General features: G+C 68.1%; 99 protein-coding genes, 2 tRNA genes and 1 pseudogene. 36 read left to right on the forward strand and 66 right to left on the reverse strand.

The window, feature by feature from the left end; all coding sequences use genetic code 11:
• From J7E25_RS13305 to J7E25_RS13325, 4 genes are all read left to right on the forward strand, one after another.
• The coding region (locus J7E25_RS13305; protein WP_214870640.1) for a hypothetical protein at positions 1-296 on the forward strand (296 nt) is incomplete at its 5' end.
• A gap of 388 nt (positions 297-684) precedes the next feature.
• On the forward strand, positions 685-1095 hold the full coding sequence (locus J7E25_RS13315) for a hypothetical protein (RefSeq protein WP_214870642.1): 411 nt from the start codon (positions 685-687) through the stop codon (positions 1093-1095).
• 641 nt (positions 1096-1736) lie between these two features.
• Entirely contained in the window at positions 1737-2267 is a 531-nt protein-coding gene (locus J7E25_RS13320; protein WP_214870643.1) for a MauE/DoxX family redox-associated membrane protein, read from the forward strand.
• A gap of 51 nt (positions 2268-2318) precedes the next feature.
• Positions 2319-2894, forward strand: a complete 576-nt coding sequence (locus J7E25_RS13325; RefSeq protein ID WP_214870644.1) for a redoxin family protein — start codon at positions 2319-2321, stop codon at positions 2892-2894.
• Here J7E25_RS13325 and J7E25_RS13330 read toward each other — a convergent pair.
• Entirely contained in the window at positions 2877-3389 is a 513-nt protein-coding gene (locus tag J7E25_RS13330; RefSeq protein WP_214870645.1) for a S26 family signal peptidase, read from the reverse strand. The genes J7E25_RS13325 and J7E25_RS13330 overlap by 18 nt on opposite strands.
• Positions 3390-3523: 134 nt before the next feature.
• On the opposite strand from J7E25_RS13330, the gene J7E25_RS13335 reads away from it, so the two are divergent.
• The 3 genes from J7E25_RS13335 to J7E25_RS13345 all read left to right on the forward strand — a co-directional run bounded on the left by J7E25_RS13335 (position 3524) and on the right by J7E25_RS13345 (position 8930).
• Positions 3524-6361 carry an ABC transporter permease gene (locus J7E25_RS13335; RefSeq protein ID WP_214870646.1) on the forward strand — a complete coding sequence of 946 codons (2838 nt, stop codon included), beginning with the start codon at positions 3524-3526 and terminating at the stop codon, positions 6359-6361.
• A gap of 29 nt (positions 6362-6390) precedes the next feature.
• Positions 6391-7080 (forward strand): ABC transporter ATP-binding protein, encoded by a 690-nt coding sequence (locus tag J7E25_RS13340; RefSeq protein WP_214870647.1) that lies wholly within the window; start codon positions 6391-6393, stop codon positions 7078-7080.
• Between the two features lie 155 nt (positions 7081-7235).
• Positions 7236-8930 carry an ABC transporter ATP-binding protein gene (locus J7E25_RS13345; protein ID WP_214870648.1) on the forward strand — a complete coding sequence of 565 codons (1695 nt, stop codon included), beginning with the start codon at positions 7236-7238 and terminating at the stop codon, positions 8928-8930.
• Here J7E25_RS13345 and J7E25_RS18460 read toward each other — a convergent pair.
• Positions 8920-9225 (reverse strand): hypothetical protein, encoded by a 306-nt coding sequence (locus tag J7E25_RS18460; RefSeq protein WP_374196230.1) that lies wholly within the window; start codon positions 9223-9225, stop codon positions 8920-8922. The two genes, J7E25_RS13345 and J7E25_RS18460, sit on opposite strands and share 11 nt — an antisense overlap.
• On the opposite strand from J7E25_RS18460, the pseudogene J7E25_RS13350 reads away from it, so the two are divergent.
• A pseudogene (locus J7E25_RS13350) lies at positions 9169-9627 on the forward strand (ATP-binding protein); the annotation flags it as partial. The gene J7E25_RS18460 and the pseudogene J7E25_RS13350 sit on opposite strands and share 57 nt — an antisense overlap.
• Before the next feature lie 536 nt (positions 9628-10163).
• On the opposite strand, the gene J7E25_RS13355 reads toward J7E25_RS13350, so the two are convergent.
• From J7E25_RS13355 to serS, 8 genes are all read right to left on the reverse strand, one after another.
• Positions 10164-11279, reverse strand: a complete 1116-nt coding sequence (locus tag J7E25_RS13355; RefSeq protein ID WP_214870649.1) for a S1 family peptidase — start codon at positions 11277-11279, stop codon at positions 10164-10166.
• 668 nt (positions 11280-11947) lie between these two features.
• Positions 11948-12124, reverse strand: a complete 177-nt coding sequence (locus J7E25_RS13360) for a hypothetical protein (RefSeq protein ID WP_214870650.1) — start codon at positions 12122-12124, stop codon at positions 11948-11950.
• Between the two features lie 120 nt (positions 12125-12244).
• Positions 12245-12333: transfer RNA gene (locus J7E25_RS13365), tRNA-Ser, on the reverse strand.
• 78 nt (positions 12334-12411) lie between these two features.
• On the reverse strand, positions 12412-13692 hold the full coding sequence (locus J7E25_RS13370; protein ID WP_214870651.1) for an LCP family protein: 1281 nt from the start codon (positions 13690-13692) through the stop codon (positions 12412-12414).
• Between the two features lie 27 nt (positions 13693-13719).
• Positions 13720-13804 (reverse strand) — tRNA-Ser (locus J7E25_RS13375).
• A 134-nt stretch (positions 13805-13938) separates the two neighbouring features.
• Positions 13939-15225: an LCP family protein gene (locus J7E25_RS13380; RefSeq protein WP_215006146.1), complete on the reverse strand. Its 1287-nt coding sequence runs from the start codon at positions 15223-15225 to the stop codon at positions 13939-13941.
• 59 nt (positions 15226-15284) lie between these two features.
• Positions 15285-16175 (reverse strand): HAD family hydrolase, encoded by an 891-nt coding sequence (locus tag J7E25_RS13385; RefSeq protein WP_214870652.1) that lies wholly within the window; start codon positions 16173-16175, stop codon positions 15285-15287.
• An 8-nt stretch (positions 16176-16183) separates the two neighbouring features.
• The gene (gene serS / locus J7E25_RS13390; protein WP_214870653.1) at positions 16184-17455 is read right to left on the reverse strand and encodes a serine--tRNA ligase; all 1272 of its coding nucleotides are present in this window, start codon (positions 17453-17455) and stop codon (positions 16184-16186) included.
• 95 nt (positions 17456-17550) lie between these two features.
• Here serS and J7E25_RS13395 point away from each other — a divergent pair, with 95 nt between their 5' ends.
• A complete protein-coding gene (locus tag J7E25_RS13395; protein ID WP_215006154.1) occupies positions 17551-18561 on the forward strand; it encodes a diacylglycerol kinase family protein in 1011 nt (336 codons plus the stop codon).
• On the opposite strand, the gene J7E25_RS13400 is transcribed toward J7E25_RS13395, so the two are convergent.
• The 4 genes from J7E25_RS13400 to pheA form a co-directional block, all read right to left on the reverse strand.
• Complete coding sequence (locus J7E25_RS13400; RefSeq protein ID WP_214870654.1) at positions 18539-18850, reverse strand: hypothetical protein; 312 nt, start codon at positions 18848-18850, stop codon at positions 18539-18541. The genes J7E25_RS13395 and J7E25_RS13400 overlap by 23 nt on opposite strands.
• Complete coding sequence (locus J7E25_RS13405; protein WP_214870655.1) at positions 18847-19467, reverse strand: hypothetical protein; 621 nt, start codon at positions 19465-19467, stop codon at positions 18847-18849. The genes J7E25_RS13400 and J7E25_RS13405 overlap by 4 nt, the downstream gene beginning before the upstream one ends.
• A gap of 63 nt (positions 19468-19530) precedes the next feature.
• On the reverse strand, positions 19531-21378 hold the full coding sequence (locus tag J7E25_RS13410; RefSeq protein WP_214870656.1) for a carboxypeptidase regulatory-like domain-containing protein: 1848 nt from the start codon (positions 21376-21378) through the stop codon (positions 19531-19533).
• A gap of 99 nt (positions 21379-21477) precedes the next feature.
• On the reverse strand, positions 21478-22431 hold the full coding sequence (pheA, locus tag J7E25_RS13415; protein ID WP_214870657.1) for a prephenate dehydratase: 954 nt from the start codon (positions 22429-22431) through the stop codon (positions 21478-21480).
• Between the two features lie 96 nt (positions 22432-22527).
• On the opposite strand from pheA, the gene J7E25_RS13420 reads away from it, so the two are divergent.
• The gene (locus tag J7E25_RS13420) at positions 22528-23844 is read left to right on the forward strand and encodes a DUF445 domain-containing protein (RefSeq protein WP_214870658.1); all 1317 of its coding nucleotides are present in this window, start codon (positions 22528-22530) and stop codon (positions 23842-23844) included.
• A gap of 87 nt (positions 23845-23931) precedes the next feature.
• On the forward strand, positions 23932-25563 hold the full coding sequence (gene pgm / locus J7E25_RS13425; RefSeq protein ID WP_214870659.1) for a phosphoglucomutase (alpha-D-glucose-1,6-bisphosphate-dependent): 1632 nt from the start codon (positions 23932-23934) through the stop codon (positions 25561-25563).
• A 207-nt stretch (positions 25564-25770) separates the two neighbouring features.
• On the opposite strand, the gene J7E25_RS13430 is transcribed toward pgm, so the two are convergent.
• From J7E25_RS13430 to J7E25_RS17970, 3 genes are all read right to left on the reverse strand, one after another.
• The gene (locus J7E25_RS13430; protein ID WP_214870660.1) at positions 25771-27051 is read right to left on the reverse strand and encodes an amidase domain-containing protein; all 1281 of its coding nucleotides are present in this window, start codon (positions 27049-27051) and stop codon (positions 25771-25773) included.
• 110 nt (positions 27052-27161) lie between these two features.
• Positions 27162-28544: an MFS transporter gene (locus J7E25_RS13435; protein WP_214870661.1), complete on the reverse strand. Its 1383-nt coding sequence runs from the start codon at positions 28542-28544 to the stop codon at positions 27162-27164.
• Positions 28537-29355, reverse strand: coding sequence for a M15 family metallopeptidase (locus tag J7E25_RS17970; RefSeq protein ID WP_214870662.1), 819 nt, complete (start codon positions 29353-29355; stop codon positions 28537-28539). The genes J7E25_RS13435 and J7E25_RS17970 overlap by 8 nt, the downstream gene beginning before the upstream one ends.
• 194 nt (positions 29356-29549) lie before the next feature.
• On the opposite strand from J7E25_RS17970, the gene J7E25_RS13445 reads away from it, so the two are divergent.
• The 5 genes from J7E25_RS13445 (at position 29550) to J7E25_RS13465 (ending at position 35370) form a co-directional block, all read left to right on the forward strand.
• Entirely contained in the window at positions 29550-30830 is a 1281-nt protein-coding gene (locus tag J7E25_RS13445; RefSeq protein ID WP_214870663.1) for an ABC transporter substrate-binding protein, read from the forward strand.
• A 77-nt stretch (positions 30831-30907) separates the two neighbouring features.
• Complete coding sequence (locus J7E25_RS13450; RefSeq protein WP_374196231.1) at positions 30908-31912, forward strand: carbohydrate ABC transporter permease; 1005 nt, start codon at positions 30908-30910, stop codon at positions 31910-31912.
• Complete coding sequence (locus tag J7E25_RS13455) at positions 31909-32817, forward strand: carbohydrate ABC transporter permease (protein WP_214870664.1); 909 nt, start codon at positions 31909-31911, stop codon at positions 32815-32817. The genes J7E25_RS13450 and J7E25_RS13455 overlap by 4 nt, the downstream gene beginning before the upstream one ends.
• A gap of 26 nt (positions 32818-32843) precedes the next feature.
• Entirely contained in the window at positions 32844-34337 is a 1494-nt protein-coding gene (locus J7E25_RS13460; protein ID WP_214870778.1) for a GH1 family beta-glucosidase, read from the forward strand.
• Between the two features lie 4 nt (positions 34338-34341).
• A complete protein-coding gene (locus J7E25_RS13465) occupies positions 34342-35370 on the forward strand; it encodes a LacI family DNA-binding transcriptional regulator (protein ID WP_214870665.1) in 1029 nt (342 codons plus the stop codon).
• 24 nt (positions 35371-35394) lie between these two features.
• Here J7E25_RS13465 and J7E25_RS13470 read toward each other — a convergent pair whose 3' ends face one another.
• From J7E25_RS13470 to J7E25_RS13505, 8 genes are all read right to left on the reverse strand, one after another.
• Complete coding sequence (locus tag J7E25_RS13470) at positions 35395-37251, reverse strand: hypothetical protein (RefSeq protein ID WP_214870666.1); 1857 nt, start codon at positions 37249-37251, stop codon at positions 35395-35397.
• 60 nt (positions 37252-37311) lie between these two features.
• Positions 37312-40494, reverse strand: a complete 3183-nt coding sequence (locus tag J7E25_RS13475; RefSeq protein ID WP_214870786.1) for a type I restriction endonuclease subunit R — start codon at positions 40492-40494, stop codon at positions 37312-37314.
• Between the two features lie 103 nt (positions 40495-40597).
• Positions 40598-41875, reverse strand: a complete 1278-nt coding sequence (locus tag J7E25_RS13480) for a HipA domain-containing protein (RefSeq protein ID WP_214870667.1) — start codon at positions 41873-41875, stop codon at positions 40598-40600.
• Entirely contained in the window at positions 41875-42117 is a 243-nt protein-coding gene (locus tag J7E25_RS13485; RefSeq protein WP_214870668.1) for a helix-turn-helix domain-containing protein, read from the reverse strand. Before J7E25_RS13485 ends, J7E25_RS13480 begins: the two co-directional genes overlap by 1 nt.
• A 174-nt stretch (positions 42118-42291) precedes the next feature.
• Positions 42292-43023 carry a zinc ribbon domain-containing protein gene (locus J7E25_RS13490; protein ID WP_214870669.1) on the reverse strand — a complete coding sequence of 244 codons (732 nt, stop codon included), beginning with the start codon at positions 43021-43023 and terminating at the stop codon, positions 42292-42294.
• A complete protein-coding gene (locus J7E25_RS13495; protein WP_214870670.1) occupies positions 43020-44222 on the reverse strand; it encodes a restriction endonuclease subunit S in 1203 nt (400 codons plus the stop codon). The genes J7E25_RS13490 and J7E25_RS13495 overlap by 4 nt, the downstream gene beginning before the upstream one ends.
• Positions 44215-45843, reverse strand: coding sequence for a class I SAM-dependent DNA methyltransferase (locus J7E25_RS13500; protein WP_214870671.1), 1629 nt, complete (start codon positions 45841-45843; stop codon positions 44215-44217). Before J7E25_RS13500 ends, J7E25_RS13495 begins: the two co-directional genes overlap by 8 nt.
• A 53-nt stretch (positions 45844-45896) precedes the next feature.
• The gene (locus tag J7E25_RS13505) at positions 45897-47966 is read right to left on the reverse strand and encodes a hypothetical protein (RefSeq protein WP_214870672.1); all 2070 of its coding nucleotides are present in this window, start codon (positions 47964-47966) and stop codon (positions 45897-45899) included.
• A 193-nt stretch (positions 47967-48159) separates the two neighbouring features.
• Here J7E25_RS13505 and J7E25_RS13510 point away from each other — a divergent pair, with 193 nt between their 5' ends.
• From J7E25_RS13510 to J7E25_RS13520, 3 genes are read left to right on the forward strand one after another with little or no spacing between them, the layout of a single operon-like run.
• Positions 48160-48441 carry a DUF3892 domain-containing protein gene (locus tag J7E25_RS13510; protein ID WP_214870673.1) on the forward strand — a complete coding sequence of 94 codons (282 nt, stop codon included), beginning with the start codon at positions 48160-48162 and terminating at the stop codon, positions 48439-48441.
• 34 nt (positions 48442-48475) lie between these two features.
• Positions 48476-49018 (forward strand): hypothetical protein, encoded by a 543-nt coding sequence (locus J7E25_RS13515; RefSeq protein WP_214870674.1) that lies wholly within the window; start codon positions 48476-48478, stop codon positions 49016-49018.
• A complete protein-coding gene (locus J7E25_RS13520; RefSeq protein ID WP_214870675.1) occupies positions 49018-49611 on the forward strand; it encodes a hypothetical protein in 594 nt (197 codons plus the stop codon). Before J7E25_RS13515 ends, J7E25_RS13520 begins: the two co-directional genes overlap by 1 nt.
• A 141-nt stretch (positions 49612-49752) precedes the next feature.
• Here J7E25_RS13520 and J7E25_RS13525 read toward each other — a convergent pair whose 3' ends face one another.
• Positions 49753-50649 (reverse strand): site-specific DNA-methyltransferase, encoded by an 897-nt coding sequence (locus J7E25_RS13525; protein WP_214870676.1) that lies wholly within the window; start codon positions 50647-50649, stop codon positions 49753-49755.
• 74 nt (positions 50650-50723) lie between these two features.
• On the opposite strand from J7E25_RS13525, the gene J7E25_RS13530 reads away from it, so the two are divergent.
• Positions 50724-51227, forward strand: coding sequence for a hypothetical protein (locus J7E25_RS13530; protein WP_214870677.1), 504 nt, complete (start codon positions 50724-50726; stop codon positions 51225-51227).
• A gap of 147 nt (positions 51228-51374) precedes the next feature.
• Here the strand turns inward: J7E25_RS13530 and J7E25_RS13535 are convergent, their stop codons facing one another.
• Both J7E25_RS13535 and J7E25_RS13540 read right to left on the reverse strand, forming a co-directional pair.
• Positions 51375-51692 carry a hypothetical protein gene (locus J7E25_RS13535; protein WP_214870678.1) on the reverse strand — a complete coding sequence of 106 codons (318 nt, stop codon included), beginning with the start codon at positions 51690-51692 and terminating at the stop codon, positions 51375-51377.
• 96 nt (positions 51693-51788) lie between these two features.
• Positions 51789-52838, reverse strand: a complete 1050-nt coding sequence (locus tag J7E25_RS13540) for a biotin/lipoate A/B protein ligase family protein (protein WP_214870679.1) — start codon at positions 52836-52838, stop codon at positions 51789-51791.
• Between the two features lie 363 nt (positions 52839-53201).
• Here J7E25_RS13540 and J7E25_RS13545 point away from each other — a divergent pair, with 363 nt between their 5' ends.
• The gene (locus J7E25_RS13545; RefSeq protein WP_214870680.1) at positions 53202-53846 is read left to right on the forward strand and encodes a histidine phosphatase family protein; all 645 of its coding nucleotides are present in this window, start codon (positions 53202-53204) and stop codon (positions 53844-53846) included.
• 57 nt (positions 53847-53903) lie between these two features.
• On the opposite strand, the gene J7E25_RS13550 is transcribed toward J7E25_RS13545, so the two are convergent.
• From J7E25_RS13550 to J7E25_RS13565, 4 genes are read right to left on the reverse strand one after another with little or no spacing between them, the layout of a single operon-like run.
• On the reverse strand, positions 53904-54752 hold the full coding sequence (locus J7E25_RS13550; RefSeq protein WP_214870681.1) for an alpha/beta fold hydrolase: 849 nt from the start codon (positions 54750-54752) through the stop codon (positions 53904-53906).
• A 23-nt stretch (positions 54753-54775) separates the two neighbouring features.
• Positions 54776-55621 carry a transglutaminase family protein gene (locus J7E25_RS13555; RefSeq protein WP_214870682.1) on the reverse strand — a complete coding sequence of 282 codons (846 nt, stop codon included), beginning with the start codon at positions 55619-55621 and terminating at the stop codon, positions 54776-54778.
• Positions 55618-56547: an alpha-E domain-containing protein gene (locus tag J7E25_RS13560; protein WP_214870683.1), complete on the reverse strand. Its 930-nt coding sequence runs from the start codon at positions 56545-56547 to the stop codon at positions 55618-55620. The genes J7E25_RS13555 and J7E25_RS13560 overlap by 4 nt, the downstream gene beginning before the upstream one ends.
• Positions 56541-58265: a circularly permuted type 2 ATP-grasp protein gene (locus J7E25_RS13565; protein ID WP_214870684.1), complete on the reverse strand. Its 1725-nt coding sequence runs from the start codon at positions 58263-58265 to the stop codon at positions 56541-56543. The genes J7E25_RS13560 and J7E25_RS13565 overlap by 7 nt, the downstream gene beginning before the upstream one ends.
• A 128-nt stretch (positions 58266-58393) precedes the next feature.
• On the opposite strand from J7E25_RS13565, the gene J7E25_RS13570 reads away from it, so the two are divergent.
• Positions 58394-58816: a MarR family winged helix-turn-helix transcriptional regulator gene (locus tag J7E25_RS13570; protein WP_214870685.1), complete on the forward strand. Its 423-nt coding sequence runs from the start codon at positions 58394-58396 to the stop codon at positions 58814-58816.
• A 5-nt stretch (positions 58817-58821) separates the two neighbouring features.
• A complete protein-coding gene (locus J7E25_RS13575; RefSeq protein ID WP_214870686.1) occupies positions 58822-60318 on the forward strand; it encodes an MFS transporter in 1497 nt (498 codons plus the stop codon).
• A 39-nt stretch (positions 60319-60357) separates the two neighbouring features.
• Here J7E25_RS13575 and J7E25_RS13580 read toward each other — a convergent pair whose 3' ends face one another.
• The 5 genes from J7E25_RS13580 to J7E25_RS13600 form a co-directional block, all read right to left on the reverse strand.
• Positions 60358-61212: an alpha/beta fold hydrolase gene (locus J7E25_RS13580; protein ID WP_214870687.1), complete on the reverse strand. Its 855-nt coding sequence runs from the start codon at positions 61210-61212 to the stop codon at positions 60358-60360.
• A 57-nt stretch (positions 61213-61269) separates the two neighbouring features.
• Positions 61270-62097 (reverse strand): enoyl-CoA hydratase/isomerase family protein, encoded by an 828-nt coding sequence (locus J7E25_RS13585; RefSeq protein ID WP_214870688.1) that lies wholly within the window; start codon positions 62095-62097, stop codon positions 61270-61272.
• 65 nt (positions 62098-62162) lie between these two features.
• Positions 62163-62768 (reverse strand): GFA family protein, encoded by a 606-nt coding sequence (locus tag J7E25_RS13590; RefSeq protein ID WP_214870689.1) that lies wholly within the window; start codon positions 62766-62768, stop codon positions 62163-62165.
• Complete coding sequence (locus J7E25_RS13595; protein ID WP_214870690.1) at positions 62765-64213, reverse strand: coniferyl aldehyde dehydrogenase; 1449 nt, start codon at positions 64211-64213, stop codon at positions 62765-62767. Before J7E25_RS13595 ends, J7E25_RS13590 begins: the two co-directional genes overlap by 4 nt.
• Before the next feature lie 80 nt (positions 64214-64293).
• Positions 64294-65097 (reverse strand): SDR family oxidoreductase, encoded by an 804-nt coding sequence (locus J7E25_RS13600; protein WP_214870691.1) that lies wholly within the window; start codon positions 65095-65097, stop codon positions 64294-64296.
• Between the two features lie 73 nt (positions 65098-65170).
• Here J7E25_RS13600 and J7E25_RS13605 point away from each other — a divergent pair, with 73 nt between their 5' ends.
• A complete protein-coding gene (locus J7E25_RS13605) occupies positions 65171-65761 on the forward strand; it encodes a TetR/AcrR family transcriptional regulator (RefSeq protein ID WP_214870692.1) in 591 nt (196 codons plus the stop codon).
• Between the two features lie 240 nt (positions 65762-66001).
• Here J7E25_RS13605 and J7E25_RS13610 read toward each other — a convergent pair whose 3' ends face one another.
• Positions 66002-66496, reverse strand: coding sequence for a cupin domain-containing protein (locus tag J7E25_RS13610; protein ID WP_214870693.1), 495 nt, complete (start codon positions 66494-66496; stop codon positions 66002-66004).
• 88 nt (positions 66497-66584) lie between these two features.
• Between J7E25_RS13610 and J7E25_RS13615 the strand changes: the two genes are divergently transcribed.
• The gene (locus tag J7E25_RS13615) at positions 66585-67742 is read left to right on the forward strand and encodes a LuxR C-terminal-related transcriptional regulator (protein WP_214870694.1); all 1158 of its coding nucleotides are present in this window, start codon (positions 66585-66587) and stop codon (positions 67740-67742) included.
• Positions 67743-68241: 499 nt separating this feature from the next.
• Here the strand turns inward: J7E25_RS13615 and J7E25_RS13620 are convergent, their stop codons facing one another.
• The 10 genes from J7E25_RS13620 to J7E25_RS13665 all read right to left on the reverse strand — a co-directional run bounded on the left by J7E25_RS13620 (position 68242) and on the right by J7E25_RS13665 (position 77473).
• On the reverse strand, positions 68242-69216 hold the full coding sequence (locus J7E25_RS13620; RefSeq protein WP_214870695.1) for a D-ribose ABC transporter substrate-binding protein: 975 nt from the start codon (positions 69214-69216) through the stop codon (positions 68242-68244).
• Between the two features lie 62 nt (positions 69217-69278).
• Positions 69279-70400: an ABC transporter permease gene (locus J7E25_RS13625; RefSeq protein ID WP_214870696.1), complete on the reverse strand. Its 1122-nt coding sequence runs from the start codon at positions 70398-70400 to the stop codon at positions 69279-69281.
• A 5-nt stretch (positions 70401-70405) separates the two neighbouring features.
• Positions 70406-71968 (reverse strand): sugar ABC transporter ATP-binding protein, encoded by a 1563-nt coding sequence (locus tag J7E25_RS13630; RefSeq protein ID WP_308164570.1) that lies wholly within the window; start codon positions 71966-71968, stop codon positions 70406-70408.
• Positions 71965-72615, reverse strand: a complete 651-nt coding sequence (locus J7E25_RS13635) for a DUF2291 family protein (RefSeq protein WP_214870697.1) — start codon at positions 72613-72615, stop codon at positions 71965-71967. Before J7E25_RS13635 ends, J7E25_RS13630 begins: the two co-directional genes overlap by 4 nt.
• Before the next feature lie 49 nt (positions 72616-72664).
• A complete protein-coding gene (locus J7E25_RS13640) occupies positions 72665-73534 on the reverse strand; it encodes a phosphogluconate dehydrogenase C-terminal domain-containing protein (protein WP_214870698.1) in 870 nt (289 codons plus the stop codon).
• Positions 73531-74325: a sugar phosphate isomerase/epimerase gene (locus tag J7E25_RS13645; protein ID WP_214870699.1), complete on the reverse strand. Its 795-nt coding sequence runs from the start codon at positions 74323-74325 to the stop codon at positions 73531-73533. The genes J7E25_RS13640 and J7E25_RS13645 overlap by 4 nt, the downstream gene beginning before the upstream one ends.
• Entirely contained in the window at positions 74322-75101 is a 780-nt protein-coding gene (locus tag J7E25_RS13650) for a triose-phosphate isomerase family protein (RefSeq protein ID WP_214870700.1), read from the reverse strand. The genes J7E25_RS13645 and J7E25_RS13650 overlap by 4 nt, the downstream gene beginning before the upstream one ends.
• Positions 75101-75571: a ribose-5-phosphate isomerase gene (locus J7E25_RS13655; RefSeq protein WP_214870701.1), complete on the reverse strand. Its 471-nt coding sequence runs from the start codon at positions 75569-75571 to the stop codon at positions 75101-75103. The genes J7E25_RS13650 and J7E25_RS13655 overlap by 1 nt, the downstream gene beginning before the upstream one ends.
• A complete protein-coding gene (locus tag J7E25_RS13660; RefSeq protein WP_214870702.1) occupies positions 75564-77318 on the reverse strand; it encodes a dihydroxyacetone kinase family protein in 1755 nt (584 codons plus the stop codon). The genes J7E25_RS13655 and J7E25_RS13660 overlap by 8 nt, the downstream gene beginning before the upstream one ends.
• Positions 77315-77473: a hypothetical protein gene (locus J7E25_RS13665; RefSeq protein WP_214870703.1), complete on the reverse strand. Its 159-nt coding sequence runs from the start codon at positions 77471-77473 to the stop codon at positions 77315-77317. The genes J7E25_RS13660 and J7E25_RS13665 overlap by 4 nt, the downstream gene beginning before the upstream one ends.
• Before the next feature lie 149 nt (positions 77474-77622).
• Between J7E25_RS13665 and J7E25_RS13670 the strand changes: the two genes are divergently transcribed.
• The gene (locus tag J7E25_RS13670; RefSeq protein WP_214870704.1) at positions 77623-78381 is read left to right on the forward strand and encodes a FadR/GntR family transcriptional regulator; all 759 of its coding nucleotides are present in this window, start codon (positions 77623-77625) and stop codon (positions 78379-78381) included.
• A 50-nt stretch (positions 78382-78431) separates the two neighbouring features.
• On the opposite strand, the gene J7E25_RS13675 is transcribed toward J7E25_RS13670, so the two are convergent.
• The 7 genes from J7E25_RS13675 to J7E25_RS13705 form a co-directional block, all read right to left on the reverse strand.
• Entirely contained in the window at positions 78432-80270 is a 1839-nt protein-coding gene (locus J7E25_RS13675; RefSeq protein ID WP_214870705.1) for a hypothetical protein, read from the reverse strand.
• A complete protein-coding gene (locus J7E25_RS13680) occupies positions 80267-81052 on the reverse strand; it encodes an SDR family NAD(P)-dependent oxidoreductase (RefSeq protein ID WP_214870706.1) in 786 nt (261 codons plus the stop codon). Before J7E25_RS13680 ends, J7E25_RS13675 begins: the two co-directional genes overlap by 4 nt.
• A gap of 191 nt (positions 81053-81243) precedes the next feature.
• Positions 81244-82251, reverse strand: a complete 1008-nt coding sequence (locus J7E25_RS13685) for a LacI family DNA-binding transcriptional regulator (RefSeq protein ID WP_214870707.1) — start codon at positions 82249-82251, stop codon at positions 81244-81246.
• Between the two features lie 201 nt (positions 82252-82452).
• Positions 82453-83505: a rhamnose ABC transporter substrate-binding protein gene (gene rhaS / locus J7E25_RS13690; protein ID WP_214870708.1), complete on the reverse strand. Its 1053-nt coding sequence runs from the start codon at positions 83503-83505 to the stop codon at positions 82453-82455.
• A gap of 56 nt (positions 83506-83561) precedes the next feature.
• Entirely contained in the window at positions 83562-84626 is a 1065-nt protein-coding gene (locus J7E25_RS13695; protein ID WP_214870709.1) for an ABC transporter permease, read from the reverse strand.
• On the reverse strand, positions 84623-85639 hold the full coding sequence (locus J7E25_RS13700; RefSeq protein ID WP_214870780.1) for an ABC transporter permease: 1017 nt from the start codon (positions 85637-85639) through the stop codon (positions 84623-84625). The genes J7E25_RS13695 and J7E25_RS13700 overlap by 4 nt, the downstream gene beginning before the upstream one ends.
• A gap of 8 nt (positions 85640-85647) precedes the next feature.
• Positions 85648-87177 carry a sugar ABC transporter ATP-binding protein gene (locus J7E25_RS13705; protein ID WP_374196233.1) on the reverse strand — a complete coding sequence of 510 codons (1530 nt, stop codon included), beginning with the start codon at positions 87175-87177 and terminating at the stop codon, positions 85648-85650.
• A 132-nt stretch (positions 87178-87309) separates the two neighbouring features.
• Between J7E25_RS13705 and J7E25_RS13710 the strand changes: the two genes are divergently transcribed.
• From J7E25_RS13710 to J7E25_RS13735, 6 genes are all read left to right on the forward strand, one after another.
• Positions 87310-88341, forward strand: coding sequence for a LacI family DNA-binding transcriptional regulator (locus J7E25_RS13710; protein WP_214870710.1), 1032 nt, complete (start codon positions 87310-87312; stop codon positions 88339-88341).
• A gap of 76 nt (positions 88342-88417) precedes the next feature.
• On the forward strand, positions 88418-88861 hold the full coding sequence (locus J7E25_RS13715; protein WP_214870711.1) for an L-rhamnose mutarotase: 444 nt from the start codon (positions 88418-88420) through the stop codon (positions 88859-88861).
• Complete coding sequence (gene rhaI, locus J7E25_RS13720) at positions 88858-90024, forward strand: L-rhamnose isomerase (RefSeq protein ID WP_214870712.1); 1167 nt, start codon at positions 88858-88860, stop codon at positions 90022-90024. The genes J7E25_RS13715 and rhaI overlap by 4 nt, the downstream gene beginning before the upstream one ends.
• Positions 90025-90133: 109 nt before the next feature.
• Complete coding sequence (locus J7E25_RS13725; RefSeq protein WP_214870713.1) at positions 90134-91111, forward strand: alpha/beta hydrolase; 978 nt, start codon at positions 90134-90136, stop codon at positions 91109-91111.
• The gene (locus J7E25_RS13730; RefSeq protein WP_214870714.1) at positions 91108-93159 is read left to right on the forward strand and encodes a bifunctional aldolase/short-chain dehydrogenase; all 2052 of its coding nucleotides are present in this window, start codon (positions 91108-91110) and stop codon (positions 93157-93159) included. The genes J7E25_RS13725 and J7E25_RS13730 overlap by 4 nt, the downstream gene beginning before the upstream one ends.
• A gap of 109 nt (positions 93160-93268) precedes the next feature.
• Positions 93269-94732: a rhamnulokinase family protein gene (locus tag J7E25_RS13735; RefSeq protein ID WP_214870715.1), complete on the forward strand. Its 1464-nt coding sequence runs from the start codon at positions 93269-93271 to the stop codon at positions 94730-94732.
• A gap of 59 nt (positions 94733-94791) precedes the next feature.
• Here J7E25_RS13735 and J7E25_RS13740 read toward each other — a convergent pair whose 3' ends face one another.
• The 3 genes from J7E25_RS13740 to J7E25_RS13750 form a co-directional block, all read right to left on the reverse strand.
• The gene (locus J7E25_RS13740; RefSeq protein WP_214870716.1) at positions 94792-95775 is read right to left on the reverse strand and encodes an aldo/keto reductase family protein; all 984 of its coding nucleotides are present in this window, start codon (positions 95773-95775) and stop codon (positions 94792-94794) included.
• 139 nt (positions 95776-95914) lie between these two features.
• Complete coding sequence (locus J7E25_RS13745) at positions 95915-97210, reverse strand: sigma-70 family RNA polymerase sigma factor (RefSeq protein WP_308164571.1); 1296 nt, start codon at positions 97208-97210, stop codon at positions 95915-95917.
• Between the two features lie 88 nt (positions 97211-97298).
• Complete coding sequence (locus J7E25_RS13750) at positions 97299-97658, reverse strand: YciI family protein (RefSeq protein ID WP_214870718.1); 360 nt, start codon at positions 97656-97658, stop codon at positions 97299-97301.
• Positions 97659-97857: 199 nt separating this feature from the next.
• On the opposite strand from J7E25_RS13750, the gene J7E25_RS13755 reads away from it, so the two are divergent.
• Positions 97858-98544, forward strand: coding sequence for a DUF998 domain-containing protein (locus J7E25_RS13755; protein WP_214870719.1), 687 nt, complete (start codon positions 97858-97860; stop codon positions 98542-98544).
• A 41-nt stretch (positions 98545-98585) separates the two neighbouring features.
• Here the strand turns inward: J7E25_RS13755 and J7E25_RS13760 are convergent, their stop codons facing one another.
• The 6 genes from J7E25_RS13760 to J7E25_RS13785 all read right to left on the reverse strand — a co-directional run bounded on the left by J7E25_RS13760 (position 98586) and on the right by J7E25_RS13785 (position 108416).
• A complete protein-coding gene (locus J7E25_RS13760) occupies positions 98586-100028 on the reverse strand; it encodes an L-fucose/L-arabinose isomerase family protein (protein ID WP_214870720.1) in 1443 nt (480 codons plus the stop codon).
• 99 nt (positions 100029-100127) lie between these two features.
• Complete coding sequence (locus tag J7E25_RS13765) at positions 100128-101138, reverse strand: LacI family DNA-binding transcriptional regulator (protein ID WP_214870721.1); 1011 nt, start codon at positions 101136-101138, stop codon at positions 100128-100130.
• A 7-nt stretch (positions 101139-101145) separates the two neighbouring features.
• A complete protein-coding gene (locus J7E25_RS13770; RefSeq protein WP_214870722.1) occupies positions 101146-105216 on the reverse strand; it encodes a hypothetical protein in 4071 nt (1356 codons plus the stop codon).
• Between the two features lie 74 nt (positions 105217-105290).
• Positions 105291-106547, reverse strand: coding sequence for an ABC transporter substrate-binding protein (locus J7E25_RS13775; RefSeq protein ID WP_214870723.1), 1257 nt, complete (start codon positions 106545-106547; stop codon positions 105291-105293).
• Positions 106548-106620: 73 nt separating this feature from the next.
• Positions 106621-107445 carry a carbohydrate ABC transporter permease gene (locus J7E25_RS13780; protein WP_214870724.1) on the reverse strand — a complete coding sequence of 275 codons (825 nt, stop codon included), beginning with the start codon at positions 107443-107445 and terminating at the stop codon, positions 106621-106623.
• A gap of 5 nt (positions 107446-107450) precedes the next feature.
• A complete protein-coding gene (locus J7E25_RS13785; RefSeq protein WP_214870725.1) occupies positions 107451-108416 on the reverse strand; it encodes a carbohydrate ABC transporter permease in 966 nt (321 codons plus the stop codon).
• A gap of 219 nt (positions 108417-108635) precedes the next feature.
• On the opposite strand from J7E25_RS13785, the gene J7E25_RS13790 reads away from it, so the two are divergent.
• The 3 genes from J7E25_RS13790 (at position 108636) to J7E25_RS13800 (ending at position 113353) form a co-directional block, all read left to right on the forward strand.
• Complete coding sequence (locus J7E25_RS13790) at positions 108636-111326, forward strand: alpha-L-rhamnosidase (protein WP_214870726.1); 2691 nt, start codon at positions 108636-108638, stop codon at positions 111324-111326.
• Positions 111327-111395: 69 nt separating this feature from the next.
• Complete coding sequence (locus tag J7E25_RS13795; RefSeq protein ID WP_214870727.1) at positions 111396-112322, forward strand: 2-hydroxyacid dehydrogenase; 927 nt, start codon at positions 111396-111398, stop codon at positions 112320-112322.
• A 47-nt stretch (positions 112323-112369) separates the two neighbouring features.
• Complete coding sequence (locus tag J7E25_RS13800) at positions 112370-113353, forward strand: serine hydrolase (protein ID WP_214870728.1); 984 nt, start codon at positions 112370-112372, stop codon at positions 113351-113353.
• A gap of 40 nt (positions 113354-113393) precedes the next feature.
• On the opposite strand, the gene J7E25_RS13805 is transcribed toward J7E25_RS13800, so the two are convergent.
• On the reverse strand, positions 113394-114671 hold the full coding sequence (locus J7E25_RS13805; RefSeq protein WP_214870729.1) for a type II toxin-antitoxin system HipA family toxin: 1278 nt from the start codon (positions 114669-114671) through the stop codon (positions 113394-113396).
• Entirely contained in the window at positions 114664-114960 is a 297-nt protein-coding gene (locus J7E25_RS13810) for a helix-turn-helix transcriptional regulator (RefSeq protein WP_214870730.1), read from the reverse strand. Before J7E25_RS13810 ends, J7E25_RS13805 begins: the two co-directional genes overlap by 8 nt.
• Positions 114961-115070 lie beyond the last annotated feature (110 nt).

Consider the following 115070-nt stretch of genomic DNA (forward strand, 5'->3'; position numbering starts at 1 on the left):
GCGCTCCCGGCGAACCCGGCGGGCCCGGCGGGCCCGGCGCTCCTGGCGGGCCCGGCGAACCTGGCGCTCCCGGCGCTCCCGGCGCTCCCGGAGTCACTCCGGTCGTCACCACGTCGGATACGTCTGCACCTCCGAGCAACACATCGCGCGGACACAGTGGCGGACGTGGGCTTGCCGACACCGGCGTCGACGACACGAGCATCATGGTGCTCCAGTCGGCGGCGGTGATCGGGATGCTGGGGGGGATCATCCTCGTCATCGCCGCGGCTCGCCGCCGGCAGAGCCGACGGGTGTAACCCGGCTCGAGCTACCGCGCCACACGGGATCACCCCGTGTGGCGCGGTCGCGCGCTCGGCCACGTAGTGCCCTCCGAGCTAATCTGCCAACCAGTTGAAATTCACGACCGGGTGAAGGAGTCAGATCATGGGCAAGGTGTTCAGCGACATCGCGGTCTCGGCCGATGGCTTCGCGGCGGGCATGAACCAACGGGCCTCCTCGACGAGCTGCGACTGCACGTCACGCCGTGCGTCCTCGGTGCGGGCGAGCGTGTGTTCGACGGCGTGCCGCCGCAGGCGCTGGAGCGGGTATCGGTGCGAGCGGCGTCACTCGTGACGCACATCACCTACCGGCCGGTGCGGGCGTAGCCTCCGGCTGCGGACCCCACCGATTGTCTACGCTGGCGGAATGAGCGAGACGCCGGCCCCCACCCACTTCCGCATCCGCTGGGGCTGGTTCGCCGGATGCATCGTGCTGGGCCTCGCCGCCATCATGGTCGGGGACTTCGTGGCACCCGCCGCCGACCGCGTGGGCTACCTCGCCGGCGTGCTGGCCAACGTCGGTACCACGCTGCTACTGGTGGGCATCGTGGTGCTGCTGGAGCGGCGGATCATCGACAACGCGGTGCGCTTGGTCCGCACCGCGAACGAGCAGGCGAACGAGGCGATCCGAGTCCAAATTCAAGATCTCGATGACCGGCTGGCCGCCGAGTGGGCGTCCGCGACTGCCGAGAACGTGGCCGAGAAGACGGCCGAGACCCGTCGGCTCACCGACGAGTTCACGAAACGCATCGTCGACGACGCCAAGCGCGAGGCGTAGACCCGACGATCCGCAGTGGGAGCGGATGCTCCCTAACGTACGCGAGGACATTCCTCCCATGGAACATAGGGATGCCGGCGACTCAACAGCATGTGTCCCCCTAATTGCGGACAGATTTTGCTGGCATTTACGGCTTAGGCTCACGATCAGATCCCTCGAACGCAGCGACTGGGGATTTTATTCCAACTGAGGCATCATCAATAACGAACTTGGGGACTATTCATGATTGATTTCATCGCCCGCCTCGCTGATCGCACCGTGGGCCTTTTCGCGCCGCGCACTGAAGCGCTTGCCGCATGCTCAGGCTCTTATACGATCTGCACAGGCTTCTGCTCGCCGAATTCCAGATGGGTGTACAGGTGCACGTACAAGCCGGATTGCACCGACACGTGCTCGAACACCGGCATGTGCTGTGCGTGAGTCTGAGAATGTACACCTTGTTTAGTTTCATCACCGAACTTGCGGACCGAGCGGTGACCCTCGTAGCACCTCGAACAGAAGCGCTAGCCGCGTGTTCAGGCAGCTACAACGTCTGCGCTGGCAGCTGCAGTGTGGGTGTCGGTAGCCGGCGATGGTACTACTGCACCATAAAGCCCGACTGCACAGACACCTGTACAGGGCAGAGTTGGTGCTGCTAGGGAGTGGCAGTCGTATTCTCCGCAATCATCGCGGGAACATTTATAGCATCCGCTCTGAGCAAGTTGCGAAGCAGGTCGGCTTGGTCTGGCTTTGTCAAATCTATCGACGCCCTCGAGTTGCCAGTATTGAGGCTTGCGTCCATCGCTACGGGGGTGGTCGCAAGCGGCGTAGTCGGATTCGAGCTCGCCATCGCCGTCTTCGTGATTATTCCGCGCACGTCCGTTTATGGGCTGTCCCTTGCTCTGATTCTGTTGACGGCGTTCTGCGCGGTGATTCTTTTTGCCATCCGCAACAAGAGAACGGCAGAGTGCAGATGCTTTGGCGTGACGGGGCAACCGCTCGGCCCCGTGCACATTGCAAGGAACCTGCTGATCATGTCAATCGCTGCATGCGGCCTTTTCGTTAGCGGTTTGCCGATAGGGCAGCTCACGCCGATGGAAATCACCGTCGTAGTTCTTGTTTCTCTCGTCGGAGTGGGCGTCATCGCATCCTTTGACGAACTGTTCGGGCTCTTCTCGAGAGAGCGTCGGTAGTCCAAGGCTTCCGTAGTGCGGTTCTCGCAGAAGCCAGACCTAGAAAGAAGTATGGAGAGTCCTCAGTTGAACGTTGTAGAGCTCACGGTGGCAATTGCCATTCTCATCCTCTTGCTGCTGAACCTATTGCTCACCTATGGCGTCGTCCGGCGACTCCGAGAGCACGGCACTCGCCTTTCAAAAGTTGAAGCAGGCGGCAATGGGGGCGGCGCCGACTCGCTCGGTCCGGCAAGCCCTGCACCCGGGACGTCTGTTCCGTCTTTTGAGGCGGCTGCTGTCGACGGGTCAGTCGTGAGCAGCGCGACTACAAGCCAAGGTGAGAAGTACATGGGATTCTTCTCCCCGACCTGCGCGCCCTGCCGGGAGCGCCTGCCGGAATTCATCAGCTTCGCTCAGCGCAGAAGCCCAGACGACGTTGTGGTCATTATCCAAGATGGAGACGGCGCGAGCGAAATGGCGGCGGCAGCCACGGGGGTTGCCCGCGTGATCATCGACGATGGCCCCGGCGGGCAATTGATTGAGTCGTTCCAGGTTGATCGGTTTCCCACGCTGATCGCACTGCAGGATGGCGTCGTGACCACGAATACCTCGATTATGGGCGGACTGCCCTCAGAACTCGTTCGCTAGCACGGAGCCCCCGGGCGGCGGCGTATCCCGCCAATGGCACGCACGCCCTCGCGGCGTCCGAACCACAATTCCTCCGACATGCTGTGCGGGCACGCAACCCCATTCACGCGAGTCCTCGCTTCGTGGATTGTCTCCCAAGAGAACCAATGTTCCATCGGGGACGCGGTTGCCGTCGGAACCAGCGATGGGAATGTTGTGTGGAAGATTTTGCCCACCGGTGGCAGCCACGCGCTTCACTAATAGGCGATCCGGCGAAACCCCATCGGCGAGTTGCTGTGAGTAGCGATAATCCTTCGGAAGGCGAACAAGGACGATGTCGCCCGGCTCAAGCGGTTTGCGATATCGTCGGCGAACAAGAATGCGATCGCCGTCGTGAAGTGTCGGCGCCATGCTCATCCCGCGGACCGTTACAAGCAGATAGCTGCGTCGACCGAGAAAGACCAGTGCGGTTGCGGCGACGAGGAACAAGGCGAAGACGATGCTTCCGATAATCATTAGCAGTCCCGTTCGCGGAGCATCCTTGGCCTTGTGGCCCAATGAGATCAAATGCTAGCCGGTCGTCAGGCTCCGATGGCCCACCGTGCTGAAATCTGCCGATACAGCGTGATCGCGGTTGTTTGGACACAGACATGCTGAGCTACATCAGGCTAGGTCTCGCAAGTCATGGATGGCGAGCGACATCACTCGTGATCGGTGTTGTCGTGGCATCGGCAAGTTTCGTTCTACTGACCTCGGCGGTCCAGTCAACCCGTGCCGAGGTAGTGGGCACCGTGCAGGACAACGCTCGGTCGGCGTACGACGTGCTGGTGCGACCGAAAGGCTCTCTGACGGACATCGAGGAGAGCCGCAATCTCGTCCAGGACAACTACCTATCAGGAGTTTTCGGAGGCATCTCCATGGATGCGTACGAGCAGATCCGGGATATTCCTGGTGTCGAAGTCGCTGCCCCCATCGCGAACTTGGGATACGTGAACGTGGTGGGCACCGCATATGTTGACCTTCGTTCATTTGTCAACGATGGGGCATCATTGTTCCGCGTGGATCCTACCTACGCGGCGGCGAACGGGGCCGCTCGGTACAGCGACGCCCCTCGGTATTTGTACTACACAGAAAGCGCATTCGATGGGGAGCCGCAGGGCGTCACGACCGTGGAGAACGACAGCGGTGCACAACGGTGGCCGTGCTGGTATTTCAATGTCGATCCGCTCGGCACCGGCAGCGCCCCGCAGCGGCCCTTCAGACAGGAGACCGACGCATTTGTCGTCGGCCAGTCGGCCTTCGACCCGGAGTTGCGCACGGGTTTGGAGTGCTACTCGTCGGTGAGTCCATCAACGAGCTCCGGAGCGGGGATTACGGATCAACCAGATGGCTTTGTCGGGGTGAGCATTCCCGTCGCATTCCCGGTTCTAATCGCAGCGATCGATGCCGAGCAAGAGGCCGCCCTCGTGGGTCTTGAGGACGCAGTCACTGAAGGCAGCTATCTCCTCGCAGATGAACAACCATCGGTAGAACGAGTGCAAGGGCGGGGGATGGTGGATGTTCCTGTTCTTCTCTCGACGGATGCATTCGCGGACGTAACAATGGGCCTAAGCGTGACGCGGCTTGATATTGGCGGCACACGAGCTCTCGACCAATTGGACAGCCCTGCCGCCAGGCCATGGCTGACTGGATTGTCTGGATCGAAGGTGGGCGAGATAAATGTTGACTTGACGGGAGTGTTCGAGCCTTTGGCTCAGTCGTCGCGTTTGTCATTTGGTGTTGGGCCGGCCAACTCCTTTAGCCCAGAGGTCGGAAACTACTGGACGACCGGCCCGGTCGCATATGACGACGCCGGGGGCAGGCTTGAGGCGTCGATTAAGCCGTCACCAGAGCCGCAGACTTGGGCGGCGCAGTGGACTAAGTACGACCAGAACATTCCGGTGGATAACCAAGCGACACAGGTGCGCGATGTAACATTGATCGAGGCCGCGATTTGCAGCGCCGGATGCGAGGTGCCTCGTCCCTTCGTGACAGGCAGGTTCGATCCAGAAGAGATCACGGGTTTCTCCGGACTCTCCCGCCTCCCGCTGGAAAGCTATCGTCAACCGGAGGTCACCGGGGCCGATGAGAGAACCCGCGAGATACTCCACAACGACGCGTTGCTTCCAGATCGCAACCTCGGCGGATACTTGCGCCAGCCACCTGCGATGCTCACCACACTTCAGAGCATCACAGCGTTCCTGTCCAGTCGCGCCGACGCGGAAAGGAGTGCGTCGACGCCCATCAGTAGTATCCGGATCCGGGTAGCGGGCGTATCCGGTGTGGACGAGCTCTCGCGTAGCCGAATAAATGCCGTTGTCGCCGGGATCAAGAATCAACTGGGGGATTCCGTTGTTGTAGAAGTCACGGTCGGGGCCTCACCCGCCCCCCAGCAAGTCGTTCTTCCGGCTGGCGTCGCCGGTGCCGAGCAGATTCTTGTAGAGGAGTACTGGGCCGAGAAGGGTGTCGGCGTCAGGATCGTCAATGCGATAGACGCAAAGAGTGGCGCTTTGTTCGTCTTGGTGCTTGTCGTCTGCACTCTTTATCTCGCGCAAGGCGCCCTCGCGTCGGTTAGAACTCGTCGTGCGGAAATCGCTACTTTGCTCGGTATGGGTTGGGCACGTGCTACAGCATTCCTAGTGATCGCGGCCGAGCTACTCGTCATCGGTGCACTGGGTGGGTTCCTTGGAGCACTTGTGGCTTGGGTGACAGCAGGGCTTCTCGGAATTGGCGTAGCGACCAGTCAAGTCCTGCTCGCAATCCCGCTGGCCGTCCTCGTCGCGTTAGTGGCGGGCCTAATTCCAGCGTGGCTGGCGTCGCGAATCTTGCCCGTAGAGGCGTTCCGACCCCCGGTCGCGCCTGTCTATCGTTCGCGGCAGGTGCGGACACCACTTGAGCTTGCGCTTGCAAATGTGGCTCGGGGAAGAACTCGCACGATCCTTGGAGCGGCCGGCCTGGCTCTAGCTGTAGCGGCCCTGACAATTCTGCTTGGAATGACGATCGCCTTCCGCGGCCAGGTAGCTGGGACGCTCCTCGGCACCGTCGTGACTGCTGAGGTTCGTGACGTTGACTTTCTTGCCGTCGCGGTAAGTATGGGGCTCGGGACCGTCGCTTTGGTCGACGTGCTGCTGATGAACCAGCGCGAGCGTGCGGGCGAGTATGCCGTACTCAGTGCCACCGGATGGAGTACCAGCGAACTCGCACAGGTGACTAGGTACGAGGGGATCGCCATGGCCATTATGGGCGGATTCGTTGGTGCCGCCCTCGGCGCCGCCGTGGTGATCGCAATGGGTGGTCCATTGGTAACCCCCGAGGTAGTCATCGGAATGCTTGTCGCCACAGGTTCGTCGATGGTGGGCGGATTGGCCGTGGTACTGCTTGTTCTGCTCGGTTCCACCAGCCAAGTTGCACAAATGCCTCCCGCCACGATTTTGGCCGCCGACGAATAGGACTTGAATCGATGTCAAACGCTCACACCATGCGTCAAGGCGTGCCAGTCGCTGTCGAGGGAGTGTCGAAATCGTTCCTTCAAGGAAAGCGCCAGACACATCGGGCGCTCAACAACGTGGACCTCGCAATCAAGGCCGGCTCGACCGTTGCGCTCACTGGGCCGTCCGGTTCCGGCAAGTCGACGTTGCTTCATCTCATCGGCGGCATGGAGCGCCCCAGTGAGGGCCACATAACCGTAGGCGAGACCCGCGTCGACCAGCTGTCGGTCCGTGACCTTACCCGGTACCGGCGCAACGTGGGATTCGTGTTCCAGAAGTTTCATCTGCTTCCCGGGCTCACTGTTATCGACAATGTCATTGCTCCGGTGTTGCCTCGCCGCGTCTCGTTTAAGAAGAGTGCTCGAGCCCAGGAACTTCTCGAGTCGGTCGGGCTAGGAGATCGCGCCCTTTCGATGCCTCATGAACTTTCGGGCGGCCAACAGCAGCGGGTCGCCATCGCTCGTGCAGTAATTGGCTTTCCCGACCTCCTCATCGCGGACGAACCCACTGGCAGCCTCGATGGCGCGACGGGCGAAGAGATCATGCAACTATTACTAACCACTAGCGACACGTGGGGCACGACGCTCGTCGTTGCGACGCATAATCTCAAGGTCGCGGAACTGTGCCAACAACATGTGCAACTCGTGGATGGTGCCATCCATCGGACAGTAGGCGTGTGATGAGCACACAATCGGCCCGACCCGGCCTCCGGTACGCGACCTCATCTACGTTCATTGCCCTGGGACTGACATGGAGCGCAGGCCCCATCGTCGTGCCGATAATCATGGTGGTCAAGGTGGTGCAAGGTCTGATACCAGCTTCGCTCGCTTGGTCCATGAAGCTGTTGCTCGACAACATTCAATTGGGGACGGTACAGCCAGGCGAGATCACCTTGCTCGTACTCGTGATCGGCTTTCTCGGATTGGCGGCCGCTGTCGCCCCACCACTGACCACGTACCTTGAGGCTCGATTGGTTCGTCTCGTCGGTCTTCGAGTTCACGACGACTTATATCGAACGGTCAACGGGTTCGATGGTATTTCACATTTCGAAAGCCCACCATTCTTGGATCGACTGCGTCTCGCCAGCAATGTCGCCTCGACCGCTCCTCATGCCGTTTTCTCATCTTTGTTCAGCATCGTTCAGAGTGTGGTGAGCCTTGTGAGTCTCGCCGCTGTGCTGCTGACCATTAGCCCGCTTATCTTGAGCATCATTGTCCTGGCCGCAGTCCCCGCATTTATTATCCAGATACGGATCAGCAGACAACAAGCGAAAATGATGTGGGCGATGACTCCAGGAAGCCGCCGAAGGATGTTCTATCAGATGCTGATGCTCGACCTTTCGGCGGTCAAGGAAATCCGACTCTTCGGTCTTGGAGACTTCTTTGCTTCGCGTATGCGCCAGGAGACGGTCGACATCAACGCGATTGACGAATCGATCGACCGCAAGACCCTCGTGGGTCAGCTTCCATTGGCTGCGCTAAGCGCCATTGTTACGGCCGTCGGACTTATCTGGATCACCACTGAAGCATTACAGGGCCACTTCCTCGCCGGCGACGTATCGGCCTTCATCGCGTCGGCGGCAAGCGTGCAGGGGGTAATCGCAGCCCTCGTGGCGGCGTCCGGACAGTACCACCAGGCGATATCGATGCTCCGCCACTACTTGGACGTCCTGCAGACCGGCTCCGATTTGATCTCTACACCGTCTCCGCAGCAGGTCCCGAGCCTCGCGCAAGGCATCGAATTCAGAGATGTATGGTTCCGTTACGGTGAATCAGAGCCGTGGGTCTTGCGAGGGGTCTCCTTCGACATCGCGGCTGGGACTACAGCTGCGCTTGTCGGCCTTAACGGAGCGGGCAAGAGCACGCTTGTGAAACTGCTGTGCCGCTTCTATGACCCGGCGCGTGGGTCCATCACCTGGGATGGCATCGACCTGCAGCAACTAAAGTTGTCCGAGCTACGGGATCGAATGTCAGTAGTGTTCCAGGACTACATGCCATACGACCTGACTGCAGCTGAGAACATCGGAATCGGAGACCTGAGAGGCATCGATGATCAGGTACGGATCCAGTCCGCTGCCGAGCAGGCAGGTATACATGAGAAGATAAGCAGCTTGGATCGGGGCTATCGATCGATGCTTTCGCGAACGTTCTTCGCGGGCGAGGATAATGATGATCCCGCTATCGGTGTTTCATTGTCCGGTGGTCAATGGCAGCGCATCGCCCTGGCCCGTGCGTTGATGCGATCCGGGCGTGATGTTCTCATCCTTGATGAACCAAGTGCCGGACTGGACGCTGCTGCCGAGCAGGCGGTGCATGAACGTCTTCAACAACGCCGCGAGTCTACAACGAGTCTCTTGATCTCGCATCGTCTGGGTGCGGTCCGCCACGCCGACAAAATTTTGGTGCTGGAGGACGGCAAGGTGATCGAAGTTGGGACTCACGGCGAGCTCATGCTGCTTGGTGGTAAATATGCACGACTGTTCACCATTCAAGCCGCGAACTACATCGACGCAGAGAACGTTAGCCCGTGATCGTCATTGGCAAACAGCTCAAAGACGGTAGAGATGCTTGTTTGGCTGCCGAGTACGCAGCGCGCAGCCCGCGCGCAGTTTCGACGTGGGCTGGGTCGGCGATCACGGCCCGCGACGCCCAGCAGCGTTCGTGGTCGGCGACCGTGCGGCCCTCGCACACGACGATCACCCGGCCAAGCGTGGCCGTCACGGCCACGAGCCGGCCGATCACCCGCGGATCGACGGAGTAGTCGTTGGGATCCGCCGCGGCGACCCGCTCTGCCTGATCGGCGACTCCGGCACCGGCAAGTCCCACCTGTTGATCGGGCTCGGCACCGCCGCCGCCGAACGCGGGTACCGGGTCAAGTTCACGTTGGCGACCAAGCTCGTCAACGAGCTCGTCGAAGCCGCCGACGAGAAACAACTCGCGCGCACCATCGCCCGCTACGGCCGCGTCGACCTGCTCTGCATCGACGAACTCGGCTACATGGAACTCGACCGCCGCGGCGCCGAACTCCTCTTCCAAGTCCTCACCGAACGCGAAGAGAAGGCGTCCGTCGCGATCGCATCGAACGAGTCCTTCAGCGGCTGGACCAAGACCTTCACCGACCCGCGCCTGTGCGCCGCGATCGTTGACCGTCTCACCTTCAACGGCATCATCATCGAAACCGGCACCACCTCCTACCGGCTCAACCACACCCGTAGCCGGCAACCATGACTGTGACGGCATGCCACCGATTAGTGACAACCGTCGTCGTCCCGGAACCCACCCAGCTCCCAAACCCGCGGCCGGTAGGCCGCTGTGGCCTACCGGGGATCACTACGAGTCGCACAGCACGTTCGCGACTGAAGCGCGGCTCTGGGATGGATTCAGCATCCAAACCTGTAGCCTGAACAGCAGCTGGAGGGAGCATTACAGTGGCGTTATTGCGGTCTGGTCGCGGCCGACGCAGGAGTGCCCTCGTGATGATTTCTTGCGCACTCATCGTCGTTGGCAGTGCAGCGGCAATCGCGGCACTCTACGTGATCACGAATCCCGCAGAGCTCGCGATAATGGTTGAGTGCTCCGGGCCAGCGGACGTCCGGTGCTCCGACAATTTCTTTTTCGGAGTCCGAGGCGGCCGTAACGCCCTCGCGACAGGCTTGGTCGTTGTCGCCCTCGTCCTTTGGTTCTGTTCTGGCGTCACAACTGCACTGGCGGCGCAGCAACCGCAATCGGTCGCCGCACCGCCAGCAGATGCATAGCCGTCGTTGTCAGCCCCCGAGGAGATTCCAAGTGGGGTTGTTATCGAAGAAAGCCTTGATGTTCGCGATGTAGCCGACAACCGAGCATGAGCGGGCGCTCGTGTCACCGTTACACGGCTTCACATTGCTTCCACCTGTGTTGACGCCGGTAATTACGCCCATACCGAGTACACCGCCGTTCCAGCCCGCGACGACAGGACCGCCACTGTCACCCTTGCCAAATAGCGGGGAGTCGGTGGTCGAGTGCACCGTGATCAGGTTGTTGTAGCAGAGCGATTCCGGGAAGAAACACAACACGTCGCCGGTGGTTTGCACCTCCGCCAGACAGTTCAATCCGGAGTACGCGCCACTGGGGCAAATGATGTCGCCTGCAATGGGGTAGTAGCGCGCCTTCACTCCGAGCGAGGTTGAACTCGTGTACGAACCGGTGTACACGCGGCCCTGAATCCCCGCACCGTTTTCCAGGCTCAAGCGCTTGAAGTCTGAACCGCCCGAGTTACCGTCCTGCATCGTCCCCAGCGCCCAGTTGTTACCGTTGGCCTGTCCCGACCTCCAAGCATCGCCGATTGCGCCGCAGTGATCGGCCGTGAGTATCGCGGTCTGATAGCCGCCCGTGATGGGAGCCACCACCGGGAACGCTGACGTACATGAATAGCCGTTGGCTGGCTTGTAGATGCGTGCTCCGCCATAGAACGGCGACGAATCTCCCCAACGCCAACCGGTCGCCATCGCTGGATCCTCAGCGGTCGTCTCGACGACGACAGGAACGCCACCAGCCGACGCAAGCCCATCGACGTCTTGGGCCGCACGACGCTGCGTCGTGGATGATTCGGCGACAGACACGACGAGCCCGCTGTTGTTCTCAGTTGTGCGGACAGAGACAACGTGAATTCCCGCGTCGACCGCCGACTGCGCCAGTTCTAGTGCCTGCGCTTCAAGCTCTCGGGCACTGTAGACGTCCTCGACGAATCGGTAGTTTTCACCGACAACCTCTCGGACGCTCTGCTCAATCTTGCTGGCCTCGCCTTCGAGGACATGGACGTCGAGCGTTCCAGTTGCCTGGTCCCAGGCGAGATCGTTGATGTGCTCGCCCTCGGGGCTCTCCACTAGCTTCTGAATCTCCATGCGCAGGTCGGAAGGAATTCCGCCAGTCTCAGGGAGAGGAGCATCTTCCCGTGAATCCTCAACTGGACGAGGGAGCGCAGGTGATGCTGCGCCCTCCACCCCGCTATTGAAGGCTTGCGCCGTTCCCGGCGCGGTTAGCACCAAGGCCACCAACGCGATGCCTGCAGCTGCGCCTACTCCAACTCTCCTACGAACTTTCGAACCCAAGACCCGTACCTTCTCTCTGTAGACCGAGATGCGACGGCAACCGAGTTTCGGTAGGCCGTTCCGTCAGACGGGCCAAAGCGTACGAGCGACTCCATCTCGGGGGATAGTCGGCACATAAGCGGACTTGCACCGAGCAGCCCGATCTGGGCCCGAGAGTTCGTCAGTAACCACGAGCCCGAGGCCCTTCCGGCACCACGAGCCGCCACACTCGAACCGCATGGGGCGGTCGTCTCGGCAAGGCGGAGCGTGAATGCGTCCATCAGTTCTACGGACATCACTCCACCGGCCGACGATGACCGACTCAATCCCCGCGCAAGAGGTTCGAACGGCTGCCGCGATGACGCGGGCAACCCGACCAGCTGTGTAACGACGGCAGCCCTTCCCTATTCATCTTCATGGGCGCGAGCGCCACCATGAACCTGCCCTGGTGGTCCTGATTCGGGCCGTCAGCTGGTCCCAAGTCAGGTTGACAGAGCCACTCGGGCGATGCGAACGGCAAGATCACCATCCGCTACGCCGGGAAACTCCGCCACCTCGGCATCGGCCGCCGCCACCAAGGCAACCCGATCATCCTGCTCACCGCCGGCGACGAGACCATGATCATCGACCGGCACACCGGCGAGATCCTCGCCGAACACACCCTCAACCCCGACCGCGACTACCAACCCCGGAAATGAAGAAACCCCCTCCCGAAGGAGAGGGTTTCTGTCACCTATGTCCCGACACATCTGTAAACGATGTCCCGACACATCACAGGGCGGAGACGGCGGGATTTGAACCCGCGGTCCCCTTACGGGGACTCCACCTTAGCAGGGTGGTGCACTCGGCCGGACTATGCGACGTCTCCTCGTGAACGCTTGCGCGAACACGCGAGAGCCATCATAACCCGGCAGTACCCCTGATGACGATTCGGCCGATCACGACCCTACTGGTCGTCGAGGGTGCGGCCTGCCGAACAGCGCGCCTCGGCGGCGGTCTGGCCCGTCACGTCGCTCGGCAGCGCCTCGACGGGTGCCGCCGCCACGGGTGCGTCGGCCGGCGCCTCTTCGGCGGGCGCTTCAGCCGGGGGCGCGGCGACCGCGTTCGGGTCGCCCACCGAGGCGAAATCCGACTCGGCTGCAGCGGGGTCGAACGTCACAGGCAGGTCGTTCTGCAGCGCCGCGTTGACGAGCTCGGCCGAGCCCGTCGGGGCGACCGCGCCGCCCCCGTCGACGTACGCGGTGGGGTACTGGATGAACGCGATCTTGTTGAGGTCGGTGTCTTTCAGCGCCTTGGCGATGGAGATCAGGCGCGTGGGGTCCATGAGGCTGTCGGACAGCTGCATGTTGGCGAGCGCGGCCTTCGCGATCGAGTAGAGCTTCCCTGGATCGGAGAGGGTGCCGCTCGACTGCATCGTGCGGGCGAGCGAGGAGAGGAACACCTGCTGGTTCGAGATGCGGGCCAGGTCGCTGCCATCGCCGACGCCATGGCGAGTACGAAGGAACTGCAGGGCTTCGACACCCTTGAGCGTGTGGACACCGGGGTCGAGGAAGGTGCCGGTGTACTCGTCTTCGATCTTCTCGGCGACGCAGACATCGACGCCGCCGACCGCCTCGGAGAGCCCCGCGACGCCCATGAACTGCACGATGCCCGCGAAGGGAATGGTCACCCCGGTGAGCTGCTCGACCGTCTTCACGACGCACGGCAAGCCGCCGTACGAGAGCACGGAGTTGATCTTCACGTCGGACTGCTCGTAGAGCGTGTCGGCTGGGTCTTCGGGATCGGTGCACTCGGGCACGTCGACGAGCATGTCGCGGGGGAAGCTCACCACAGAGGCATTCGAGTGGTCTTCGGAGATGTGCATGAGCATCGTCACGTCGTTGAGGACCGCGGTCTCCTCGTCGGGGTCGCCGAAGGCCTCGCCCTGGCCCTGTCGGCTGTCGCTGCCCACGATGAGGATGTTCACGCCGCCTTCGTAGGAGCCGACATCGGGCACACCCTCGAGCACGGCTTCGTTGCCGAGCGTGATCGTGGGCTGCGCGGTGCTCGCGAGATCCCATGCGGCGTAGGCCGCGACTGCTGAACCGGAGACGAGAGTGACGGCGACGACGGAGCCGACGACCTTTGCGAGGGTCTTCCAGGCGTTGTGCCGCTTGAGCCGGCCGTGACGCGCGACGGCAGGACTCTTCGCTGCTCGTCGGGAGCTGTGTCGCAACTCTTCGTTCACCGGTGTCCTTTCTCTCTCAGGTTCGCGCGGAGGGCGTGGGATTCGAACCCACGAGGCATTGCTGCCCACTGGTTTTCAAGACCAGCTCCATCGGCCGCTCGGACAGCCCTCCTCGCCCGCACACTGCAGCACCGTCTCGATGACGGCACATCTACGTGCAGGCAGGCCCCGATTCTAGCCGACGCGCATTCCGACGAGCCTCTCAGTACTAACTGGGAGGGTCCTGAAGTGGGCCGGATGCCGCGATCAGCCCTCGTTGGCGTTGGAGCAGCGCACTTCCGCAGCGGTCTGGCCGGTGACGTCGCCGGGAAGGGCCTCCGGCGGTGCGCCGGCTTCGGCGTCGGGTTCAGCGGTGGCCTCGGGGGCGGGAAGATCCTGCACCGGCGGCGCGGTGGGATCTTCGACCGTGCCGAACTGCGCTCCGGCCGTAGCGTTCGGGTCGAACTGCACAGGCCGGTCGGCCTGCAGCGCCGCATTCACGATGGCGGCCGATTCCGAGGGCTCGACGGCCGCGAAATCCTCGGTGTACACCGTGGGGTACTGCACGAAGGCGACCTTCGACAGGTCGACGTCCTGCATCATCCGCGCGATCGCGACGAGCTGCGTGGGGTTCTGCAGTGCCGTCGACAGGGTCATGTTCGAGAGGACGGCCTTGGCGATCGAGTAGAGCTTCACCGGGTCGCCGAGCGTGCCCTCACTCTGGAGCGTGCGCATGAGCGACGCGAGGAACGTCTGCTGATTCGAGATGCGGCCGAGATCGCTGCCGTCGCCCACGCCGTGCCGCGATCGGAGGAACGCGAGCGCTTCCATTCCCGAGATCGAATGCCTGCCCGCGTCGAGGTCGAGACCCGAGTACTCGTCGACGACCGGCTCGGCGAGGCACACCTCGACGCCGCCGACCGCCTCGGAGAGCGCCGCGACACCGTAGAACTCGACGATCCCGCCGACCAGGATCTGAACTCCGGTGAGCTGCGCCACCGTCTTGGCGACGCAACCAAGCCCGCCGTGCGAGAGCACGGTGTTGATCTTCACGCCCGACATCGCCGGGAGCGGGTCGCCCTCGGGGTTCTCGGGATCGGTGCACTCGGGCACCGGCACCACGAGGTCGCGCGGAAAGCTCACGACCTCGACATGCGAGTGGTCCTGCGAGATGTGCAGCAGCATCGTCACGTCGTTGAGCTCGGCCGACTCTTCTTCGGGATCGCCGAACGCACCGTCGTCGGGCCGCTTGTCGCTGCCGACGAGAATGAAGTTGAGCCCGCCCTCCATCGCGCCGATGTCGGGCACACCCTCGAGGATCTCCTCGCCCTCGAGCTCGACCGACGGCTTCAGCGATCCCACGAGGTCGATCACGGCGAATGCCGCGACCGATCCGGCGCTCACAGCGAGCACTGCGATGGCGGATGCCGCGAGCTTCAGGTAGGCGCGCGTGGCATCGTGTCGCGACAACCGACCATGTCTCGCCATGCCGGCGGAATCGACGATCGAGACCTGCTCATCGACGATCGAGTCCTGCTCAGAGCCTGCGCTCACGGAACCCCTCCCCGAACTGGATCTTATCCGCGCAGAGCCGGAATCCCCCGGTGAATCCGTCAGGAGAGCGAGTCGAGCACCGAGGCGAGACCAGCGTGGTCGATGTCGCCGGTGACCTCGCCGGCGGCCTCCCGCACCTCGGCGGGAGCCTGGCCCATCGCGACGGACCGGCCGGCGGCTCCGGCCCACGTGAACATCTCGATGTCGTTGCGGCCGTCGCCGATCGCGATCACCCGGTCGACCGGCAGGTCGAGCCAGCCGCGCACGCGTTCGAGGGCCGTGGCCTTGCTGACGCCTTCGGGCGCGATGTCGAGCCAGGCGGTCCAGCCGATCGCGTAGCTCACCTGGTGCAGGCCCATCTCCTCGACGATGCTGAGGAACTCCTCGAGCTCGTGGTCGGGCGAGACGACGACGACACGCGTCGCCCGCTGGTCGAGCAGGTGCTCGAACGGGACCTCGCGGGCATTGTCGAGGTTCCAGTCGGACATGCCCTCGGTGTAGAGGCGGAAGCCGTTGGGCTCCTCGACCATGAACCGGCCGTCGGGCAGGAAGGAGCGGATGCGCTCGAGCACCTCGGTGGGGTCGAAGGTCTCGACATGGGCTCGCATGTAGCCGTCGGATGCCGCCTCGTCGCGCTGCATGGTGATGGCCCCGTTGGCGCACACGACGTACTCGGGCGTGAGCCCGAGCCGCTCGAGCACGGGACGGGTCGTCGCCCACGATCGTCCGGTCGCGAGGGTGACCTCGTGCCCGCGATCGCGCACCGCGGCGACCGCGTCGGCGACGACCTGGTCGATCGACTCGTCTTCGTGCATGATCGTGCCGTCGACGTCGAGTGCGACGAGCCAGCGCCCGTCGGGGATCGTGTCGACCGCGCCCGGACGCTGCGATTCGGGCGCCGCGTGGCGTTCGGGCGCTCGGTTCCCGCCGGGAGCTGGCTGCTGCGACATCCGATCGCCTATCTGGCCGCGACGGGCTCGAGCACTTCGAGACCGCCCAGGTAGCCCTGCAGCGCCTCGGGCACGAGCACCGAGCCGTCGGCCTGCTGGTGGGTCTCGAGGATCGCGACGATCCAGCGAGTGGTGGCGAGGGTGCCGTTGAGGGTCGCCACGGGCGCCGTCTTGCCGCTCTCGGTGCGATGGCGGATGTCGAGGCGGCGGGCCTGGAATGTGGTGCAGTTCGACGTCGAGGTGAGCTCGCGATAGGCGCCTTGCGTGGGTACCCAGGCCTCGACGTCGTACTTGCGGGCGGCGCTCGAGCCGAGGTCGCCGGCGGCCGTGTCGATCACCCGGTAGGCGAGGCCCAGGTCTCGGAGCATGCCCTCCTGCCATCCGAGCAGCCGCTCGTGCTCGGCCTCGGCGTCGGCCGGGTCGACGTAGCTGAACATCTCGAGCTTGTTGAACTGATGCACCCGGATGATTCCGCGCGTGTCACGCCCGTGGCTGCCGGCCTCGCGACGGTAGCACGTCGACCAGCCCGCATAGCGCAGCGGCCCGTTCGACAGGTCGATGATCTCGTCGGCGTGATACCCGGCGAGCGCGACCTCGCTCGTGCCGGTGAGGTAGAGGTCGTCATCGGGCAGGTAGTAGATGTCTTCGGCGTGGGCCCCGAGGAACCCGGTGCCCTGCATTATCTCGGGCCGCACGAGCGTGGGCGTGATGAGCGGCGTGAAGCCCGCGGCGAGCGCCCGGTCGAGGCCCATCGACATGAGCGCGAGCTCGAGGCGCGCGCCGACGCCCTTCAGGTAGTGGAAACGGGCCCCCGACACTTTCGCACCGCGCTGCATGTCGATGGCGTCGAGGAGCTCGCCGATCTCGAGGTGGTCGCGCGGTTCGAAGCCGAACGCGGGGAGGTCACCCACCTCGCGGAGCACGATGTAGTCGTCTTCGCCGCCCGCCGGCACACCGTCGAGGACGACGTTGCCGATGCGCTGCACAGCCTCGGTGAAGGCCGCTTCGGCGTCGCTCGCCTGCTGGCTGGCCGCCTTCACTCGCGCCGAGAGCTGCTGCACCTCGGCGACGAGCGCGGCCTTCCGCTCTTTGGGAGCCTGGGCGACCTGCTTGCCGAAGGTGTTCTGCTCGGCGCGGAGCGACTCGAACGTGGTGATCGCACTGCGGCGCGCGGCATCCGCTACGACGGCGTCATCGACGAAGGCCACGGACTCGCCACGGAGCTCTTGCGAACGCTTGATCAGTTCGGGGTTCTCGCGGAGCAGCAGGGGGTCGATCACCCGAGCAAGTCTAGCCGTGGGCATCCGCCGGTCAGGTCGTGCCACTGCGCGTGGTTCCGGGCCTCCGCACGGCTGGATGGAATACCGTTGGCAGCGTGGCGAGTCTGGGGAGGCAGGGGTCGACGGATGCCGCGAGCATACGCCCGCGCGCAGCCGTCATCTTCAATCCCTCGAAGCAGGGCGTCGACGCGGTTCGCGACGCCGTGCGGCATGCCGAGGCGCGGCAGGGGTTCGCCACGTCGCTGTGGATCGAGACGCGCGAGCACGATCCGGGCACCGGCATGGCGCTCGAGGCGCTCGACGCGGGGGTCGACCTCGTGATCGCGGCCGGCGGCGACGGCACGGTGCGTGCGGTGGCCGGCGGGCTCCGCGGCAGCGGCGTGCCCCTCGGCCTCGTGCCCCTCGGCACCGGCAACCTGTTCGCGCGCAACCTCCGCATTCCCGTGAACGACCCTCACGACGCCGTCGTGCTCGCCTTCTCGGGCTTCGATCATGCCGTCGACGTGCTCGTCGCCGAGGTCACGAGGCCCGGCGGAGCCAACGAGACGCACGTCTCCCTCGTCATGGCGGGCATCGGCATCGACGCGGCGATGATCTCGAACACCAATCCCGACCTGAAGAAGCGGGTCGGCTGGCTCGCCTACGTCGACGCCGGACTGCGCGCGATCCCGGCCTCCAAGCCGTTCCGCATCACTCACCGGCTCGACCTCGGCCGACACCACCGCTCCCGGGTGTCGAGCATTCTCGTGGCGAACCTCGGCTACCTTCCGGGAAACATCGAGCTCATCCCCGGCGCCGAGATCGACGACGGCAAGCTCGACGTGGTGCTGCTGCAGCCGCGGAACGTCTTCGGCTGGATCCTCATCTGGCGGAAGGTGACGTGGGAGAACCGGGTGCTGCGCAAGAGCGCGGTCGGCCGCCAGTTCATCGAGCTCACCGGCGACAAGCGGCCAAGCGAGATCCTCTACTCCCGGGGCCGCGCCATCGACATCGACATCGAGGGCGATCCCGAGGAGTTCGAGATCGACGGCGACGAGTTCGGCTCGGTCGAGTCGGTGCGGTTCCGCGTCGACCCGGCGGCGCTCATCGTTCGAGTCGGTCGCTGACGCGGCGTCGTTCCCTCACGCCCGTGCCGAGACGCCCGCCCGACGCGGTCACCGCCCCGACGAGGCAGAGCGCGATCACCGCGAGCACGGCAACCGGGATCGTCGGACCGGGAATCATCTGCAGCAACTGCATCAACGCGATCTCAGCGAGCTGTTCGTCGGTGGGAGTCTCCGAATATCCCCGCACTCCCCCCGCGAGCGTCTGGTTGGCCCACACGCCGGCGACGAGCGCCGTGACGGCCAGCACCGCGAGTGCGATCGCGGATGGGTTCCGCCGGAAGGGATTCACGGCCGCTCCGTCTCGTCGTCACGTGCGTTCCGCCGCGCACGCCGGATCGCCTGCCACGCGAGCAGGACGACGACCCCGATGCCGCCCGCCTGCATGAGGGGTGGCGCGATCGTCCAGGCGGCCTGCTGGAGCACCGGGTCGATGCTGGAAGAGCCGTAGTACATTCCGCGGTCACCGGCGACGCTCCAGAACAGCCAGAATCCGAGGCCGAGCGCACCGATCGCGACCACCCATGCGGCCACGATCCAGCGCCGTGTGATGGTGTCGGGCTCGGACTCGGGCTCGGGTTCGGACTCGGGCTCGGGTTCGTCGAAGGCGGCTATCTCGCCCGACGAGACCGGCTCCGCGGCATCCGCCGACCCGACCTCGGGGCGTTTGGGCGGCGTCGCGACGTGCTCCGCTTGCTCCACCGGCTCGGTGGACTTCGCTGCGATCGGTGGGAGACGCCCCGGAGCGGGAGGAACGGGAAGGGCAGCTGCCCGCGCCGGTCGCATCACCTTGGGCGGCGGCGTCTCGACCGCCGCTCCCCCATCCGATTCGGGCGACGGCACATACCCGCGCTGGAACCGTGGATCGAACCTCGGGTCGATGCCCTGCGCGCTCCGGCTCTCACTCATGGTCACCCCTCACGATCGATCAGGGTCACAATATCGCGCACCAGCCTTCGTGGGGCGGCCCGGTCAGCTCACGAACAAGAGCGAACTCCAACCCGTTCCGACCACCGACTGGGGCTTCCATCCCGAGAATCCGTCGCCCGGGTAGAGCCAGAGACGACCAGCGGTGTCTCGCCCCATCACGTCGTCGTTGCCGTCTCCGGTGAAGTCACCAGAGCCGAACACCGCATCGAACGCACCCCAGCCGGTGCCGACGCGGGAGGATGGCGCCCAGCCACCGGATCCCGACGACGGGTAGACGAAGAGCTGCCCGGCGCTGTCGCGCCCCATGACGTTCGCGCGTCCGTAACCGCCGAAGTCGCCGACCGCGAAGACCTCATCGAAGATGTTCCAGCCGACACCCACTTTCGACGCGGCTCCGAGCCCGCCGCGGCCGTCACCGGGGTACAACCAGAGGTCTCCCGCGCCGTCCCGCGCCAGGAGGTCGACGTTTCCGTCTCCGGAGAAGTCGCCGGGGCTGAAGATCGAGGTCATGACGCCCCAGCCCGTTCCGACCACGCCCCAGCCCAGCCAGCCGCCGGAGCCGTCGCCTCGGTAGAGGTACAGGCGCCCCGCCCTATCACGTGCCATCACGTCGGCATTCCCGTCGCCCGAGAAGTCGCCCGCCGTGAACACGTGGTTCATCGTCGCCCAGCCCGAACCGATCGAGGAGACGCCCGACCAGCCGGACGCCCCGTCACCGGCATAGAGGTTCAAGCCCCCTCCTCTCGTGCGTATGATCACGTCGGGATCGTCGTCGCCCGAGAAGTCACGATCCAGTTTCGGGAACTCGATGCTGTGATCGAGCAGCGCATCGTCGCCGTCTTCGATGGCCACCGCCTCGGAGGCGTTCGGCTGGGGAGTCCAGCTCTCATCGCCGACGACCCGAATGCGATACGACCCCGGTTCGAGCCCGGTGAGGGTGTAATAGCCGCGATCGATGGAAGCCGTCGGCGAGACCGGCGTCGTTCCGGCGCCCTCCCATACCGGTTCGGATCCGGTGCCGGCATCGCGCTCGAGTTCCACGGAGAGGAGCGGCGTCACCTCGGGATCACCGCATCTCGGGCACAGGATGTTGCCGCTGAGGCTCGTGTGCCGGTACATAATCACGTCGACACCGGTGCGCTCTTCACCGACGGCGAGGTCGAGGTCACCGGTGAGCGTCGCGGACTCGTAGTCCGCGGCGGTCCAGAAGTCGAGCGAGTACTCGGCCGAAGGCAGGCCGTCGAATGCGTAGATCCCATCGGCAGCCGTCAGCAGGGTGCCAACGGTGACAGGGTCGTCGCCACCCGCCGGATCGAACGCGGATGCGGTCACCCGAACGGCCTCCAGCGGCACGCCATCCGTGTTGCGCACCGTTCCCCCGAGCGACGCGCCAGGGGGCAGCGTGATGTCCCTCAGCAGCGCTTCCTCGCCGAGTTGGAAGCGTGTCACGTTCGGCGACGGAACCGGGTGCGAGGGCCACCACATCGTCGCGAACCCTTCGTCGCCGACGTAGTCGAACCCGAGTTCGTACCAGCCGCGAGGCAACGACTCGAACGTGTAGCGACCTGCTGCGTCAGTGCTCGTCTTCAACTCGGTCCAGCTGCCGTTGAAGTCGCTGTAGAGCCGTGCGGTGACGACGACTTCCCTGTCCCCCGCAGGCGTGGACGCGGTTCCGAGGGTGACCGTGCCCGAGATGGAGGGCGACTCCGCCGCCATGGCAGGAGTCAGCGCCAGCGACTGCGACGAAGCGACGAGAGCGAGGGCTGCCACGACGGCCATCCCCCGACGCCGGCCCATGCGGCGGCGCGCCGGCCGGCCGTACTCGAGTCCCGCGCCCCGCCGATCGATGTACTTCCCCGTGTCATCGACGTACCCCATTTTGCGCGACATAGCCGGAACGTACCAATGTTGAGGACTTCTCCGCAACAGGACGATCGCATGACGAAGGTGCAGGCGGGTCGACGCGGGCGATGGGCGGCCGCGGAAGGCTCAGTCGGGCTCCCCGCTCAGCAGGCCGCGCAACCAGTCGCGCGCCTCGATGAAGATCTCGTCGTCGTACCTCGAGTGGTAGGAGACCTCCTGGCGATCGGCGCGCGGATACGACCCGAGGAACAGGACGTTGGGGCTCGTGCGGCGCAAGCCGAGCAACGCGTCGGCGACGCGTTCGTCAGCGATGTGGCCGTCGAGGTCGACGACGAAGCGGTAGCGGCCGAGGGCGTCGCCGATGGGCCGCGACTCGAGGAGTGAGAGGTTCACGCCGCGCGTGGAGAACTGCTCGAGCATCGCGAGCAGGGAGCCTGGCTCGTCGCTGGGCAGCTCGACGATGAGGCTCGTCTTGTCGGCGCCCGTGGGCTCGGCGAGCACGTGCGAGCGGCTCACGAGCACGAAGCGCGTGACCGCGTTGGGGTTGTCGCCGATGTCGCGGGCGAGCACCACGAGGTCGAGGTGCTCGGTGATGCCGGGCGGTGCCACCGCGGCATCCGCCTGGCTGCCTTCGAACAGGGATGCCGCAGCCTGCACGTTGCTCGTCGCGGGGATGTGCCCGTGGTCGGGCAGCTCGCGCTCGAGCCAGCCGCGCGACTGCGCGTAGGCGACCGGGTGGGCGTTCACGACGTGCACGTCGGCGAGCGTCGTGCCCTCGCGTGCCACGAGCACGAAGTTCACGGGCACGAGGTACTCGCCGATGATGCGGAGCCCGGGCACGGTCGCGAGTGCATCCTGCGTGGCCGTGACGCCGCCCTCGATCGAGTTCTCGATCGCGATCATCGCAGCCGTCGAGCGGCCGCTGGTGACATCCGCGAGCGCCTCGCCGACATTGTTGACCGAGCGCCAGTGCTTGCCCACGGCCTCGGGCACTTGCTTCAGCGCCGCTTCGGTGAAGGTTCCGGCCGGCCCCAGGTAGGAGTATGTCTCCTCGGGCGAAGCGGGCGCGGCATCCATCATGCAGGCAAGCCTAGCCAGCTGTTCAGAATTCAGGAGCGTTGCGCGCCCGGAGCACGGTCAGGGCGGGAAACACGTAGCTTGGAGCTCGGAGGTGGCATGAATCTCCTGAATTCTGAAGCCGGCGGTGGCACGGAGCTCGCGGTGGTTGCGCGACGCACCCCGGTGCCGTCCGACGCCGAACGGCTCGTCGCGCTGCGAAGCATGAAGCGCGTCGCGACGAGCCTGCTCGCCGTCGCCGCCGTGGTCTTCGCGGTGTCGTTCGCGTTGCAGGACGCCGTGCCGTGGCTCGCCTACGTTCGCGCCGCCGCGGAGGGCGCGATGGTCGGGGCGATCGCCGACTGGTTCGCGGTGACGGCGCTCTTCCGGCATCCGCTCGGGCTGCCGATCCCCCACACTGCGATCATCCCGAACCGCAAGGACGAGATCGGGGCGAGCCTCGGCGCGTTCGTCGAGAACGAGTTCCTCTCCGACGAGGTCGTGCTCGGCAAGCTCGAGTCGATGGGCGTCGCGCGGCGCCTCGGCGAGTGGCTCGCGATGCCCGAGCACGCGGAACGACTCACCGCCGAGGTCGCCGTCGCCGCGCGCGGAGTGCTCACCCTCCTCGGCGACGAGGATGTCGAAGACGTGATCGAGAGCCTCGCCCGGCGGCACGTCTTCGCGCCTGAGTGGGGCCCGGCGATCGGGCGACTCGGCGCTCGGCTCGTGGAGTCCGACCAGCAGCGCACGGCGATCGACGTCGTGCTCGAGAAGGCCGAGGGCTGGCTCGAGTCGCATCCCGAGGCGTTCGGCAGCATGGTCTCCGACCGATTGCCCCGCTGGCTTCCGGGGTTCGTCGACCGCATCGTCGACGACCGGGCCTCACGCGAGGTGCGGTCGTTCGTGCGCGCCGTGCGCTCCGATCCGGGGCATCCGCTGCGGATCGCGATCGACCGCTACCTCGCCGACCTCACCGACGACCTCCAGCACGACCCGGCGATGATCGCCCGGGTCGAGTCCCTGAAGGCCGAGCTCCTCGAGAGCCCGCGGCTGCGCGAGTTCGCCGGCGAGGTGTGGGAGTCGGTGAAGCACACGCTCGCCGAATCACTCGCCGACGAGCACAGCGAACTGCGCGCCGGGCTGCGTGCGGCGGTCATCGAGGTGGGGTCGCGCCTCGCCTCCGACGAAGAGCTCGCGGCCAAGGTCGACGCGTGGGTCGCGGATGCCGCCGCCTACGTGGTGCGCACCTACCGGCACGAGATCGCCGGCGTCATCACCGAGACCGTCGAGCGGTGGGACCCCCGCGAGACGACGGAGAAGCTCGAACTGCAGGTGGGCCGCGACCTGCAGTTCATCCGCATCAACGGCACAGTGGTGGGCGCGCTCGCGGGGCTCGCGATCTTCTCGGTCGCCACCGGGGTGGGCGCGCTCCTCTGAGCTCGCGGGGCGAGCGATGGCGAGTGATGGGCGTGTGAATGGCAATGATCCCGTGACGGAGCGAGGCGCCGGTGACAGACTGGGTGGATGCACGAGCGAGCGGGAACCCCGGCGACCGAATCCGACCTCATCGATGTGGAGGCTCTCGTCAGGGCCTACTACGATCGCGATCCGGATGTCTCCGAGCCCGACCAACGCGTGGCCTTCGGCACCTCGGGGCACCGCGGCTCGTCGCTCACGACGAGCTTCAACGAACAGCACATCCTCGCGATCACGCAGGCGATCGTGGAGTACCGCACGTCGCAGGGCATCACGGGCCCGCTCTTCATCGGCGCCGACACGCACGCGTTGAGCGCGCCCGCTATGACGACGGCCCTCGAGGTGCTCGTCGGCAACCAGGTGCGGGTGCTCGTCGACCGGTTCGACGACTTCGTGCCGACGCCGGCGCTCTCGCACGCGATCCTGAAGTGGAACAACGACCCGGCGCGCCGGGCCGAGGGTGAGGCCGACGGCATCGTCATCACCCCGAGCCACAATCCGCCCGGCGACGGCGGCTTCAAGTACAACCCGCCGCACGGCGGCCCGGCCGACTCCGAGGCCACGAGCTGGATCGCGCACCGCGCGAACGGGCTCATCGCCGACAACCTGCGCGGCGTGCTCGAGGCCGAGCCGAGCGGCGTCGAGACCTATGACTTCCGCGGCAACTACGTCGACGACCTCGAGAACATCATCGACTTCGACGCGATCCGCCGCTCGGGCGTGCGCATCGGGGCCGACCCGCTCGGCGGGGCATCCGTCAACTACTGGGGTGCCATCCGCGACCGGTACAACATCGACCTCACCGTCGTGAACGAGCGCGTCGACCCGACGTGGTCGTTCATGACGCTCGACTGGGACGGCAAGATCCGCATGGATCCCTCGAGTCCCTCGGCGATGGCGTCGGTGCTCGCGCACGCCGGCGAGTTCGACATCCTCACGGGCAACGACGCCGACGCCGACCGGCACGGCATCGTCACGCCCGACGGCGGCCTCATGAACCCGAACCACTACCTCGCCGTCGCGGTCGAGTACCTCTTCGGCCACCGATCCGGCTGGCGTGCGGATGCCGCGATCGGCAAGACGCTCGTCTCGAGCTCGATGATCGACCGCGTCGCCGCGTCGCTGCGCCGTCGGCTCTGGGAGGTTCCGGTCGGCTTCAAGTGGTTCGTGCCCGGACTCCTCGACGGCTCGGTCGGATTCGGCGGCGAGGAGAGCGCGGGCGCTTCGTTCCTGCGCTTCGACGGCACCGTGTGGACCACCGACAAAGACGGCATCTTGCTGTGCCTGCTCGCCTCGGAGATCCGGGCGGTCACGGGCCGCTCGCCCTCGCAGCTCTATGCCGACCTCGTCACCCGCTTCGGCGATCCCGCCTACGAGCGCACGGATGCCGCGGCGACCCCCGCCCAGAAGTCCGTGCTCGGCAAGCTCGACGCGGCCTCGATCGAGGCGACCGACCTCGCCGGCGACCCGATCACGGCGAAACTCTCCGATGCGCCCGGCAACGCCGCCGCGATCGGCGGGGTCAAGGTCGCGACGGCCGACGCGTGGTTCGCGGCGCGACCGAGCGGCACCGAGAACGTGTACAAGATCTACGCGGAGTCGTTCCGTGGTCCCGAACACTTGAAGTCGGTGCAGGCCGCGGCGAAGCAACTCGTCGATGACGCTCTGGCCGACGCGTGACGCCCCCGGCGATGGAGTAGCGCCGCGCGCCAGCGCGACGCGTGCCTCGGTGATCGAGTAGCGCCGCCGCGGGCGACGCGTATCGAGATCACCATCGTGCACGTGCGGGCAGGATGGTTTCGATACGGCGCTGCGCGCCTACTCAACCACCGGACTCTGGGCAGGGTGGTTTCGATACGCGGCTGCGCCGCTACTCAACCACCGGGGCTAGGTGAGCGAGAAGTAGGTGACGGAGCCGCCGCCGGTGGCAAGCGCCTCGTCGACGTCCCAGAAGTCGGCGTCCTTGGTGTGCCCGCCGACCCAGACCTTGGTTCCGGATTCGGTGTGCTCGACGCGCGTGACGACGGCCGTGTGGTCGCGGTCGCCGGAGGAATCCCAGTCGAACTGGGCGATGTCGCCCACCTTCACGAGTGATCGCTGCGAGTCGTCGAGCTCGGTCGCCCGCTCAGGGTGCGCGAGCACATAGTCGCGGAATGCGGTGGAGCTCCCCCACGCGCCACCCATCGCGCCGGTGCCGGCGTCGTAGTACCACTCGCCGTCCATCGCCCACCCCCGAGCGATGAGCGACTGGCTCACGAAGTTCGCGCAGTCGACACCGCTCAAGACGGTGTATTGCGCGGTGTTGTAACCGCTCCAGTAGGTGAGCACGTAGCCCACCTGCGCGTCGATGGCCGGGTTGGTCGTGTACGCGAGCGTGAGGGCGTGGGGCACGGACTGCGTCGACGCGTGCACGATGCCGGGGAGTTCGGTGGTGAGTGCGGTGGGCACGGATGCGCCGGCGGCCACGCTCGCGCCAGGCGCCTCGACGTCGACGGACTCGCCCGCGACATCCGCGAATCGCACCTCGACGCTGCCGAGCGCGTTCTCGGCGACGGCCGGCACGGCGAACGTCACCTGGCTTGCATCGAGGGCGACGATCGCCGCGGGAACGCCGGCGACGGTGACGGATGCCACCTGGTCGAGCTCTTCGCCGGTGACCGTGACCTGCGTGCCGCCGGTGAAGGGCACCTCGGCGACCGACAATCCGCTCGTGATCGTGGGGCCGTCGTGGGAGTCGATGACCGAGACGAGCTCGTCGACCGCCGCCGCTTCGGCAGGATCGACTGTTTCGGAGGCCGAGGCACCCGCGTCGCGAGCCGAGGCGACCGTCGTGGTGCCGTCGCCGGCGGATGCAGCGACCGCGCCGAACGCGCTCGCTCCCACGATCGCGACGGCGCAACCGAGTGCAAAGGAGCGGCGCATCCCGGATAACGACCGGCGATTGCGAACCGGGTCGGCACGATGGCGAGGCTCGCGCAGCGGCTCCGAAGTCGTCTCGGGTTCGGCCGGATTCACCGCGCTCGAGGCGTACGAATCGGCGGGAGCCGGGTCACCGAAGGAGGGGGACGAATCGGCGGGGGCCGCGTCGCCGAACGAGGGGTACGTGACGGAAGCGGGTTCACGGAAGGTCGAACGGCGGAGCGCGGGCAGCGTGAATTTCTCGAACACGTGGGGGATCTCCGGTCGGCATTTCGGGGGACCGCGTTACCCCATCACGACAGATTGTGAGGGAACCTCCTAAACGCTGGGAGAAGCGTGAGAGCGCGCTCACCCAATGATCAGGCGGGCACGCTCGCACGCCGCAGCGCGAGCCGCAGCACGGCGATGACGAGCGGCGCGAGCACGATCATCGCCACCACGTTCACCACCGCGAAGCCGCCGATGCCGAGGATCACCCCCGAGAGGGCAGCGGATGCCGCCGCCGTCACGTTCATCGCGGCATCCGTCGCACCCTGCAACGGCACCCGGATCGACTGGTCGACCGACGTCGTGAGCAACGTCGAACCGCCGATGAGTCCGCACGACCAGCCGAGCCCGAGGAGCCCGAGCGCGACCGGCACGAGCAGCATGTCGTCGCCCGAGGCGAGGATGCCGACGAGCGCCGCCGCGAAGAGGATTACCGCTCCGCCGACGATGACGCGCACCGGACCGACACGGTCGACGAGCCAGCCGACGATCGGGCTCGCGCCGTACATGCCGACCACGTGGATGCTGATGACCACCCCGACGAGCGCGAGCGACAGTCCGTGGTCGGTCATGTGCACCGGCGTCATCACCATGACGCCGACCATCACCGTCTGCGAACAGACGATGGCGAGAACCGCGACCAGGGAGAGCGGGTTGCGCACCGCCGTGAGGAGCGCCTGCCAGGCGCCGACACGTTCGGCGACCGGGGCTTTCAGCGCGACGTCCGCCACAGGCGTCTCATCGGCGACGTCTGCGCCCGGCACCTCTGCGGCCACCGGCGCTGCGCCGGCGACATCGGCGACCCCGTCGGGTGCGAGCGGTCCGTCATCGTCGGGGTCGGCGGCCGGCGCGCTCGTCGCGGCATCCGATGCGAGCGCTCCGGCCCGCGGCACCCGAAGGAGCGCGGCGACGAGCACCGTCGAGAGGCCGAACACGGCACCCGAGAGCAGGAACGGCCCGACGAACGGGGGAAGCCCGAGCGCGCGGCCCAGGTCGTCGCCCGTTTCCGCGAGCAGTGGGCCTGCGACCGAACCGAGGGTCGTCGCCCACAGCACGAGCGACATGGCGCGGGCCTCGAAACCGGGTGCAGCCACCTCTGTGGCCGCGAATCGCGCCTGCAGACCCGCGGCGGCTCCCGCACCGAACGCAGCGAGGGCGAGGAAGACGAGCGGAATCCATCCGAGCGCCGCCCCGGCGACGATGAGCACGGCGCCGACGAAGGCGAGCCCGTAGCCGGCCGCGAGCGCGACATGGCGGCCGGAGCGCACCGCGAGCCGCGCGAGCGGGATCGCCGAGAGCGCGGCCCCGAGGACGGTCGAGGACTGGGCCATCCCAGCGAGCACGGCGGTGCCGGTGAGGTCTTTGGCGAGGAGCGCCGCGACCGCGACGCCGGATGCCACGCCGACACCCGCGAGTAGCTGGTTGACGATCAGCACTGCGAGCGAGACGCCGCGCCGCGGCATCCGTTCAGCCATAGTCGGGCGCTGCCGGGAGGCCGAAGAACTCTTCGAGGGTCACGACGCCAGTCTCGTGCATCTCGGTCGCGAGCGGCACCCCGACATAGCGGAAGTGCCACGGCTCGAACGAGTACCCGGTGACGTCGGTCTTGTCGGCCGCGTAGCGCAGGATGAAGCCGAAGCGCCAGGCATTGTCGCGCAGCCAGATTCCCTCGGGGGTATCGGCGAAGCACGCGGCGAGCGAGCACTCCCCCGACACCGCGCCGATGTCCATGGTGAGGCCGGTCTGGTGCTCGCTGTAACCGGGCCGTGCAGTTAGCAGATCGTCGCCGTCGTAGATCTCCTCTTGGGCGCTGTACGACCGGTAGGCGCTGTTCGAGGCGAGCTCAAGACCCGCCTCGTCGGCAGCGGCCTGGAACATGGTCACGATCGCGTCAGCCGCCTCCTGCCGTAGCAGGGGATCCCACGTGTGCTCGACGGGCACGTCGACGAGGTCGGGCGGTTCGAAGTCGGGCGGGTTGAGCGGCCGCAGCTTGTTGACGACGACCCAGATGCTCATCGGATCGTCGAGTGAATGAGCGGCCCGATCGAAGGTGTCGACGCTCGCCGCCGGCGGCGGTTCGGCCGGCGCGGGTCGCGAGGTCGGGGTCTTGGGGGCGTCGGATGCCGCGCCGGGGCCGGCAGCATCGCCGGTCGGATCGGCACCGGCGACGGCACCGATCACGACTGCGCTCGCGGCGATCAGCACGAGGCTCAGGGTGAGCGCCACCGCGAGGCGCCGGTTCTGCTTGACGCGACCGGACGACTCTCGACGCTCGCTTGCAGGCACGGTTTCGAGTGTACGCCCGCGGCCACGGAGCACTCAGCGCGGTCATGTCCGGGTCACGGGTCAACAGAATGAGAGCGCTCTCTTGACATTGCGATTCATGCCTGCTTATCATCGGGGCTGCATCGTGAGAGCGCTCTCACCAAGTGGGTCGGCGCGTCCTCACGTGACCATTCCGACACCACGCACACAAGGGAGTGACCGTGAAGCTTTCACGACGCACTACGGCGATCGCAGCCATCGCAAGCGCCGCATCCATCGCCCTCATCACCGCCGGTTGTTCGCCGGCGGCCGACGCAGGCTCGGGCGGTGACGGCGAGATCGAGCTCACCGTCGCCACCTTCAACGACTTCGGCTACACCGACGAGCTCCTCCAGGAGTACATGGACGCCAACCCCGGCGTCACGGTCGTGCAGAACAAGGCCGCGACCTCGAACGATGCGCGCGCCAACTACTTCCAGAAGCTCGGCAAGACGGGCCTCGCCGACGTCGAGGCGATCGAGGTGGACTGGCTGCCCGAGGTCATGCAGTACTCCGACCTCCTCGCCGAGGTGCCCTCCGACGTCACGGACCGCTGGCTCGACTGGAAGGTCGACGCCGCCACCGACGCCGACGGACGCCTCATCGGCTACGGCACCGACATCGGCCCCGAGGGCGTCTGCTACCGCTCCGACCTGTTCGCCGCGGCCGGCCTGCCGACCGACCGTACTGAGGTCGCCGCCCTGCTCGAGGGCGACTGGGCCAAGTACTTCGAGGTCGGCGCACAGTACACCGCCGCCACCGGCAAGGCCTGGTTCGACTCCGCCGGCAGCACCTACCAGGGCATGATCAACCAGGTCGAGGCCGCCTACGAGGACCCCGACTCCGGTGACATCATCGCCGCCGACAACAGCGAGGTCGAGGACATCTACAACCAGGTGCTCGACGCGAGCGCGACGCAGTCCGCCCACCTCGGACAGTGGAGCGACGACTGGTTCGCCGGCGTCGGCAACGGCGCCTACGCGACGATGCTCTGCCCGGGCTGGATGCTCGGCGTGATCTCGGGAAACGCCGAGGGCGTGACCACGTGGGACGTCGCCGACGTCTTCCCGAACGGCGGCGGCAACTGGGGCGGCTCGTACCTCACGGTTCCGGCCAACGGCAAGCACGTCGACGAGGCGCAGAAGCTCGCCGACTGGCTGACCGCGCCCGAGCAGCAGATCAAGGCGTTCGTCGCGGCGGGCACCTTCCCGAGCCAGACCGAGGCGTACTCCGACACGGCGCTCACCGAGTTCACGAACGACTACTTCAACGGCGCACCGGTCGGTGAGATCTTCACCAACCGCGCGAAGGCCGTCGATGTGGCTCCGTTCAAGGGCGAGTTCTACTTCCAGGTCAACGACGCCATGCAGAAGGCCCTGACCCGTGTCGAGGACGGCACGCAGGACAAGCAGGCCTCGTGGGACCAGTGGGTCCAGGAAGTCGGCGCGATCGGCTGAGTGACCTCCGCGGTGGCCGGGGCGACCCGGCCACCGCGGAACCACCCGTGCACCGACCTGGAACCGAAGGAACGACTGTGACCTCGACCGCAACCGCCCCGCCGCCACCCGACATCCGGTCGGATGCGCCGGACACCGGCCCGTCCGCACGCACGCCCACGCGCCTCGCATTCGGGCAGCGTCGCACCAAGTGGGACATGAAGCTGTCGCCGTACCTCTACATCTCGCCGTTCTTCATCCTCTTCATCGTGACCGGCCTGTTCCCCATCGGCTATACGGCCGTGATCTCCTTCATGGACTGGGACCTGGTGCGGGGCACCGGTGAGTTCATCGGCTTCGACCAGTACGTCTACGTGCTGACCCAGCCGAAGTTCTGGATCGCCCTGCGCAACACGTTCAGCATCTTCCTGCTCTCGAGCGTGCCCCAGCTGCTCCTCGCGATCTTCATCGCCGCGATGCTCGACCAGAACATCCGCGCGAAGACGTTCTGGCGCATGGGCGTGCTGCTCCCCTACGTGATGGCGCCCGTCGCCGTCGCCCTCATCTTCAGCAACATGTTCGGCGACAAGTACGGCCTCGTGAACACGCTCCTGGCCGACCTCGGGATCCCCGCGGTGCCGTGGCACAGCGACGCCTTCGCGAGCCACATCGCGATCGCGACGATGGTGAACTTCCGCTGGACGGGATACAACACCCTCATCCTCCTCGCCGCGATGCAGGCCATCCCGCGCGACTACTACGAGGCCGCCGCCATCGACGGCGCGAACAAGTTCCGCCAGTTCCTCGCGATCACGGTTCCGAGCCTCCGCCCGACGCTCATCTTCGTGATCATCACGTCGACGATCGGCGGCCTGCAGATCTTCGACGAGCCCCGCATGTACGACCAGTACGGCACCGGTGGCGCCGACTCGCAATGGCTGACCATCACCCTCTACCTCTACGACATCGGCTGGGGCCAGTGGAACTTCGGCCGCGCCGCCGCGCTCGCGTGGATCCTGTTCCTGATCATCCTCGCCATCGGCGTGATCAACCTGCTCGTCACCCGAAGACTGGTGCGCGACGAAGGGAGCGTGCGGCGATGACCGCAACGAAGTCCATCCCCCCGGCCCCGGTCGACGATCGTGCATCGGATGCCGCGACCCGGCGCCGCGCCAAGGCTGTGCGCGGCTCGCGTCCCGGCTGGTTCGTCTACAGCGCCCTCGCGATCGTGCTCGGCTCGGCGATCTTCCCCTTCTACTGGTCGTTCCTGATCGGCTCCGGGGATGCCTCGACCATTCGCGACCCGAACATGTCGTGGTGGCCCGGCGGCAACTTCCTCGACAATGCCCTCTCCGTCATCAACGACCCGGCCGTCAACTTCTGGCGGGCGCTCTGGAACTCGATCTTCAGCTCGGGTCTCATCGCGGCATCCGTCGTCTTCTTCTCGACGCTCGCGGGCTGGGCGTTCGCCAAGCTCCGCTTCCGCGGCGGCAGGTGGCTGCTCGTCTTCGTCGTCGCCACGATGGCGGTGCCCATGCAGCTCGGCGTGGTTCCGCTCTACATCCTGTTCGCCGACCTCGGCTGGACCGGCAACATCGGCGCGATCATCATCCCCGCGCTGACGAGCGCGTTCGGCGTGTTCTGGATGACCCAGTACCTGCAGCAGGCCGTGCCCGACGAACTCATCGAAGCCGCACGGGTCGACGGGGCGAGCTCGTTCCGCACGTTCCTCACCGTCGGCATGCCGGCGGCCCGCCCTGCCGCCGCGATGCTCGCCCTGTTCACCTTCGTCTCGGCGTGGAACAACTTCTTCTGGCCGTTCATCGTGCTCGACCGCAACGACCCGACGCTTCCCGTCGCGCTCTCGCTCCTGCAGTCGAACTACTTCGTCGACTACTCGATCGTGCTCGCCGGCGTGCTGCTGTCGACCATTCCCCTGCTCATCCTCTTCGCCTTCGCCGGCAAGCAGCTCGTCAGCGGCATCATGGCTGGAGCGGTGAAGGGATGACCATCGACCTCGGAGACAACCGCACCATGACCGACACCGACACCATCACCACGGGCGAAGCCGTCACCGGCCGGTCGTTCCCGTCCGAATTCCTGTTCGGCGCCGCGACCGCGGCGTTCCAGATCGAAGGTGCCGCGTTCGAGGACGGCCGGACCGCGTCGATCTGGGACGCCTTCTGCCGAGTGCCGGGCGCCGTCGTGAACGCCGACAACGGCGATGTCGCGTGTGATCACTACCACCGGATGCCGCAGGATGTCGCCCTGATGCAGCGCCTCGGACTGCAGACCTACCGGTTCTCGACATCGTGGTCCCGCGTGCGCCCCGACGGCGGACCCGTGAACCCGCAGGGCATCGACTTCTACTCCCGGCTCGTCGACGAGCTGCTCGGCGCCGGCATCAAGCCGTGGCTGACCCTGTACCACTGGGACCTGCCGCAGGCGCTCGAGGAGAAGGGCGGCTGGGCGAACCGCGACACCGCGTTCCTGTTCCGCGACTACGCGCTCGACATGCACGAGGCGCTCGGCGACCGGATCGACGTGTGGACGACGCTCAACGAGCCGTGGTGCTCGTCATTCCTGAGCTACACGGGCGGCGCGCATGCTCCCGGGCGTCAGGATGTCGCGGCCGGGCTCGCCGCCGGCCACCACCTGCTGCTCGCCCACGGACTCGCCGTGCAGGCGCTGCGCGAGCGCGACCCCGGGCTCGAGCTCGGCATCACGCTCAACCTCACCGTCGCCAAGCCGGTCGACCCGACGAGACCCGGCGACCTCGATGCAGCCCGACGCATCGACGGCCAGTTCAACCGGTTCTTCCTCGACCCGATCTTCCTCGGTGCCTACGCCGACGACCTGATGGCGGATGTCGGTCACCTCGGCCTCGACGCGGTCGTGCAGCCCGGCGACCTCGAGGTGATCTCGACGCCCATCGACACCCTTGGCGTGAACTACTACCACGGCGAGCTCGTGAGCGACCGGCCCGCCGAGCACCCGCTGCTCGCCGACGCGCCGACCGACCGACCGACGCGATCGCCGTATCCGGCGGCCGGCGGGGTCTTCAACCATCCCCAGGGCCTGCCCCTCACGGCGATGGAGTGGGAGGTGCAGCCCGACGGCCTGCGCGAGCTCCTCGTGCGCGTGCAGCGGGACTACGCGGCATCCGCCGGCGTCCGTCTCTACGTGACCGAGAACGGTGCCGCCTATGACGATGTCATCGCGAGCGACGGCCGCGTGCACGATACGGAGCGCGCGGACTTCCTCGAGGCGCATCTCGGCGCGATCCTCGATGCCGTCGACGAGGGCGTGCCGGTGCACGGCTACTTCTACTGGTCGCTCATGGACAACTTCGAGTGGGCGTGGGGCTACGACAAGCGCTTCGGCCTCGTGCGGGTGGACTACGACACGCAGGAGCGCACGGTGAAGGACAGCGGGCTCGCCTACGCGTCGATCATCCGCAATCGGGCGCTCCCCCGAGCTTTGGCCACCGGACGACCCACCGATCGAGCCGCCTCGGAAATAGACTGACCGTATGCATGGGGGTGGTGGAGTCACTGCACGGCCAGCCGCGCCGACGCTCGAGGCCGTCGCGCGCGAGGCGAACGTCTCCCGTGCCACCGTGAGCCGGGTCGTCAACGGCTCGCCGAAAGTGCGGCCCGACGTGGTGACGGCCGTGAATGCGGCGATCGCGAAGCTCAACTACGTGCCGAATCGCGCGGCCCGTTCGCTCGCGAGCCGCACGACGGACGCGATCGCACTCGTCGTGCCCGAAGACACCACGCGGTTCTTCGGAGACCCGTACTTCGCCGCGATCGTGCAGGGCATCACGCGACGCCTCGACAAGAGCGAGTACCTGCTGAACCTGCTCATCTCCACGAACGACCCCGGCCGCAAGACCATGCGCTACCTGCGATCGGGCGTGGTCGACGGGGCGCTCGTCGTCTCGCACCACGAGGGCGACGACTCGTTGTGGGAGGCCGTGGGAGCGGTGCCGATGGTGTTCGGCGGCCGCCCGTCGCGTCATTCCGACTCCGAGATCTACGTCGACGTCGACAACGTCGAGGGTGGCATGACCGCCACCGAGCACCTCCTCGCGATCAACCGACAGCGCATCGGCACGATCACGGGCCCGCTCGACATGCCCGCGGGCATCGACCGGCTCGAGGGCTTCCGCCGGGCGATGGAGCGCGCAGGCCGACCCTCCGACACTGTCGAGACCGCGGACTTCACCGTGGCGGGCGCCGTGGCCGCCACCCGCCGGCTGCTCACCCGGATGCCCGACCTCGACGGCCTCTTCGTGGCGAGCGACCTCATGGCGACCGGTGCGCTCTCGGTGCTGCGGGAGCGCGGGCGCAGGGTTCCCGAAGACATCGCCGTGGTCGGATTCGACGACAGCCCGGCCGCGACGTCATCGGCCATTCCGCTCACGACGGTGCACCAGCCCTCAGCCGACATGGGCTTCGCGATGGCCGACCTGCTGCTGCGGGTGCTCTCGGGCGACAACACGGTGCCCCGTCGCAACATCATGCCGACCCGGCTGGTGCGGCGAGCTTCGGCGTAGGGCGGCGGATCCAGACTCACGGCATCAATTCGTGCGCGTGTTCTCGAGATGTCTCCCGATATACCCGATGTAGACCTTTCCGGTTCCCGTCGTGTCGTCGTAGTAATGCAGCCTCGGTGCGAACGTGTCGGAGTGGGTTGGCTTGAAATGGGCGTACATGGGTGCTCGCTCCTCCACGAGTACCGCGGCTGGTACTGGGAACGACCGCTGGTCACGCAACCGCCGGTTTCCCACGACCGCATCGCTTTCCGTACCCGCATGTCGCTGGGGTGAGCACTTCGTCCCTGCTACCGAGTCGTCCGTGAGGTACGCATGCACGGTGCCGCGGAAGTCGGACGTTGCCTTCAGCGTGGCGTAGTCGTAGAGCACCCTGACGTAGTCCCACATGCGGGCGGCGTAGCGACCGATGGGGTCGCGTGCATCCACCTCGGCAGCGAAATCGATGTCTCCTGAGAACTCGACTCGCTCGAGCGCGATATGGGATCGTTCACCCGGTTGAAGGCGGAGCACGAGCTCAAGCATCGACTCGGGTGCCGACCAGTCGGCCGAATCCGGTTCGACATAGAGGTCCTCGTACCGTCCGGCTTCCTTGAGACGTCGTCGAAGTACCTGGTTCTCCCAGTCGATTCGCCGCGCATTGTCAGCCTCGACGGCGGCGTCGAGTTCGCTGTCTTCATAGCGCCGCCGGAGCTCGTCGAGCTCAGACTCGAGCCTCTCGATCTGCTCCTTCGTACGCTCGGCTTGTTGGCCAGTCAGTTCGAGTTCCTTCACCTGACGCCGCAGGATCGCATCGAGCTCGTCGATGTCCTCATCGCCCGAGTGATCGCGACCCAACCAACGCCGAACGAACCGCGCGAGCCGGTCTCGCCGCCGGACACTGAGTCCCGAACCGACCGTGGGCCCTGTCGGTTCCGTTTCGGTCGGCAGGCTTGTCTCGTCCTCGGCTGGAGCGCTCTCGGTGGAATCGGCCTGAATCATGGCATCGACCAACTCAGCCCGGCGGATGTCGGCAAGATCTTTATCGAGTTGATCGACCGCGCGGCGTAGGTCACCCGGGAGTCGATCGTCCAGCGACCAAGCTCTAATGGAGCCAGCGTGAACCTGTTGAAGCGAGTCCGCCACTCGGCGTCCGCGTATCGCGCGCGTGAGTGTCACCGGCCCGAGGACTCGGTGACGGTACGCATCGGTCAAGGAATCCAAATCGACGTCAGGAAGGAAGGTGCGAACTCGCCCGGCCTCGACGCGGTGCGACGGTGGCAGCGCGCCATCGAGTGCGGCGAGCAATCGATCCGGCACAACGTAGACCGTGGCGATGCCCGCGCTTTGGCTCGTCAACGAATCGACGATCGCCCGCCAGGTCTCCTCGAGCTCGACGCCGGGCGAAGGAGCCACAACCAATGCATTGCGCCTCTCTACGCTCCTGACGTAGTCCACAAGCGCGTCGAGATCGCTTTCATGCACGAGATGCGCGCCTTTGAATACACGGGTACCGGCATCTCTGACGTCCGCCACTTCCAATATCTGACCGACCACGCGAGGTGGAGCCACCCACTGCGGGCCGGTAGCTCGCACCACGATGGAAGAGTCGCGTGCAGCATTGATGGCGTACAAAGAAACGACCCACTCGCCGTGCTCATTGACTTCAGTGAAGCGCAGCAGCTGACGACGTGCAGTGCCGTCGGAGCTGTCAGCCCGAGCGACGCCGAGACTGGCCTCAGGGCCAAGGTCATGCGTACCTGGACCCTCCCAATCCACTGTGTCGAGTGTGCCGCGGCCGACGGTCTTCAACTTCGTTCGGAGCCACGACCGCATCTGCTCATCGGCGATCCGGATGGCATCCTGTCCCGACGCCAATCGCAGCGTGGCCCGATACTCGCTCATTCTGACTCCGATGATCTCGAACTTCTGCTCCGATTCTGGTGGCTGCCGACGACGACAGCCCTATCTCGCCGAGCGTTCTTCGGAATACCTTGGCGCCATCGACTCCATCTGCTCCATGACGAGCTTGATGGCCTCGGGCTGTTTGTCGGGCGGATAGCCCTTGAGCACGAGCAGGCGCTTGATCGAGGAACGGAGCTTGGCCTTCACGTCGGCGCGCACCGTCCAGTCGGTGCGCACGTCGCGGCGCATGATCGCGACGAGCTCGCGCGCGATGTCGGCGAGCATGCCCTCGCCCTGAATCTCGACCGCCGATTCGTTCTGGGCGACCGCGTCGTAGAACGCGAGCTCGTCGTCGTTGAGCGGCGGGGAGAAGGATGCTCCGCGGTTGCCCTCGGCGGCAACCTCGCGCGCGAGATCGACGAGTTCGGCGATCACCTCGGCCGACGTGAGCTGCTGGTTGGTGTACTTGTTCATGAGCTCGGCGATGCGGGCGGAGAAGGCGTGCTGCCGCACCAGGTTGCCGCGGGTGACCGCAGTCGATTCTTCGAGCAGCTGCGCGCGGAGCGCCTCGATTGCGAGCTGAGGGTTGCGCGCCTGCTGGGCATTTCGCACGAACTCGGGAGTCAGTTCGGAGAGCGAGGGGCGGGGCATCCCGGCCGCCTCATAGATGTCGAGCACCTCGCCGGCATCCGTCGCCTGCGCGATGAGCCCGCCGAGCAGTCGCTGGATCTCCTCGGGGATCGGTTCGCCTGAGGCCTTGCGGTCGATGGCGTCGAACTTCGCCATCCACACGCGCACCTCCTCGTAGAAGGCGATCTCGTCGTGCACGGCGGCGAGGGTCCTGCGCCCCGAGGCGAGCGCCCAGAGCCGCGCCAGCTTGCCCGAAAGTCGCCGGTACCGACTGGCGAGGGTCTCGTCGAGGTCGGGCCGATTGAGCGGGTTCTGTGCGTCTCGAAGGTAGGCGACCGCTGCGGTGACGGCGTTGAGGTACGCCTTGCGCCCACCAGCCGCGAGCATGCCGCGCCAGTCGACCTCGACGAGCATGCCGCGCAGCTGATCGATGACCTCGAGCGCGAGCGCCGCGGCCTCGTCCACGTCGCGGCCGATGGGGCGCTCCTCGCGGTCGATCGGCGAGTACTCGGCGAGCGCCGCGCTGAGGTGCTCGGCGACGGGTGCGTACGCGACGAGCAGGCCGTCCTGCTTGCCTCGGAAGGTGCGGTTGACTCGTGCAAGGGTCTGCATGAGCAGGGCGCCCTTCAGCGGCCGGTCGAGGTAGAGGGTGTGCAGCGGCGGCGCGTCGTAGCCGGTGAGCATCATGTCCTTGACGATCACGAGCTCGAGCGGGTCATCGGAGTCCTTCAGTCGCTCCTTGATCGCCGCGTTCTGGCTGTCGCGGCGCACGTGCTCGACGATCGGCGACGCATCGGACGGAAGGCCCGAGTAGACCACTTTGATCACACCGCCGTCGAGGTCGTCGGAGTGCCACCCGGGGCGCAGCTTGATGAGCTCACCGTAGAGCCGCGCGCAGATCTCGCGGGTTCCGCCGACGATGATCGCCTTGCCGGGGCTCTCGATGAACTCGTGCATCCTCGCGCGCCGCTCCTCCCAGTGGGCGACGAGATCGGTGGCGAGCGCTTCGAGCCGCTCGGGTGCGCCGTACACGGCGTTGACGACGGCGACGGATGCCTCGATGCGCGAGCGTTCGTCGTCGGAGAGCCCGAGCGTGACCTCGTCGGCGGCCTCGTCGATGTCGGCCTCGGTGAGTTCATCGGCGCGGGCGACCTTGATGAGTCGCGGTTCGAAGTACACCGGCACGGTGGCCTTGTCGCGTACGGCGCGGCTGAGGTCGTAGATGTCGATGTAATCGCCGAAGACCTCTTGTGTGTCGCGCTCGTCGAACGAGATCGGGGTGCCGGTGAAGGCGATGAGCGTGGCGTTCGGCAGCGCGTCGCGCAGGTGGCGGGCGTAGCCGTCGAGGTCGTCGTAGTGGCTGCGGTGCGCCTCGTCGACGATCACGATGACGTTGCGGCGATCGGAGAGCAGCGGATGCACCACACCCGCCCGCTTCTCATCGGGGCTGAGCCCGAACTTCTGCAGCGTCGTGAAGACGATGCCGCCAGTGACCCGGTTGGCGAGCTCGTCACGCAGCTGGCTGCGCAGCTTGATCTGCTTGGGCTTCTCGGGCAGCAGCAGACTGCGGTCGAACCCCTCGAAGAGCTGCCCGTCGAGCTCGCGGCGGTCGGTGATGACGATGACCGTCGGGTTCTTGAGGGCGGGTTCGCGGGCAATGAGCGCGGTGTAGAGCTCCATCTCCATGGACTTGCCCGAGCCCTGCGTGTGCCAGACGACGCCGGCCTTGCCGTTGGAGCGCACCGCCTCGATGGTCTTGGCCACCGCTTTCGAGACCGCGAAGTACTGGTGCGGCTTCGCAATGCGCTTGGTGAGGCCCTCGTCGCTCTCGTCGAAGGCGGTGTAGTCGCGGAGCAGCTGCAGGAACCGGGTCTGGTTGTAGAGCCCGTGGAGTGCGTCTTCGAGTGCCGTGATCGTGTCGCCGTCGACGACGCGATTCGGCTCGACTGGGCGGCCATCGTCGTCGACGTTCCACGGAGCGAAGTGGTTGAGCGGCGTGAACGGCGTGCCGTACAGCGCCTCGATCCCGTCGCTGGCGACCACGAGCACGCAGAAGCGGAACGCCATCGGGAATTCGCGCAGGTAGGTTGCGAGTTGCGCGTGGGCTGACGAGGCATCCGCACCGGCTGCGCCGGCCTTCTTCAGTTCGATGATGGAAACCGGCATGCCGTTGAGGTAGAGCACGAGGTCGAAGCGGCGGGTGCGGTCGGCCTGGCGGATCGTGACCTGGTTGACGGCGAGCCAGTCGTTCTCGTCTGCGTCGCCGCTCACAAGCCGCAGTGTGGGGTGCTGCTCGACCCCGGTGTCGTCGAGGTAACTGAGCCGGTAGCCTTCGACCAGGAACTCGTGGATGCGGTGGTTCTGCTGTACCGCATCCTGCGAGGTCGGGGTGGCGATCTCGGCGATCGCCTGCTCGAGATACTGGGCGGGCACCGCCGGGTTGAGCCGCTGCATTGCGGCGAGCAGTCGGGGGCGGATGAGCAGTTCGTCCCAGCTGTCGCGCTCGCCCGAGCCCGGCGCGATCGCGGGGCCGTGCGCGAGCCCCCACATGAGCGGCTCGACGAGCTGCTCCATGGCGTCGTGCTCCCACTGGTCTTCTGGAATGCCGCTCACGCTGTGTTCCCCCTTCTGCGTGTTTCGATTCGGGCGGATGCCTCGCCGCGATCGTATGGGCGATGGCGCGGTTGCTCGGTGTGGGTGCTGATAAGACCCATCATCAGGTGGCCCACCCGCGCCGCTCGACGTGCTCGTCGACCGCGTTCGCGATGCGCTCGGCGATCGAGCGCTCCGACCTGTGCGCGATCGTCGCTGCCGCGGAGGCGAATGCGTCGGCGAGTTTCGCGCGGATCTCGACCACGCGAGCCTCGGCCTCATCGGCTGAAACACGGAGCTTGCGTCCCACGCCCACGAGGTCGCGTAGCCCGATCGCGTCGAGCCGGTACTCGTCGCCGATCTTCATAGCCGAGGCCAAGGGTCGTGTCGACGGATAGGCGAGGTGTGTGCCGAGGTCGTAGAGCGGCGCGAGCTGAGCGTGTTCGGCGTCGAGCAGGATCGAGTAGTTCTTCGCATGCGCGTCGGTATTCGCCGCGCTGACATTGAAGACCATCGCATCGAACAGTGCCCGCTGGCTGCGGCGTCGCTGCTCGAGGTCGGGGAACGTGTCGATGAGCTGCGCCATCTGAGCGAAGCCGGGACCTCCGTCCGACTGGTACTTGCGCGCAGGGCCGACCGATAGGGCCTGACAGAAGTCTTCTTGATGGCGGCGACGGCGATGGCCGTTGCGCAGTTCTCTGTCGTACCTCGCGGACAGGAAGACCCGATCGCCCCGCGTGGTGGTGAAGAGCTGTGCGTCGGCGACGTCGAGTCCGAGCATTCGCGCGGCCGTCATCGTCACGTACTCGTTGACATCATGCTCGACGTATGGTGGCACCGCCGGTTTCAGGATGTGGGTCGTCGGTGTGGAATCGAGCGGGACGCCCCAGTCACCGTTCTCGTCGCGGAAGAGGGCGACCTTGGGCTGCGCGCCGGGGAGGCTCCAGCGACCGGACGAGTCACGGCTGCCCCAGGTGTCGGCGTGCGCGACGAGGTCGGCGACGAGGTCGGCGAGGTCATCAGTAGAGAGCGCCTCGACCGAGCCGGTCCGCGTAGCGGCATCCGTGGATTCGGTTCCTGGTGGCAGGATTTGCACGGCGCCGGCGACGTCGCGACCGATGTGGCCGAGCATGGCAAACGGGTTCGCGGCAGAGGTGTGGTATTCGCGAGCCAATTCGTCGAGTCGCCCGGCGCTGTCTGGCAGGAGGCCCTGGAGGAACGGCACTACGACACGCGACGGATGCGTCGCACGCGAAACGGGCATCGACAGCGACAATGGCGTGGCTTCGGGCGTTCGGCGGTAATCGTCGTCGTAGGTGTACGTGACGTTGCCGCTCGCGCTCTGCACAAGCTCCCCGACGTACGTGCCGTCAAGGAAGACATTGAGCACGCGACTCGCCATCAGTGCTCGCCGCCCTGCTTCGCCGCGTCCCCGTGCCTCGGATTCAGTTCAACGCTGAGGTCGAGCACCGTGAGCACATCGAAGACGCGGTCGAGGCGCACACTCGCCTTGCCGCCTTCGAATCGCACCACCCACTCGCGCGTGACGCCCGCACGCTCGGCAATCGCCTGCTGCGACAGTCCGAGCGCCTCACGTCGCTCTCTGACGGCCGCACCGAGCTCACGGACCGACCTGACTCGCATGCTCACCCCCAGAGTACGTGCGCGTTCGCGCACATCTTCAATTGTGATCGATCGCGCACTATCTGTAAAGTGCGCGATCGATCACAGCACATTACGTACCCGGGCATACCGTTCCAGCTCCGCCCGAGCCTCTGCTCTGGGTCCCGCGTAGCTGTCTGCCTTCGCTTTCCTCGTTCACGCGACCCCGGCCTCGTGGCCCACGAGCCGTCGTTCCAACCGCCAGTTGTGATGCTCCGGGTCGGCGACGCACTCGGCGAACATGTCGCGTTCGATGGTCTTTCCACGGTTGCCTGCTGCGTCGATAAGCCACTTCGTCGGTCTGCTCGCGAATCGCAAGTTCGCGCCGCATCCCGTGCAGCGGCCGGTGAGCGTCGCGAGGCCGATGCGCTTGCCCCACCCGGTCAGCGCCGGAAGCCACGACCAGCCGACTGCCATGGTCTGATGCTTCGCCATTCGGCGCAGCATCCGCGAGATGACGAACACGGCAGCGGCCCCCATGAACACGTACGCCCACACCCCGAGTGTCGACGCATCGAGTTCGGCGGGATGACGGCCGCTCGCCAGCCCAAGCGCCGGCTGAAGGCTCTGGTAGGCCGCGAATAGTCCGATGAGCCCGACGGTGAGGCTGATCCAGCCGAGCACCGCCTGGGTGAGCGGGCTCTTCCACGACCACGTCACATCGAGGTCGGGCGCGGCAGGTTCGGACGACACGGGCACGTGGATCACCGAATCCGCGATCTGCGTGATGTGCTTCGCTTTCAGGTCACCACCCCCGGTGCTGATGTGGTTGCCTCCGCCGGCGACTGCGCCGTGCGGTTTGCCGCATTTCCCACAGAAGCGATCACCGACGGATGCCTCGGCGCCGCAGTTTCGGCAGAACACCGCTGCCCTGTCGGTGGCTGTCATGGCCCCACCACCTCGTTGGTGATCTGTTCCGCATCGCGGACGCGGAGCTTGCCGGACATGAGTTGCGGGAGGAGCGTGTCGCGGGTGGCTGCGAGGGTGCGGTTTTCTGCGAGAGCCGAGAACACGGCGGCGCGAATTTGCTCGAAATGTGAGCTGAATCGCTCTGCCTCGACTTGGCCCGGCCAGGGAACCTCAACGGCCGCAAGGTCCTTCCACGATGCCCTCGGCATCCTCGTGCCTTCGCTAGATGCAGTCACGGCCTGCACGACGTCATCACTGCTGATCGCTGCGAACGCGAACCCCGCAAGCTCGGCCGACTTCGCACGAAGGACGACGACGTCTGTCGAACAGACGCCACTTGCGGGCGCGGTGACGACCTTGTGGAAGTACGGGCGGAGTTTTCCGAACAGAACGTCGCCGGCCGTGAAACGGTTCTTGCCGCTCGTCACGTCACCTGCTGATCCCCAATCGGGAAGCCACGACATCCGGCGCGGAATATGCTCGAGCCCGATGTACGGCGTCGCGGGGTCGAGATTGCCTGGATCGACGGCATCCCGAACAGAATCAACAAGAGTCCCCACCCGGATTCGATCCTGCCCACCGGTGGCTACGCGAGCCTCGCGCACGTAGCCATCGGCCGTCTCGGCGAGCCTGGTGTTGGCGGCGATCTTGTCGTCGAGCGCGCCGAGCACCTCCGCGATTGCACGCTGTTCAGCAAGGTTGGGCACATCGAGGGGCACGGCGGAGAGGATCCCCGTGTTCAGATTCAACATCGTGGCTCCTACTGCGTGCTGAACGATCCATTCGCGAGTCCAGTCGGCGCCGAGGCAATACGAGACGAAAGCGGGGTCAACGGTCGGCCGAACTCCGAAATGCACGCGAAGGCAGCCGGTTCCGCAGAGCCAGCCAGCATTCTCATCACGTACGAGCGCCCGACGCTCAACATCGCCACGACGCGAGTACACGATGTCACCGGGCTCCAGCCGATGCCGACTCAACCGTTCAGCATCTGCCTGGTTGATCCGCGCGATTCCATCTTCGACGATCACGTTGTCGCCAATGTTCGCGGGCATCACGCTGGGAATGCCGTGCGTGACATAGTCCGAAGCGTGGAGCTGGCTCCCGAACGGGCCCGTCTGGATCGACCCACCTGAGTCCTCCACCAGAGCACCGAGTGTTGTCGACCGCCACTCAGACATCGACCCTCCCCAACTGCTCCCGCACAACCCCCGCGAGTCGCTCCGACTCCGCGAACTGCTCGAAGAGCTCCTTCGCAAGCCTTTCGATTTTCAGTTGAACGTCCTCCCCGTCGTTCTCCACGTCAGAGGCTCCGACATAGCGGCCCGGCGTCAACGCGTAGTCGGCGGCCTTGATATCGGCGAGCGCCGCTGAGTAACAGAAGCCCGGGACATCCGCGTAATCGCTCGCTTCGACGTGCTCGGCGAGCGATTCGCTGCCGCGCCACTGGTGGTACGTGCGGGCGATGAGCGCGATGTCGTCGTCCGATAGGGCGCGCTCGGCGCGGTCGATCATGTGGCCGAGGTTGCGGGCGTCGACGAAGAGCACCTGCCCGCGGCGATCCACCGAGCCGCCTGCGCCAGCCGACTTGTCTTTCGCGAAGAACCAGACGCACACCGGAATCCCGGTCGAGCGGAACAACTGCGTCGGCAGCGCCACCATGCACGACACCAGGTCGGCCTCGACGATCTGCGCACGGATCTGCCCCTCGCCGCCCGATTTCGACGACATCGAACCGTTCGCCATCACCACGGCGCCCTGCCCGTCGGGCTTCAGCTTCGAGAGGATGTGCTGGATCCACGCATAGTTCGCGTTGCCCGCGGGCGGCACTCCGTAGCGCCAGCGGGGGTCCTGCTCACTGCGCACCCAGTCCTTGATGTTGAACGGAGGGTTCGACATCACGTAGTCGGCCTGCACGTCGGCATGCAGATCGCGGGCGAACGTGTCGCCCCAGGTCGGGCCGAGCTTGCCGTTCAACCCGTGAATTGCAAGGTTCATGCGTGCGAGCCGCCACGTGCGCTCGTTCAGCTCCTGCCCGAACACCGACAATTCGCTGCCCTCACGATGGTGCGCCTCGAGGAACTTCTCGGCCTGCACGAACATGCCGCCCGAGCCGCACGCCGGGTCGTAGACGCGCCCGCTCTTGGGCTCCAGCACCTCGACGAGCACCCGCACCACACTCGCCGGGGTGAAGAACTCCCCACCCCGCTTGCCCTCGGCGCGCGCGAACTTCTCGAGGAAGTACTCGTACACCTCGCCGAGCAGATCCCGCGCCCGCGCCGCGCCCTCGCCCGAGAACCTCGCCGAGTTGAGCAGGTCGACGAGTTCGCCCAACCGCCGCTGGTCGACATTGTCGCGGTTGTAGAGCCGCGTCAGCGCACCATTGAGCGACGGATTGTCCCTCATGATCGCCGCCATCGCGTCGTCGATGAGCGCACCGATCGACTTCGTCGCGCCGCCCGAGGTAAGTGGCGCCCCCTTCGCGCGCTCGGCGAGGAACTGCCACCGTGCCGCCTCGGGCACCCAGAACACCCCGCGACCCGCGTACTCGTCGACGTCGTCGATGAGCTGCGCGATCTGCTCGTCGTCCATGCCGGCCTCGGCGAGTTCGCCCGCGATCTGCTCGCGCCGCTCTTCGAAGGCGTCACCGACGTACTTGAGGAAGATCAGCCCGAGCACCACGTCTTTGTACTGCGAGGCATCCATCGACCCGCGCAGCTTGTCGGCGGCCTTCCAGAGGATTTCCTTCAGTTCTCTTGCAGTTGACGGGGCGGCGGGCGCGGCCTTGGTTCTGGGGGGCATGTGCGGGTCCTTTCGTGGGGCGGGGCGGGCGTGGTCTCGTTACGCGCGTCGCGCTACTCGACCGGCGGCGGGGCTTCGACAAGCTCAGCCAGCTTGAGAGTGCCGGCGGTGACCCCGGCGGTGATCAGGGACTCGAGGCGGGTGAGGTCGTCAATGCGGCGACGGGCTTCGTCGCGCGCGTCACGGATGTCGCGGAACACCGCTGCGAGCGGAGCGCCCTGTCCCTGCACGACCCGACGGGCACGCCACGCGCGCCAGTCGCGGCTGCGAATGAGCTGGCCCGAGACATCCGCCGCGAGCACCTCGGGCACCAGCCCAGCGGCATCCGTTGCACTGATGCGCAGCACTCGAGCGGGTGCGATGACGACCGACGACCCGCGCTCATCGACCCACGCCCGCGGGCGTGGGCTCGTGACGAACACCACGTCGCCGGGCTCGGTGAGCCGCGCCGAAGGATAGCGGTCAGCGAGGAGCAGCCGATCGATCGTGCGTGCGCCGGGCGTCCGCGTGCCGGCGACCTCATCGGGACCGATCACCGTGAATCCGGCGCCCGTGGACACGTCGGCTGCGCCGATGCGCGCGCCCGGAAGGCACCGCACGTGCCGTTCCTCGGCGAGCCGGCCGAGCAATGCCGGCGGCAGTTGCACCGCCGCATCCGCCGGTTCGATTCTCCGAGCAAAAGCCGGAGCGGTGCCGCCGAGCGCCTGCAACGCCTCGTCGACCCGAGCCGGCAGCTCAGCCGCGTCGACGCTCGCGCCAGTCTCACGCGGAGTGTGCAGCACCGGATCGACATCGGCGAGCAACGAGCCGGAGCGCGCGAGCAGGCGACTCATCGGTACGAGCCTGGCGAGGCCGAAGGCATGCGCCCGCACCGTCTCGCGGTCGCCCATCGCCGCGGCCAGGTCGCCGACGAGATCGCCCCGCACCGCATCGCTGAGCTCACGCTCGCGTAGGTCGGCGAGCAACGTCCATCGTTCGGCGATCGGCACGCTCGCGTGTGCCGGGCCGAGCGCCCAGAGCGCTAGCCGCTGCCGGGGATGTGCCGGGGCGAGCCCCGCCGGCAGCGCGACGACCGCCCGCACTCGACCCGCGCGCAGCAGGGCCGAGCGCACCTTCGCAGCCTCGGGATCGAGACCGCCGTTGACGAGCACACTCGCCGGAGCAAGCACGAGGCCGCGCTGGGCGTCGTCCATCTGCAGCACGATCTGCTCGACGGCATTCAGCATCTCGAACGGGCTCGCGGTGGGCGCCGCCGAGGTTGGGAACTGCGCGACGTGCACCACCGCCCCACGCACCTCGAAGTCACCCGCACTGCCGATCGTGAGCCCGGTTCGCGCCACGCCGAGCGCGAGCAGCCGCCGACGCAGCAGCCGTGCCGGCGCTGCGTCGGAGTCAGCCGAGATGATCGCCACCTCGGCCAGTTCGTCGAGGCGCGCGGCAAGATCCACGAGCCGATCGCCGGCGACCCCGGTCGGGTCAACGAAGCACGGCGCCCCCGCATCGGCGCGCGGATTCGTGAGCGCGAGCTCGATGGCAAGTTCGCTCACGAGCGCGGATGCCTCGGGCACGAGCCTCGAGCTCTCGACGCCGCCGCGCGACCGGTCCGCGAGCACGCGCTCGAATGCGGCCGACGCGGTGTACGCGGCATCGGCGAGCTCGTCGGCGAGGCGGGCCATACCGGGCGCGTCGGCGCCGAGCCGTTCGAGCTCACGGAAGAGGCAAGCGTCGTCGGGGTCGATCTCGTCGGCGAGGTCGAGCAAGTCGTCGGCGTCGAGGCCGCCCAACGGGCCACCGTGCACTGCATGGAGTGCGAGCATCGCGGTGATGGCGTCGAGCCCGATGTCGCCTCCGCCGGTCTTCGCGTAGAGCGCGGCTTCAGCGAGCGCGTTCGGGTTATTGCCGTGGCGCGTCTCGACGAGCCAGTGCGCGACCTCACCGGCATCGAAGAGCTCGGTGCCATCATCGTTCGTTCGCGGCGAGGGGAAGGCATCGGGGCCGTCGGCGAACCGCCCGCGCCATACGGTGACCACCGGGCGCTGCACGGCAGCGAGGCGAGCAATGCCAGACAGCGTGATGAGCTGCGCACGGAGGTCGGCGGTCGGTGCGAGAGTTGGCTCGGGCATTTGACCTCCTTCTGCAGATTACGGATCTCGCTGTGTCGCCACGGTAGCAGCGACGGGCGACGGAGAACGCAGTTTTCACTGATAACCCGACTTATCACGCTGTGCTCTGCACCAGCGTGCAAATCAGCTCTACCGTCATCATCAATGCCGACGAACCCTTTCGGCACTGAAGACGAACGAAGGAGCTTCGACCATGCCGTACATCCGCCGCGTTCGAGTGCAGTCGCCGGGCACCCGCAGCGAACACATCACCGCCGTGCAGTACTCCGCCACGACCACGGGCGCCCTGACCGTTGCCACGACCGACGCCATGGTGCGTGCCATCGACTCGGGAACGACCGTGTACACGTCGCACGACCTCACCCAGGCGAAGGCGCTCGTCATCGCACGCAACGGGATGAGTGGCCGCCGCCACCTCACGACCGTCGCAAACGGCCGTGAGACCGACAACCTGCTGCAGCTCCCGCGGTTCTGACCGCTCATCCGACCACCAAGCGAAGGCAATCCACATGAACACGCGCATCGCCATCACCGCCACAGCCCTCCTCCTCGCCGGCCTCGCCCTGACCGGGTGCTCGCAGACCGGCGGCACGACAACGTCGCGCGACGAGCCCGCGGCCGTGGCATCCGAGGCCCCCGCGGCCGCCCAGCCCGACGTGACCCCGCTCGGTGGCACGTTCACGTACGAGGACGGCATCGCCGTGACCGCTGCCGCTCCCGCACCGTTCACCCCGTCGCCGTACGCGGCCGGCGCGACCCACCCGAACAACGTCACGATCACCTTCACCGTCGTCAGCGGCGGCGAAGAGACCCTCGAACTGCTGGCAATGCCCGAGATCACGTCGGGTGGCGTCAAGGGCGAGTCGATCACCGACCTGTCGAACGACACGGTGGCGCTCGAGCCGTTCGGGGGCAACGCCGACGTGCTGCCGGGGCAGTCGTTCTCGTGGACGATGGCGTACTCGCTGGCGGATGCCGCCGACGTGACTGTGTCGATCGCCCCGACGCCGTTCGCGTACGACGCGGCGATCTTCTCGACGGTGGCCGGCTGATGTCCGAGGAAGTCGTGCCCGACGCGCCCCAAGTGCCCGACGTGCCCGAGCGCGGTGCCACGCCGAGCAGGAAGAAGTCGCGAAATCGGCTGTTCTTGCCGCTCATCACGACCGGCGTCATCACCGTCGTCGCGCTGGTCGCCGTCGTGCTCGTCAGCGTGACCCGGGCGAGCGAGACGGCCGAACTCCGCGCGGCGCTCGAAAGCGAGCAGGAGCGCGTCGACGGCCTGGGCAGCCAGCTCGCGACCTACAAGGATCGCGAGCTCGACGTTATCGAGCGGGAAGGCGCAGTGGACTCGCAGGAGGCGGAACTCGACCAGCGCGAAGCCGCGATCTCCGCGACGGAAGAGCACATCGCAGCGACGACGCTCAAGGACGGATACGTCTACACCGTCGGCTCCACGATGGAGGCAGGAACGTATCAGGCGAATGCGACCGGTGGCACCTGCTACTGGAAGATCACCGTATCGGGGACCAACTACTCCGACATCGTGGAGAACGACCTCGGCAAGAACGGCGTCATCGCCGTCGCCGTCGGACCGGGACAAGACTTCCAGTCCGAACGCTGCGGCGACTGGACGAAGGTCGGCTGAGTTTCGCTGGGCGGATGCCGCGGCGCTACTTCGCGGTATCCGCCCGTGTGTGGGATGCCACGGATCTCTCGTGCCACGAGAGGGCGCGGATGCACGGTGTGACCCAGCATCCGCGCCCTCTCGCGACGGCACTCCGAGGCATCAGCCCGAGGAAGCGCCCACGCCCACCTGGAACTCCACGTCGGCGATGCCCGAGAAGCGGCCGCGCATGACGGCGATCGCCTCGGGGTTCTCGTCGACGAGCACGAAGCGCCGGCCGAGGGTCGCCGCGACCGCGCCCGTCGTGCCGCTCCCGGCGAAGAAGTCGAGCACCCAGTCGCCCTCGCGCGTCGACGCCTGCACGATGCGGCGCAGGATGCCCTCGGGCTTCTGCGTCGGGTAGCCCGTCTTCTCGCGGCCCGTCGGCGAGACGATCGTGTGCCACCAGACATCCGTCGGCAACTTGCCGAGCTCGGCCTTCTCGGGCGTGACGAGGCCAGGCGCCATGTAGGGCTCGCGATCGACGGCGGTCGAGTCGAACCAGTACCGGGCCGGGTTCTTCACGTACACGAGGATCGTGTCGTGCTTCGTCGGCCAGCGCCGCTTCGCACGGGCCCCATAGTCGTAGGCCCACACGATCTCGTTGAGGAAGCACTCGCGCCCGAAGAGCGCGTCGAGCAGCACCTTCGCGTAGTGCGCCTCGCGGTAATCGAGGTGCAGGTACAGGGTGCCGTCGTCGGCGAGCACGCGCCAGGCCTCGGCGAGGCGCGGCTCGAGGAAGCCCCAGTAGTCCTCGAAGCGGTCGTCGTAGCGCAGCAGGTCGCCGCGGATGCGCTCGTAGCGCTTGCCCTGGAAGCCCGTGATGGCTCCGGATGTCGCGGTGCGTGCTACCTCCGTCGCGTCGGTGAGCCGCACGTGGCGGGTCGATCGCCGCTCCTGGGCGCGACCGGTGTTGAAGGGCGGGTCGAGGTAGACGAGGGTGAACTGCCCGTCTGGCAGGGTCGGGAGCACGTCGAGGTTGTCCGCATGGATGATGCGGCTGGGTTCGTCGGCGCTCACTCGCCCAGTCTGCCAGTCCGGGGTTCCAGCGACGTGCCGATCGGCGTAGCGTGAGCCGCGTACGAGGGGGCGTCATGCACGCAGTCGTGATCTTCGAGTCCATCTGGGGAAACACCGAGCAGCTCGCCCGTGAGGTCGCCGCCGGCATCGGCGGCGAGCGCACCGAGGTGCTCGACGCCGAGTCCGCCCCCGCCGCGCTCGACGAGGACGTCGACCTGCTCGTGGTCGGCGGACCGACGCACGCCTTCTCGATGTCGACCGCGTCGACGCGCGAGTCGGCGCGGCAGCAGGGCGCCGTGCACATCCCCGCGTGGGGCATCCGCGAGTGGATCGAGGCGCTCGCGTCGCCGGCCCGCGCCGTGCCCGTCGCGACGTTCGACACGCGAGTCGTCACCCCACGACTGCCCGGATCGGCGGCCAAGAAGGCGATGAAGCGGCTCGTCGGGAAGGGATTCCGTCCGGCCTCGAAACCCGAGTCGTTCGGCGTGCATGGCTACACCGGCCCCGTTGCCGACGGTGAGCTCGAACGCGCGCGGCAGTGGGGCACGGAGGTCGCGGGGCTGCTTCCGCTCAGCTGAGCGTTTCGCACAGGTGGTTTCGATACGCGTCCGGCTCGCCGGGCGCTACTCAACCACCGTTGCGCAGGTGGTTGAGATACGCGTCCGGCTTCGCCGGGCACTCCTCAACCACCGGGCTCCGGCTTCGCGGGTCAACTCGGGCTGGCGTCAGCCGCGGTCGACGTCGAGGCGAATGCGCCCGCGGAACCGGTCGGGGTCGCCCTCGTCGGCGTCGGCCGCCGCGAATGAGATGCCCTTGTCGCCGTCGGGCGTGGGAGCCTGAACGGGGAGGCGGCTCTGCCGGTCGAGTTCGGCCTGCGCCTCGTGCTTGCGGGGGGCGAACACCTCGTCGCCGATGAACATCACGCCGCCACCGCCACCGCCGCGCCGCGTCTTGTCGGAGAGGTCGACCCAGCTGCGCCCCACGGCCAGCCAGATGAAGGCGACGACGAGTGCGGCGATCCCGAGCCAGATCCACCAATCCACCCGGCGATTCTAACGGGGATCTCTGGGCGTTCCATCCGCTGTCCACAGGCCCTCGCCGGCCGGGCGTGTCGCACCGCTCACGCGAGCCCGCGTGGCTCACGGCACGCGGTAGAGCCACTCCTCGGTCGCGAACTTCGACTCGGCGAGCGCCTCGGCCTCGGCGAGCTCGTCGGCGGTGACGCTGCCGGCCGTCGCCCCGTACAGGTCGGTGAACGTCTGCTTCAGGCTCTCGATGATGGCGGCGCGGCTGAGGCCTGTCTGGCTGCGCAGCGGGTCGACGCGCTTGGCCGCCGACGCGATGCCCTTGTCGCTGATCTTCTCCCGACCGATGCGCAGCACCTCCAGCATCTTGGCGTTGTCGAGGTCGTAGGCCATCGTCACGTGGTGCAGCACGCCGCCCGAGCCGAGGCGCTTCTGCGCTGCGCCGCCGATCTTGCCGAGCGGGCTCGCGATGTCGTTCAACGGCTGGTAGGTCGCCTCGATGCCGAGCCCCCTGAGCCCCTGCAGCACCCAGTCGTCGAGGTAGGCGTAGGAGTCGGCGAAGCTCATGCCCTGCACGAGCTCGCCCGGCACGTAGAGGGAGTAGGTCACGACGTTGCCGCGCTCCATCATCATCGCGCCACCACCCGAGATGCGTCGCACGACCTCGAAGCCGTACTTCTCGGCGCCCTCGGGATCGACCTCGTTCTTCACCGACTGGAAGCTGCCGATGACGACGGCCGACTCGTCCCACTCCCAGAAACGCAGCGTGGGTTTGCGGCGGCCCTCGCCGACGCGGGTCGCGAGCACTTCGTCGAGCGCGAGGTGGGTGCGGGGAGGTACCGCGCCGTCGTGCACGACCTCCCATTCGAAATCGGACCAGCTCCTGGCATCCGTCATCGCCCGGCGCACCGCCACCGCGACGGCCTCCGCCGAGAACCCGAGCAGCACGGTGCCGGGCCGAAGTGCGGCGGTGATCGCCTGCGCGATCTGCTTGGCGTCGGATGCCGCGGGCAACCCGGTGAGCGCCCGGTCGAAGTCGCCGAGCGCCTCGTCGGGCTCGAGGAAGAAGTCGCCCGCGACGCGGGGATTGCGGATGACGTCGTCGACGACGTCGAAGTCGACGACCACGAGCTTGCCGCCGGGCACCTTGTATTCACCGTGCATGCGCTACAGCCTACGGATGCCGGAGCCCTGGTCGCCTGCGGTTCCTTCTCGTCGCGTGGCGGATGAGGCAGAACCGACGCTCGCGCGGCGCGTCAGCCGGGTCGGATCGGCGTGTCGCACCCTGCTGCCTCATCCGTCGTGACCGGGCGACCGGGGGGTGCGCGGGCATGTCCGGGGCCGGTCGAGCCTCGATGAGGCAGAACCGACCGAACCGCTGCGCGTCGGCTAGATCGGTTCGGCGTGTCGCGTGATTCTGCCTCATCCGCTGTCGACTGCAGAAGGCGGGGCGAGCGCCGATGCGAGCGGGAATGCGAGCGCGGATGCCGCGGGTGCGCCTACGATCCCATCAGGAGGGGACCACGGATGACGACGTTCTACCTTGCTCGCCATGGCGAGACCGAATGGCATGCCGAGCACCGGTACGCCGGCTCGTCCGAAGTGGCGCTCACGGCGCGCGGACGCGAGCAGGCCGCTGCACTGCGCGACTGGGCCGCGACGGCGCAGCTCGCGGGCATCGTGGCCTCACCGCTCAGCCGGGCGCGGCTGAGCGCGGAGCCCGCCGCGCAGGCGACCGGACTACAGCTCCGCATCGACGCGAGGCTCGTCGAGATCGACTTCGGCGCCGGCGAGGGCATGTCGCCCGGCGAGCTGGCAGCGACCTACCCCGACGAGTGGTCGGACTTCGAGCGACGACCGGCGTGGCATCCGCTGCCCGGCGGCGAGCCCGGAGTCGACGGGGTCGCGCGAGCGCTGCCTGCGCTCGAGGAGCTGGCCACCGAGTTCCCGGAGCCCGACGACCGGGTGCTCGTGGTGTACCACGCGACGCTCATGCGGTTGCTCGTGTGCGAGCTCGTCGGCATCGACCCCGACCACTACCGTGACGTGTTCCCGGTGGTCGACGGCTGCGCACTGCTCACGCTGGAGTTCCCGTGGCAGGGCGAGTCCGCGGGTTCGGGGCGAGCACGACTGCTCGGGTTCAACGTGCCGCCGGTGCCGATGCGCGCGTAGGCAGGGCGTCGGCGGCCAGCCGGTCAGTCAGGTCAGCCGGTCGGTCGCGCCCGCCGGTCAGTCGGTCGCGAACCGCTCGTCGAGCCACCTGATCAGGTCGGCCCGCACCTCTGCGCGATTCTTCTCGTTGAAGATCTCGTGCCGGTCGCCCTCGTAGACGATGAGCTGCGCGTCGACGAGGCCGCAGCGGCGCACGTAGTCGCGGAGGAGGCGCACCGTGTTCCGCTCGGAGGAGACCGGGTCTTCCGATCCGACCATGATGAGCAACGGAAGGTCGGGGGGGATGCGCCGCGACGGCCACGTCGTGAGCCGGAGCACGTCGACCCAGCCGAGGAGCTGCTGCAGCGTGCGATCGGTCGTGTACGGATCGGCCTGGAACGCCTGGGCGACGGCCGGATCACTGCTCAGCCACTCGACGGACGTGCCGCCGGGTCGTGCGAAGCGCTTGTTGAGGTCGCCGAGGTTGCCATACCCCGGGATGAGCCGCGCGGTGCCCGACAGCACGACTCCGTCGAACGCGTCGGGCGAGCGATTGAGCACATGCTGTGCCATGAACGATCCCCATGAGTGCCCGAGGAGCACGAGCGGCACGTCGGGCCCCTCGGTCTCACGGATGACGCCGGTGAACTGCTGCACGGCATCGATCGCGGCCCGCACACCTCCCGGGCCGAGTCGCCCCATGCGGGTGAGATCGCCGCCGTGCTGCTCGAAGCCGGTCTGCCCGTGGCCGCGGTGGTCGTCGGCCCACACCGAGTAGCCCGCCTCGTTCAGCGCCTCGATGAGCTCGCCGTACCGGCCGATGTGCTCGCCGACGCCGTGCGCGAGCTGCACGACCGCGGTCGCCTCGGGCACCCGCCACGACCGGTAGTGGATGTGCACGCCGTACGCGTCGGTGAAGATCGGCATGCGGCCATTGTGGCACCGCGAGGTCAGGCGACGCGGGTGATCTCCACCGAGACGAAGAGTTCGGAGGCGCTCGGCCCCGCGTAGACGCCGCGCAGCGGCGGCACATCGCTGTAATTGCGACCCCGCCCGACGAGCACGTGGAGATCGCCGACCTCGACGAGGTTCGTCGGATCGTAGCCGTGCCACTCCCCCGTGAACCACTCGACCCACGCGTGCGATTCGCCGACGACCGTCTCGCCGATCGCGGCGCTCGCGTCGGGGTGCAGGTAACCCGAGACGTAGCGGGCCGGGATGCCGATCGAGCGCAGGGCCCCGATCGCGAGGTGCGCGATGTCCTGGCACACGCCCTTGCGTTCGCCCCACGCCTCGCTCGCGGTGGAGTGCACGCCCGTGACCCCGAACATGTACTCCATGGCTCCGCCGACGGCGCGGCACACCTCGAGGGCGGTCTCGCCGACGGGTGCGCCCTCTGCCGCGATCTCCGCGGCGAGCGCGGCGACCTCGGGCGGCGGCGCGGTGACGGGCGAGGGGGTGGATGCCTCGACGAGCGCGAGTGTCGACTTCGCAGCCTCGGACAGCTCCTCCCACGAGAGCTCGCCGCGACGGTGGGGGGCGGGGCGCACCTCGACGAGGCTCGTCGCCGTGACGGCGAGCTCGCGGTGAGGGGTCAGCACCTCGAACGTGGAGACCCTCGTGCCCCAGTAGTCGAGGTAGGAGTGCTGGGTCGCGCCCGGCCGGATGTCGAGCCCGGCCTGCAGCACGAACTGCTCGCCGCCCGAGTGCGGCAGCATGCGCGCCTCGTTGTACGACGCCGTCGCTGGTTGCTCGTAGCTGAAGCCCGTGCGGTGCACGATGCGGATGCGGCTCATGAGACCTCCCCGATCCATACCGGCGCGACGCTCGTCGGGAAGTAGCGCTGCCGGATCGCCTCGCTCGCCGACGAGGTGACCGCCTGCACGTGTTCCATGTGCGCCGTCAGGTCGGTGAGGATCTCGGCGATCGGGCGGTACTCGAGCTCGGAGCGGATCTGCCCGAGCAGTCGCTGCCCCTGGTCGGTGACCCCGACGCGGCCGGCTCGCGGGTCGATCTCGCGCAGCGATTCCTCGGCACGGATGACGCTCGAGATGATCGACCGCGGGAAGAGCCGGTCGAGCAGCAGGAACTCCGCGGCCGACTGGCTGGAGGGCACCCCGCGGTAGCTGCGGAGGTACGCCTCGTAGCCGCCGCAGCTGCGGAGGATCGTGGTCCAGCTCGGGCCACTCGCCTCGGTGAGCGAGCGCGTCGCGAGGAGTCGGGCGGTCATGTCGGCACGCTCGAGGGCGCGTCCGAGCGAGAAGAAGTGCCACGCCTCGTCGCGGCTCGTTGCGGAGTCGACGACGCCGATCGCGAGCGCTGAGCGGTCTCGGACCCAGCGGAAGAACTCGTGCGTCTTGTCGCCGGCGACGCGTCGCGGCATCCGTGCGTTCGTCTGGTTCAGCGCCTCCCACAGCTCGGTCGAGACGATCTCGCGGGCGCGCCTCGCGTTCTCGCGGGCGGCGGCGATCGAGTGCGCGATCGACGCCGGGTGGGTTCGGTCGACGGCGAGGAGGGCGATGACGTCGTCGCGGCCGAGCGCCACGTCGTCGTTCGCCTCGCTGCCCATCACGGAGAGGAGGGACCGGCAGGCGGTGTCCTCGTCGATCCACGGGTCTTCGAGCAGGAGCTGCAGGTGCACGTCGAGGATGCGCGCGGTGCCGTCACTGCGTTCGATGTACCGGCCGATCCAGAAGAGGGACTCGGCGATGCGGCTCAGCATGTGATCGCCTCCGCTCCGCGGAGTTGCTGCTGCTGCTGTTGCTGCTGCTGACGCACGGGCGCCTCCTCGTCTTGCGGCGAGGCCTCGGGCGGATGCAGTACGTGCCCGGAGCCGCCGGTGGACCCCGCATCGGCGGCCTCCACGACTGCGATCGCGCTCGTCTCGACCGCCTTCGTGGCCTGATCGGCGACGAGGGCACCCATTCCCGCGGCAGCACGCCCGGCGCGCATCGCGCCCACCGACCCGTTCGCCGAGTCGCCGTCGAGCACCCACGTGTCTTTCGAGCCGCCGCCCTGGCTCGAGTTCACGACGAGTTGCCCCTCGGGCAGGGCCACGCGAGTGAGGCCGCCGGGCAGCACCCACACGTCGTTGCCGTCGTTCACCGCGAAGGGCCGGAGATCGGCGTGGCGGGGCCGCATGCCGTCTTCGACGAGCGTGGGGATCGTCGAGAGCTGCACGACGGGCTGCGCGATCCAGCCGCGCGGGTCGCGGAGGAGCTGCGTGCGCAGCTGGGCGAGCTCGGCCTTCGAGGCATCCGGCCCGATGACGAGGCCCTTGCCCCCCGAGCCGTCGACGGGCTTCACGACGACCTCGTCGAGCCGGTCGAGCACTTCGGCGAGCGCCTCTGGCTCCTCGAGCCGCCACGTGTCGACGTTCGGCAGGATCGGCTCCTCGCCGAGGTAGTAGCGGATGAGGTCGGGCACGTAGGTGTAGACGAGCTTGTCGTCGGCCACGCCGTTGCCGACGGCGTTCGCGATCGTGACGTGGCCGAGGCGGGCCGCGAGCAACATGCCCGGGGCGCCGAGCACCGAGTCGGGCCGGAACTGCTGCGGGTCGAGGAACTCGTCGTCGACGCGGCGGTAGATGACGTCGACACGGGTGGGACCGGCGGTCGTGCGCATCCACACCCGGCCGCCCGAGCAGAAGAGGTCGCGGCCTTCGACGAGCTCGACGCCCATGAGGCGGGCGAGCAGGGTGTGCTCGTAGTACGCGGAGTTGTGCACGCCCGGCGTCAGCACCACCACGGTGGGGTCTTCGACTCCCTCGGGCGCGCTCGCGCGCAGCGCCTGCAGGAGCTTGTTCGGGTAGTCGCCCACCGGCCGCACGCGCATCGAGACGAAGAGCTCGGGCAGGGTCTGCGCCATGACCCGGCGATTCGAGATGACGTAGCTCACGCCGCTCGGCACGCGCACGTTGTCTTCGAGCACGCGCCAGTCGCCGCGCTCGTCGCGGATGACGTCGATGCCGGAGACGTGGATGCGCACCCCGTTCGCGCTCGAGATCCCGGCGGCCTGCCGGTGGTAGTGCGTGGAGGAGCTGATGAGCGCGGCCGGGATGACGCCGTCGCGCACGGCGGTCAGCGGCCCGTAGACATCGGCGAGGAATCGCTCGAGGGCACGCACCCGCTGGGCGACGCCCGCCTCGACGGTGGTCCACTCGGATGCCGCGATCACGCGCGGCACCGCATCGAGCGGGAAGGGCCGTTCCTCACCGGCGAAGTCGAAGGTGACGCCCTGGGCGAGATACGAGCTCGCGAGGGCGTCGGTGCGCCCGCGGAGCTCCTCTTGCGTCATGCGGGCGAGTGCCGGATACAGCTCGCGATAGGGCTCGCGCACGCTCACGGCGTCGCTCGGGAACATCTCGTCCCACGGCTGCACCTGGCGCTTGCGCTTCCGGCCCGAGCGAGCCGGGGTGTAGCCGTCGAAGAGCGTTCCCATGGCACGAGGCTCCCAGTCTGTGGTTACCGCGATGTTACCGGGGTGCGTCGCGCGCGTGGCATGGGGCACCGCTGAAGATCCGCCGAGAACTTTACTTAGCAATGCTAATGAGCTATGCTAAGTAACCTATGGCGACCGTTGCGGAACAGAGCACCGAACTCCGTCTCGCGACCTTCCGGCTGGCCCGCCGCATCCGTGCGCAGAAGGCAGACCAGGCCCTCACCGACGCGCAGTTCGCGGTGCTCGGCGAGCTCTACCGGCACGGCAGCCAGACCCTCACCCAGCTCGCCGAGCGCGAGCGGGTGTCGGCGCCGTCGATGAACCGCACGGTCAACCACCTCGAAGAGGCGCGTTATCTCGCGCGCACCGTCGACGACGTCGATCGCCGCAAGACCAACATCACCCTGAACGACGCCGGCCGCGACGTCGTGAAGGCCACGCTCTCGAAGCGCGACGCCTGGCTCACCACGCGCCTTCGCGAGCTCTCGAAAGAAGACCGGGCGACCCTCGCCCGGGCCGCCGAACTGATGGGAGGACTCGCCACCCAGTGAGTGCAATGTTCCGCTCCCTCGTCCACCGCAACTACCGAATCTGGTTCATCGGCGCCCTCGTCTCGAACGTCGGCGCCTGGATGCAGGCCACCGCCCAGAACTGGGTCGTGCTCACCGAGCTCACCGACAACGACGCCTTCGCCGTCGGCATCACGATGGCCCTGCAGTTCGCTCCGCAACTGCTGCTCGTGCCGGTCACCGGCCTCATCGCCGATCGCTTCGACCGGCGCAAGATCCTCATGGTCACGCAGAGCGCGCTCATGACGCTCGGCGTCGCGCTCGGCCTTCTCCTCGTGTTCGGCCGGGCAGAGCTCTGGCACCTCTACGTGTTCGCGCTGCTCCTCGGCATCGTCAACGCCGTCGACACGCCCGCCCGCCAGACCTTCGTCGCCGACCTCGTGTCGAGCTCGCACATGTCGAACGCCGTGGCGCTGAACTCCGCCTCGTTCAACGCCGCGCGCATGATCGGCCCCGCCGCGGCCGGGTTCCTCATCGTGCTCGTCGGCTCGGGCTGGGTGTTCATCATCAACGGGGCCACCTTCCTCGCCGTGCTCGTCGCCCTCGCGATGCTGGGAGGCAGGCAACTGAGACGGATGCCGCGGGCCCCTCGCGCACGCGGCCAGTTCGTCGCGGGCTTCCGCTACGTCGCGTCCCGCCCCGACCTCGTGATCGTGTTCGTCATGGTGTTCCTCATCGGCGCGTTCGGCATGAACTTCCCGATCTTCTCCTCGACGATGGCGGTCGAGTTCGGCCGCGGCGCGGGCGAGTACGGCCTGCTCTCGTCGATCCTCGCGATCGGCTCGCTCACCGGGGCGCTCCTCGCCGCGCGTCGCGACCGCGCCCGCATGCGCGTGATCATCCTCGCGTCGGGCTTCTTCGGCGCCGCCGTCCTCGTGGCCGCGCTCATGCCCACCTACTGGACGTTCGCGGCCTCCACGATGCTCATCGGCTTCGGCGCGGTGACCATCCTCACCACGGCGAACGGCTACGTGCAGACCACGACCGAGCCCGAGCTGCGCGGCCGGGTGATGGCCCTCTACATGGCGATCCTCTCGGGCGGCACGCCGCTCGGCGCTCCCATCGTGGGCGCCGTCGCCGATGCGTGGGGTCCGCGCTGGGCGCTCGGCGTCGCCGCGGTCGCCGCCGCCGTCGCGGCCCTCATCGGGCTCGGCTGGCTCGTGGTCGCACGAGGAATGCGCGTGGTGCGGCATCCGCGATCCGCCTGGCGACCGGCAGTGCGATTCGCGGATACCCCGACCGCCGCGATCGCCGTCGTCGCCACCCGGCCCGTGCACCTCGTGCACGACCGTGCGAGGCCGGGCGAGGGCGAGCTCGTGCCGCCCGTGCCGAACGATCGGCTCGTGCCGGCCGACTTCTCGGAGCAGGTGGCGCTCACCTCGCCGATCCCCCTGCCGAAGGCCCACCGGGATCCGGGCGCCGAGAGCGCACCGCAGCCGCGGCGGCCCACGGCGCCCGATCCCATCCTGCAATCGTCTCGATGACCTCGCGGTGAGGGATCCCCCTCACGGGCGCGCGACGGCTCAGTCCGCCAGGAACACCAGCACCTCACGCACGAACATATCGAGGTGCTGGAACAGGAAGGCGTGTCCGGCGTCGCTGTAGAGGACGAGCTTCGCGTTGGGCAGTGCCTGCACTGCCGCGTAGGAGCTGTACGCGTCGATCATGACGTCGTGCGCGCCTCCGGCGTACAGCACCGGAGCAGTGATGGTCTCCAGGTCGCGCGCGACGTCGTCCCACGGCGCGGCCAGCGTGGCCGTGATTGCCTCGAGCTGACCCATTGCGGCCTCCTGGGTGACCCGCGGGGCGCCATCGGGCATCTCGGCGTTGACGCGTCCGAAGTGGTCCAGGCCCTTGGCGCGGGCCTCGTCGGTCTCGGGGTAGAACAGGTAGAGCACGTCCTCGAGGTCCGATTCGGGCTTCAGCATGATGGTGGCGACCCGCTCCGGCATCGCCGGCATGCCGGGCGCGGTGCCAGAGCCGCTGCCCGCCACGATGAGTTTGCGGACCAGGTCGGGGCGCAGCAGGGTGAGCTTCTGCGCCACGACACCCCCGAAGGACCAGCCGAGCAGGTCGACCTGCGATAGTCCGAGGGCCTCGACGAACTCGATCGCTCCCTCAGCGAACGCGTCGACGGTCCTGAGCGGCTCCCCCTCGGTGTAGCCGATGCCGATGTTGTCGAAGAGGATGACGTCGCGCTCGGCGGCCAGCGCCTCGATGAAGCGCGGGTCCCACCAGTCGAGGGTGGCGCGGAACCGGTGCAGGAGCAGCAGCGGCGCGCCGCCGACCGGCCCCAGGCGGCGGTAGGCGAACCGGGCGGACTTCGTCTCGATGTACTGCGTGTGTGCCGTGGATGCGGCGTAGGTCGTGGTGCTCATGGTGTTGCTCCTGTCCGGGCGACGGTGAAGATGTGTAGTAGTGACGGATGCCGGTGGTTAGGCCTGCTTGTTGGCCTTGGCGACGTACTCGCCCATGCGGTACTCGAAGTCGAGCCCGACCTCGGCGGCGATGGCCTGCGTGGCGGCCGCGCGGGCCTGGAAGCCCGGCAGCGACAGCGACCTGGCGAAATCCGAGAAGGCGGTGACGAGGTCACCGGTCGGCGGGAGCGTGGAGCGGTTGACCGCAGCTTTGGCCGCCGCGAGCGAGTTCCTGTCGAAGCTGGCGAGGCGTTCGACCATATCGTCGACGAAGGCATCGAGCTCGGCATCCGGCAGCGCGCGCGTCACCCAGCCCCATCGCTCCGCCTGCGCGGCGTCGTAGTCGCCGCTACCGAGGATGGCCTCGAGTGCGCGGTCGCGCCCAAGGAAGCGCGGAAGCCGCTCGGTGCCGCCACCGCCCGGGAGTAGGCCTGCCCCCACCTCCGGCTGTCCGAAAAACGCGTTCTCGAGGCTTGCGTAACGAAGGTCGAGCGCCAGGGCCAGCTCATTGCCACCGCCACGCGTGCGCCCGCGGATGGAGGCGACCGTGATGTACGGCGCATTGGTGAGGCGCACGACGAGGTCGGTCCAGATCGGGAGCTCGCCTTCTGGCGTCGGCGGCAGCTCACCGAGCGCGGCGAGGTCGAAGTGGTTGAGGAAGAAGTCGGGCACGTCGCTCTTGAAGACGACGACCTGGACGTCCGAGTCGCTCTCGAGGTCCGTGACGATCTCGTGCAGCCGCACGGCGGTCTCCGCCGCCACGACGTTGGCCGGCGGGTTGTGGAACGTGATCGTCACGACCTCAGGGCTCGGACGATCGAGGATGACAGTGCTGGACGTGCTCATGTGGTGCTCCATTCGTGCGGGGTGGTAACAGTCGTGCGAGTTGCAGGTAGTGGCCGAGGGACGATTCAGCCGCGGCGCAGGACGCGGCTGATCATCGCGGCGATCGCCAGTTGGCTGCTGGCGTAGTAGTGGTGCTTCGGCAGTTCGTCGGCGACATCCTGTTCCCGCAGCCGGTAGTAGATGTGCCGCTGCACGGGCGGCAGAGCGTCTTGATTCGCGAAGTTCTTGCTCGGGATGAACACCATTCCCGCGGATCCGCCGATGGTCTCGATGAACGGATCGCCGCACTTATCGCAGTGGGCGCGATCGAGGGGCGCGCACTTGGCGAAGCGTCCCTTGTCGGGGTGTCCGAACCGGGAGCCGCGCCCGTGGGCGAAGCCCGGAGGCAGCAGCTTGGGGTTGGCGAACGTCGCGTGCTCGGCGTGAATCACGACGTTCTTCGCGCGGACGAAGGTCACATCGGTGTACGGCTTGCCCATGAACTGCTGGCAGTACAGGCAGTGGCAGTAGAACCGCTGCATGGGAACTCCTGCCGTCACTTCAAAGGTGTTCGCGCCGCAGGCGCATGAGCCGCGCATGACGGTTGCTGTCGTTGAGTCGGTAGACATCGTTTCTCGCTCCGTGTTCTTGGTGGTGTGGTCAGGACCGGTGGACGCGGGTGGTGCGTTCATCGGAGGAAGAAGTCGAGGAGTGCGTCGGCGCGCTTGCCGAAGGGCGCATGCAGGAGGTTGATGCTGTTCCAGCGGCCCTGCACGTAGATGCCCTTGGGGTGGCTGAGCGTGCGGAAGCCTTCGATCCCGTGGTACTTGCCCATGCCGCTCTCGCCGACCCCGCCGAACGGAAGATCGTCTTGGCCCACATGCATGATCGTGCCGTTGATGGTGACGTTGCCCGACGTGGTGCGGTTGAGGACCTTGCGGCGGTCTGCGTCGTCGGCGCCGAAGTAGTAGAGCGCGAGTGGACGGGGGCGTGCGTTCACGTAGTCGATGGCGTCATCGATGCTGCGGTAGGGGAAGATCGGCAGGATGGGGCCGAAGATCTCCTCGTGGGCGATTCGCATGTCGTCGGTGACGCCGAGCACGACGGTCGGCGCGAACGTGTGGGGCCGACGGGAAGCGTCGCCTGGCCGGTGTCCGACCTCGATGATGCGTGCTCCGTGGGCGCGGGCGTCGTCGATGAGGTCGACGAGGATCTGGTACTGCTTTTCGTTGACGATCGAGGTGTAGTCCTTGCTCGTCGGGCCGTCGGGGTAGGCGGTCTTGACGAGTCGGTCGTAGCTCTCGATGAAGGCGTCGACGTCGGATTCGTGCACGAGGGCGTAGTCGGGGGCGATGCAGGTCTGCCCGCCGCTGAGGAGCTTGCCGAAGACGATGGACGACACGGTCGCGTCCTGCACGTGCCCCTTGGCGACGATCGTCGGCGACTTGCCGCCGAGTTCGAGCGTGACCGGGACGAGGTTCTCGCTCGCTGCCTTCATCACGGATCGTCCGACTGAGCTGCTCCCGGTGAAGACGAGGTGATCGAACTGCAGGGAGGAGAACGCTGCGCCGTCACCGTTGACGATGGTGACCTGCTCTTCTGGGAAGACCTCGCTGACGATCAACGACAGCAGGGCATTCGTCGCCGGGGTGAACTTCGACGGCTTGAGCATGACGCGGTTTCCCGCGGCGATCGCCGTGACCACCGGCATCAGCGACAGGTTGACGGGGTAGTTCCACGGCGAGATGACGCCCACCACGCCGAGGGGCTGGTACTCGATGTGGTTGCTGCCGAAGCGCAGCTGCAGGGCGATGTGGCGGCGGGTGGGCCGCATGAATCGGCCCAGGTTGCGGTCGAGGTAGTCGATGCCGTTGACGACGCCCAGGATTTCCATCATCGCCGTCTCGTGTCGTGAGCGGTTGCCGAAGTCGGTGTTGATCGCCTCCTCGATGGCGCTGCGCCGTTCGAGCAGTGCCGCCTTGAAGTTCTTCAGGTCACTGCGCCGCTTCGTCAGTGACGGCGCCCCGTCACGCAGGTAAGCGGCGCGCTGGAGCCTGAGGATGTCGCTGAAGCGCTCCCGGTCGGACTGGCCGGTGGACGTGGCATCCGGCTTGGGCTGGGTGATGGTGGTGGTCATCGGATCGCTCCTCGATTGGTGGCTTCGTCGGCGGGGAGGGAGACGAGGGCAGGACCGGGCGGGCATCCCTCGTCCTCGCGTCAGGCGTGGCTCATGGCGCGGCGCTGAGTCGAGCCCATGAACCGGACGACCTGGCGCCGCGGCAGGAATCGGCTCGCCACGGCCAGGGCGCGGCCGTTGGTGATCACCGACGGCGGTCCGGAGGGTCGGTCAAGGGTCTTCAGCGCGATCCGGACGACGTCCTGGGGGGTGGCGCGTTTGGCGCCGTAGTCGGCCGACTGGCTGCCGGCGGCGTCGAAGAACTCGGTCTGCATCGCTCCCGGGGAGATGGCGAGGACGCGCAGGCCGGTGCCGCGGGTCTCCTCCCAGAGCGATTCGGTGAAGCTGAGGACGAAGGCCTTGGTGGCGCCGTAGGCACTCAGGTACGGGGTCGGCTGGAATCCCAGCAGGCTCGCCACGTTGATGAGGACGCCGGTGCCGGCTGAGGTCAGCGGCTCGATGTACGCGCGGCTGAGGTCGACCAGGGCGCTGACGTTCAGCGCGATCATGTCCTGGAGGCGGTCTGGGTCCTCGTCGCCGAATGCGTTGTGGGTGCCGAAGCCCGCGTTGTTGACGAGCCCGGTGGCATGGATGCCGCGGGATTCCAACTCGGCGCGGAGCGAGCGGCCGGCGTCGGGCTGGCCGAGGTCGCGGGCGATGACGGTCACCGTGACGCCGTGGGCGCGGGTGAGCTCGTCGGCCAGGCTCTCGAGCCGGCCCGCTCGTCGGGCCACGAGCACGAGGTTGGAGCCGCGGGCGGCCAGCTGGCGCGCGAATTCCGCGCCGAGCCCGGAGCTGGCCCCGGTGACGATGGTGGTCTGGTTGCGGTAGTCGATTTTGCTCATGCCATGCACTATATACACGTTGATGCACTCCGTGCAACTCCCTACACGTAGTGAACGTGTGTACCATGGGTGCATGGCCCAGAAGGTGATACCCATCCGAGCGCAGACCCGCGCCGTAGTCCGTTCCCTGCTCGCCCGAACCGCCTTGGAGCTGTTCGCCGCCAAGGGCTACGACAACACGACGGTCGAGGAGGTCGCCGCCGCGGCCGGCGTCTCACGACGGACCCTCTTCAACTACTTCCGCGGCAAGGACGACCTTGCACTCAGCGGCCTCTCCGAGCAAGGCGAACTGATCGCCGCACGGTTCGCCGAGCGCCCGGCCGACGAGGACCTCTGGGCATCCCTGCGAGCGGCATTCCATGTGCTCGAGGAGATCGAGATGACCCAGGAGAGCCGGCTCGAGGTGACGACGCTCCTGTTCGACAACGATTCCCTCCGCTTCGGGCATGCCGAGAAGCAGGCCCGCTGGCAGGGCCTGCTCGCTCCGCTGATCGAGCCGCGGTTGCCCGACTCCGACCGCCGCACCCTCGAGGCTCGCGCGATCGCGGCCGCGGCGATCACTTGCCTCCAAGCGGCGTCGGAGGAGTGGGTCCGCATCGGCGGGCAGGGCGACTTGCTCGACCTCTACGACACCGCCGTGCGAGCCATCCGCCGCCATCCCTGAAGCCCAGGGCCGCACGACGCGACGAAATGCACAGCGCCAGACTACGATCGCGGCGCGGGAATGCCGCTCAGGCTGGTGAAGGTCAGCAACGATCGATTGTGACCGCCGCTGTCGCGCATCAGCCGACCGGATCGTCGTCAGGTGGTACTGGAAGCGCGGCGACGTCGTCTTCCATGCGCCGCACTAGGCGAGCAGCTCACCCATGTCGCCCGTCGACGCGGTAGCGCGGCGTCCGGCTTCCTAGAACAGCAGCCCGTACTTCTCCACGAGCGGCATCGTCCCCTCGAAGTCCAGTTCACAGCCGTACTCGGCGGCGAGCGGAGGCAGCGTCTCGGGGTCGTACTCGCCACCGGGCTCACCCAGGAGGCGGAACAGCGCCTCGAGCCCGCCAGGCACGATGATCTCGAGCACGCGGAGGGTGTCGTCGCCCGCGTTCCAGAAGGTGTGCCAGCGTCCTCTCGGCTTGGCCACGAGATCGCCCACGGTGGCGATGATCTCGACGCCGTCCTCGATGACGCCGAGCGTGCCGGAGAGCACGATGCTGTACTCGTCCTCGCGGCTGTGGCGGTGCAGCGGAGCGGCGAGCATCGTCGGTGCCAGCACGTGTTCGACGAGCGCGACGTCGCCGCCTGACGCGGCGCTCTCGAGCAGGTAGCGGTTGAGCAGACCCGGCGCGCCGGTGGCGTCCGCTTCGTCCGAACGCACAATGTGAGGTCTGCGAGTTGTGATCGTCATGACCACGACGGTACGTCCGCGGCATCCGGCGTCGGAATACCACAAACCTGGCATTTCTTTGACGCGTCGCGCGGTCTAGCCTTGCCACATGGACGCCGACGCCGCCCGCCGCGCGGCGGAGCAGATCGCTTCGCTCGCCGGGCGAGGCGACCACGTGGCGACCTTCTGGCGCGAGAGCGCCGACGTGCTGCGCGACGCCGTCCCGCACTACCTCGCGCCATGCTGGTTCACGCTCGACCCGGCATCCCTCGTTATGACCAGTCACTTTCAGGAGGGGGTTCCGGAGTTCCCCGCCGAGTGGGCGGCGACCGAGTACTCCGATGACGGCGATGTGCACCACCTGGCGGACATCGCGCGATCGGATGCCGGCGTCTCGACCCTGTACGACGCGACTGGCGGTCACCCTGAGACCAGCCCTCGCTGGCACACGAACATGGCCTACGGAGGAGACCAGGAGCTGATGGCCGCGCTTCGCACGCGCGACGGTCAGGTGTGGGGCGTCCTCAGCCTGTATCGCGAGCCCGACCGACCGCGCTTCGATCTCGCCGAGCTCGAGTTCGTCCGCACCGTTGCACCGCTTCTCGCCGATGGAGCCCGGCGTGGACTCCTCGTCGGCGAGGCTGGAGACCCGGAGAGCTCCGACGCGCCGGGGCTCGTCGTGCTGAACGAAGACTGGCGGCCCGAATCGGTCTCGCCCGGTGTCGAGAAGTGGCTGCATGAGCTGCCCGACGGTGCGTGGGATGCCGGCCGCCTCCCGCCGTCCGTGCTGGCGGTGGCCGGCCGCGCACTCGCCAGGGCTGAAGCGACGACCAGATCGGATGCCGCGCAGGTGGCGGTGGCACGAGTGCTCACCCGGTCAGGAACGTGGGTGGTGCTGCACGGCGTTCCGCTAATAGCGGGCGGCCAGCGACGCGTCGCGGTGATCGTCGAGCCTGCTCATCCCGACCGGATTTCGTCGCTGCTGATGTCGGCGTATCGCCTCACCGACCGCGAGCAGGAGCTGACCAGACTTGTGCTGCAGGGCTGCACCACCGCCGACATCGCCGAGCGACTCGTGATCTCACCGCACACCGTGCAGCAGCATCTCAAGAGCGTCTTCGACAAGACCGGTGTGCGCAGCCGTCGCGAGCTCGTGAGCTCGGTTTTTCTCGCGCACTACGAGCCTCGCGTGCGCGACAACGAGCGGCGAACGGTCAGTGGGCTGCCGATGCGCGGAGGTCCAGTGACGGGAACGCCCCTGCGATAGCGTTCTCCCGCTCGATCGGGGCGGAGGCGATGAGCGAGTGGACCACCCAGCGGCGTATCGGAGCGGAGTGGGCCGGCTACTCCCCGGCGGTTCGACGCCCTCGACGTCGAGTTCTGGTCGCGCACCTGGTGCAGTCCCCTATTCCGCACCGTAGGTATTCCTGGCCAGCTCGCCTGCGCGGACGATCGAGCGCGCGATGCTGTCAGAAACGATCGCTTTTGAACACGGCCGCCGAAGTGGTCACAATCCGCCCCGAGCATTGGTCAGAACTCATTATTCGCGCCAAGTAGGGGATACCCCGCGGCGCAAACGTTTCGACTCCCGTGCACCCATGAACGGCGTACCTCAACGGTTGTTGGGCACTCCCAGCGACCGAGGCATGGATGGAATCGAAAGTTCGAACTGGTCCACTGCCGCCCACTCAATTTGGTTCGCGGCGGCCCGGCCAATGGAGAAGGCGCCCACCGTCCGCCGGCGAGCGCCCCTCCCATTGCCAGACCTACTCGAGCGCGAAGAGCGTGTAGGAACCCGCGTTGTCGGCGTTGATCACGATGCAGTCGATGGACTGCTTCTCGTCCTCGCCGGTCTCACCGCTCGTGATGAAGCGGTCGGCCTGCTGCACGGCGAGCTGCGAGATCAGCACGGCCGGCTGCAATCCGGTGGCGAGGAGCTTGCCGTCCGCGATGGCCGCCACTGCGTCAGGGCTTCCGTCGAAACCGGCGATGACGACCTTGCCGGTCAGTCCCGCAGCCTCGACCGCGGCAACGGCACCGAGCGCCATCGTGTCGTTGCCCGCGATGATGCCCTGCACATCGGGATTACGCTGCAGCAGTGTCTCGATCTTGCTGAACGCCTCATCCTGGCTCCAGTTGGCGGTCTCCTTCGCGACCTGGATCAGGTTCGGGTACTGCGAGATGACGCTGGCGAACGCCTCGGAACGAACGCCGGCGTTCGTGTCCGATTCCTTGCCGGTGAGCTCGAGGTACTTGCCGCCATTCGGAAGTGCAGCGACGAACTCCTCCGCGACCGCTGCCGCACCCTGCGCGTTGTTGGCGACGATCTGCGCCTTGGCGATACCGGTCTCGTTGATCTCACGATCGATCAGGAAGACGGGGATGCCGGCATCCTCGGCCTTCTGGACCGGGCCGATCGAGGCGTCCGCGCCGGCATTGTCGAGGATGATCGCCTTCGCGCCGTTGCTGATCGCCGCGTCGATGAGCTCGCTCTGCTTGTTCGGGTCGTCGTCGTGAGAGGCGACGGATGTCTCGTATCCGAGTTTCTCAGCCTCGGCCTGGGCCGCATCCGCCTCCGCCTTGAAGAACGGGTTGTCGTGAGATGGCGTGATGATCGCGATGAGCCCGCCCGCCTCACCGTCTCCGCCAGTTCCGCCATCGGCTCCGCTGGGAGACGAACAGCCCGCCAGCGCCAGTGCCGTGAGTGTGGCCGCAGCAGCCGCGATGATCCTGCGTCGCATGTCTTGCCTTTCGATCGGGTGTTTCACGTACGGGCACCGGCCGACGGCCGGCGCCCTCTCGGTCAGTTGTCCGCCTGCGGCGCCTGACGCGAAGATTGTCGGTCCGCCGCTGCGAGGGCGGCGTTCTTGGAGCGCTTGATGCGCTGCTGGGCTTGATCGAGCATCACCGCGAGGATGATGACCGCGCCCTTGATCGTGATCTGCCAGAACGTCGACACGCCCAGGAGCACGAGACCATCGCTGAGGAAGCCGATCACGAACGCGCCGATCAGCACGCCTCGCACGTTGCCCCGGCCTCCGGTGAGCGCTGCACCGCCGATGACGACCGCGGCGATCGCGTTCAGCTCAAACGTCTCGCCGAGCTGCGGAGCCGCGCTCGTGAGCTCGGACGAGATGATCAGCCCGGTTGTGGCCGCGCAGAAGCCGCTGATGATGTAGACACGCATCTTCACCTTCTTCACCGGCACGCCCGAGAGCTCGGCTGCGCGCTCGTTCCCGCCGGTGGCGTAGACCCAGCGGCCGAAGGGGGTCTTGCGCAGCACGAAGACGGCGATGAGGGCGAAGACCACCATGATCCAGATGGCGGTCGGGATACCGAGGATGCGGCCCCCGCCGATCAGGAGGAACCCCTGGTTCCCCAGCTCCGCGCTGCCCGCGAGGCGCGGGTAGGTGGTGCCGTTCGAGATCAGCAGGGCGGCACCGCGGGCAACGTACAGCATGCCCAGTGTGGCGATGAACGGGGCGACGTTGAACCTCGTGACGAGCACCCCGTTGACCGCCCCGACGAGCGTGCCGACGGCGAGCGCGGCGATCACGACGACCCAGACCTGCGGGAAGGCGACGATGTCGAAGAGGTCGAGCTGCCACCCCTGCAGGAGGGTGCCGGCGACGACGCCGGACAGTCCGACGGTGGAGCCGACCGACAGGTCGATGCCCCCCTTGAGGATGACGAACAGCATGCCGAGCGCGAGGATCGCGTTGTAGGCGACGTGCTTGGTCATCGTGATGAGGTTGTTCATGGTCAGGAACGAGTCCGACAGCGACGCGAAGACGATCACGAGGAGAATCAGCGCGATGAAAGCGCGTCCTTCCATGAGCAGCGACCAGATGTCGACGCTCCGGGAGGGCCGCTTCGGATCGGGCGCCGGCTTCGCAATCGTGGGTTCGGCGTGCTGGGTGGTCATGGCGTTCATCGGTGTGCGCTCCCCGTCAGTTCTTCCTCGGTCGCCTCTCCGGAGGCGATCATCAGGTCTTCGCGTGTGGCGTTCTTCGGGTCGAACTCGCGGACGATGCGGCCCTTCGACATCACCACGACGCGGTTCGAGACGCCGAGCGCCTCGCTCACCTCCGACGTGGCGAAGAGCACGGCGAGGCCGCGCCGGGCCTCACGGGCCATGAGGGCGAAGATCTCGCCCTTCGCTCCCACGTCGATCCCCCTCGACGGCTCGTCGAGCAGGATGACGTCGGGTTCGGTCATGAGCACCTTTCCGATGACGACTTTCTGCTGGTTCCCGCCCGACAACGAGGTGATCGGCGCGGTGGGACCGGATGTCTTGACGCGAACGTCGGCGATGCCCTTCTCGACGGCCTGCCGCTCGCGGCGATCGCCGATCCAGAAGCCCCGCACGTAGGCGATCAGGCTCGCGAGAGAGCTGTTCTCCCCCACCGACATGGTCTGCACGAGTCCATCGCGCTGCCGGTCCTCCGGAACGAGCGCCAGCCCCATCGCGATGCGGTCGGCGATCGATTCGCCGCGCAGCTCCCGCCCGCCGACGGCGACCGTGCCGCGCTGGATCGGCGCACGGCCGGCGAGTGCTTCGAGCAGTTCCGTGCGGCCGGCGCCCATGAGTCCGTAGAGGCAGACGATCTCGCCGGCCCGCACGTCGAGGCTGAGGTCGTCGACGGCGAGCCGGGTGGGGTTGGATGGGTCCGCGACCGTCACGTTCCGCAGCGACAGGGCGATCTCGCCGAACTCGTCGCGCAGTTCGGGGCTGAGGTCGTCGGCTGACCGTCCGACCATGTTGGAGATCACCCAGGCGATGTCGATCGCGTCGCGTTCCCCCTTCGCCACGAGCTCGCCGTCACGGAACACGACCGCGTGGTCCGCGATCTCCAGTGCCTCCTCGAGGTGATGGGAGATGTAGACGATGGCCACTCCCGAGTCGGTCAGCTCGCGGATGAGCCGGAACAGCACTTCCACCTCATTGCCCGAGAGCGCTGACGTCGGTTCGTCCATGATCAGCACCCGCGCATCGCCGGCGAGCGCGCGTGCGATCTCCACGACCTGCTGCTGGCCGAGGCGGAGATCCGCGACCAGGGTGCGCGGGTCGAGCTGTTCCTCCAGCCGTGCCATCAGTTCGCGCGTTCGCACGCCCTCGGTGCGGTCGTCCACGACGATGCCCCCGTGAACGAGCTCCCGGCCCATGTAGATGTTGTCCCTGATGCTCAGGTTCGGACACAGGCTGAGTTCCTGGTGGATGATCGCGATTCCGTGCTCGGCCGCGTCGACGGTGCTGACCAGCTGGAGCTCACGGCCGTCCAGTTCGAGGATGCCGCTCGTCGGCGTCTCGACACCGGAGAGGATCTTCATGAGCGTCGACTTGCCCGCACCGTTCTCTCCGAAGAGCACCGTGACCGCACCGCTGCGGATCTCGAAGTCCACGCCCTTGAGTGCCCTCGTGGCGCCGTACGTCTTCGTGATCTGCCGTGCGCGCATCACCACGGCGTCGCGTTCGATCGCGACGTCGCTCACGGCTGCACCTCGAACACCACCGGGACGACGGACACGAGTGCGGGGTTGACCCTCGTGAACGCGCCGACGACATGCAGCGTTCGCCCCTCGAGCGAGGCGGGGTCTACACCGCTCAGCGCCGTCTCGCGCACGCTGTTGTTCAGCTCGGTCGCGACCTCCTGGAACTCGAGCTGGTTCTTGAACTCGTTGAAGGAGACCGTGCCGGTGACGTCACGCACTGCCGTGCCGTTGATCGCCGGGCCGATCTGCACCTGCACGGTGACGCCGCCAGGTATTCCGTCGACCGTGACGGGCAGGATCGATCCGTTCGGGGCTCCCGCGACGGCCGTGAACTCCACAGGGAAGCTGTATGAGCTGCCCGCCCCCGGCGTGTGCCCGAACTCCGCTTCGTCGGCCCCGGCTGCGAGGTCTTCGAGCAGGCCGGCGAGGTCGATCGCGTCCGCCTCGATCTGCGGCGCGATCTCCGACTCGTAGCGTTCGGCGGCATACCCGGCGGGGTCGAACGCCTTCCCGCTCGTGGCCGCCTGCGCGTCATCCGTCGTGACGAACCTCGTGCTGGCCACCGCGGCGGAACCCAGCACGAGCACGGCGACGGTCCACACCATCCACGGTCTGATCGGCGGGCGTCTACGGGTCGGTCGGGTCATCGGCTGCTCCTTTGCAGGTGGTGAGGGGTGCGTTCGCGGTGCGCGAGGATCAGCGCTCGATCTTGTCGAGGTGGAGCATGCGGGCGAGGTTCTGGTCGAGCTCGTCGTCGCGGAAGACCTTCTTCCAGTCGTCCTTGATGATCGACTCCTTGCCGTAGTCCATCGCGATGAGGCATGCGTCACTGAACGGGTTGTCGCCGCGGAGGCCGTTCGCGAGCGCGACCTGCGTGTGGCCGAGCAGGATCGAGCGAGCGGCGGCTTCGGGCACGCCCATGGTGTTGACGGCCTCGTCGAGCGCCTCCTTCAGGAGCGCGCCGACCATGCACGCGATCGTCTCGACGAGGGTGGGCTCGAGCTGGGCGAGCTGCTTGATCGTGACCCGGTGCACATCGATGACGGGGGCGTAGATCGCCCGCACGGTGGCCTCGACGATCGCCTGCTTCGCCGGGTCATCCGACTCGATCGCGGTGATCGCGTCTTGCGGCGCCGCGATGCCGCCGAACGTGTCGGCGTACTCCTCGGGGGTGGTGCGCTGCAGGAAGATCGACGGATGGCACGGGTGCGCGACCGCCTGGATGATGTCGTCGCGCGTGGTGAGCAGGCCCGCGTACGCAGCCGCCGGGTCGAGGGTGAGCACGATCGCGCCGGGCTTCAGCTGCGGCACGAGGTCGGCCGTGACCGGGCTGAGGGCGAGGTCGGGCACGGCGAGCACGACGATGTCGGCATCGCGCACGGCGTCGGGCGAGTCGGTGAGCTCGCGGCCGGCCGCGCGGACGCGCTCCTGGCCGGCGGGCGAGTTCTCGCTGTAGAAGACCGTGTGGTCGGTCTTCACGAGGTTGTCGGAGACGCGCATGCCCATCTTGCCGCCGGCGCCGATGACGGCGATCGTGTAGGTCTCGGTAGTGGTGGCGGTGCTCATCGGATGCTCCTCAGGTAGTCGAGTGCGGTGGTGGTCCAGTCGTTCTCCGCCTGGATTGTGGTCTCGGGGTCGCCCTGCCAGGGCAACCAGTGTTCGACGATCTCGTTCACGCCGCGGGCCTCGGGATTCACCGCGGCGAGCAGGTGCGGGTAGTCATGCAGTCCCTCCCCCATCGGGGCGCCGCTGTAGGTGAACCCCACCCAGCCCTCCTGCCGGGAGAAGGCGAAGTCCTTGGCGTGGATGCTGCGGGTGACCGGCGCGCACCGCTCGACGGCGTCGCGCGGCAGCTCGAGGCCCGCGACGACGTTGGCGGGGTCGAGGCAGATGCCGAGCCGGTGGCTGCCGACGCGCTCGATGAGCCCGACGAGCTCGGCGGTCGGCACTTGCTCGTAGGTCTCGAGGGCGAGCGTGACGCCCTCGACCTCGTACGCGGGCATGACCTGGCGCAGCATGTGCTCTGCCTCGTCGAGGGTCGGCCGGAAGCCCGGTGCGAAGACCATGCTCCGCACGAGGTCGGCATCGAACCGCTCCGCGAGACGGAGGAACGTCATGAGGTGACCGGGCGCAACGCCCTTCGTGCCGAGCTCGATGCGGATGCCGAGCCGGCGTGCCGCGAGCGCCGCGTCGCGCAGCTCGGCCGACGACATCATCAGCAGCGGCGCGTAGTCGCAGATCTGGAAGAGGTCGACGTCGAGCTCGCGGGTGCGCTCGAGTGCCCCGATGAGGTCGAGCGGCTGCGGCACGCGATCCGAGTGCTGCCAGAAGAAGGCATAGCTGCCGAGGCCGATCACGCGCGCACCTCCTCGCGACGGGCCGCAAGCGCGGCGGCCTCGTCGAGCACGTCGGCGAGCGCGGCCGGGTCGTGCGCGAAGCGGCCGAGGAAGAGCCCGTCGACGGCGTCGCCCAGCTGGGTCAGCAGTCCCGGACCCGCCGAGCCGCCGTAGATCACGGTGCTGTCGTGGCGGCCGTCGAGCGCGTCGACGGCGTCGCGGAGTGCGCTTGCCACGATGGCGATGTGCCCAACGGGCGCGGGCTCGGGGGCCCCGATCGCCCATACGGGCTCGTACGCCACGATGACGCGCCCGGCGGGGGCGCCGTGGAGTGCGGCGTGCAGCTGTCGCACGACCTCGGCAGCGGCATCCGTCGCCTCGAGCCGCTCGGCCTCCCCGAGGCAGAGCACGGGAGTGAGCCCGTTGCGCAGGGCCGCGGCCGTCTTGCCGGCCACGACATCCTCGGTCTCGCCGAAGAACCGCCGCCGTTCGGCGTGTCCGACCTCGGCGAGGCGCACGCCGACCTCGGCGAGCTCGGCGGCGGACACCTCGCCCGTGTACGCGCCGGCGTCTTCCGTCGCGACATCCTGCGCGCCGACGACGACCCGCGTGCCCCGGAAGGCCTCGATCGCGGGGAGGAGCTGCACGTAGGTGGGAATCACGAAGCACTCGACCCTGCCGTCGATGACCGCCGGATGCGTCACCGCGAGCTCCGCGACCCGCTCGAACCAGCGGCGCGCGTCGGCGTGCCCGAAGTACATCTTCAGGCTCACCCCGACCGACACGCTCGTGGGCATCAGCAGGATCCGGTCGTCTCGTACTGGCCGATGGCGGCGACCTTCTCAGCGGACGCCGAGGCGGGATCGAAGCGGTAGCCGACCCACTCGCGCACGAGCCGGCGCGCGAGCTCGATGCCCACCACGCGCTGGCCCATCGTGAGTACCTGGGCGTCGTTCGAGAGCACGCTGCGCTCCACCGAGAAGCTGTCGTGGGCGGTCGCGGCGCGGATGCCCGGCACCTTGTTCGCCGCGATCGCGACGCCGAGGCCGGTGCCGCAGATGAGCAGCGCCCGGTCGGCCTCACCGGCCGCGACGAGCTCGGCGGCGGCGACGGCGACCTTCGGGTACGACGTGTGGCCCTCGGCGTCGACGCCGACATCGACGACGGATGCCACGCCGCCGTGCTGCTCGAGATCGCGCTTCAGGATCTCCTTGTAGTCGAACCCGGCGTCATCACTGCCGACGACGATGCGGAGCTGTTCAGGCATGCTCGTGTTCCTTCCCCTCGTCGGTCGATCCGACGAGCACTTCCCCCACCGCGTGCACGATGAGGGCGAACGAGTGGGCGCCGGGATCCGGCGTGCCGAGGCTCTTCTCGGCGTGAGGGCGGGCTCGGCCCATGCGCGGCAGAAGGTCGGTGGTCGCGGCAGCCGCGGCGGTCGCCGCCTCGTCGGCGGTCGACCACGCCTCGGCGAGTCGCGAACCGCCGGCGATCTCGCGCTCGAGCGTGTCGGCGAACGGGATGAGCGCGTCGACCATCGTCTTGTCACCGAGCTGCGCCTTGCCGTAGGCGACGACGCCGTCGGCTGCCGAGCGCACTCCCGCCGCAACTGCGTCGCGCGTTGGCGAGTGCTCGTCTCCGAGCGCCTGCCCGACCGAGCGGAGCACGACGCCCCAGAGCGCACCCGAGGTGCCGCCGGCGCGGTACGACCAGGCGTCCGCCGCTCGTGCGAACACCGCGCCGGCGCCGGCGCCGGCACCGGCGGTGGCCCGCGCCGCCGCGAGTGCCGCGTGCGCGCCGCGCTGCATGCCGATGCCGTGGTCGCCGTCGCCCGCGATCGCGTCGAGGCGTCCGAGCACATCGACGTTCGCGTCGACGACGGCGGCGATCGCGGCGATCGCCTCGACGGCGGTCGCGGCGGCCCGGCGCGACTCGGCGGACCCCTCGGGGATCGCGTCGGCCGCGGCATCCGTCGCCTCGACGATCTCGTCGAGCTCTGCCGCGACGACCGAACCCTTGCGATACGCGGGAGTGTCGACCGGTGCGTTCCAGAGCCGCTCGAGCTCGTCGTCCAGCCAGAAGAGCGTGAGGGAGGTGCCCGCCATGTCGAAGCTCGTGCAGTACTCGCCGACGTGCGGGTCGACGATCTCGATGCCCGCCTCCTCGAGGAGCCCGGCGATGCGGCGGTAGACGACGAACATCTCCTCGTACTTGAGGGCGCCGAGCCCGTTCAGGATCGGAACGACGCGCGCGCCCCTCGCACCGGCGACGCCGTCGGGGAGCTCGGCGAGGAGGCTGCCGACGAGCAGTTCGGCGAGCCCGTCGGCCGTCGGCACGTCGGTCTCGTCGATGCCGGGCTCGCCGTGGATGCCGAGCCCGACGGCCATGCGCCCCTCGGGCACGGTGAACAACGGGGCATCCGCTCCCGGCAGCGTGCAGCCGGTGAACGCGACCCCGAACGAGCGAGTGCGGTCGTTCGCGTGGCGGGCCACCCGCACGACCTCGGGGAGGTCGTATCCCGACTCGGCTGCAGCGGCGGCGGCCTTGAACACCGTGAGGTCGCCGGCGATGCCGCGGCGGCGGTGCTTCTCGGTCGTCGGAGCGCTCGAGATGTCGTCGGTGACGGTCACGGTCTCGCACGGGATGCCCGCCGCCCGCAGCTCCGCTTGCGCGGCGTCGAAGTTCAGCACGTCGCCGGCGTAATTGCCGTAGGTGAACAGCACGCCGCCGCCGTTCTGGGCCCCGGTCGCGACCGAGCGCACCTGGCCCGTCGACGGCGACGCGAAGAGATTGCCCATCGCCGCACCGTGCGCGAGCCCCTGGCCGACGAGCCCGCCGAAGGCCGGGTAGTGCCCCGAGCCGCCGCCGATCACGACCGCGACCTGCCCCTCGGGCGATCGGGTCGAGCGCACCACACCGCCGGGCACGTGCCGCACGTAGCGGCGGTTCGCTGCGACGAAGCCCTCGATCATCTCGTCGGCGAAGTCCTCGGGCCGGTTGTGCAGGCGTGTCATCGCGGAACCCCCGAGACCTCGTCGTCGGTGGCCGAGGCGGCGTCGGTGGCTCGAGCCGCTGCGGCATCCGATGCGGTGACGGATGCCGCGGCGTCCGGCCCATGACCGCGTTCGACGTCGCTCACGACGGCTGGTTGCGCTGTGCTGGTGTCCACTCTGACTCCTGTCTTTCCGACTCTGGTCCGGGCCCGACGATCGCCCCTTGCTACATCGGGCCCGGGTCCCCATATTGGCAAACCGGTTGACCAATTGCAAGCCGCGCGTCACCATTCGACCGGATGCTCCGGTTGGTAGGTTTATGCGTATGCCCGTATTCCGCGACGACAGCTCGGCCGAGATCGCCGCCGCCCTCGGCGCGCTCCCATCGGGCTCGGCTGTCTCGGTGGTCGCGACGCAGCTCCTCGATCTCTTCACGAGCGGCTCGATCCCGCCGGGCACCCGGTTGCCGCCCGAGCGCCAGCTCGCAGCGCGCCTCGAGGTGGGTCGCTCCGCCGTGCGAGAGGCGCTCGCGGCGCTCGAGATCCTCGGCATCGTCGACGTGCGCCCCGGCTCGGGCACCTACCTCCGCGGCACCGTGAGCGAGCTCCTCCCCCAGAGCCTCAGCTGGGGCGTGCTCATCGGCCAGCGCAGCACGACCGAGCTGCTCGAGCTGCGCTCGGGCCTCGAGATCTACGTCGCCCGCCTCGCCGCCGACCGGCTCACCGACGAACAGCTCGCGGCGCTCGCACGACACCTCGACCGCATGCGCGCCTCGGTCGACGACGACCTGAAGTCCTTCGTGAAGGCCGATCTGGCCTTCCACCGCGAGCTCGCGACGAGCGCCGACAACTCGGTGCTCCTCGACCTGCTGCAGATCGTGCGCTCGCTCCTGCGCGTCTGGGTCGATCGCGCCGTGCAAGACGAAGCCAAGGCCCGCACCGCGCTCGAGGAGCACGAAGCGGTCTATCGCGCCCTCTCCGCACGCGACGGCGACGCCGCCGCCTCGGCGATGGCGGCGCACATGGCCACGGCATCGGCGCGACTCGCGGCGGCGCAGGAGAGCGACGCCGCGGGAACCGCCTGAGTCGATCCGCGCGATGCGTGCGATCGGCCGGCCCCGTCAGAGCGCCGGCATCAGTCGCGCGAGTCGAGCACCGCGACCTCGTAGGGTGCCACGATGTGGTGACGTTCGCCGCCACCATGGCGCACGTTGAGCGCAACGGGCCGGTCGGCGAGGCTCGCCACGAGAACGCGCCATGAGCCGTCGGGCCTCGCTCCGCCGACGATCCAGATGCCGTTGGGCGAGTCGCTGCGCGGCGTGAGCAATCGGGCACCGGCGATGGAGGCGATCTCCTCGATCGCGCGCGCCACGGGGAACGGGCCGGCTGCGTCGCGGATGCCTCGGGGCCCGACCGTCTCGAAGTAGTCGACGCTCGCGACCGAGCCGGTGCCGGTGCCGGTGTCGCCGCCGTTGCCGCCGGCGACAGCGCCCGCGCAGATCGCGGCGAAGCTCGCGACCGTCCAGGCCTCCAGCGCGACGGATGCCTGGCGGGGGTCGGTCGCGCCCTCGACGAGCGCGGCCCCATACCCCTCGGCGAGCGCCGCCGCCGTCGCCGGCCGTGCTCCGCCTCCGCTCGTCGCCACCGCGTTGAAGCGCGATCGCAACGTGATCGGGCCCACATGCACCGGTCGACCGTCGGCGATCCGCACCGCATCCCGCACGACGATCGCCTGCATCGCGACCGACTCGACGAGCTGGGCACGCTCGGTCGCGTGCATCTGCGGCGTCATCGCGAACGTGATGCCCTCGAGATCTGCCGGCAGCTCGTGGTGCTGCCGATTGAGCTCCGTGAAGTGCGACCGCGCGCCACCGATGAGCTCGGCTTCCGGCAGGCTGCTGCGCGCGGCATCCGTGAGCGCCTCCCACAGCTCGGGCTCGGTGACGTGCCCGCGGCCGCCGAAGACGCCGATTCGGGCAACGGAACCGGATGCCGCGGCGGCGGCCACCGCGGCGTGCACCGCGGCCGGATCGTCGGCCGGGATGCGCACGTCGAGCGGCAGCCCGCCCGCCTCCACCGCAGCGCGAGCGAGGGCAGCGCGCCACGACGGCGACCGGGTGTCGAGCTCGACGAGCAGCCCTGCGACTCCTGCGGGCAGGCCGCCGGCCGAGAACGCCGCGTCGGGCACGGTCGAGGCGCCGAGGGTCACGGCGGGAACGAGGTGGTCGGTCTGGGCGAACTCGACGACCTGATCGGCGCCGGTCGCGGCATCCGTCGCCCGACGCGGCTCCACCCGCGCGCACTCGAACTCGACCGACTGCTCGATCACGGCGCCCGCCGCGATGACGACGGGGAACGGGCGCGCGAGGGGCGTGCTGTACGTCTTGTACGAGGCGTCGGTCCAGTTGCGCTGGTCCTCCATCTCGAACACGTCACCCGCGAAGGTCGCCGTCGTGGCGACGCCGTCGTAGGCCCACGCGAGCGAGCTGATGTCCATGGCCGGCTGGTGCGGCGAGACCTCCACGGGAAAGGCGGTGTTCCGGATGCCGCCGCTCGACGTGCCGATCGTCAGCTCCGCGCCGGCCACGACGGGCGGATGCAGCACGATGAGGCCGAACCGGTTGCTCAGGAACTCGACGCGAGACGTCGCCACGAGCCGTACCGCGAAGCGGGTGTCGTCGGCGCGCACCTCGATCGCGGCACCGATGTCGGCGCCCAGGCCGCGCAACGCGAGCTGGAGATCGACGCCATCGGCACGTTCGACGACCGACTCGACGATCGCCGGCACGGTGGCCCAGTCCCGGTCACGCGCGACCGCGCGCACGCTGCGCACGACGGGTGAGCCGTCGAAGGTCAGGTCGGCGAGCTCGTCGCCGCGGAGTTCGAACCGCCACGGCCCGACGGCGAACGAGACTGGCTCGGGCTCGTGGTCACCCCAGGCTGCCTCGCGGGTGGACCAGCTCTCAACGGTCACAGGCTCGACATCCCACCGTCGACGGCGAACGCGGCGCCCGTGGCGAACGCGCTCTCGTCGCTCGCGAGGAAGACCATGATGCCCTCGACATCGGCGGCCGACCCCGCGCGCCCCATCGGGATGCGGCTGACGATCGACGCACGCGCTTCGTCATCACCGGTGAGCGTGGAGACGAGCGGCGTCTCGGTGTACGCGGGAATGACGGTGTTCACCCGGATGCCGTCGCGCGCGTACGCCGCGGCGACCGTGCGCCCGAGCCCGTGGATGCCGGCCTTCGAGGCGCTGTAGGCGGTGAAGACGTCTCCCTCGCCGCGCACGCCCGTGGGGCTGCCGGTGAGGATGATCGAGCCGCCGCCTCCGCCGTCGCTCGCGAGCATCGCCCGCACCGCGTGCTTCACGGTGAGGAACGTTCCCGTGAGGTTGATGTCGATCGTGCGGCGCCAGACCTCGAGGTCGAGGTCGCCCGCGCGCGCATCGTGGCCGAACAACTGCACGCCGGCGTTCGCGACGACGACGTTCGGGCTCCAGCCGTCGGCGGCGAGCAATGCCATCGCCGCCTCGACGGATGCCTCGTCGGAGATGTCCATGACGACGGCCCGGGCTGCGCCGGCTCCGTCGCCCGAGTCGCCGAGCCCGGCCACGACCGTGGCCAGCGCCGCCTCATCGCGGTCGGCGAACACGACGCGCGCGCCCTCGCCCAGGAATCGCAACGCGACCTGCCGCCCGATTCCCGAGGCTGCGCCCGTGACGAGTGCGGTCTTTCCGGTGAGCCGGTCGTTCATATCGGGCCTTTCGCAGCAATCGTCGTCGATAACCGGTTCACCGGTTCATCCGTCACGTTACCGTCTCGGCGGCACTCGCGACCACCGCGCGCGAGCGCCGCGAACGACGAATGCCGCATGACGAACGCGCGAGCGGCGCGAACGCCGAACGCCGCATGACGAACGCGCGAGCGCCGCCCGACCCGCCGGCGTCAGGCGCGCGTCGACTCGCGAACCACGAGCTCGGGCTGGAACACCACCTGCTCGGGAGTGAACTCGCTGCCGGCAGCAGCCTCCCTGAGCAGGAGGTCGACCGCGGTGTAGCCGATGAGCGAGGCGGGTTGCCGGATGGAGGAGAGCGGCACGACCGCCGCCGAGGCGAAGTCGATGTCGTCGTAGCCGATGAGGGCGATATCGCCCGGCACGTCGACGGTGCCGAGCATCTTGAGCGCCTGGAGCACGCCCATGGCGAGCAGGTCGTTCGCGGCGAAGATCGCGTCGGGGCGCTCGGAGACCGGCCGCTCGCGGATCACCTCGCCCGCCGCGCGGCCCTGCAGCACGGTGAGCGAATCGGTCTCGATGACCTCGAGCGCCATCCCGGGGGTCGCCGCGACGGCACGACGCGCGCCCTCGAGGCGGTCGGCCACCTGACCGATGCTCGAGGGGCCGCCCACGAACGCCACGCGGCGCCGTCCGGTTTCGGCGAGGTGCCGCACGGCGAGTTCGCCGCCCACGACGTCGTCAACCGCGACCGACGAGTAGCTCCGGTCGGCAGACTCGCGGTCGACCAGCACCACCGGGGTGCCGCGCTTCCGCAACCGCTCGAGTCGCGGCAGGTCGTCGGTGAGCGGCGAGATGAGCACGCCGTGCACACGCTGCTGCTCGAACAGGTCGAGGTAGGCGCCCTCGCGGTCGGGGTTCTCGTCGCTGTTGCCGAGCAGCAGCGTCATGCCGTCTTCAGCCGCACGATCCTCCGCGCCGCGGGCGACATCCGTGAAGAACGGGTTGCGCACGTCGAGCACGATGAGGCCGATCGAGCTGCTGCGCCCCGCTCGCAACTGGCGAGCGGCATCGTTGCGCACGAAGCCGAGCTCGGCGATCGCGGCACGCACCCGCTCGACGGTCGCGGGCGAGACCTTCTCGGGCCGGTTCAGCACATTCGAGACCGTGCCCACGGAGACGGATGCCGCAGCAGCGACATCCCGCACACTGACGACCATCTCCGCCTCCTCCGCCGGGCCGTTTCCCACCGATGCCGATCACGTTCGGCCCTCGCCGAAACGATTCAGTTGCTGCCGTCGAGAGTACTGCCCCGCTGTGCCGTGCGCGACTTCTCAGGGCACCGAGACGGCGCGGATGCCGCGACGTGCCGATGGCCCGGCCGGCGATCGTTCCGCCGACCGGGCCACCGCTGGGGATGACTAGAAGTCGAAGTCCCCGATGTTGTCGGCGTTGAAGACGAACGGATCGCCGAGCAGCACGACCCCGTCAGCGCCGACCTCGTACTCCCCGAGCTTGCCGGCCTCGAACGAGTCGCCTTCCTCACCCGTGATCTCGCCCTCGATGAGCGCCTTGGTGGCGTACGCAGCGAGGTAGCCGAGGTCTGCCGGGTTCCAGAGGGCGAACGCCGTGACGGTGCCGTCCTCGACGTACTCGCGCATCTGGTTCGGCGTGCCGAGACCGGTCAGTGCGACCTTGCCCTTGTACTCCGACGTGGAGAGGTAGCGCGCCGCGGCCGCGATGCCCACGGTCGTGGGCGAGATGATGCCCTTCAGCTCCGGGTAGGTCTGCAGCAGCGCCGCCGTCTTGTCGAACGAGGTCTGGTCGTCGTCGTCGCCATAGACGGTCTCGACGAGCTCGATGTTCGGGTGGTTGGCCGCGAGCTCCTCCTCCATGAGCTTGATCCACGCGTTCTGGTTCGTCGCGTTGGCGGATGCCGAGAGGATCGCGATCTGGCCGGCGTCACCGATCTGCTCGGAGATGAGGTCGATCTGCGACTTGGCGATGCCCTCTGCGGTCGCCTGGTTGATGAACAGGTCGCGGCAGTCGGCGTTCGTGTCGGAGTCGAACGTGACGACCTTCACTCCGGCATCGCGCGCCTCGTTGAGCGCGTCGCAGATGGCCTCGGGGTCGTTCGCCGAGACGACGAGTCCGCCGACGCCCTGCTGTGCTGCCGTCTGGATGAACGTGACCTGCGACGTCGGGCTGGCCTCGGAGGGGCCGACCTCGGCGAAGGTGCCGCCGAACTCCTCGATGGCCTCTTCGCCGCCCGCGTTCGACGTGTCGAAGTACGGGTTGCCGAGGTTCTTCGGGAGGAAGGTGATCGCGAGGTTGGCGTCGCCGCCACCGTCGCCGGCGTCGTCGCCGCCGCCGTTGCCCCCGGCCGCGCACCCCGTCAGGACGAGCGCGGCGCCGAGTGCCAGTGCTGTGAACGTCGCGCCGACGTGGCGGCGAGTTCGGTCATGATTGAACATCGTTGTTTCCTTTCATGGTGCCGGATACCGGCCTGTGTGATGAGCAGGTGCTGAGGTCAGATCGGCTCTGGTGCGGTCGAACTGCGACCCTTCTTCCTCCCGATCGCCGAGATCCGCCGCGAGCGGAGCCAGGCGAGGAAGCTTGCGGACACCACCGAGAGCACGAGGAGCACGCCGGTGATGACGTTGATGATGTCGGAGGTGACCCCGGCGAGGCGCAGGGCGCTTCCGAGCGTTCCGATGAGCAGCACACCCGCGATCACGCCGTGGAGTGCACCGCGCCCGCCGAAGATCGAGACGCCGCCGAGCAGCACGGCCGCGATGACCGAGAGCTCCATGCCCGTCGCGTTGTCGCCCCGTGCGTTGCTGTAGAGCAGGGTGAAGTAGACGCCGGCGAAGCCCGAGATCGTGCCGCTCACCATGAACAGCAGGAACTTCGTGCGGCCGACGTCGATTCCCGAGAACGCGGCGGCCTCCTTGTTGAGGCCGATCGCATAGAGGGACCGCCCGAACGGGGTGAAGTGCAGGACCAGGGCGAAGGCGATCGCCAGCACGGCGAACGGCACCATGATTCCGGGGATCGGAGTGCCGGGGATGTTGTCTTTCGCGAGGTCGGTCCAGAACTCGGGGAACTCCGTGATCGCGGTGGTTCCGAGCAGGCCCACCGCGATGCCGCGGAAGAGCGCGAGGGTGCCGATCGTCACCGCGAGCGACGGCAGTCCGACCACGGTCACGAGGAACCCGTTGATGAAGCCCGCGACGGTGCCGACCAGGATCGCCGTGATCGCCGCGATGGCGAACGGCCAGCCGGCCTGCGTGAGGATGCCGGTCATGACGCTCGTGAGTCCGACGATGCTCGCCACCGAGAGGTCGATCTCCTCGGTGATGATGATGAGGGTCATCGGCAGGGCGATCAGGAGGATCGGCGCGAGGTCCCGCAGCAGGTAGGTCACCGTGAGCGGGCTGTCGAAGTTCGGCACGACTGCGAGCGCCGTCGCGATGACGATGGCGAGCAGTGCGATGACGGCTGCCTCACGCGTGACGAGTACGCGTCGCCAAGCGGCGTGCGCATGGGCCTTGTACGTGCGCACGGTCTGGGTCGCGGGAGCGGTGGTCGTCATCGCTCAACCTCCCTGGCTTCGAGGAGCTTTCGAGATTGTCGGAGGGAGAGCACGCGGTCGAGCACGATCGCGCCGATGATGAGGGCGCCCACGACGGCGCGCTGCCAGAAGTCCTCGATTCCGACGATGGGCAGGGCCCGGTTGATGGTCAGCAGGAGATAGGCGCCGATGGCCGCACCCCAGACCGTGCCGACGCCGCCCGAGATCGCCACGCCGCCGATGACGGCCGCGCCGATCGCCTGGAGCTCGAGCCCGGTTCCGGCGCCCGAGCTGACGGTGCCGTAGCGCGCGGCGTACAGCACGCCGGCGAGACCCGAGAGGGCACCGCTCACGAGGAACGCGCCGAGCACATTGCGGGTGACGCGCAAGCCGTAGAGGTGGGCCGCAGCAGGGTCGGATCCGATCGCGTAGAGCTCGCGACCGCTCCTGAGGTTGCGGAGATACCAGGCCGCGACGATGAGCACGACCGCGGCGATGATCGTGAGGAACGGGATGCCGAGCAACTGGCCGGTGCCGATTCCGCGGAAGGCGGCCGGAAGGTCGGAGGCGTTGATGCGGTCGCCGCCCGCCCATGCCACGTTGATGCCCCGGTAGATGTACAACGTGCCGAGGGTGATCACGAGTGCGGGCACCTTGGCGAAGGCGACGAGCGCGCCGTTGATGAGGCCGAGGAAGGCACCGAAGCAGACACCCAAGATGAACACGAGGATCGGCGGGATTCCCGGGAGGTCGATGAACAGTCGCCCGGTGAGATACGCGGTGAGTCCGAGGACGGAGCCGACCGAGAGGTCGACGTTGCGCGTGATGATCACGATCGCCTGTCCGACCGCGACGAGCAGCAGCAGCGACGGCGTCAGGAGCAGGTCGCGGAAGCCGTCGCTGGAGAAGATGAACGCCGGGTTCCGGATCGTCGCCACCGCGATGATCGCGATCAGCGCCAGCAGGATTCCGGTCTCACGCGCCTTGAACGTGCGCCCCGCTGCCCGGGTCACGGTATTGCCGGTGCGCGGCATGGTCGCGGTCACAGCGCGCCCTCCTTCTCTGCGGTTGCTGCGAACATGACCGCTTCGGGCGTCGCTTCGGACCGGGGGAACTCACCCGTGAGGTAGCCCTCGCGCATGACGAGCACGCGATCGGCCATGCCGAGCACTTCAGGCAGCTCGGACGAGATCATGAGGATCGCGAGCCCCTGCTGGGCCAGCTCGGAGAGGAGCCGGTGCACCTCGGCTTTCGTGCCCACGTCGATGCCGCGGGTCGGCTCGTCGACGATGAGCACCTTCGGGTTCGTCGCGAGCCACTTTCCGAGCACGACCTTCTGCTGGTTTCCGCCACTCAGGGTGCCCGTCTCGGCATCGAGCGAGGCCGTTTTCACTTCGAGCCGGCTCGACCACACCGCGGCGGCCTCATTCTCGGGGCCGCCCCACAGGAGGCCGGCCTTGGCGAGCGACGAGCGGATGGCGAGCGTGATGTTGCGCGACACGCTCTCATCGAGCACGAGGCCCTGCTTGCGGCGATCCTCGGGAACGAGTGCCAGACCACGGGCCATCGCGACCCGCGGGTTCCCCTTGGGCAGCAGCCGGCCGTCGACGTGCACGGAACCGCTCTCATAGGGGTCGACGCCGAAGATCGCCCGCACGACCTCGGAGCGGCCTGCGCCCACGAGACCCGCGAGGCCCACGATCTCGCCGGCGCGCACGGTGAAGCTGATGTCGTGGAACACGCCGGTGCGCGTCAGGCCCTCGACGACCAGGAGGTCGCCGCCGACCTCAGCCGGGAGCTTCGGGAAGAGCTCTGCGACATCCCGTCCGACCATCTGGCGCACGAGCTCGGCGACGCTCGTCTCGCTCATGGGCGTGGTCGCGATGTAGCTGCCGTCGCGCATCACGGTGACCTTGTCGCAGAGCGCGAAGACCTCGTCGAAGCGGTGCGAGATGAACATGAGCGCGCGACCCTCGTCGCGCAGGCTGCGGGCGACCGCGAAGAGCCGTTCGACCTCGACGCCGCTCAGCGCAGCGGTCGGCTCGTCCATGATGAGCACGCGCGCGTCGAGCGAGATCGCCTTGGCGATCTCGATGATCTGCTGGTCGGCGATCGAGAGCCCCTCGGTCACGCGATCGGGGTCGATCGAGACGCCGAGCCGGGCGAAGATCGCCTGGGCCTCGGCGCGCATCGCCTTGCGTTCGATGCGGCCGAAGCGGTTCGTGGGCTGGCGGCCCATGAAGATGTTCTCCGTGACGGAGAGGTCGGGGAAGAGCGTCGGCTCCTGGTAGATCACGGCGATGCCGGCGGCCTTCGACTGCGCGGTGGTGTGGAAGTCCACCTCTTCGCCGCGCAACCGGAACGTTCCCGCATCGCGGCGGTAGAGCCCGGCGATGATCTTCACGAGCGTGGACTTTCCGGCACCGTTCTCACCGATCAGCGCGTGGATCGAACCCTCCTCGAGGGTGACCGTGCCCGACCGCAATGCGACGACGGCGCCGAACGACTTCACGACCCTCGACAGCTCGAGCGCAGGTGGCGCCGACGGCGATGCGTCCTCTTGCACGGGCACGTCCTCCTCCTTGAGGCGAATCTGAAGTGAATCGATTCAGGTTCGATTCAGGCATACTCTATGTAGGCCACGCGCGGCGGTCAAGTCGGCCTCCGCAAATGATCCCGAGCACTCGACGATGAAGGAGCACGGATGGCAGCGGCGAGCATTCGCGATGTCGCCCAGCACGCAGGCGTCTCGGTCGGCACCGTCTCCAATGTGCTGAACCGCCCCGGCGAGGTGTCGGCGGAATCGATGCAGCGCGTGCACCGTGCGATCGAAGATCTCGGCTACGTCCGCAACGATGCCGCCCGCAAGCTCCGGGCCGGCACGAGCAGCACGGTCGGCTTCGTCGTGCTCGACGGACAGAACCCGTTCTTCGGCGACGTCGTGCGCGGAGCGGAAGACGAGGCGTCGAGTCACGGCATCGCCGTGCTGTACGGGAACACCGACGAGGATGTCGCCCGCGAGCGCCTCTACCTCGACCTCTTCGAGGAGCAGCAGGTGCGCGGCGTGCTGATCTCCCCGTACAGCGACATCAACCCGCGGCTCGAGCGACTGCGCACCCGCGGCATCCCCGCTGTGCTCGTCGACCGCTTCAGCGGCGACGGCCGCTTCAGCTCCGTGTCGGTCGACAGCGTCGTCGGCGGAAGGATGGCGGCCGAGCACCTGATCGAGACGGGCCGGCGGCGGATCGCGTTCGTCGGCGGACCCTTCGAGATCCGCCAGGTCACCGATCGCCTCGCCGGCGCACGAGTTGCGGTGGAGAACAGCACCGAACCCGTCGACATCGACGTGGTCGCCACGGCGGCGCTGACCGTCGCCGAGGGGGCAGCGGCCGGCGCGCGCATCATCTCGCGCCCGCGCCGCGAGTGGCCCGACGCGATCTTCGCGGCCAACGACCTCCTGGCGCTCGGACTGCTGCAGGCCCTCATCGTCGACGGACGGATGCTCGTGCCCGAAGACATCGCACTCATCGGGTTCGACGACATCGCGTTCGCCTCCGCTGCAGCCGTGCCCCTGTCGTCGATGCGCCAGCCGAGCGGCATGATCGGCCGCACGGCATTGCGGATCCTGCTCGAGGAGACCTCGGATCCGACGCTCATTCCGCGCCAGACGGTGTTCCTCCCCCAACTTGTCGTGCGGCGCTCGACGGCGGCGAGGGGCACGACGGGCAAGACCTAGGGCACGCGCTCCGGTTGCGAAGTTCGAAACCGTGTCGTATCTTGAAACGATTCACAAGGAAACGGAGAGCTCGACGATGAGCACAGGCACGACCGAACGGGTCTGCTTCCAACTGCAGGTGAAGGCCGACCGATTGGCCGAGTACCGCGAGCGGCACACGGCCGTCTGGCCCGACATGCTGCGGGCGATCGAGGCATCCGGTCGACGCAACTACTCACTCTTCCTCCGCGACGACGGGCTGCTCATCGGCTACTACGAGGTCGACGACGACGCGGCAGCGCAGGCGGCACTCGCGGGCGACCAGCGCACCGTGGCGTGGGAGGCCGAGATGGCCGACTTCTTCGTCGCACTCGAGGGACGCCCCGACCAGGGCGCGCCTCGCCTCGCCGAGGTGTTCCACCTCGAAGACCAGCTCGCCGCACTCGACGCCGCCGCGGCATCCGACTCCGACTCCATTCCCGACCCCGACGACTCCGAACCGGCAACGGCCGGCACCGACACAGAAAGCAGCGACTCGTGAGCACCCTCTCCACCGACCAGTTCGCCCAGCTCGAGCAGCAGGCCATCGAACTCCCGTCGTGGGCGTTCGGCAATTCGGGCACCCGATTCAAGGTGTTCGGCACGCCGGGCACCCCGCGCGATCCCTTCGAGAAGATCGCGGATGCCGCGCAGGTGCACCAGTACACGGCGCTCGCGCCGACCGTGGCCCTGCACATCCCGTGGGACAAGGTCGATTCCTACGACGACCTGCGCAAGCACGCCGAAGACCTCGGCGTCGGCCTCGGCACCATCAACTCGAACACCTTCCAAGACGACGACTACAAGTTCGGCGCGCTCACCCACGAAGACGCCGGCGTTCGCCGCAAGGCGATCGACCACCACCTCGAGTGCATCGACATCATGCACGCGACGGGCTCGCGCGACCTGAAGATCTGGCTCGCCGAGGGCTCCAACTACCCGGGCCAGGCCGACATGCGCGGCCGTCAGGACCGCCTGCAGGAGTCGCTGCAGGAGATCTACGCGCGCCTCGGCGACGAGCAGCGCCTCGTGCTCGAGTACAAGTTCTTCGAGCCGGCGTTCTACCACACCGATGTTCCCGACTGGGGAACCTCCTACGCGCAGGTCGCCGCCCTCGGCGACAAGGCCATGGTGTGCCTCGACACGGGCCACCACGCGCCCGGCACGAACATCGAGTTCATCGTCATGCAGCTGCTGCGCCTCGGCAAGCTCGGCTCGTTCGACTTCAACTCGCGCTTCTACGCCGACGACGACCTCATCGTGGGCGCCGCCGATCCGTTCCAGTTGTTCCGCATCCTCGTCGAGGTCGTGCGCGGCGGTGGCTTCAACAGCCCCGACGTCGCGTTCATGCTCGACCAGTGCCACAACATCGAGGACAAGATCCCCGGCCAGATCCGCTCCGTGCTGAACGTGCAGGAGATGACCGCTCGCGCGCTGCTCCTCGACCACGACGCGCTGCGCACCGCCCAGCTCTCGGGCGACGTGCTCGCCGCGAACGCCGCGTTCATGGACGCGTTCTACACCGACGTGCGCCCGGCGCTCGCCGAGTGGCGCGAGTCGCGCGGACTTCCCGCCGACCCGATGGCGGCGTACGCTGCATCCGGCTACCAGCAGCGCATCGCGGCCGACCGCGTCGGCGGCGTGCAGGCGGGCTGGGGCGCCTGAGCCCCTTTTCCACTCGAGTGGGCGATCTTGGTCAGTGATCCCGACAGATGAACGCCAAGTTCGCCCACTCGATGAACTGAACATACGAACGAGAGATGGAGGCGAGCGGATGTCGCGAGACAGCGCGCCCTACGGTGCCGCAGATGGGCTTGTGCGGGTGTACCCGGCGGATGCCGCGGAGAAGCGCCCGACGCCCGGGCTCGTCTGGGCGCACGGCGGCGGCTTCGCCGGGGGCGATCTGGACATGCCCGAGGCCGACTGGGTCGCCCGCTCGCTCGCCGAGCGTGGCGTGACCGTCGTCTCGGTGGATTACCGGCTGGCCGGCGACGGATGCCGCTACCCCGTGCCGTCCGACGACGTGCTCGCCGCGTGGCGCTGGACCCTCGAGCACGCCGGCACGCTCGGCCTCGACCCCGACCGCCTCGCGATCGGCGGGGCGAGCGCGGGGGCGAACCTCGCGGCTGGCGCCGTGCTGCGTCTGCTCGCGTCCGGTGGTCGAGTAGCGGCGGAGCCGCGGATCGAGGCCACGCTCCAGCGCTCGGGTGGTTTCGATACGGCTGCTTCGCTGCCTACTCAACCACCGCAGGGTGGTGGTTTCGATACGGCTGCTTCGCTGCCTACTCAACCACCGACCATGCCCGCAGGGGTGTTCCTCGCCTACCCCACGCTCCTCGCCGTGCAGCCGGCGCCGGATGCCGCCCTCCGCGCGCTGCTCGACGCGAACCCCGCCGCTGACCGCTTCAAGCCGGCGTCGGTTCGCGCGATGTACGAGACCTACCTCGGCGGCCCCGTCGAGTCAGCACCACTCCCGGCCGTCCCCGGACTCGCGACGCCTGACGACGTGCGCGGCTTCCCGCCCACCCTCATGATCAACGGCGAGTCCGACGAGCTCCGCGTCTCAGGCGAGGTCTTCGCCGCGACCCTCGCCGCCGCCGATGTGCCGATCGAGCTGCACACCGAGCCCGGCACCGAGCACGGGCACTTGAACCGGCCGGATCTCGCTGCAGCATCCGACTCGCTCGATCGCGTCGTGCGCTGGCTCACCACCCTGACCACCATCCGAATCACCGAAGGATCACCCTCATGACGAACCAGGCAGCAGCCGACCTCATTGCACGGTCGAACCGCCTCGGCGCCGACCCGAAGAACACGAACTATGCGGGCGGCAACACATCTGCGAAGGGCACCGAGACCGACCCGGTCACTGGTGAGCCCGTCGAGCTCATGTGGGTGAAGGGCTCGGGCGGCGACCTCGGCACCCTCACCGAATCCGGGCTCGCCGTGCTCCGGCTCGACCGGCTGCGCGCCCTCGTCGACGTCTACCCCGGCGTCGACCGCGAAGACGAGATGGTCGCCGCGTTCGACTACACGCTGCACGGCAAGGGCGGCGCGGCGCCGTCGATCGACACCGCCATGCACGGCCTCGTCGACGCCGCGCATGTCGATCACCTGCACCCCGACTCGGGCATCGCGATCGCGACCGCGGCCGACGGCGAAGAGCTCACGCAGAAGATCTTCGGCGACAAGGTCGTGTGGGTGCCGTGGCGGCGCCCCGGCTTCCAGCTCGGGCTCGACATCGCCGACATCAAGGCCAAGAACCCGCAGGCGATCGGCTGCATCCTCGGTGGCCACGGCATCACGGCGTGGGGCGACACCTCTGAGGAGTCCGAGCGCAACTCGCTCTGGATCATCGACACGGCCGCGGCGTACATCGCCGAGCACGGGAAGGCCGATCCGTTCGGTTCCACCTTGGCCGGTTACGAGCCGCTCGAGCCCGCCGAGCGGCGCGCGAAGGCGGCGGCACTCGCCGCGACGATCCGCGGACTCGCCTCGCACGACCGCCCGATGGTCGGCCACTTCACGGATGCCCCCGAGGTGCTCGACTTCCTCGCGCGCGCCGAGCAACCGCGACTTTCCGCCCTCGGCACGAGCTGCCCCGACCACTTCCTGCGCACCAAGGTGAAGCCGATGGTGCTCGACCTTCCGGCCGACGCATCGATCGAGGAGTCGGTCGCGCGCCTGAAGGAGTTGCACGAGGCGTACCGCGCCGACTACCAGTCGTACTATGACGCACACTGCACGCCCGAGTCACCCGCCATCCGCGGCGCCGACCCGCTCATCGTGCTCATCCCGGGCGTCGGCATGTTCAGTTACGGCGCGAACAAGCAGACCGCCCGCGTCGCCGGCGAGTTCTACCTCAACGCCATCAACGTGATGCGTGGCGCCGAGGCCATCTCGACGTACTCCCCCATCTCCGATGCCGAGAAGTTCCGCATCGAGTACTGGGCGCTCGAGGAGGCGAAGCTCCAGCGCATGCCGAAGCCGAAGCCGCACGCCACCCGCATCGCGCTCGTGACCGGCGCGGCATCCGGCATCGGCAAGGCCATCGCCACCCGGCTTGCGGCCGACGGCGCGTGCGTCGTCATCGCCGACCTCGACCTCGAGAAGGCGCAGGCCGCGGCATCCGAGATCGGCGCTGCGTTCCCGAACAGCCAGGATGTCGCGATCGGCCTGCAGGCGAACGTGACGGATGCCGCCGCCGTGCAACGCGCCATCGACGACGCGGTGCTCGCCTTCGGCGGCATCGACCTCGTGGTGAACAACGCCGGCCTCTCGCTCTCGAAGCCGCTCCTCGAGACCACCGAGGCGGACTGGGACCTGCAGCACGACGTCATGGCGAAGGGTTCGTTCCTCGTCTCGAAGGCGGCCGCGCGCGTGCTGATCGACCAGGGTCTCGGCGGCGACATCGTCTACATCTCCTCGAAGAACTCGCTGTTCGCGGGGCCGAACAACATCGCCTACTCGGCGACGAAGGCCGACCAGGCGCACCAGGTGCGGTTGCTCGCCGTGGAGCTCGGCGAGTTCGGCATCAAGGTGAACGGCATCAACCCCGACGGCGTCGTGCGCGGCTCGGGCATCTTCGCGAGCGGCTGGGGTGCGAACCGCGCGAAGACGTACGGCATCGAGGAGGAGGACCTCGGCAAGTTCTACGCCCAGCGCACGATCCTGAAGCGCGAGGTGCTTCCCGAGAACGTCGCGAACGCCGTGATCGTGCTGACCGGGCCGGAGCTCTCCCACACGACGGGCCTGCACATCCCGGTCGACGCGGGCGTCGCCGCCGCCTTCCTGCGATGAGCGGCGGCCACTTGCGGGTCGAGGAGCGCGAAGCGCGTCTCGAGACCCCGGCGCACGGGTTTCGAGACGCGACTCCGTCGCTCCTCAACCCGCAGATCGGGTTGACCCGATGAGCGTGGTGGTCGGCGGCGCCGGCACCGTCGCGGCGGTCGACCTCGGGGCGACGAGCGGTCGCGTCATCCTCGGCCGCGTCGACGGGCGTGGCGCAGGCGCACTCGAGATCCGCCAGATTGCGCGCTTCTCGAACGACCCGGTGCGACTCGCGTCGGGGCTGCACTGGGACCTCACGGGCCTCTACCGCAACGTCATCGCGGGCCTCACCCAGGCGCTCCGCGAGGTGCCGGATGCCGCGTCGATCGGCGTCGACTCGTGGGCCGTCGACTACGCCCTCCTCCGCGGCGACCGCATGCTCGGCGAGCCGTTCCACTATCGCGACGAGCGCACCGCGGCCGGAGTCGACGCCGTGCATGCGATCGCCCCGTTCGACGAGCTCTATCGCCGGAACGGCCTGCAGTTCCTGCCGTTCAACACGCTGTACCAACTCGCTGCGGAACAGCGCGATTCGAGCGGATGCCTCGGCGCCGCCGACTCGCTCCTGCTCGTGCCCGATCTCATCGGGTTCCAGCTCACGGGCGAGCGCGTCGCGGAGCGCACCAACGCGTCGACAACAGGCCTGCTCGGCATCGAGTCGCGCGAGTGGGACGCCGAGCTCATCGAGCGGCTGCGGTTCCCGGCATCCGTGTTCCCGCGGCTCGTCGAGCCGGGCGAGGTGATCGGCCAGGCGCGGCCGGCGCTCGCGGCGGAGTTCGGCCTGGGCTCGCGGCATCCGCTCGATGTCGTCGCCGTCGGATCGCACGACACGGCCTCCGCGGTGGTGGCGGTGCCGATGCGCGCCGAGTCCGCCGCCTACATCTCGTGCGGCACATGGGGGCTCGTCGGCGTCGAGCTCGAGCACCCGGTGACGACGGATGCCGCGCGCGAGGCGAACTTCACGAATGAGGGCGGAGTCGACGGGCGCGTCCGGTTCCTGCACAACGTCATGGGCCTGTGGCTGCTGAGCGAATCGGTGCGTCAGTGGGAGCGGGACGGCGAGGCCGTCGACCTGCCCGAGCTGCTCGCCGCTGCGGCATCCGTCGCCGTGCCGATCGCCGTGTTCGACGCGAACGACACGCGGTTCCTCACCCCCGGCGACCTGCCGTCGCGCATCGCGGACTGGTGCCGCGAGCACGGCGAACCGGTGCCCGCCTCGCGGGCCGAGTTCGCGCGCAGCATCATCGAGAGCCTCGCGCAGGCGTTCGGCGATGCGGTGTCGGATGCCGCGCGCCTCTCGGGCACGCACATCGAGACGATCCACGTGGTGGGCGGCGGTGCGCTCAACGAGCTGCTCTGCCAGCGCACCGCGGATCGCGCGGGACTGCCGGTGCTCGCCGGACCCGTCGAGGCGACTGCGATCGGCAACGTGCTCGTGCAGGCACGGGCGCAGGGCTTCGCGGGCGGCGACCTGGAGTCGCTGCGGGCGCTCGTCGCGGCCGCGTTCGCACCGCGACGGTACGAGCCGCGGCGCGCCCGCTGACCAGGCGTGGGCGAGCAGCTGCAGGCCGATCACGGACCCGGGCATCGCTCGGGAACGGGCTACGGGCGCTGCAGGAAGGACTCGACCTTCGATGGGTCGGTTTCGGCGACGGGGAGAATCGCCTCGTCGATGCGTACCAGCAGGGCCGGATCCAACACCACCCCCGCTGCCGTGACGTTGTCCTCGAGCTGCTCCGGGCGCGAGGCACCCACGATCGCCGCCGAGACGTTCGCGTTCTGGAGCACCCACGCCACGGCGAGCGCGGCCATCGAGAGCCCGGCCTCCTCCGCGATCGGCCTCAGCCGCTGCACCCGCTCGAGCACATCGTCCGACAGGTAGCGATGCTCGCTGCCACCGGCGAATCGGGATGCCGTCGGGGCATCCGAGCCTGGCAGGTACTTGCCGGTGAGCACGCCCTGCGCAAGCGGGGACCAGCAGATCTGGCCGAGGCCGAGCTCCTCGCTCGCCGGCACGATCTCGGACTCGATGATGCGCCAGAGCATGGAGTACTGCGGCTGGTTCGAGATGAGTTGGAGACCGAGCTCCTTCGCGAGTGCCGCGCCGGCGCGGATCTCGCCGACGGTCCACTCCGAGACGCCGATGTAGACGGCCTTGCCCGCGCGCACGACGTCCGCGAACGCCTGCATCGTCTCCTCGATCGGCGTCTCGTAGTCGTAGCGGTGCGCCTGGTAGAGGTCGACGTACTCGGTGCCGAGACGTCGGAGCGAGCCGTCGATCGACTCGAGGATGTGTTTGCGGGAGAGCCCACGGTCGTTCCGGCCGGGCCCGGTCGGGAAGTACACCTTCGTGAACACCTCGACGCTCTCGCGGCGCACGCCCTGCAGCGCGACGCCGAGCGCCGTCTCCGCACGCGTGCCCGCATATGCGTCGGCGGTGTCGAACGTGGTGATGCCGAGGTCGAGCGCCTTCCGTACGCACGCGGTCGCGAGATCCTGGTCGATCTGCTCGCCGTGCGTCATCCAGTTGCCGTAGGCGAGTTCGCTGACATACATGCCGGATGCCCCGAGCTTGCGGTACTCCATGTCGGTCTCCTTCGTGCGGTGGTCGGATGTCGTGCAGCGTACCTGCATGTTCAGGGGCGGAGCGACCGAGGGCCGCTTTTACCGGCGCGGGCCTCGAATCGCTGCGTGCGCTCGTCGCCCAGGCGTTCGCGCCGCGGCGCTACGAACCGCGCTGACCTGAGCCCCGGGCCGCATCGGCCCGGCGAGCGAGCAGCGCGCGCTCGCGCTCGTTCGAGGTCAGCGCCGCGGCCCGTTCGAACTCGACAGCGGCCTCCTCGGTGCGGCCCAGTCGTTCATAGAGGTCGCCGCGCACGCTCGGGACGAGGTGGTAGTCGCGCAACGCGGGCAGCGACTCGAGCTGCACGAGCAACGCGAGTCCCGCCTCGGGACCGTACGCCCGGCCCAGGGCGACGGCCCGGTTCAGCTCGGCGACCGGCGAACCGGTTCTGCGTCCGAGGTCCTCGTAGAGTCGGGCGATGCGCGTCCAGTCGGTGTCGTCAGCGGATGCCGCACGCGCATGCTCCGCGGCGATTGCCGCCTGCAGCGCATACGGCCCCGGCTCCGCTGCGCTCGCCGTGGTGAGCTCGTCGGCGCGGGCGAGCGCGTCGAGGCCGCGGCGGATCCGCGAGGCATCCCACCTGCTGCGGTCCTGGTCATCGAGCAGCACCGCCTCGCCGTCGGGACCGACACGAGCGGCGAGGCGAGAGGACTGCAGCTCCATCAGCGCGGTGAGGCCGTGCACCTCGGGGTCATGCGGCGCGAGTGCGACGAGCATTCGGCCGAGCCGAAGGGCTTCGTCGCAGAGCGCCGGCCGCATCCAGTCGGCGCCTTCCGTCGCGGCGTATCCCTCGTTGAAGAGCAGGTAGATGACGCCTTCCACGGTGGCGAGCCGCTCGGCGCGTTCCAACCCGCTCGGCTCCTCGAGCTCGGCGCCCGCCTCCGTGAGGATGCGCTTCGCACGGGAGATGCGTTGCGCGACCGTCGACTCGGGTGCCAGATAGGCGCGGGCGATCTCCCTGGCGGTGAGGCCGGCCACGAGGCGCAGGGTCAGCGTGGTCTGCGCCTCGCTCGTCAGCGACGGATGCGCGCAGATGAACATGAGGCGCAGCATGTCGTCCTCGATGTGATCGATGCCCGCCGCCGGATCGTCGTCGACGGTCTCGGCCAGGTCGTGCGCGAGGGCCGCAGCGGCGCGGTCGTGCTTCGCGCGGGAACGGAAGACGTCCATGGCGCGGCGCTTCGCCGTGGTCATCAGCCAGGCGCCCGGATTGTCGGGAATGCCGCTGGTGGGCCACTGCGCGAGCGCCGCGACCACGGCGTCCTGCGCCACGTCTTCGGCAACGCCGACATCGCGCACGATGCGCACGAGCGACGCGATGAGCCGCGTCGACTCGAGGCGCCAGATCGCCTCGATCGCGGCACGCGTCGCCTTGTCCGCCCCGGGATCATCCCTCACGGGTGCGATCAGACCACACGCGCCGCGCGAGGCGCAACTGCCGGCCTCGATACGCGGCGGCCTCCGGCCGGCGCTACTCGACCACCGGTCAGAATTCCGCCAGTTGGCGGATCTCGACGTGCCCCTCCCAGCCGGGCCAGTGGTCGACATGGATCTGCATGAGCCGGCGACCGAGTTCGACGGCTTCCCCGCGGGAGTGCACGTCGATCACGGCGTAGCCGCCGACCAGCTCCTTCGCTTCGGCGAACGGCCCGTCGATCGCCTTGATCTTCCCGTCGGCGAGCGAGACGATCGCGCCGGCGGCGCTCGGCAGCAATCCCTGACTGTCGATGAGCGTTCCGTTCAGTCGGCCCTCTCGGTCGTACTCGGCCATCGCCTGGTAGAGCTCGGGCGGGGCCTCGCCTTGCGGGTTCGCCTCGTCCATCTTGACCATGCACATGAATCGCATCGCGACCTCCTCGAGTTCCGGCACGCCCCGTCGGTGTGCCCTCACCCTAACGTCGCCAGTTTCGCCGGGTTCTCGACACGGGGTGCGAGAAATCCCAGAACCGATTCGATGAGCGGATGTCGAGAACGGATGCCGCGCGGCGACGTCATGGTGAACGACCCGGTCACACCGATCGGATCGAACGATGAAAGGACACATCATGGCAACCGACATCACGAGCCGAAACACCTCGGCTCGCTCCGACGACCGCCGCTCCGCTCGCGCCACCGATCCATTGACCCGCGCGCTCGTCGCGGCGGGCGCCGCCGCCGGGCCGCTCTTCGTCGTGGTGGCTTCGGTGCAGGCCGTCACCCGCGAGGGATTCGACCTGACGCGGCATCCGCTCAGCCTGCTCTCGCTCGGCGACCGGGGGTGGGTGCAGATCGCGAACTTCATCGTCGCGGGCGTGCTCATGCTCGCGTTCGCCATCGGAACGCGGCGAAGCCTGGGTGCAGGGCCCGGACATCGCTCGGCGCCGGTGCTGTTCGGCGTCTACGCCGCCGGGCTGATCCTCGGTGGCGCATTCACGGCGGACCCCGCCCTCGGCTTTCCCGCCGGGGCGCCCGCCGGCTACCCGACTGAGCTCACCGTCCACGGCATCGTGCACGCCATCGCGCCGCCCCTCTCGTTCCTCGCGTTCGTGGCGGCGACGTTCGTGGTGGCACGGCGCTTCTCCTGGGAGGGACACCGCGCCGCTGCCGTGTGGACACGCGTGGTCGGCGTCGCGTGCTTCGTGCTCACCCTGCCGTTCGACCTGTGGATGAGCGTGCGCCTGTTCCTGGGGGTGGCGCTCGCGTTCGCGTGGATCGCCGCCTACGCCTTCGCGCTGCTCCGCCGCAGACATTGAAACCGATTTCCGATCCGAGCCGGCGCGCTCGGCGGAACGGCTCAGACGAACCGGAAGGGGATGCCGAGCAGGTTCGCCGCGGCGCGGTAGTCGGCGGCGCGGTGCCCGATCGACAACGACCAGTGGTGTCCGACCCCGGTCGCGGCCCACTCGTCGACCCACTCGCCGGGATCGCGCCCGAAGTCGACCCGGCTCGTCGTGTTGCCGATCGCGAGGAGCGGGCCCGGCACGACGGTTCCCGCCGACGCGATGAACGAGAGGGTGCCGTCGCGGTCCTGGCCGAGCCCGAGCAGCGTCACCGGGCCGGGCTGCACGTCGAACTCGACCGACACGCCCCAGCCGCGCTTGCCGTGGTAGATCCCGAGTCCGCGCAGGAGCGGGTCGCGACTCGACACCGCGAGGTGCGCCGGGCCGTCGTGGCCCATCTCGACGACGCCGTCCTCGAAGTTCAGCGCCTGCACCTCGCAGAACGAGCCGCCTGCGCCGACCACTTGCGTCACGAGCTGTGCGACCGAGGTGCGCAATTCGTACTCCCCCGAGGCGGGGATGCCCCGGGCCGTGAGCAAGGAGGCGCCGAGGATCATTCCCGCGCCGAGCCGCTCATGCTGCTCGCCGTCGAGCCCTCGGTGGTAGTAGGCGAGCGAGTCGAGGTCGAAGTCCTCGGCGAGTCGATCGAGGCCGACCGAGACCCGCGCACCCCACGCGAAGTCCTCGTCGACGACGCTCTCGTCGAGGGTGAAGACCTGTCGTGCCAGGTGCATCCGCTCGGCGGTCTCGGCATCGGTCACCTGCTCGACACGCACCCGAAGGTCGTCGAACTCGAGCACCTCGACGTGCGAGCCGAAGGTGACGGGCAGCAACGACAGATCGGTGGAGACGTCGAGCATTCCCGGGTACAGGTGTCCCATGAGGCCGTGGCGTGCGTGGCGGAGCGCGGCGCGCACGTGTGCGGCGCTCACCCACTGCTCGATGCGTCGCCACGCCGACTCCTGACGGAGGTGCCCCGAGACCGACCGGAACGGGATGCCGGCGCGGCGGAACACGTTTCCGACCTCGGGCACCGAGCACTGCCCGCAGTAGGCGAGCCACGCGCCCGTGTCGAAGCTCGGATGGTCCATGCGCGCGGTCGGCTGCAGGTCGATGACGAGCACGGGCGTGTTCGACCGCTGGGCGATCGGCAGCACCATCGACGAGGTCAGGTACGTGGTGAGGAACATGACGATGAGGTCGCAGTCGGCCTGCCGCAGCTTCTCGGCGGCGACGGCGCCCTCCTGTGCATCGGAGATGAAGCCGACGTCGACGACCTCGGCGTCGAGTCGGCGGAACCGGTCTGAGACGTACCGGGCGGACTCCTGGAGTTGCGGAAGCAGGTCGGGGAACTGCGGCCAGTAGGTGCCGAGCCCGCCGGCGACGAGCCCGATGCGGGTCGAGCGACGGACCTTCGCGGCGAGCAGTGGGTGGACCGGTGCAGTCGTGTCGGACATGGCTTCCTTGTTCTCGAGCATCTTCAATCGATTCAATCTGAGTCGTGGTTGATCAGGTCCGGGCTCGGGTGCGGTCGCGTCTCGGATTCCGGGACTGCGTCAGCGGCCGGTGGACTCCCTGACGACCAGTCGCGGCTGGAACGTCGTGGCCGAGTGCCGGTGCGCCTTGCCCTCCTGCAGCTCGGCGAGGAGCTTGGCCACGGCGACCTCGCCCATCTCCTGCTTCGGCTGGCCCACCGTCGTGAGTCGGCGCGCCTCCTCGGTGCCGAACGCGAGGTCGCCATAGCCGACGACGGCGGCATCGCGGGGCGTCTCGACCCCGGTCTCGGCGAGGCCTCGCATCACGCCGATGGCGAGCTGGTCGTTCGTGCAGAAGACCCGCCGCGGCGCTCCGCTCGCTGCGATGCGCCGGCCGGCCTCGACACCCGCTTCGATGGTCATGTCGCGCATCTCGAACTCGACGAGGCTGTCGGGATCGAGGCCAGCGGATGCCAGTGCCGACCGCGCACCCGTGCGCCGATCCTCGCACTGCACGATGGTGTGGCTGCCGTTGACGATGCTGATGCCGCTCCCCGGCACCCCGAGAAGGTGCTCCACTGCGATCTCGCCGCCATGCACGTCATCGATCGCCACGGAGCACGCCTCCGACTCGTCGATACTGCGATCGACGACGATCAACCGGGTGCCGACCATGCGCAACTGCGACAGTCGCGACCAGTCCGCGCTGATCGGCACCACGAGTGCGCCCGCCGCGCGCTGCTCAGCGAGCATGTCGAAGTGGCGCTGCTCCCGCGCGGGATCCTCGTGGCTCACGCAGAGCACGACGGCGTAGCGATCGCGGTCGGCGGCGACGACCACAGCGTCGACGATCGCCGCATAGAACGGGTTCACGACGTCGGGGATGACGAGGCCGAGCACCCGGTTCGTGCCCTGCCGCAACGTCGCCGCCGCGCGATTCGGCACGAAGTCGAGCTCCTCGATGGCCGCCATCACCCTCTCGCGCGTCGGCACGGCGACGACATGCGGACGATTCAGCACGTTCGACACGGTCGCCGTGGAGACGCCGGCGAGCCGCGCCACGGCGGCGAGCCCGAGATTACGCTGTCCCATCACGGTGTCAGTCAAGCACGCTGGACGAACGGTCGTTCGAATGGATCTTCGTCATCATGCTTCCCTTCATCGAAGCGAGCTGTCCGGTGTCAGCTCTCGGCGTTCGCTCCCAGATCTCGAGGCGGACCGGCCCGAAGAGGCCGTGTCGCGTCTGCCCGGCCATCACGGCCGACGTCGGCGACGCCACGTCGAGGTATGGCGCGAGGGTGCCACGCACGGTGACCTCGATGAGGTGCTCGCCTCCGTGCTCGACCGCCTCGCTCACATCGCTGCGCCACGGGCCCGCGAAGAGCGTGTCGACGAGCACGCCGTCGACCCGCACCTCCGTCGTCCCACGCACGAGACCGAGGTCGAGCACCGCTCTCGTCCCCTCGGGGCGCTCGATCCGGCAACGCCGCGCGTACCGCACCGCGCCACCGAGTGCCGAGAGCCCGAGCTCGTCCCATGGCCGCAGTTCTGCCTCGACCGGGGTGACCGTCACGGCGATCGGACCATCGAGCAGGGCGCCCGCTCTCCTGCCGTCCTCGGGTCGGAAAGAGAGCGTGAGTCGTCGATCCATGGCTGCCGGCCGGTCGAAGACGAGCCGGTCGCCGCTGCGGACGACATCGGACGCCCGCACCTCCCAAGGGATCGAGGTGGGCACCGTCGCCTCGATGGTTCCGATCGGCACGTCGAAGGTCAGCGTCTCCACCCGCCCTGGTCGCGGTGCGACATCGGGCACGAGGGTGACCACACTCTCGTGCACGGATTCGCGCTCGAGCCAACCGGCACGCTGCAGCGGGTGGGGCCGGGGCACGAGGCATCCGTATCGGGGATCCTCGTACTGCATCAGCCGCTGACTCACGGGAACCGGCGCCAGCTCCCGCGTGACGGTCCACGAGGCATCCGAGCGGATGCCGAGGCCTCCGTCGATCGCGGGCACCGAGTCGAGCCGGATCGCGACGGGCCGACCGACATCCGTCGAACGCACCTCGAGGATGTTGCCGCCATCGCGGAGCACGTCGCGGAGATCGTACGGGTGCACGCGCGTGAATCGTCGCGCCGCGTAGGGGTCGAAGTCGCTCTGCCGGCCGATCTCGACTCCGTTGACGACGAGTGTGCTCGGCGCCTCGCTGCTCAGCTGCACCCGCGCGTCGGCGACGCCACTGCTCGCCTCGAAGGTCGTAGAGAACACGACGGAGGTGGAGCGGGCCGGCTCATCGGCCGCCTCGATCCATTCGGGCCTGGCGAACCGCTCGAGGTCGGTCGTGAGCGCGAAGTAGGCGCGCAGATCGCCCGTCCCGGCCGCGGTGAATTCGATCTCGAGCACTCGGGACCCAGTGGGAAGGCCGGCGTGGAAGGTGAGGTAACCGGGCTCGCCGGGCGCGAGCTCGACGCCGTCGACACGGATGCTCCGGCCGGCGTTGGCACCGACGGCCAGCCGGATCGCGGGGTCGTCGGGCACCGTGATCGTCGTGCGCACGCGGTAGCGCCCGCCCGGGGTGACGCCGCGCCAGAGCAGGAACTCCTCGGGAACGTAGCCGTTCGGGCCGAGGCTCTCATCGTGGATCGGGTCCTTTCGGATGCCTCGCGAGAGCGACCATTCGGCCCGCGTCCAGTCGCCGTCGGGGCCGGCGACCTCGGCGAATGGACCGAACGTCGCGAGGACGCGCCGGCGCTCGCCGTTCGCGCCACCCTCGCCGTTCTCGTCATCGTCGCCGTTCTCGTCATCCTCATGGTCGAACTCCCAGACCTGGATTGGCACGACCCCGCGCTGCTCCACGTCGTCGAGGTCACCCCACGAGTTGTCGAGCGTCGACTCGGGAGATACGAGCCAGGGGCCGTCGAGCTCTTGCGATGACCTGCGCTCGCCGAGCACGGGAGCGGTGGCAGCCGGGAGGTCGGGCCCGACGACGAGGAGGGCGATGGAGCCGACGCTGAAGTCCACGTGCGCCTCGACCGCACCGTCGCCGAGCCGGGTGAGCGGAACGTCGCGCCGCAAGCCGGTGCGAGGATCCCAGAGCTGGCCCGCGACTCCGTCGAGTCCCTCGAGACCCGCGCCGTTCAGCCGCACGGTGAGGGCCCTGCCCGCCGGCGGCACGAAGTGGTATCCCTCAGAGCTCAGGCGCTGCCAGTAGCGCTTCCAGTTGAAGTCGCCCGACTCCCAGGCCTCGCCGAACTCGGGCAGCATCGGCTGCACCGTTCCTGTGCGCTCGTCGTGGGCGATCGCCGCGATCAGGTGCGTGTCGCCGATGACGCGATGGAGCACGGGGGCGTCGGCGACGACCGAGACGGCCGACGCCCGCAGCATCCGTGGCACGTCTTCGACGTCGTCGACTCGGAGGATGCGTCCCGCCGAGAGCAGTGCCGCGAAGCGCCCCGGCGCATCGGGGGCGAGTTCGCGGTCGACGAAACGGGTCGGGGCGGCGCCGATGCAGATCACCCGGCCACCCTGCTCCGCCAATGCCGCGAGGAGCGCGGCGACGTCGGCCGGGATCACCTCAGTAGCGGGCAGCACGACGTTGCGGTATCGCTCACCACGCAGACGCAGTTCGTCGCCCGAAACCTCGGCCGCGCGGAGCGAGTGCGCGCCGAGCGTGTCGTAGTCCACGCCCGCGCGCTCGAGGATGCCCCGCTGCTCGGCGTACCAGGGCGTCATGCCGTTGAGGTCGAAGTAGACGCGCTCCGCATCGCGGGCACCCAGGTCGCGCCCGTCGGCGGTGAGCCGTGACTGCACGAACTCGGTCGGGAACAAGAGCACGGTCGACGCGACATGCTCGCCCGCGGTCAGCACCGAGGAGAGCCGCGTGACCGCCTCGGCGAACACGTGATAGCCGGGCCAGTAGGGCTGCCGCCAGCAGGTGGAGGGCGGCGCCCATTCGAACCAGCCGGACCGCGTGGAGTAGTACACCGCGTGGGGGTCGTACAGGTTCGCACCCCGCCGGAGGAACGGCGAGAGCCAGTCATACGTCTCCTCGAGGGTGCCACCCCAGCCCGACGAGTGGAACGCCTCGATCCACACCCGCTCGTGCCCATGGGCGTGGGCGAGCGACGAATGGATCTTCGAGTCGCCCCAGTGATCGCTGCCCGGGATCGCGTAGGTCGAATGCGTCTCGAGGTAGTCGCCGTAGTGCGCGGTCGCGCCGATCGGCTCGCCCTCGCGCGCCGGGCTCTGCTGGTCGAAGCCGCACGCGAGCCCGGCCTGGTCGAGACGAGCTGCGAGCGGATCGAAGAAGGCGGCACGGGCGAACCGGGCGCGAGCGCTGTGGTAGTCGAGCCGCACCCGGTCGGCGTCCACTTCGGCACCTGCGGCACCGGTGGGCAGGGCATCGCCCCAGAGCGCCGGCAGCACCTCGAGTAGGTCGTAGCCCGTGTGGTCGCGAAACCGCGACGCGAAGTCGTTGGACCACGTGGGGACATCCGGCAGCTCGTCTTGGAACACTCCGCCGATGCCGCGCCCGAAGTGCTTGCCGACACGGCGCTCATACTCCCCGTAGACGGAGTCGAGGAGCGCGTCGCACGCGGCCGGGGAGAAGTAGTCGAAGCCGCGCACGCTCGCGAAGCACAGCACGAGTTCACCGGGCGCCTGCCGATGCCGGGCCCGACCCTCTTCGATGCTGACGGGCACGACCGGCGAGCCGTCGTGCGCGGCAAACCACGCGCCGAGCGCGTCGGCATCTTCGGGAACGGCGAGCTCGACGTCACCGGATGTCGCGTCGACGCGAGCCTGCGAGAGCGACCGACCGGCGAATTGCGGATGCGCCGCAATGACGCGCCCCTGCAGGTTCGCGCCCGAGAAGCCGATCTGGTCGTAGAGCCAGATCTGGAATCCCAGCTCCTCGGCGTCGGCGCAGGCGCCTGCGAAGATCTCCCACCATTCCTCCGACATGAAGGGCGGGTCGTCGGCGAGTGCACCGTAGAGCGGCCCGGTCGGTGCCAGGTTCATCACGACGGCCTGCCAGATGCCCTGCTCGACGAGCTGCCGCATCTGCCAGCGAAGGCGCTCGGGGTCGAGGCGTTCGCCGCTCCACCACCACAGCGGCACAGGGCCGTAGCGCACGGAGGGCCGCTCGAAGCGGGCGACGAGCTCGGTGGACATCGACTCTCCTCGATCGGATGGTACTGGGAGGGAGCGGCAGCCGGCGCGCACCCGCCGGCTGCCGCGGAACGTGCTCAGCCTTCGGCGTAGGCGGCATCCATCTGCGAGAGGGCGCCCTTCGCGTCGACATCGCCGGCCAGGAGCTGCTGAACCACCTCGAAGTGCACCTGCTGCACCTTCGCGTTCGGCCACAGCTGGTCCATGAAGGGATCGGTCTTGCCCGACTCCAGGTACTCGAGCAGCGAGTCGAGCGCGGGGTCGGGCTCGAAGGTCGACGACCCGAGCGCGGGGATGGCGGCGATCGGGGTGTTGTACACCGACTGGCCCTCGTCGGAGGTCAGGAACTCGATGAGCTTCTTCGCGCCTTCGGGGTTCTTCGCCTTGGCGTTGATGCCGTAGGCGGCGCCCATGGCCGCGGCCATCCGGGTCTGCGACTCGTCGTCGGTGGCGGGAAGCGGAGCGAGCGTGAACTCGGTGTCCTCAGCGGCACCTTGGCGGATGGCCGCCAGGGAGGCGTTCACCTGCACCGAGGCCATGGCCTCGCCCTTCGCCACCATGTCGAGGGCGTCCTCGTACACCGTGCCGAGCGCGTCGTCCTGGAAGCATCCGGCATCCTGCATCGCCAGGTACTTGTCGAAGACGTCGACCCATGCGGAATCGGCGAAGGTCACGTCGCCGGCGGACATCTGGGCGGCGAAGTCGGGGTCGGGCCCGTACACGAGGGTCGGTGCGAGGGCGTACGAGATGAGCTGCGTGTTCCACGGCGTTGCGCCCGCGAGTGCGAAGGCCGTCTTGCCCGCGGCCTTGGCCTCACCGCAGAAGGCGAGGGTGTCGCTCCAGGTGGTCGGGATGCTCCAGCCGTTCTCCTCCATCGCGGTGAGGTTGAACGCCGATCCGATGCCGGCCGAGCTGATCGGCGCCGTGTAGGTCTTGCCGCCGTTCTGGCTGACGGACTTGAAGCCCTCGGGGATGCGGGAGGTGAAGTCCATGTCGGAGAGGTCGGCGACGAGCCCGGCATCCGACACGACCTGCATCGCCATCGGGTTGCCGTCGCCGGCCCAGACGAAGAAGACGTCGGGGGCCGTGCCGCTCGACAACTGGGTCCGTGTCGTCGTCTGGTACTCGTCGACGCCCGACGCCGTCACCTCGACGGAGATGCCGGTCTCGGCCTCGAAGGCCGCGGCGGCCTCCTTGGCGGCCGTCTTGTCGCTCGTGACGGTGGCCCACGTGAGGGTTTCTCCCCCGCCGCCGCCCGTGTCGTTCGAGCATCCGGCAATGGAGGCGACGACCGCCGCGCCGATCGCCAGGGTGACTACTGCTCTGTAGCGCATGTGTTGCTCCTTTCGTTCGTGAACCGGTCCGCGGACGCTGTGCAGCGGACCATCTTCCCCGTCGGCCCGGGCGTCAGCCCTTGAGTCCGCTGGCGAAACCTTGGATGACCGTGCGTTGCAGCACGAAGTAGACGATCAGGATGGGGGCGATGCTGATGACGAGCCCCGCGAAGACGAGGTTCCACTGCGAGACGTACTGCCCGACGAAGCTGTAGAGGGTGACCGGCACGGTCTGCTGCCCGCTTCCGCTCAGGTACAGCAGCGGCGTGAGGAAGTCGTTCCACACCACGATGACGTTGAGGATCACGACCGTGCCCGTGATCGGCCTGAGGAGTGGGAACACCACCCGCCAGAAGGTGCCGAGCGCACCGGCGCCGTCGATCGCGGCCGCCTCCTCGTACTCGATCGGCAGCGCGCGGAGGAATCCCGTGTAGAGGAAGATCGAGAACGGCATCTGCAGGCCGATGTAGAAGAGGACGAGCGACCACACGGTGCCGAGGAGTCCGAGATCGCGCATCGTCGTGTAGAGCGGGATGAGCGCCAGCTGGAACGGCAGCAGGAGTCCGATGAGGAATCCGAAGTACGCGACCTTCGACCATCGACGACCGACTCGCGCGAGGGGGTAGGCGGCCAGCGCCGACAGCAGCACGAGCACGACGACGCTCACGACCGAGACGACCGTGCTGTTCACGAGCGCGTTCCCGAGGTTGCCCTGCACCCAGGCGTCGGCATAGTTCTGCAGCGTGAACGAGCTCGGTAGTTCGAGCGGGCCGGCCGGGTCGTTGGACTCCCGGAACGAGAGGTTGATCAGCACGTAGGCGGGCACGAAGAACACCACCGCAACGGCGATCATGACCACTTCGAGGATGCCGGTCTTCCACGTGTAGCGCTGGTACATGGCGTTCAGTCCTTGTTCTGTCGGCTGAGGACGAAGTACTGGCCGCTCGAGAGGATCGCGACGAGCACGGTCAGCACGAGCGCGATCGCGATGCCATAGCTGAAGTCGCCGAACTGGAACGCGTTCTTGTAGAGGAGGGTGGACATCGTCTCGGTCGAGCCGCCGGGGCCTCCGCCGGTCATCACCCACACCTGGTCGAACAGCTTCAGGCCGCCGATGATCGAGAGCATGAGGTTGATGGTGATCGAGGGCGCGAGTTCCGGCCGGATGATGCTCCAGAACCGCCGGAAGGGCCCCGCGCCGTCGACATACGACGCCTCGATCACCTCGGTCGAGATGCCCTGCATGTTGGCGAGGAAGATCACCATGGAGTATCCGGCGAACTGCCAGATCACCACGAGGCAGATGGCCCAGATGGCCACTTCGCCGTCGCCGAGCCAGTTCTGCGTGAGCGCGCCGAGGCCGACTCCCTCGAGGAGCGCGTTGATCGCGCCGTTCGGCGAGAAGAGGTTCTGCCAGAGATAGGCCGTTGCCACGGGCGTGATGATCGCCGGGGCGAACAGGAGCACGCGGAGCAGGTTGCGGCTCTTGATCCGGCTGTTCACGCCGAGCGCCAGCAGGAGGCCGACCGCGTTCTGCACGATCGTGATCGTGAAGGCGATGACCAGCGTGCGCCCGATCGCCCCCGCCGCCTTCGGGTCGTTGGCGAGTTGGATGAAGTTGTCGATGCCGACGAAGGCCCGGGTCGGCGAGATGCCGTCCCAGTCGGTGAAGGCGAGGCCGGCGCCCTGGATGCTCGGCCAGAGCACGATGAAGACGTAGAACGCGGCGGCGGGAATGAGGAAGATCCAGAGCTTGGACGTGCCCCGATGCAGTCCGCTTCGGCGCCCGGTGCTCCGTCGCCCCGGTTCGGGCGCAGTGGGGCTTCGTTGTGCGAGCTCGGCCGGCGCTGCGGCAGGAAGGGTTGTCATCGCGGTCTCCGACCTCCTCGTCGTGAATTCAATCGATTAAATTCCACCGATCACTCACCGTAGGGAGGTTGCCCGCATTCGTCAAGACCCAGTCTCGAGCCAGTTTGACGGCGCCTGCACCAGGTGTACTGTCGGTGATCACGCTCCAGGCATGCCCAGCCGCGTCGAATCGGCTCGGATAGTGCGCCCGCCATTGAATCGATTAAGGAGGCGGTCGATTTGACCTCCACCCTCCGCGTGTACGACCTTCGCACCGAGCATCTCACCGAGCCGCTCGGCATCGATGCGCCCGTCCCCCGGTTCTCATGGCGCCTGCGAAGCGATCGGCGTGGCGCAGCGCAGTCCGCCTACCGGATCGTGGTGCACAGCGGCGACCGGGAGGTCTGGGACAGCGGGCGGGTTGAATCGTCGCAGACGTCGGGGATCGAGGTCGGCGCCCGGCTCGCGTCGCGAACCTCGTACCGATGGTCGCTTCAGGTCTTCGACGAGACCTCCTCGCCGGGCGAGCCCGAGACGGCCTCCTTCGAGACCGCCCTGCTGTCGCGCTCGGCGTTCCGCGGGGCCTGGATCGGTCGTGATGTGCACTGGGATGCCCCCGACAATGAACTCGACCCCCCGGTCGACGACGACATCCCGGCGAAGGTCAGGCACATCCCTCCGGCTGCCCACCTCCGGCGCGAGTTCGGCGTGACGACGCCCGTCACCCGTGCACGCGCCTACGCGACGGCGCGCGGCCTCTACACCCTGCACGTCAACGGCCGGCGGGTCGGCGATCACGAGCTCGCGCCCGGCTGGACGGACTACCGCGACCGCATCCTCTACCAGACGTACGACCTCACTCCCCTCGTGCGCGACGGGGAGAACGCGATCGGCATCGTGCTCGCCGACGGCTGGTGGTCGGGTTACGTCGGCTTCGATTCGCGTCGCCAGGGCAAGCACTACGGGACCGCCCCGCAGGCGTGGGCCATGATCGTCCTCGAACACGACGACGGCACAGAGACGGTCATCACGACGGATGCCGCGTGGCGAGAGCGTCGGGGCGCGATCAGGTACACCGACCCCCTCATGGGCGAACACGTGGACGCCCGCCAGGAGCTCCACGGGTGGACGGAGCCCGGCTTCGACGACTCCGCGTGGGCACCTGCTCGTGAGCTCGCCCACGATCACGATCTCCTCGTCGCGCAGGTCGACGAACCGATCCGGGCGACACTGCAGGTGCCCGCCGTCGAGCGGCTCGCGGATCCCGACGGACGCGCTGTCTACGACTTCGGCCAGAATCTCGTCGGTCGGGTACGCATCGAGCTGGGCGCGATGTCCGCGGGCCAGCAGGTGGTCCTGCGCCATGGCGAGGTGCTCGACGACGACGGCCGCCTCTATACGGCGAACCTGCGCACGGCGGAGGCGCGCGACGTCTATGCCTCGGCGGGATCGGCGAGCAACCTCTTCGAACCGACGTTCACCGTGCACGGCTTCCGCTACCTCGAGCTCTCGGGGCTCGACACTCCGCCGGACCCCGGCCAGGTCACCGCCGTCGTGCTCCACAACGACACCCCGTTCGTGGGCGAGATCACGACGTCGAGCGCTGACCTGAACCAGCTCGTGAGCAATATCCGATGGGGTCAGCGTGGAAACTTCGTCGGCGTGCCCACCGACTGCCCGCAGCGCGACGAACGGCTCGGCTGGATGGCGGACGCCCAGGTGTTCCTGCCGACTGCGGCCCTCGGCGCCGACGTCGCTGCCTTCTTCACCCGATGGCTCCGCGATGTCCGCTTCGCGCAGAGCCCCGAAGGATCGTTCCCCGACGTCGCGCCGGTCGTCTCGGAGTTCTTCGCCGACGGGGCGCCGGCCTGGGCCGACGCCGGCGTCATCATTCCGTGGCATCTCTACCGCGTGTACGGCGACCGGCGGCTCCTCGCGGACTCCTTCGAGTCCATGGCCCGCTGGGTGGACTTCGTGGAACGCGAGAACCCCGACCTCCTCTGGCGACGGCGAGTGGGAAACCACTACGGGGATTGGCTGCAGATCGACGCGGTGACACCGCGGCCGGTGCTGGCGACCGCGTACTTCGCACGATCCGCTGAACTCGTGGCACGTGCGGCGAGTGTGCTCGGCCACGACCTGCAGGCGGCGCGCTACGGCGAGCTCGCCCGCCGGGTGCGCACGTCGTTCGTCGAGGCGTTCGTCGACGACGATGCCCGGATCGAGGGCGACACCCAGACCGCCTACCTCCTGGGGCTCGCGTTCGAACTCCTCCCCGAGCGGCTCCGCGCACGGGCGGCCGATCATCTCGTGCGCACGATCGAGGCGAATGATGGGCTGCTCACCACCGGGTTCGTCGGCGTCTCGCTGCTCTGCCCCGTGCTGAGCGAGATCGGTCGCAGCGATCTCGCCTATGCGCTCGTCGAGACCGACCGCTATCCGTCGTGGCTGTACTCGGTGCGTCACGGCGCGACGACGATCTGGGAGCGATGGGACGGATGGACCGAGCACGCCGGTTTCCAGTCGGCCGAGATGAACTCGTTCAATCACTACTCGCTCGGTTCCGTCGGCGAATGGCTCGTGCGGTTCGTGGCCGGAATCGACCAGACGCCGGAGTCCGTCGGATACGAGCAGCTCCGCATCGCCCCGCAGATCGGCGGTTCACTCACCCGTGTGGCGGCGCGCTACGAGACACCGCGCGGACTCGTCATGACCGAGTGGTCGATCGAGGGTGATGACGTCGAGGTCGCGGCGTCCGTGCCGCCCGGCACGACGGCGCGGGTCTCACTCGCTTCCCGCGACGTGCTGGAGTCCGCCGGGACGCTCGAGGAGACGACGGGGATCAGCGAGATCGTTGTCGGTGATGGACTGACCGAGTTCACGATCGTCTCGGGCGACTACCGTTTCCGGTTCCCACGCGCCGCCGAGTAACACCCGCCCGCCCACCCGCACCTCCCAGACGACCTCGAGCCCCGGCATCCGCTCTGGAAGGATTGACCCATGACCGACGCCCCGCTCATCGTCTCCGTGCCCGGCAACACGCTTCGCGACGCACTCGGCACTCCGCCCGACCGCGTCGAGGTCGTCGTGTGGGACATGGCGTCCGCGCCGCCCGCGGCGCACCTCGACGTCGTCGTGCCGCCGTACATGGGAACCGCTGCGCTCCTCGGCGCCCTCGCCGACGTCACCACGCGGCTCGTGCAGTCGCAGTCCATCGGGTACGACCACGTGCTGGGGGCGCTCCCGCCCGGACACGTCTTCGCGAACGCCGCGAGCGTGCACGAGACGTCGACCGCCGAGCTCACCCTCGCGCTCGTGCTCGCGTCGCAGCGCGGTATCCCCGAGTTCGTGCGGGCGGCATCCGAGGGGCGCTGGGCGCCCGAGCAGCGCGAGAGCCTCGCCGACCGGCGGGTGCTGCTGCTCGGCTACGGCGGTGTCGGCCGTGCGATCGAGGCCCGGCTCGCGCCGTTCGAGGTCGAGATCGTGCGCGTCGCGAGCCGTGCGCGCCACGACGAAGCCGGCGCCATCCACGGCCTCGACGAGCTGCCGGCACTGCTGCCGACCGCCGACATCGTCATCGTCGGAGTACCGCTCACGGATGCCACGACCGGCCTCGTCGACGATGCCTTCCTCTCGGCGCTGCCCGACGGAGCCCTGCTCGTGAACATCGCACGCGGCAAGGTCGCCGACACCGCGGCGATCCTCGACCACGCCACACGCGGCCGGCTCCGCTTCGCGCTCGACGTCACCGACCCCGAGCCGCTTCCCGACGGGCACCCGCTCTTCGCCCTGCCGAACGTGCTCATCTCGCCGCACGTCGGCGGCGCGTCGACCGCGATGATGCCCCGCATGGCGAAGCTCCTGCGAACGCAGATCGAACGGATGCTGCGCGGCGAGGAGCCGCTCAACGTCGTGCTTCGCAGCTGAGCACCGGGTTTCGACAGGCTCAACCCACACACAACGCGAGGACCTCGATGACCCGCTTCGACCATGCATTCGACTGGGCTCGCCGCCACGTCGAGCACGGCCCATATCCCACTGCGGTGCTCGGCATCGCGACGGCCGACGGGGTCGTGGCACTCGACGCGTTCGGCACCGAGCGGGGGCGCGCGGCATCCGTCGACGACCACTATCCGCTGTTCTCGATCACGAAGCCGATCGTGGGACTCGCCGCGCTGCACCTCATCGAACAGGGGCGCCTCACACCCGAGACCCCGCTCGACCGGGCGATCTCGGGTTTCGGCGCCGACCGCGACGACATCGTGCAGCTGCGGCACCTCGTGAGCCACGCGTCGGGCATCGTCGAGCCGCCGATGGACGCCCCCGGCCTGCGAGAGTTGCTGCTCGTGCCGGGGCGCGACTTCGCGGCGGGCACCGTCTCGCGCTACTCGACGATCGCGTTCGAGGGCATCGCCGCGCTCATCGAGCACGCGGGTGGGGTGGCGTTCGAGCGCGCGATCTCGGCCACGGCCGAGCGCGCGGATGCCGCGGGGCTCACCTTCGACGCCGAGGCGACCCCGCACGAGGTCATCGACGCCGCCGACCAGGGCGTCGACTACGAGCGCTTCGCGACGCTGCGGCATCCGGGCGCCGGACTCCTCGGACGCGCCGTCGACCTGCTCGCGATCGGAACCGCGCTGCTGCGGAACGACGGATCCCTCGTGGCACCCGTCACGTACGACGCGATGCTCACCCCGCTCACCGGCGGCATCCCGAAGCTCGAGCCATACGTCGCCTCGCGCGGGCAGGACTGGGGCTTCACGTGGAACCTCCGCCACTCGGCACCGGGCCTGCTCGCCCGCGACACGTTCGGGCACGGCGGCTGGGCCGGCACGGAGTTCTGGATCACGCCGTCGGCCGGAGTCTGCTTCGTGCTGCTCACGAACATCGCGGCGCCGGGCCGTCTCGGGATCGACACCGACGAGCTGCACAACGCGGTCGCCGCGGCGGCTCTCTGAGCCAGCCACGCAGTCCGCACGCAGACGCTGGTTGAAGCCCTCAGCGTTTCCGTTCGCTGATCTCCTTTCCGGCAGCCAACCGGGTGACGTTCCATTCGAACGTGTCGCGAAGCCCTTCGGAAACACCGCCCGGCACTTGGACCTCGTTCAGTGCACCCTCGAATCGTCTGAGAGCGTCGGCAATCGTCGCCTCGATCGCTGATCGGCTGAACACGCCCCAAGACCGGGCCTCCGCCGCAAGTCGGTCGACACTGACCTTCCGGTGGTCGAACTCACCGTCGATCGCGAACGCCATCGTCCAGTCGATCCGGCCGTCCTGGTGCAGGTTGGGGACCGCGTCATACAAATCGGTGAGCCGATCTTCGCCTGGCAGGTGCAGGACACCCACGTTCTTCGCGTGGCCGTCGTTGTCGCCGACCAGGACCCTGAACATCAACTGCCGCAACCAGGTGTGCAACACGACCTCGTCACCGAGACTGGCGACCATCTCCGCAATCCGGTACGCACTCGGACGCTCGGCGCTGTTCGGACGCCTCCGGTCTTGGAACTTCACCTCGTCATCGGTCCAGTCCAGGCCGAGCGCCTGGGCAGTGTCTTCTTGATGGATGAGGCCGACGGTATCGCCGGCGACGACGCGGTCGAACCGTTCGATCGCGAGATAGCGGGTCGGACCGACGTCGAGCAATTCGCTTTGGAAATCGGCGAGACCTGCGTGACGCGCGAGCTGGTGGCTGTAGAACTCGTCGTTGACCTTGTGGGGTCGGGATGCCAGCTGTGGTTTCAAGATGTGCGTCGAGTGCGCCCGGCCATGCGGCAGCAGCCAGCCGCTGTCCCCGATCTTCGCCACGAGGAGCTTCGGCTGAAACCCTTGGAGCATCGAACGGCTGTCGTCGCGGATGCCCTGGTCGTGCTCATCAACGGACTTCTTCAACAACCGACGGAGCTCCGCATCCGTCAGTTCTTCGTATGCCGGGTTGCGCCGCTGCGGTTCGTCCGGCAACCGGAATGTGAGTGCTCCAGCGAGCGAGCCGCCGAACTCGCGGAGGATTCCGAACAGGTCGTGTTCGTGAATACCTCGCTCGGCAGCCATCGCCTTCCGCTGGTTGCCCTCCGGGGCGTATCCGCCGAGAAACCTCGATACGAGGCGATCGTCGGGCGCCCGGCTGGGAATCGCCGCGAAGCTCTCCGTGAGTCGCACGGATCCCGGCTCGAACTCATCAGTCCAGGTGAACCGGATGAACTCGCGGGTTCGTCGCGTCGCTCTCGACACGATGGCGATCGGAGAGTCGTGGAGGTAGACCTCCAGCAAGTCAGGCATCGAGCATGTCCCGGCGAACTGGCGCCTCGAAGCTGACGGTGACACGGACGCCGAGCTTGCGCAGCACGCGGAAGAGGCGAGTCGCGTACGTCGTGGGCTTCCCGCTTTCGAGTTCTCCGAGGTAGTAGCGCGAGAAGCCGAGCGATGAGGCGAGCTCATCCTGGGTGACCGAGCGCGCTTCACGGGCTGCGCGGAGAGCTTGGCCGAGATCGGCCGGTTTGCGGATTTCAATCGTCGGCATGGCGCCTTCCTCATGTTGGAGTTTCCACACATCGAACAATGTGACCATATCACCACATTTGCGTTGTGTGCAGTTTTTCTCACATCGGCGCTTTGTGCCGAAATCCCCACATATGACCGGTCCCTGCGATGGTCGGCAACTGGCGGGCCTACCATCGA

Origin of the sequence: Agromyces sp. ISL-38 (assembly GCF_018613935.1) — a bacterium.
GTDB lineage: Bacteria > Actinomycetota > Actinomycetes > Actinomycetales > Microbacteriaceae > Agromyces.

What these genes read in the sequence shown, in the direction of transcription:
- J7E25_RS13315 (WP_214870642.1), top strand. Translation starts at nt 685, where the DNA reads ATGAGCGAGACGCCGGCCCCCACCCACTTCCGCATCCGCTGGGGCTGG.
- J7E25_RS13325 (WP_214870644.1), top strand. Translation starts at nt 2,319, where the DNA reads ATGGAGAGTCCTCAGTTGAACGTTGTAGAGCTCACGGTGGCAATTGCC.
- J7E25_RS13330 (WP_214870645.1), bottom strand. Translation starts at nt 3,389, where the DNA reads ATGATTATCGGAAGCATCGTCTTCGCCTTGTTCCTCGTCGCCGCAACC.
- J7E25_RS13335 (WP_214870646.1), top strand. Translation starts at nt 3,524, where the DNA reads ATGCTGAGCTACATCAGGCTAGGTCTCGCAAGTCATGGATGGCGAGCG.
- J7E25_RS13340 (WP_214870647.1), top strand. Translation starts at nt 6,391, where the DNA reads ATGCGTCAAGGCGTGCCAGTCGCTGTCGAGGGAGTGTCGAAATCGTTC.
- J7E25_RS13345 (WP_214870648.1), top strand. Translation starts at nt 7,236, where the DNA reads ATGAAGCTGTTGCTCGACAACATTCAATTGGGGACGGTACAGCCAGGC.
- J7E25_RS13355 (WP_214870649.1), bottom strand. Translation starts at nt 11,279, where the DNA reads ATGGAGATTCAGAAGCTAGTGGAGAGCCCCGAGGGCGAGCACATCAAC.
- J7E25_RS13385 (WP_214870652.1), bottom strand. Translation starts at nt 16,175, where the DNA reads ATGTCGCAGCAGCCAGCTCCCGGCGGGAACCGAGCGCCCGAACGCCAC.
- J7E25_RS13405 (WP_214870655.1), bottom strand. Translation starts at nt 19,467, where the DNA reads ATGAGTGAGAGCCGGAGCGCGCAGGGCATCGACCCGAGGTTCGATCCA.
- J7E25_RS13410 (WP_214870656.1), bottom strand. Translation starts at nt 21,378, where the DNA reads ATGTCGCGCAAAATGGGGTACGTCGATGACACGGGGAAGTACATCGAT.
- pheA (WP_214870657.1), bottom strand. Translation starts at nt 22,431, where the DNA reads ATGATGGATGCCGCGCCCGCTTCGCCCGAGGAGACATACTCCTACCTG.
- J7E25_RS13420 (WP_214870658.1), top strand. Translation starts at nt 22,528, where the DNA reads ATGAATCTCCTGAATTCTGAAGCCGGCGGTGGCACGGAGCTCGCGGTG.
- pgm (WP_214870659.1), top strand. Translation starts at nt 23,932, where the DNA reads ATGCACGAGCGAGCGGGAACCCCGGCGACCGAATCCGACCTCATCGAT.
- J7E25_RS13435 (WP_214870661.1), bottom strand. Translation starts at nt 28,544, where the DNA reads ATGGCTGAACGGATGCCGCGGCGCGGCGTCTCGCTCGCAGTGCTGATC.
- J7E25_RS13455 (WP_214870664.1), top strand. Translation starts at nt 31,909, where the DNA reads ATGACCGCAACGAAGTCCATCCCCCCGGCCCCGGTCGACGATCGTGCA.
- J7E25_RS13460 (WP_214870778.1), top strand. Translation starts at nt 32,844, where the DNA reads ATGACCGACACCGACACCATCACCACGGGCGAAGCCGTCACCGGCCGG.
- J7E25_RS13465 (WP_214870665.1), top strand. Translation starts at nt 34,342, where the DNA reads ATGCATGGGGGTGGTGGAGTCACTGCACGGCCAGCCGCGCCGACGCTC.
- J7E25_RS13470 (WP_214870666.1), bottom strand. Translation starts at nt 37,251, where the DNA reads ATGAGCGAGTATCGGGCCACGCTGCGATTGGCGTCGGGACAGGATGCC.
- J7E25_RS13480 (WP_214870667.1), bottom strand. Translation starts at nt 41,875, where the DNA reads ATGGCGAGTCGCGTGCTCAATGTCTTCCTTGACGGCACGTACGTCGGG.
- J7E25_RS13485 (WP_214870668.1), bottom strand. Translation starts at nt 42,117, where the DNA reads ATGCGAGTCAGGTCGGTCCGTGAGCTCGGTGCGGCCGTCAGAGAGCGA.
- J7E25_RS13490 (WP_214870669.1), bottom strand. Translation starts at nt 43,023, where the DNA reads ATGACAGCCACCGACAGGGCAGCGGTGTTCTGCCGAAACTGCGGCGCC.
- J7E25_RS13495 (WP_214870670.1), bottom strand. Translation starts at nt 44,222, where the DNA reads ATGTCTGAGTGGCGGTCGACAACACTCGGTGCTCTGGTGGAGGACTCA.
- J7E25_RS13500 (WP_214870671.1), bottom strand. Translation starts at nt 45,843, where the DNA reads ATGCCCCCCAGAACCAAGGCCGCGCCCGCCGCCCCGTCAACTGCAAGA.
- J7E25_RS13505 (WP_214870672.1), bottom strand. Translation starts at nt 47,966, where the DNA reads ATGCCCGAGCCAACTCTCGCACCGACCGCCGACCTCCGTGCGCAGCTC.
- J7E25_RS13510 (WP_214870673.1), top strand. Translation starts at nt 48,160, where the DNA reads ATGCCGTACATCCGCCGCGTTCGAGTGCAGTCGCCGGGCACCCGCAGC.
- J7E25_RS13515 (WP_214870674.1), top strand. Translation starts at nt 48,476, where the DNA reads ATGAACACGCGCATCGCCATCACCGCCACAGCCCTCCTCCTCGCCGGC.
- J7E25_RS13520 (WP_214870675.1), top strand. Translation starts at nt 49,018, where the DNA reads ATGTCCGAGGAAGTCGTGCCCGACGCGCCCCAAGTGCCCGACGTGCCC.
- J7E25_RS13530 (WP_214870677.1), top strand. Translation starts at nt 50,724, where the DNA reads ATGCACGCAGTCGTGATCTTCGAGTCCATCTGGGGAAACACCGAGCAG.
- J7E25_RS13540 (WP_214870679.1), bottom strand. Translation starts at nt 52,838, where the DNA reads ATGCACGGTGAATACAAGGTGCCCGGCGGCAAGCTCGTGGTCGTCGAC.
- J7E25_RS13545 (WP_214870680.1), top strand. Translation starts at nt 53,202, where the DNA reads ATGACGACGTTCTACCTTGCTCGCCATGGCGAGACCGAATGGCATGCC.
- J7E25_RS13550 (WP_214870681.1), bottom strand. Translation starts at nt 54,752, where the DNA reads ATGCCGATCTTCACCGACGCGTACGGCGTGCACATCCACTACCGGTCG.
- J7E25_RS13555 (WP_214870682.1), bottom strand. Translation starts at nt 55,621, where the DNA reads ATGAGCCGCATCCGCATCGTGCACCGCACGGGCTTCAGCTACGAGCAA.
- J7E25_RS13560 (WP_214870683.1), bottom strand. Translation starts at nt 56,547, where the DNA reads ATGCTGAGCCGCATCGCCGAGTCCCTCTTCTGGATCGGCCGGTACATC.
- J7E25_RS13565 (WP_214870684.1), bottom strand. Translation starts at nt 58,265, where the DNA reads ATGGGAACGCTCTTCGACGGCTACACCCCGGCTCGCTCGGGCCGGAAG.
- J7E25_RS13570 (WP_214870685.1), top strand. Translation starts at nt 58,394, where the DNA reads ATGGCGACCGTTGCGGAACAGAGCACCGAACTCCGTCTCGCGACCTTC.
- J7E25_RS13575 (WP_214870686.1), top strand. Translation starts at nt 58,822, where the DNA reads ATGTTCCGCTCCCTCGTCCACCGCAACTACCGAATCTGGTTCATCGGC.
- J7E25_RS13580 (WP_214870687.1), bottom strand. Translation starts at nt 61,212, where the DNA reads ATGAGCACCACGACCTACGCCGCATCCACGGCACACACGCAGTACATC.
- J7E25_RS13585 (WP_214870688.1), bottom strand. Translation starts at nt 62,097, where the DNA reads ATGAGCACGTCCAGCACTGTCATCCTCGATCGTCCGAGCCCTGAGGTC.
- J7E25_RS13590 (WP_214870689.1), bottom strand. Translation starts at nt 62,768, where the DNA reads ATGAACGCACCACCCGCGTCCACCGGTCCTGACCACACCACCAAGAAC.
- J7E25_RS13595 (WP_214870690.1), bottom strand. Translation starts at nt 64,213, where the DNA reads ATGACCACCACCATCACCCAGCCCAAGCCGGATGCCACGTCCACCGGC.
- J7E25_RS13600 (WP_214870691.1), bottom strand. Translation starts at nt 65,097, where the DNA reads ATGAGCAAAATCGACTACCGCAACCAGACCACCATCGTCACCGGGGCC.
- J7E25_RS13605 (WP_214870692.1), top strand. Translation starts at nt 65,171, where the DNA reads ATGGCCCAGAAGGTGATACCCATCCGAGCGCAGACCCGCGCCGTAGTC.
- J7E25_RS13610 (WP_214870693.1), bottom strand. Translation starts at nt 66,496, where the DNA reads ATGACGATCACAACTCGCAGACCTCACATTGTGCGTTCGGACGAAGCG.
- J7E25_RS13615 (WP_214870694.1), top strand. Translation starts at nt 66,585, where the DNA reads ATGGACGCCGACGCCGCCCGCCGCGCGGCGGAGCAGATCGCTTCGCTC.
- J7E25_RS13620 (WP_214870695.1), bottom strand. Translation starts at nt 69,216, where the DNA reads ATGCGACGCAGGATCATCGCGGCTGCTGCGGCCACACTCACGGCACTG.
- J7E25_RS13625 (WP_214870696.1), bottom strand. Translation starts at nt 70,400, where the DNA reads ATGACCACCCAGCACGCCGAACCCACGATTGCGAAGCCGGCGCCCGAT.
- J7E25_RS13635 (WP_214870697.1), bottom strand. Translation starts at nt 72,615, where the DNA reads ATGACCCGACCGACCCGTAGACGCCCGCCGATCAGACCGTGGATGGTG.
- J7E25_RS13640 (WP_214870698.1), bottom strand. Translation starts at nt 73,534, where the DNA reads ATGAGCACCGCCACCACTACCGAGACCTACACGATCGCCGTCATCGGC.
- J7E25_RS13650 (WP_214870700.1), bottom strand. Translation starts at nt 75,101, where the DNA reads ATGCCCACGAGCGTGTCGGTCGGGGTGAGCCTGAAGATGTACTTCGGG.
- J7E25_RS13655 (WP_214870701.1), bottom strand. Translation starts at nt 75,571, where the DNA reads ATGCCTGAACAGCTCCGCATCGTCGTCGGCAGTGATGACGCCGGGTTC.
- J7E25_RS13660 (WP_214870702.1), bottom strand. Translation starts at nt 77,318, where the DNA reads ATGACACGCCTGCACAACCGGCCCGAGGACTTCGCCGACGAGATGATC.
- J7E25_RS13670 (WP_214870704.1), top strand. Translation starts at nt 77,623, where the DNA reads ATGCCCGTATTCCGCGACGACAGCTCGGCCGAGATCGCCGCCGCCCTC.
- J7E25_RS13680 (WP_214870706.1), bottom strand. Translation starts at nt 81,052, where the DNA reads ATGAACGACCGGCTCACCGGAAAGACCGCACTCGTCACGGGCGCAGCC.
- J7E25_RS13685 (WP_214870707.1), bottom strand. Translation starts at nt 82,251, where the DNA reads ATGGTCGTCAGTGTGCGGGATGTCGCTGCTGCGGCATCCGTCTCCGTG.
- rhaS (WP_214870708.1), bottom strand. Translation starts at nt 83,505, where the DNA reads ATGTTCAATCATGACCGAACTCGCCGCCACGTCGGCGCGACGTTCACA.
- J7E25_RS13695 (WP_214870709.1), bottom strand. Translation starts at nt 84,626, where the DNA reads ATGACGACCACCGCTCCCGCGACCCAGACCGTGCGCACGTACAAGGCC.
- J7E25_RS13700 (WP_214870780.1), bottom strand. Translation starts at nt 85,639, where the DNA reads ATGCCGCGCACCGGCAATACCGTGACCCGGGCAGCGGGGCGCACGTTC.
- J7E25_RS13710 (WP_214870710.1), top strand. Translation starts at nt 87,310, where the DNA reads ATGGCAGCGGCGAGCATTCGCGATGTCGCCCAGCACGCAGGCGTCTCG.
- J7E25_RS13715 (WP_214870711.1), top strand. Translation starts at nt 88,418, where the DNA reads ATGAGCACAGGCACGACCGAACGGGTCTGCTTCCAACTGCAGGTGAAG.
- J7E25_RS13725 (WP_214870713.1), top strand. Translation starts at nt 90,134, where the DNA reads ATGTCGCGAGACAGCGCGCCCTACGGTGCCGCAGATGGGCTTGTGCGG.
- J7E25_RS13730 (WP_214870714.1), top strand. Translation starts at nt 91,108, where the DNA reads ATGACGAACCAGGCAGCAGCCGACCTCATTGCACGGTCGAACCGCCTC.
- J7E25_RS13735 (WP_214870715.1), top strand. Translation starts at nt 93,269, where the DNA reads ATGAGCGTGGTGGTCGGCGGCGCCGGCACCGTCGCGGCGGTCGACCTC.
- J7E25_RS13740 (WP_214870716.1), bottom strand. Translation starts at nt 95,775, where the DNA reads ATGGAGTACCGCAAGCTCGGGGCATCCGGCATGTATGTCAGCGAACTC.
- J7E25_RS13750 (WP_214870718.1), bottom strand. Translation starts at nt 97,658, where the DNA reads ATGCGATTCATGTGCATGGTCAAGATGGACGAGGCGAACCCGCAAGGC.
- J7E25_RS13755 (WP_214870719.1), top strand. Translation starts at nt 97,858, where the DNA reads ATGGCAACCGACATCACGAGCCGAAACACCTCGGCTCGCTCCGACGAC.
- J7E25_RS13760 (WP_214870720.1), bottom strand. Translation starts at nt 100,028, where the DNA reads ATGTCCGACACGACTGCACCGGTCCACCCACTGCTCGCCGCGAAGGTC.
- J7E25_RS13765 (WP_214870721.1), bottom strand. Translation starts at nt 101,138, where the DNA reads ATGGGACAGCGTAATCTCGGGCTCGCCGCCGTGGCGCGGCTCGCCGGC.
- J7E25_RS13770 (WP_214870722.1), bottom strand. Translation starts at nt 105,216, where the DNA reads ATGTCCACCGAGCTCGTCGCCCGCTTCGAGCGGCCCTCCGTGCGCTAC.
- J7E25_RS13775 (WP_214870723.1), bottom strand. Translation starts at nt 106,547, where the DNA reads ATGCGCTACAGAGCAGTAGTCACCCTGGCGATCGGCGCGGCGGTCGTC.
- J7E25_RS13780 (WP_214870724.1), bottom strand. Translation starts at nt 107,445, where the DNA reads ATGTACCAGCGCTACACGTGGAAGACCGGCATCCTCGAAGTGGTCATG.
- J7E25_RS13785 (WP_214870725.1), bottom strand. Translation starts at nt 108,416, where the DNA reads ATGACAACCCTTCCTGCCGCAGCGCCGGCCGAGCTCGCACAACGAAGC.
- J7E25_RS13795 (WP_214870727.1), top strand. Translation starts at nt 111,396, where the DNA reads ATGACCGACGCCCCGCTCATCGTCTCCGTGCCCGGCAACACGCTTCGC.
- J7E25_RS13800 (WP_214870728.1), top strand. Translation starts at nt 112,370, where the DNA reads ATGACCCGCTTCGACCATGCATTCGACTGGGCTCGCCGCCACGTCGAG.
- J7E25_RS13805 (WP_214870729.1), bottom strand. Translation starts at nt 114,671, where the DNA reads ATGCCTGACTTGCTGGAGGTCTACCTCCACGACTCTCCGATCGCCATC.
- J7E25_RS13810 (WP_214870730.1), bottom strand. Translation starts at nt 114,960, where the DNA reads ATGGTCACATTGTTCGATGTGTGGAAACTCCAACATGAGGAAGGCGCC.